The sequence below is a fragment of the Erwinia sp. S38 genome, from assembly GCF_016624545.1.
Taxonomy (GTDB): domain Bacteria; phylum Pseudomonadota; class Gammaproteobacteria; order Enterobacterales; family Enterobacteriaceae; genus Erwinia; species Erwinia coffeiphila.
Genome location: NZ_JACVTS010000026.1, coordinates 1 through 83,847 on the forward strand (window position 1 = coordinate 1; position 83,847 = coordinate 83,847).

Annotated in this window: 75 protein-coding genes and 6 tRNA genes; 59 read left to right on the plus strand and 22 right to left on the minus strand. The window is 53.8% G+C overall.

All coding sequences use genetic code 11. From position 1 onward, the window contains the following. The first annotated feature begins 58 nt into the window (after positions 1 to 58). Positions 59 to 134 (plus strand) — tRNA-Trp (locus IBT46_RS22785). Positions 135 to 302: 168 nt separating this feature from the next. Here IBT46_RS22785 and hdfR read toward each other — a convergent pair. Continuing rightward, a complete protein-coding gene (hdfR, locus tag IBT46_RS22790) occupies positions 303 to 1,124 on the minus strand; it encodes an HTH-type transcriptional regulator HdfR (RefSeq protein ID WP_200547520.1) in 822 nt (273 codons plus the stop codon). A gap of 121 nt (positions 1,125 to 1,245) precedes the next feature. Here hdfR and IBT46_RS22795 point away from each other — a divergent pair, with 121 nt between their 5' ends. Continuing rightward, positions 1,246 to 1,584, plus strand: coding sequence for a DUF413 domain-containing protein (locus IBT46_RS22795; RefSeq protein ID WP_105595114.1), 339 nt, complete (start codon positions 1,246 to 1,248; stop codon positions 1,582 to 1,584). A gap of 33 nt (positions 1,585 to 1,617) precedes the next feature. Here the strand turns inward: IBT46_RS22795 and IBT46_RS22800 are convergent, their stop codons facing one another. Further along, positions 1,618 to 3,138, minus strand: coding sequence for a YifB family Mg chelatase-like AAA ATPase (locus tag IBT46_RS22800; protein WP_200547521.1), 1,521 nt, complete (start codon positions 3,136 to 3,138; stop codon positions 1,618 to 1,620). A gap of 337 nt (positions 3,139 to 3,475) precedes the next feature. Between IBT46_RS22800 and ilvL the strand changes: the two genes are divergently transcribed. From ilvL to ilvA, 6 genes are all read left to right on the plus strand, one after another. Continuing rightward, a complete protein-coding gene (gene ilvL, locus IBT46_RS22805; RefSeq protein ID WP_105595116.1) occupies positions 3,476 to 3,574 on the plus strand; it encodes an ilv operon leader peptide in 99 nt (32 codons plus the stop codon). Between the two features lie 139 nt (positions 3,575 to 3,713). Beyond that, on the plus strand, positions 3,714 to 5,360 hold the full coding sequence (gene ilvG, locus IBT46_RS22810; protein WP_200547522.1) for an acetolactate synthase 2 catalytic subunit: 1,647 nt from the start codon (positions 3,714 to 3,716) through the stop codon (positions 5,358 to 5,360). After that, on the plus strand, positions 5,357 to 5,614 hold the full coding sequence (ilvM, locus tag IBT46_RS22815; RefSeq protein WP_200547523.1) for an acetolactate synthase 2 small subunit: 258 nt from the start codon (positions 5,357 to 5,359) through the stop codon (positions 5,612 to 5,614). The genes ilvG and ilvM overlap by 4 nt, the downstream gene beginning before the upstream one ends. A gap of 18 nt (positions 5,615 to 5,632) precedes the next feature. After that, complete coding sequence (locus tag IBT46_RS22820) at positions 5,633 to 6,559, plus strand: branched-chain amino acid transaminase (RefSeq protein ID WP_105595119.1); 927 nt, start codon at positions 5,633 to 5,635, stop codon at positions 6,557 to 6,559. 65 nt (positions 6,560 to 6,624) lie between these two features. Further along, positions 6,625 to 8,475, plus strand: a complete 1,851-nt coding sequence (gene ilvD / locus IBT46_RS22825) for a dihydroxy-acid dehydratase (protein ID WP_200547524.1) — start codon at positions 6,625 to 6,627, stop codon at positions 8,473 to 8,475. A gap of 4 nt (positions 8,476 to 8,479) precedes the next feature. Next, the gene (gene ilvA, locus IBT46_RS22830; protein WP_200547525.1) at positions 8,480 to 10,024 is read left to right on the plus strand and encodes a threonine ammonia-lyase, biosynthetic; all 1,545 of its coding nucleotides are present in this window, start codon (positions 8,480 to 8,482) and stop codon (positions 10,022 to 10,024) included. Here ilvA and ilvY read toward each other — a convergent pair. Continuing rightward, positions 10,021 to 10,902 (minus strand): HTH-type transcriptional activator IlvY, encoded by an 882-nt coding sequence (ilvY, locus tag IBT46_RS22835; RefSeq protein WP_105595122.1) that lies wholly within the window; start codon positions 10,900 to 10,902, stop codon positions 10,021 to 10,023. The two genes, ilvA and ilvY, sit on opposite strands and share 4 nt — an antisense overlap. Before the next feature lie 161 nt (positions 10,903 to 11,063). Between ilvY and ilvC the strand changes: the two genes are divergently transcribed. Beyond that, entirely contained in the window at positions 11,064 to 12,542 is a 1,479-nt protein-coding gene (gene ilvC, locus IBT46_RS22840) for a ketol-acid reductoisomerase (RefSeq protein WP_200547526.1), read from the plus strand. Between the two features lie 60 nt (positions 12,543 to 12,602). Here ilvC and ppiC read toward each other — a convergent pair whose 3' ends face one another. Next, positions 12,603 to 12,884 carry a peptidylprolyl isomerase PpiC gene (gene ppiC / locus IBT46_RS22845; protein WP_105595124.1) on the minus strand — a complete coding sequence of 94 codons (282 nt, stop codon included), beginning with the start codon at positions 12,882 to 12,884 and terminating at the stop codon, positions 12,603 to 12,605. 285 nt (positions 12,885 to 13,169) lie between these two features. Here ppiC and rep point away from each other — a divergent pair, with 285 nt between their 5' ends. Further along, entirely contained in the window at positions 13,170 to 15,188 is a 2,019-nt protein-coding gene (gene rep, locus IBT46_RS22850) for a DNA helicase Rep (protein ID WP_200547527.1), read from the plus strand. Between the two features lie 8 nt (positions 15,189 to 15,196). Here the strand turns inward: rep and gppA are convergent, their stop codons facing one another. Together gppA and rhlB are read right to left on the minus strand one after the other, a co-directional pair. Further along, a complete protein-coding gene (gene gppA / locus IBT46_RS22855) occupies positions 15,197 to 16,681 on the minus strand; it encodes a guanosine-5'-triphosphate,3'-diphosphate diphosphatase (protein WP_200547573.1) in 1,485 nt (494 codons plus the stop codon). Positions 16,682 to 16,688: 7 nt separating this feature from the next. Continuing rightward, complete coding sequence (gene rhlB / locus IBT46_RS22860; RefSeq protein ID WP_105595129.1) at positions 16,689 to 17,981, minus strand: ATP-dependent RNA helicase RhlB; 1,293 nt, start codon at positions 17,979 to 17,981, stop codon at positions 16,689 to 16,691. 130 nt (positions 17,982 to 18,111) lie between these two features. Between rhlB and trxA the strand changes: the two genes are divergently transcribed. The 17 genes from trxA to IBT46_RS22945 all read left to right on the plus strand — a co-directional run bounded on the left by trxA (position 18,112) and on the right by IBT46_RS22945 (position 32,041). After that, complete coding sequence (gene trxA, locus IBT46_RS22865; protein ID WP_105595130.1) at positions 18,112 to 18,441, plus strand: thioredoxin TrxA; 330 nt, start codon at positions 18,112 to 18,114, stop codon at positions 18,439 to 18,441. Between the two features lie 360 nt (positions 18,442 to 18,801). Further along, a complete protein-coding gene (gene rho / locus IBT46_RS22870; RefSeq protein ID WP_105595131.1) occupies positions 18,802 to 20,061 on the plus strand; it encodes a transcription termination factor Rho in 1,260 nt (419 codons plus the stop codon). Positions 20,062 to 20,348: 287 nt separating this feature from the next. Further along, complete coding sequence (gene wecA / locus IBT46_RS22875; protein WP_200547528.1) at positions 20,349 to 21,437, plus strand: UDP-N-acetylglucosamine--undecaprenyl-phosphate N-acetylglucosaminephosphotransferase; 1,089 nt, start codon at positions 20,349 to 20,351, stop codon at positions 21,435 to 21,437. 46 nt (positions 21,438 to 21,483) lie between these two features. Continuing rightward, positions 21,484 to 22,545 carry an ECA polysaccharide chain length modulation protein gene (wzzE, locus tag IBT46_RS22880; RefSeq protein ID WP_200547529.1) on the plus strand — a complete coding sequence of 354 codons (1,062 nt, stop codon included), beginning with the start codon at positions 21,484 to 21,486 and terminating at the stop codon, positions 22,543 to 22,545. A 10-nt stretch (positions 22,546 to 22,555) separates the two neighbouring features. After that, the gene (gene wecB / locus IBT46_RS22885; RefSeq protein WP_200547530.1) at positions 22,556 to 23,686 is read left to right on the plus strand and encodes a non-hydrolyzing UDP-N-acetylglucosamine 2-epimerase; all 1,131 of its coding nucleotides are present in this window, start codon (positions 22,556 to 22,558) and stop codon (positions 23,684 to 23,686) included. After that, positions 23,683 to 24,945 (plus strand): UDP-N-acetyl-D-mannosamine dehydrogenase, encoded by a 1,263-nt coding sequence (gene wecC / locus IBT46_RS22890; RefSeq protein WP_200547531.1) that lies wholly within the window; start codon positions 23,683 to 23,685, stop codon positions 24,943 to 24,945. The genes wecB and wecC overlap by 4 nt, the downstream gene beginning before the upstream one ends. A gap of 36 nt (positions 24,946 to 24,981) precedes the next feature. Then, a complete protein-coding gene (rffC, locus tag IBT46_RS22895; RefSeq protein ID WP_234480254.1) occupies positions 24,982 to 25,677 on the plus strand; it encodes a dTDP-4-amino-4,6-dideoxy-D-galactose acyltransferase in 696 nt (231 codons plus the stop codon). Next, positions 25,674 to 26,804 carry a dTDP-4-amino-4,6-dideoxygalactose transaminase gene (gene rffA, locus IBT46_RS22900; protein ID WP_200547533.1) on the plus strand — a complete coding sequence of 377 codons (1,131 nt, stop codon included), beginning with the start codon at positions 25,674 to 25,676 and terminating at the stop codon, positions 26,802 to 26,804. Before rffC ends, rffA begins: the two co-directional genes overlap by 4 nt. Position 26,805: 1 nt before the next feature. Further along, complete coding sequence (gene wzxE, locus IBT46_RS22905; RefSeq protein ID WP_200547574.1) at positions 26,806 to 28,053, plus strand: lipid III flippase WzxE; 1,248 nt, start codon at positions 26,806 to 26,808, stop codon at positions 28,051 to 28,053. Continuing rightward, the gene (locus IBT46_RS22910) at positions 28,053 to 29,129 is read left to right on the plus strand and encodes a TDP-N-acetylfucosamine:lipid II N-acetylfucosaminyltransferase (RefSeq protein ID WP_200547534.1); all 1,077 of its coding nucleotides are present in this window, start codon (positions 28,053 to 28,055) and stop codon (positions 29,127 to 29,129) included. The genes wzxE and IBT46_RS22910 overlap by 1 nt, the downstream gene beginning before the upstream one ends. After that, complete coding sequence (wzyE, locus tag IBT46_RS22915) at positions 29,126 to 30,493, plus strand: ECA oligosaccharide polymerase (protein WP_200547535.1); 1,368 nt, start codon at positions 29,126 to 29,128, stop codon at positions 30,491 to 30,493. Before IBT46_RS22910 ends, wzyE begins: the two co-directional genes overlap by 4 nt. A 22-nt stretch (positions 30,494 to 30,515) precedes the next feature. After that, entirely contained in the window at positions 30,516 to 31,256 is a 741-nt protein-coding gene (wecG, locus tag IBT46_RS22920) for a lipopolysaccharide N-acetylmannosaminouronosyltransferase (RefSeq protein ID WP_105595141.1), read from the plus strand. Between the two features lie 178 nt (positions 31,257 to 31,434). Next, positions 31,435 to 31,511: transfer RNA gene (locus IBT46_RS22925), tRNA-Arg, on the plus strand. 94 nt (positions 31,512 to 31,605) lie between these two features. Continuing rightward, positions 31,606 to 31,681: transfer RNA gene (locus tag IBT46_RS22930), tRNA-His, on the plus strand. Between the two features lie 13 nt (positions 31,682 to 31,694). Then, a tRNA-Leu gene (locus IBT46_RS22935) sits at positions 31,695 to 31,781 on the plus strand. A 30-nt stretch (positions 31,782 to 31,811) separates the two neighbouring features. Next, positions 31,812 to 31,888, plus strand: a tRNA-Pro gene (locus IBT46_RS22940). A 76-nt stretch (positions 31,889 to 31,964) separates the two neighbouring features. After that, positions 31,965 to 32,041, plus strand: a tRNA-Pro gene (locus tag IBT46_RS22945). A 761-nt stretch (positions 32,042 to 32,802) separates the two neighbouring features. Here the strand turns inward: IBT46_RS22945 and hemY are convergent. The 4 genes from hemY to hemC are packed head-to-tail and all read right to left on the minus strand — an operon-like array spanning position 32,803 to position 36,879. Then, a complete protein-coding gene (hemY, locus tag IBT46_RS22950) occupies positions 32,803 to 33,993 on the minus strand; it encodes a protoheme IX biogenesis protein HemY (protein WP_200547536.1) in 1,191 nt (396 codons plus the stop codon). Between the two features lie 2 nt (positions 33,994 to 33,995). Next, entirely contained in the window at positions 33,996 to 35,135 is a 1,140-nt protein-coding gene (gene hemX, locus IBT46_RS22955) for a uroporphyrinogen-III C-methyltransferase (RefSeq protein ID WP_200547537.1), read from the minus strand. A 56-nt stretch (positions 35,136 to 35,191) separates the two neighbouring features. Continuing rightward, the gene (gene hemD / locus IBT46_RS22960; protein ID WP_200547538.1) at positions 35,192 to 35,941 is read right to left on the minus strand and encodes a uroporphyrinogen-III synthase; all 750 of its coding nucleotides are present in this window, start codon (positions 35,939 to 35,941) and stop codon (positions 35,192 to 35,194) included. Then, a complete protein-coding gene (gene hemC / locus IBT46_RS22965; protein ID WP_200547539.1) occupies positions 35,938 to 36,879 on the minus strand; it encodes a hydroxymethylbilane synthase in 942 nt (313 codons plus the stop codon). Before hemC ends, hemD begins: the two co-directional genes overlap by 4 nt. Positions 36,880 to 37,177: 298 nt before the next feature. Here hemC and IBT46_RS22970 point away from each other — a divergent pair, with 298 nt between their 5' ends. The 10 genes from IBT46_RS22970 to IBT46_RS23010 all read left to right on the plus strand — a co-directional run bounded on the left by IBT46_RS22970 (position 37,178) and on the right by IBT46_RS23010 (position 47,846). Then, the gene (locus IBT46_RS22970; RefSeq protein ID WP_200547540.1) at positions 37,178 to 39,733 is read left to right on the plus strand and encodes a class I adenylate cyclase; all 2,556 of its coding nucleotides are present in this window, start codon (positions 37,178 to 37,180) and stop codon (positions 39,731 to 39,733) included. Between the two features lie 103 nt (positions 39,734 to 39,836). After that, positions 39,837 to 40,037, plus strand: a complete 201-nt coding sequence (locus tag IBT46_RS22975; RefSeq protein ID WP_200547541.1) for a lipoprotein — start codon at positions 39,837 to 39,839, stop codon at positions 40,035 to 40,037. A 27-nt stretch (positions 40,038 to 40,064) separates the two neighbouring features. Beyond that, positions 40,065 to 40,889, plus strand: a complete 825-nt coding sequence (gene dapF / locus IBT46_RS22980) for a diaminopimelate epimerase (protein WP_105595188.1) — start codon at positions 40,065 to 40,067, stop codon at positions 40,887 to 40,889. Next, positions 40,886 to 41,596 (plus strand): DUF484 domain-containing protein, encoded by a 711-nt coding sequence (locus IBT46_RS22985; RefSeq protein ID WP_200547542.1) that lies wholly within the window; start codon positions 40,886 to 40,888, stop codon positions 41,594 to 41,596. The genes dapF and IBT46_RS22985 overlap by 4 nt, the downstream gene beginning before the upstream one ends. Continuing rightward, the gene (gene xerC, locus IBT46_RS22990; protein ID WP_105595149.1) at positions 41,593 to 42,501 is read left to right on the plus strand and encodes a tyrosine recombinase XerC; all 909 of its coding nucleotides are present in this window, start codon (positions 41,593 to 41,595) and stop codon (positions 42,499 to 42,501) included. The genes IBT46_RS22985 and xerC overlap by 4 nt, the downstream gene beginning before the upstream one ends. Continuing rightward, positions 42,501 to 43,217, plus strand: a complete 717-nt coding sequence (gene yigB / locus IBT46_RS22995; RefSeq protein WP_200547543.1) for a 5-amino-6-(5-phospho-D-ribitylamino)uracil phosphatase YigB — start codon at positions 42,501 to 42,503, stop codon at positions 43,215 to 43,217. The genes xerC and yigB overlap by 1 nt, the downstream gene beginning before the upstream one ends. A 56-nt stretch (positions 43,218 to 43,273) precedes the next feature. Beyond that, complete coding sequence (uvrD, locus tag IBT46_RS23000) at positions 43,274 to 45,436, plus strand: DNA helicase II (protein WP_200547544.1); 2,163 nt, start codon at positions 43,274 to 43,276, stop codon at positions 45,434 to 45,436. A 77-nt stretch (positions 45,437 to 45,513) separates the two neighbouring features. Beyond that, positions 45,514 to 45,570: a YsgD/CorL family protein gene (gene ysgD / locus IBT46_RS27775; RefSeq protein ID WP_370348498.1), complete on the plus strand. Its 57-nt coding sequence runs from the start codon at positions 45,514 to 45,516 to the stop codon at positions 45,568 to 45,570. A 147-nt stretch (positions 45,571 to 45,717) separates the two neighbouring features. Then, on the plus strand, positions 45,718 to 46,671 hold the full coding sequence (corA, locus tag IBT46_RS23005) for a magnesium/cobalt transporter CorA (RefSeq protein ID WP_200547545.1): 954 nt from the start codon (positions 45,718 to 45,720) through the stop codon (positions 46,669 to 46,671). Between the two features lie 131 nt (positions 46,672 to 46,802). Then, positions 46,803 to 47,846 (plus strand): AbrB family transcriptional regulator, encoded by a 1,044-nt coding sequence (locus tag IBT46_RS23010; RefSeq protein WP_200547546.1) that lies wholly within the window; start codon positions 46,803 to 46,805, stop codon positions 47,844 to 47,846. On the opposite strand, the gene rarD is transcribed toward IBT46_RS23010, so the two are convergent. Both rarD and IBT46_RS23020 read right to left on the minus strand, forming a co-directional pair. Continuing rightward, complete coding sequence (rarD, locus tag IBT46_RS23015; RefSeq protein WP_105595154.1) at positions 47,826 to 48,725, minus strand: EamA family transporter RarD; 900 nt, start codon at positions 48,723 to 48,725, stop codon at positions 47,826 to 47,828. The two genes, IBT46_RS23010 and rarD, sit on opposite strands and share 21 nt — an antisense overlap. 3 nt (positions 48,726 to 48,728) lie before the next feature. Then, a complete protein-coding gene (locus tag IBT46_RS23020) occupies positions 48,729 to 49,199 on the minus strand; it encodes a thioesterase family protein (RefSeq protein ID WP_200547547.1) in 471 nt (156 codons plus the stop codon). A 170-nt stretch (positions 49,200 to 49,369) separates the two neighbouring features. On the opposite strand from IBT46_RS23020, the gene pldA reads away from it, so the two are divergent. Continuing rightward, complete coding sequence (gene pldA, locus IBT46_RS23025) at positions 49,370 to 50,254, plus strand: phospholipase A (RefSeq protein ID WP_105595156.1); 885 nt, start codon at positions 49,370 to 49,372, stop codon at positions 50,252 to 50,254. A gap of 320 nt (positions 50,255 to 50,574) precedes the next feature. Further along, positions 50,575 to 52,407 carry an ATP-dependent DNA helicase RecQ gene (gene recQ / locus IBT46_RS23030; RefSeq protein ID WP_105595157.1) on the plus strand — a complete coding sequence of 611 codons (1,833 nt, stop codon included), beginning with the start codon at positions 50,575 to 50,577 and terminating at the stop codon, positions 52,405 to 52,407. 44 nt (positions 52,408 to 52,451) lie between these two features. Here the strand turns inward: recQ and rhtB are convergent, their stop codons facing one another. Further along, a complete protein-coding gene (gene rhtB / locus IBT46_RS23035) occupies positions 52,452 to 53,075 on the minus strand; it encodes a homoserine/homoserine lactone efflux protein (protein ID WP_200547548.1) in 624 nt (207 codons plus the stop codon). A 113-nt stretch (positions 53,076 to 53,188) separates the two neighbouring features. Between rhtB and pldB the strand changes: the two genes are divergently transcribed. After that, a complete protein-coding gene (gene pldB / locus IBT46_RS23040) occupies positions 53,189 to 54,181 on the plus strand; it encodes a lysophospholipase L2 (RefSeq protein ID WP_200547549.1) in 993 nt (330 codons plus the stop codon). A 69-nt stretch (positions 54,182 to 54,250) separates the two neighbouring features. Beyond that, positions 54,251 to 55,051 (plus strand): sugar/pyridoxal phosphate phosphatase YigL, encoded by an 801-nt coding sequence (gene yigL / locus IBT46_RS23045; protein ID WP_200547550.1) that lies wholly within the window; start codon positions 54,251 to 54,253, stop codon positions 55,049 to 55,051. Positions 55,052 to 55,593: 542 nt separating this feature from the next. Here yigL and IBT46_RS23050 read toward each other — a convergent pair. After that, on the minus strand, positions 55,594 to 55,989 hold the full coding sequence (locus IBT46_RS23050; RefSeq protein ID WP_200547551.1) for a hypothetical protein: 396 nt from the start codon (positions 55,987 to 55,989) through the stop codon (positions 55,594 to 55,596). A gap of 344 nt (positions 55,990 to 56,333) precedes the next feature. Here IBT46_RS23050 and IBT46_RS23055 point away from each other — a divergent pair, with 344 nt between their 5' ends. Further along, positions 56,334 to 57,116, plus strand: a complete 783-nt coding sequence (locus IBT46_RS23055) for a helix-turn-helix domain-containing protein (protein ID WP_200547552.1) — start codon at positions 56,334 to 56,336, stop codon at positions 57,114 to 57,116. Positions 57,117 to 57,129: 13 nt separating this feature from the next. Beyond that, positions 57,130 to 57,585, plus strand: a complete 456-nt coding sequence (locus IBT46_RS23060; protein ID WP_200547553.1) for a hypothetical protein — start codon at positions 57,130 to 57,132, stop codon at positions 57,583 to 57,585. 52 nt (positions 57,586 to 57,637) lie between these two features. Here the strand turns inward: IBT46_RS23060 and glpT are convergent, their stop codons facing one another. The 4 genes from glpT to metR form a co-directional block, all read right to left on the minus strand. Next, positions 57,638 to 58,984 (minus strand): glycerol-3-phosphate transporter, encoded by a 1,347-nt coding sequence (gene glpT, locus IBT46_RS23065; RefSeq protein WP_200547554.1) that lies wholly within the window; start codon positions 58,982 to 58,984, stop codon positions 57,638 to 57,640. A gap of 439 nt (positions 58,985 to 59,423) precedes the next feature. Beyond that, the gene (locus IBT46_RS23070) at positions 59,424 to 59,612 is read right to left on the minus strand and encodes a hypothetical protein (RefSeq protein ID WP_200547555.1); all 189 of its coding nucleotides are present in this window, start codon (positions 59,610 to 59,612) and stop codon (positions 59,424 to 59,426) included. Positions 59,613 to 59,747: 135 nt separating this feature from the next. Continuing rightward, entirely contained in the window at positions 59,748 to 60,218 is a 471-nt protein-coding gene (locus IBT46_RS23075) for a DUF1456 family protein (RefSeq protein ID WP_105595166.1), read from the minus strand. Positions 60,219 to 60,315: 97 nt separating this feature from the next. Beyond that, positions 60,316 to 61,257 (minus strand): HTH-type transcriptional regulator MetR, encoded by a 942-nt coding sequence (gene metR / locus IBT46_RS23080; RefSeq protein WP_200547556.1) that lies wholly within the window; start codon positions 61,255 to 61,257, stop codon positions 60,316 to 60,318. 122 nt (positions 61,258 to 61,379) lie between these two features. On the opposite strand from metR, the gene metE reads away from it, so the two are divergent. After that, positions 61,380 to 63,662 (plus strand): 5-methyltetrahydropteroyltriglutamate--homocysteine S-methyltransferase, encoded by a 2,283-nt coding sequence (gene metE / locus IBT46_RS23085; protein ID WP_200547557.1) that lies wholly within the window; start codon positions 61,380 to 61,382, stop codon positions 63,660 to 63,662. A gap of 49 nt (positions 63,663 to 63,711) precedes the next feature. Here metE and IBT46_RS23090 read toward each other — a convergent pair whose 3' ends face one another. After that, the gene (locus tag IBT46_RS23090) at positions 63,712 to 64,548 is read right to left on the minus strand and encodes a dienelactone hydrolase family protein (RefSeq protein WP_200547558.1); all 837 of its coding nucleotides are present in this window, start codon (positions 64,546 to 64,548) and stop codon (positions 63,712 to 63,714) included. 288 nt (positions 64,549 to 64,836) lie between these two features. Here IBT46_RS23090 and udp point away from each other — a divergent pair, with 288 nt between their 5' ends. From udp to tatD, 9 genes are all read left to right on the plus strand, one after another. Then, entirely contained in the window at positions 64,837 to 65,598 is a 762-nt protein-coding gene (gene udp / locus IBT46_RS23095; RefSeq protein ID WP_200547559.1) for a uridine phosphorylase, read from the plus strand. A gap of 192 nt (positions 65,599 to 65,790) precedes the next feature. Continuing rightward, on the plus strand, positions 65,791 to 67,338 hold the full coding sequence (gene rmuC, locus IBT46_RS23100) for a DNA recombination protein RmuC (RefSeq protein WP_200547560.1): 1,548 nt from the start codon (positions 65,791 to 65,793) through the stop codon (positions 67,336 to 67,338). Positions 67,339 to 67,412: 74 nt separating this feature from the next. Then, positions 67,413 to 68,168: a bifunctional demethylmenaquinone methyltransferase/2-methoxy-6-polyprenyl-1,4-benzoquinol methylase UbiE gene (gene ubiE, locus IBT46_RS23105; RefSeq protein ID WP_105595172.1), complete on the plus strand. Its 756-nt coding sequence runs from the start codon at positions 67,413 to 67,415 to the stop codon at positions 68,166 to 68,168. A gap of 12 nt (positions 68,169 to 68,180) precedes the next feature. Further along, complete coding sequence (locus IBT46_RS23110) at positions 68,181 to 68,786, plus strand: SCP2 domain-containing protein (protein ID WP_200547561.1); 606 nt, start codon at positions 68,181 to 68,183, stop codon at positions 68,784 to 68,786. Next, complete coding sequence (gene ubiB / locus IBT46_RS23115; protein ID WP_200547562.1) at positions 68,783 to 70,420, plus strand: ubiquinone biosynthesis regulatory protein kinase UbiB; 1,638 nt, start codon at positions 68,783 to 68,785, stop codon at positions 70,418 to 70,420. The genes IBT46_RS23110 and ubiB overlap by 4 nt, the downstream gene beginning before the upstream one ends. Positions 70,421 to 70,541: 121 nt before the next feature. After that, complete coding sequence (tatA, locus tag IBT46_RS23120; RefSeq protein ID WP_105595175.1) at positions 70,542 to 70,793, plus strand: twin-arginine translocase TatA/TatE family subunit; 252 nt, start codon at positions 70,542 to 70,544, stop codon at positions 70,791 to 70,793. Positions 70,794 to 70,796: 3 nt separating this feature from the next. Then, positions 70,797 to 71,381, plus strand: a complete 585-nt coding sequence (gene tatB, locus IBT46_RS23125; protein WP_200547563.1) for a Sec-independent protein translocase protein TatB — start codon at positions 70,797 to 70,799, stop codon at positions 71,379 to 71,381. Between the two features lie 2 nt (positions 71,382 to 71,383). Beyond that, the gene (gene tatC, locus IBT46_RS23130; RefSeq protein ID WP_200547564.1) at positions 71,384 to 72,163 is read left to right on the plus strand and encodes a Sec-independent protein translocase subunit TatC; all 780 of its coding nucleotides are present in this window, start codon (positions 71,384 to 71,386) and stop codon (positions 72,161 to 72,163) included. Between the two features lie 79 nt (positions 72,164 to 72,242). Then, complete coding sequence (tatD, locus tag IBT46_RS23135) at positions 72,243 to 73,022, plus strand: 3'-5' ssDNA/RNA exonuclease TatD (RefSeq protein WP_200547565.1); 780 nt, start codon at positions 72,243 to 72,245, stop codon at positions 73,020 to 73,022. A 67-nt stretch (positions 73,023 to 73,089) separates the two neighbouring features. Here tatD and rfaH read toward each other — a convergent pair whose 3' ends face one another. After that, complete coding sequence (gene rfaH, locus IBT46_RS23140; RefSeq protein WP_200547566.1) at positions 73,090 to 73,578, minus strand: transcription/translation regulatory transformer protein RfaH; 489 nt, start codon at positions 73,576 to 73,578, stop codon at positions 73,090 to 73,092. Between the two features lie 170 nt (positions 73,579 to 73,748). On the opposite strand from rfaH, the gene ubiD reads away from it, so the two are divergent. Further along, positions 73,749 to 75,233 (plus strand): 4-hydroxy-3-polyprenylbenzoate decarboxylase, encoded by a 1,485-nt coding sequence (ubiD, locus tag IBT46_RS23145; RefSeq protein WP_105595180.1) that lies wholly within the window; start codon positions 73,749 to 73,751, stop codon positions 75,231 to 75,233. Between the two features lie 45 nt (positions 75,234 to 75,278). Continuing rightward, positions 75,279 to 75,980 carry an NAD(P)H-flavin reductase gene (gene fre / locus IBT46_RS23150; protein ID WP_105595181.1) on the plus strand — a complete coding sequence of 234 codons (702 nt, stop codon included), beginning with the start codon at positions 75,279 to 75,281 and terminating at the stop codon, positions 75,978 to 75,980. Positions 75,981 to 76,077: 97 nt separating this feature from the next. Here fre and fadA read toward each other — a convergent pair whose 3' ends face one another. Then, the gene (gene fadA, locus IBT46_RS23155) at positions 76,078 to 77,241 is read right to left on the minus strand and encodes an acetyl-CoA C-acyltransferase FadA (protein WP_200547567.1); all 1,164 of its coding nucleotides are present in this window, start codon (positions 77,239 to 77,241) and stop codon (positions 76,078 to 76,080) included. A 10-nt stretch (positions 77,242 to 77,251) separates the two neighbouring features. Next, the gene (fadB, locus tag IBT46_RS23160) at positions 77,252 to 79,438 is read right to left on the minus strand and encodes a fatty acid oxidation complex subunit alpha FadB (RefSeq protein ID WP_200547568.1); all 2,187 of its coding nucleotides are present in this window, start codon (positions 79,436 to 79,438) and stop codon (positions 77,252 to 77,254) included. 186 nt (positions 79,439 to 79,624) lie between these two features. On the opposite strand from fadB, the gene pepQ reads away from it, so the two are divergent. Genes pepQ through hemG form a run of 4 tightly spaced genes read left to right on the plus strand, consistent with a single transcriptional unit; the run spans position 79,625 to position 83,594 of the window. Then, a complete protein-coding gene (gene pepQ / locus IBT46_RS23165; RefSeq protein WP_200547569.1) occupies positions 79,625 to 80,956 on the plus strand; it encodes a Xaa-Pro dipeptidase in 1,332 nt (443 codons plus the stop codon). Beyond that, a complete protein-coding gene (locus IBT46_RS23170) occupies positions 80,956 to 81,567 on the plus strand; it encodes an IMPACT family protein (protein WP_200547570.1) in 612 nt (203 codons plus the stop codon). The genes pepQ and IBT46_RS23170 overlap by 1 nt, the downstream gene beginning before the upstream one ends. Positions 81,568 to 81,594: 27 nt before the next feature. Further along, a complete protein-coding gene (gene trkH, locus IBT46_RS23175; protein WP_200547571.1) occupies positions 81,595 to 83,046 on the plus strand; it encodes a Trk system potassium transporter TrkH in 1,452 nt (483 codons plus the stop codon). A 14-nt stretch (positions 83,047 to 83,060) separates the two neighbouring features. Next, complete coding sequence (gene hemG / locus IBT46_RS23180) at positions 83,061 to 83,594, plus strand: menaquinone-dependent protoporphyrinogen IX dehydrogenase (RefSeq protein WP_200547572.1); 534 nt, start codon at positions 83,061 to 83,063, stop codon at positions 83,592 to 83,594. Positions 83,595 to 83,847: the final 253 nt, after the last annotated feature.

Consider the following 83,847-nt stretch of genomic DNA (forward strand, 5'->3'; position numbering starts at 1 on the left):
ACCTGCCTGTCACGCAGGGGGTCGCGGGTTCGAGCCCCGTCCGTTCCGCCACCCTTTTAGGGGCGTAGTTCAATTGGTAGAGCACCGGTCTCCAAAACCGGGTGTTGGGAGTTCGAGTCTCTCCGCCCCTGCCAGATAAAGAAAAAACCTTTGCTTATGCAAAGGTTTTTTTTTGCCTAAAATTCAAGAAACAAAGCTCATAATGACCAAAGATATGCAACTGCACTTAAAGCTATGCTGTAAGTGCGAGTTATAAAGAGCCGTCCTACGGCTCTTTTGTCGCTTTTATCAACATTAATTGGTTAGGTATTGACCGGTAATTTGATGAGTTGACGGATGTGTGTTTGCTGATCGCTATTTTGTAACCAGACTGCGTAAAGAGGTCTGAGGACAACTGCGGTATCCTGAATTGAGAGAAGATCGCTGTACTCCGCCTCCCAGAAGTCCGGTAAAAATGCACAGGCTCCTGTTGTATGCAACAGTTGGCGCGTTAAATGTGCTGAGGTTGTCGTCAGTACAGGTATGTCATCGGCACCGGCAAGATAGTTTTCATGTTGATGAAAATCCGCCCCCCACTCCAGCTTAATATAATCATATTTCTCCTTTTTCTCCGATTTTCGCGATCTGAACAGCGCCAATGAGATATGGCCAATTTGATGGCTTGTCAGCTCGTCCATTTTGGGAGCTTCAGTGGTAATCAACAGGTCGAGTTGACGTTCATGCAGCTGCTTAACCATCAGATGACGCTGAGCGATTCGTGCTTCGAGATGGAGACTCTCGCGCTGCTGATATAACGTTTGTAGCCAGGGGGTTAGATAAGCTTCCCAGAGCGAAGCACTGGCCCCTATCGACAGCTCATGGTGCTGTTGAGTATGTGAAACCTCTTTCTTAGCCATTTGCCACGTATTCATCAGGCTTTCAGCATATGGCAGTAAACGCTCACCCGCTGAGGTTAACCTGATATTGTTACGGTGCCGGGTAAAAAGGTTCACACCCAGCTGATTTTCAAGCTGTCGAATGCGAAAACTAACGGCGGACTGCGTTAGATAGAGTGCTTCCGCAGCTCGTCCGAAGTGGCGAGTTCTGCTCACTTCAAGAAAGGTTTTTAGTAATTCCGTATCCACAGCGATCTCCTAAAAAACATTTGTCGTTATGATTTAAATGTTTTGTTTTACACTCTGTCAAGCCTATCTAATACTCCGCGCCATAAATAGCTCGGCCTTAAAAGAGTTAGGAGCGTGTAAAATGGCGGAAAGCTTCGCAACAACCAGTCGTTTTTTTGATAACAAACACTATCCCCGCGGGTTCTCCCGGCACGGTGATTTCACCATCAAAGAAGCCCAACTTCTTGAGCGCCATGGTTATGCTTTTAACGAGCTGGATCTGGCAAAGCGTGAGCCGACAACGGAAGAAGAGCGTCTGTTTATCGAAGTGTGCCGCGGTGTACGTGAGCCGCAAACTGAAGCAGAGAGAGTCTGGTCTAAGTACATGACCCGAATTAAACGTCCTAAGCGTTTTCATACCCTTTCTGGCGGTAAACCGCAGATGGAAGGTGTTGAAGACTATTCGGATAGCGACGATTAAGATTAAGGGGCTTCGGCCCCTTTTTAATGCCTGCTATCCCAGACTTTTCTGTAGATTAATCAGTAATCGATCCATTCCCCGATAGCTCACCGCTTCAGTCAGATGTTCCCGATCAATCTCGTTATCATCCGCCAGATCGGCAATCGTCCGTGCCACTTTTAAAATTCGCTGCCAGGCCCTCACCGAGAGCCCAAGTTGATTCAACACCTGTTCCAGCCACTCGGCATCCTCCGTTTTTAACATGCAGAAGTCTTTGATCTCATGATGACTCATCAACGCGTTCACTTTTCCCACACGCGCAAGCTGACGCTCACGCGCAGCGACAACACGTTTTCTGACGGTATCACTGGATTCACTGCCACTCCTTTGCGCGCTCAGTGTTCCTGTCGGTAGCAGCGGTACTTCCAGTGAAAGATCAAAACGGTCAAGGAAGGGGCCGGATAATCGGCTTAAATAGCGCAGCGTTTGCTGTGGAGAGCAGCGATTATGGGGACCGTTGTAGTGACCCGTAGGACTGGGATTCATCGCGGCGATCAGCTGGAATCTGGCCGGATAGGTCACCTTAGCACGGGCGCGAGATATCCCGATCTCGCCGGACTCCAGCGGTTCACGCAGAGCGTCCAACGCACGGCGTTCAAACTCAGGTAGCTCATCAAGAAACAGCACCCCGTTATGCGCCAGCGATATCTCGCCCGGCTTTGGTATTGCTCCTCCGCCAACCAGGGCAAACAGTGAGGCGCTATGGTGTGGAGAGCGAAATGGCCGCTGACGCCAGTGAGTATGCACAGTATCATTCCTGACAAGGCTGGCTATGCAGGCACTTTCCAGCGCTTCCCGATCGCTTAGCGGCGGCATAAGGCCGTTCAGACGTGTTGCCAGCATCGTCTTACCGGTACCGGGGGGCCCGATGAGCAACAGATTATGCCCGCCGGCAGCAGCGATCTCTAGTGCACGCTTGGCCTGCTGTTGGCCGATCACCTCCTGCAGGTCACCCTCCGCTGTTGGCAGGTCATCATGCTTTACACATGCGCGCTCCAGCTGGGCTTCGCCATGCAGAAAGGCGCAGACTTCCAGTAAATCACGAGCAAGCAAATTATCACCGTGTTCTATCAGGCCAACCTCCGCGAGATTATCCGCTGAGAGGATAAGCTGCCTCCCTGCATCATGAGCTGCCATCGCCGCCGGGATAACCGCCTGTACGCCCCTTAGAGCGCCTGTAAGCGCCAGTTCGCCCAGGAACTCATATTGAGTGAGTTTCTCCGCAGGAATCTGTTCTGAGGCTGCGAGAATAGCAACTGCGATAGGAAGATCGAATCTTCCCCCTTCTTTGGGCAAATCCGCCGGGGCGAGGTTAACGGTGATGCGTTTGGCCGGGAAAGAAAATCCGCAGTTAATAATGGCGCTGCGTACCCGGTCACGAGCCTCTTTGACGGCCGTTTCAGGCAGCCCCACCATGGAAAGTGCGGGAAGCCCATTACTGAGATGAACTTCGACGCAAACCAGGGGGGCCTGAATGCCAATCGCAGCACGAGTGTAAGCAACAGATAACGACATGGAGCCTCCTTTTGGCGTTACTGTGCATACAAATTTCTATCCTGACGATGAGTAAAAGGGATCGCTGTGAGATGGGCTGACAGTTATTTTGTGATGATGGAGTGCGTTTCACCACGCTGCGAGCTGCCGTGAGAATTCCACTATGTGGAATTAAAGCGATCACGGCAGGTGAGTATTGAAAATAAATCAACATCTTCTTATTCACTGAATAACAATACTTTTTACTTTTTTTGCGTACGCTGTCATAAAATAAAATGATGAAAAAAGTTGAACGCAAACGCGTAACTGTGATAACTCTATAGACATTAATTCGAACAAGTGAATTTACAGAATCCAAATGAAAGCCCTTCTACGAGTCATTAGCCTAGTCGTCATTAGCGTCGTCGTGATTATTATCACGCCGTGCGGGGCTACGCTCGGAGAAAGAAAGGCTTAAAAATCAAGCCTGAATTCGAAAGAACCCCCGCACCGAAAGGTCCGGGGGTTTTTTTTTAGCAAGACAAAACGTGTGAGGAACAGAAGATGAACAGTAGCATAAAATGCTGTTGTTCCCAGCCAGAGGCGGGGGAATAACTATGAATGGTGCACAGTGGGTGGTTCAAGCTTTGCGTGCACAGGGAGTCGAGACAGTATTCGGCTATCCTGGTGGAGCAATTATGCCGGTCTATGACGCGCTCTATGACGGCGGTGTCGAACACCTACTGTGCCGCCACGAGCAGGGTGCAGCCATGGCCGCTATCGGCTTTGCCCGTGCTACCGGAAAAGTCGGCGTCTGTATCGCCACTTCTGGCCCCGGCGCGACCAATCTGATCACGGGTCTGGCTGATGCGATGCTGGATTCAGTTCCTATTGTTGCCATTACCGGCCAGGTCTCTTCTGCGGTCATGGGCACCGACGCCTTCCAGGAGATCGACGTTCTGGGCCTCTCGCTGGCTTGTACCAAGCACAGCTTCCTGGTGGAATCACTCGATGAACTGCCGGGCGTGATGGCTGAAGCCTTTGCCATTGCAAAATCGGGTCGTCCCGGCCCTGTTCTGGTGGATATTCCTAAAGATATCCAATTGGCCAGCGGCGACCTGACGGCCCATCTGCTGCCATTGGAAGAGGAGCAGGACCACCCGCACGTTGAACTGCAGCAGGCCCGCCAGCTGCTGGCGCAGTCGCAGAAGCCGATTCTGTATGTTGGCGGTGGCGTGGGAATGGCCGATGCGGTCCATGCGCTGCGTGCTTTCGCCAAAGAAACCGGCATTCCAACCGTGGCTACCCTGAAAGGTCTGGGCACGCCGGATGTGGAAGATGAGTGTTATCTCGGCATGCTGGGCATGCACGGCACCAAGGCGGCGAACCTCGCCGTTCAGCAGTGCGATCTGCTGATTGCCGTCGGTGCTCGCTTTGACGACCGGGTGACCGGCAAGCTGGATACCTTCGCACCGCATGCCAGCGTTATCCATATGGATATCGACCCGGCGGAACTGAACAAACTGCGCCGCGCGCATGTTGCCCTGCAGGGCGATCTGAACAAGCTGCTGCCGGATCTTTATCATCCGGTAGCGATCGCAGCCTGGCGTGAAGAGATCAAAGCGCTGAAAGCCGATCACGGCTGGCGTTACGATCATCCGGGCGAAGCGATTTTTGCTCCGCTGTTCCTGAAGCAGCTGTCGGACCGCAAATCGGATAGCAGCGTTGTGACTACGGATGTGGGACAGCACCAGATGTGGGCGGCACAGCATATGAGCTTTACCCGTCCGGAGAATTTCATCACCTCAAGCGGACTGGGCACTATGGGCTTTGGTCTGCCGGCTGCCGTAGGTGCTCAGGTGGCTCGCCCCGACGATACCGTGATCTGCGTTTCCGGTGATGGCTCCTTTATGATGAATGTACAGGAGCTGGGCACCATCAAGCGCAAACAGCTGCCGGTGAAGATCGTGCTGCTGGATAACCAGCGTTTAGGCATGGTACGCCAGTGGCAGCAGTTGTTCTTCGAAGAACGCTATAGTGAAACCAATCTCTCAGATAACCCGGACTTTCTCACACTGGCCAGCGCTTTCAATATTCCCGGCCAGCGCATCACCCGTAAAGATCAGGTCGACGCCGCATTAGACGCTTTGCTGCACAGTGAAGGGCCATACATGCTCCACGTCGCGATTGACGAGCATGAGAACGTCTGGCCTCTGGTACCACCCGGTGCCAGCAACGAAAATATGATGGAGAAAACCTCATGATGCAGCATCAATTGTCTATCGAAGCACGTTTTCGTCCGGAAGTTCTGGAACGTATTTTACGTGTTATCCGCCACCGTGGTTTTCAGGTGTGCACGATGAATATGGCTTCGCAGGCGAATACCGACAATATTAATATTGAATTGACCGTTGCCAGCCAGCGCTCTGTCGATTTACTGTCAACGCAGTTAAGTAAACTGATGGACGTTGCATGCGTTCAGGTTCAACAACAGACAACACAACAAATCCGCGCTTAAGCGGGCAAGGAAATTAGAATGACGAAGAAAGCTGACTTTATCTGGTTCAATGGCGAGATGGTTAAATGGGAAGACGCGAAGGTCAGCGTTATGTCCCACGCACTGCACTACGGCACATCCGTATTTGAAGGCGTCCGTTGCTATGACTCGCACAAAGGGCCAGTGGTCTTCCGCCATCGTGAACACATGCAGCGTCTGCGTGATTCTGCAAAAATCTATCGTTTCCCTGTCAGCCAGAGCGTTGATGAACTGATGGAAGCGTGCCGCGAAACGCTGCGCAAGAACAACCTGAAAAGCGCATATATTCGTCCGCTGGTATTTGTTGGCGACGTGGGCCTGGGCGTGAACCCGCCAGACGGCTACAGCACGGATGTGATCATCGCCGCGTTCCCGTGGGGTGCTTACCTGGGTGCTGAAGCGCTGGAGCAGGGGATCGATGCGATGGTTTCTTCATGGAACCGCGTAGCGCCAAACACCCTGCCAACCGCCGCTAAAGCCGGTGGTAACTACCTGTCTTCCCTGCTGGTTGGTAGCGAAGCGCGTCGCCACGGCTATCAGGAAGGTATCGCACTGGACACTCAGGGCTACATCTCTGAAGGTGCCGGTGAGAACCTGTTTGAAGTGAAAGACGGCATTCTGTTTACTCCGCCGTTCACCTCTTCCGCACTGCCGGGTATTACTCGTGATGCCATTATTAAACTGGCGCAGGATCTGGGTATTGAAGTGCGTGAGCAGGTACTGTCTCGTGAATCACTGTATCTGGCAGATGAAGTCTTCATGTCCGGTACTGCCGCTGAGATTACTCCGGTACGCAGCGTTGATGGTATTCAGGTCGGCGCGGGCAAACGTGGCCCGGTTACCGAGCGTATTCAGTCTGCATTCTTTGGTCTGTTCACTGGCGAAACTGAAGACAAATGGGGTTGGCTGGATCCGGTTAACTCATAAGAACTATACATTTTCTCGGGCGTCATTTGACGCCCGCGTATCATCGATTTCTGGAGTAATAGAGCATGCCTAAGTACCGTTCCGCCACCACCACCCACGGGCGCAATATGGCGGGTGCCCGTGCCCTGTGGCGCGCCACAGGAATGACCGATGATGACTTCGGTAAGCCGATCATTGCGGTTGTAAACTCCTTCACGCAGTTTGTGCCGGGTCACGTTCACCTGCGCGATCTGGGAAAACTGGTTGCTGAGCAGATCGAAGCGTCAGGCGGCGTGGCGAAAGAGTTTAATACCATCGCCGTTGATGATGGTATCGCCATGGGTCACGGCGGCATGCTTTATTCTCTGCCGTCACGTGAACTGATCGCTGACTCGGTCGAATACATGGTCAACGCACACTGTGCCGACGCCATGGTTTGTATCTCCAACTGTGACAAGATCACCCCGGGAATGTTGATGGCGTCGCTGCGCCTGAATATTCCGGTGATCTTCGTTTCCGGCGGCCCGATGGAAGCCGGTAAAACCAAGCTGTCAGATAAAATCATCAAGCTGGACCTCGTCGATGCGATGATTCAGGGTGCAAACCCTAACGTCAGCGATGCAGACAGTGACCAGATTGAGCGTTCCGCCTGTCCGACCTGTGGCTCCTGTTCCGGTATGTTCACCGCTAACTCGATGAACTGCCTGACCGAAGCGTTGGGTCTGTCCCAGCCGGGCAACGGCTCGCTGCTGGCGACACACGCTGACCGTAAAGAGCTGTTCCTGACTGCCGGCCAGCGTATCGTTAGCCTGACTAAACGCTATTACGAGCAGGATGACGTCAACATGCTGCCGCGTAATATCGCGACGAAAGCCGCGTTCGAGAACGCGATGACGCTGGATATCGCCATGGGCGGTTCAACTAATACCGTTCTGCACCTGCTGGCGGCCGCGCAGGAAGGCGAAATCGAATTCAACATGTCCGATATCGATCGCCTGTCACGTAAAGTCCCGCATCTGTGTAAAGTGGCGCCAAGTACGCCGAAATATCACATGGAGGATGTGCACCGTGCGGGTGGCGTGATCGGTATTCTGGGTGAACTGGACCGCGCAGGGCTGATCGACACCAGCGTGCGCAATATTCTGCAGCAGACCATGCGTGAAACTCTGGATCAGTACGACATCATGCTGACCAAAGACGAAGCGGTGAAAAAGATGTTCCGCGCCGGTCCGGCCGGTATTCGTACCACTCAGGCTTTCTCACAGGATTGCCGCTGGGACACGCTGGATGATGACCGTCAGGAAGGGTGTATTCGTACCCGCGAACATGCGTTCTCTCAGGATGGCGGCCTGGCTGTGCTGTACGGCAACATCTCAGAAGATGGCTGTATCGTTAAAACCGCCAGCGTTGACGCAGAACTGCTGACCTTCAAAGGCCCGGCAAAAGTCTACGAGAGCCAGGATGATGCGGTAGACGCGATCCTCGGCGGCAAAGTGGTGGCGGGCGACTGCGTTGTTATCCGCTACGAAGGACCAAAAGGCGGTCCTGGCATGCAGGAAATGCTCTATCCGACCACCTATCTGAAATCGATGGGGCTGGGCAAAGCCTGTGCGCTGATCACCGATGGCCGTTTCTCAGGAGGCTCTTCCGGACTCTCTGTGGGGCACATCTCACCAGAAGCGGCGAGCGGCGGAACCATCGCGCTGATTGAAGATGGCGACATGATCGAGCTGGATATTCCGAATCGTCGCATCCATCTGGATCTGCCAGACAACGAAATCCATGCACGCCGTGAAAAAGAGCTGGCGCGCGGTGATGCGGCTTACACGCCACACGGCCGCGAGCGTCAGGTTTCCTTTGCCCTGCGCGCCTACGCCACTCTGGCAACCAGCGCCGACAAAGGTGCGGTCCGCGATAAGAGCAAGCTGGGAGGCTAACGATATGGCTGAGTCTCAACCGCTACCCGCACAGCCCTGTGGTGCGGAGTATCTGCGTGCGGTACTTCGCGCGCCGGTCTATGAAGTCGCACAGGTAACGCCGCTGCAGAAAATGGAGAAAATCTCCTCGCGCCTCGGCAATACCATTCTGGTTAAGCGAGAAGATCGCCAGCCGGTGCACAGCTTCAAGCTGCGCGGTGCGTACGCGATGATCGCCGGGCTGACCGAAGAGCAGAAGGCGCGTGGTGTTGTCACCGCCTCGGCGGGGAATCATGCTCAGGGTGTGGCGCTGTCTGCCACCAAGCTGGGCATTAAATCCCTGATCGTGATGCCGGTTGCCACGGCGGATATCAAAGTTGATGCGGTGCGGGCATTTGGCGGTGAGGCTTACCTGTTCGGTGCCAACTTCGACGAAGCGAAAGCTAAGGCGATCGAGCTGGCGGAGCAGCAGGGTTATACCTTTGTTCCACCGTTCGATCATCCGATGGTGATCGCCGGTCAGGGTACGCTGGCGATGGAACTGCTGCAGCAGGATGCGCATCTCGATCGCGTATTCGTTCCGGTTGGCGGCGGCGGTCTGGCCGCGGGCGTCGCGGTGCTGATTAAGCAGCTGATGCCGCAGATTAAAGTGATCGCGGTTGAATCTAACGACTCGGCCTGCCTTAAGGCTGCGCTGGATGCCGGTCAGCCGGTCGATCTGCCTCGCGTTGGGCTATTTGCCGAAGGCGTGGCGGTGAAACGGATTGGTAGCGAAACCTTCCGCCTGTGTCAGGAATACATCGACGACATCGTGACCGTAGACAGCGATGCTATCTGCGCGGCGATGAAGGATCTGTTTGACGATGTGCGTGCGGTGGCGGAACCGTCCGGTGCACTGGCGCTGGCCGGTATGAAAAAGTACATCCAGCAGCACCAGATTAAAGGTGAACGCCTGGCGCATGTGCTTTCCGGTGCTAACGTCAACTTCCACGGTTTGCGTTACGTTTCAGAGCGCTGCGAGCTGGGTGAACAGCGTGAAGCGCTGCTGGCGGTAACCATCCCGGAACAGCAGGGCAGCTTCCTGCGTTTCTGCCAGCTGCTGGGCGGACGTTCCGTCACCGAGTTCAACTATCGCTATGCCAACGCCGATGATGCCTGCATTTTTGTCGGTGTGCGACTAACCCGCGGGCTTGAAGAGCGACAGGAGATTCTGGAGCTTCTTACCGAGGGTGGCTACAAGGTAGTCGATCTCTCCGATGACGAAATGGCGAAACTGCACGTGCGCTACATGGTCGGCGGTCGTCCATCTAAGCCGCTGCGTGAAAGGCTGTTCAGTTTCGAATTCCCGGAAGCTCCGGGGGCGCTCCTGCGCTTCCTGCAAACGCTGGGAACGCACTGGAATATCTCTCTGTTCCACTACCGCAGCCACGGTACCGATTACGGTCGCGTGCTGGCCGCGTTTGAGCTGAGTGACAACGAACCGCAGTTCGAAGAGCACCTGGCGGCGCTGGGATATGATTTCCACGATGAAACCCATAACCCGGCGTTCCGTTTCTTCCTTGCCGGTTAAAGCAGATTCCAGAACGCATCAATAAGCGGCTCATTGAGCCGCTTTTTTTGTACGCAAACGCCCAGTTCGAACGGCGCAACCATCTCCACGTCTTCCAGTTCCAGAATTCGGTTACGAATCGGTTCCGGGCTGTTCTCCAGCACCACATCCGGCAGCAGTGCAATACCGCAGCCCAGCGCCACCATCGAAACAATCGCTTCATGCCCGGATACCGTGGCGTAAATCATTGGATTCGCAATATGACGATGGCGAAACCAGAGGTCGATACGGCGGCGCGATGGCCCCTGCGCGGGCAGGATAAATGGGATCTGTGCCCAGTCCGGCTCTGCCTGAGTTGCCTGGTTACGTACCGGGCAGGGCAGTGCGGGCGCAATCAACACCAGCGGGATCAGCCCCAGCGGCATAAAGCCAATGCTGGCAGGCAGCGTTTCCGGGCGTCCGGCAATCGCAATATCGACTTCATTTGACTGCACTTTCTCTACCGCATCGGCGGCATCCCCGGTGGTCAGCTTGATTTCAACCAGCGGATGCTCCGCGCGAAAGCGGTCGAGGATCGGCGGCAGATGGCTGTAGGCGGCGGTAACAGAACAGAACAGACGTAGCTCACCGCTTAGTGATGGGCCGTTCTGCCCGATGGCGTGACGCATCTGCTGATACTGCAACAGCGTTTGTTGGGCAAACTGCCGCAGGCGTTCACCGGCATCGGTCAGGGTGACGGTGCGGTTATCACGCAGGAATAGCGCCTGGCCCAGGTCTTCTTCCAGCCGCTGGATCTGCCGGGAGAGCGTGGAGGGGCTGACGTGCATGGCGCGCGCACTGCGCCCGAAATGGCGGCTTTCCGCTAAATGAAGGAATAATTTCAGGTCGCGCAAATCCATGGAATCGAACCTCGTTTTTACGTTGCAGAACATGCAATGTCACGTTGTTAATATATCAATTTCAGCAATGGATTTCCTGTCATATGATAGGGTCTATTCAGGGCGGAGAAATCGACAGCCCGGACAACAAATAATACGCGAACACAACTTCAGGAGTGCCCATGTCTAACTATTTCAACACTTTGAACCTGCGCAACCAGTTAGCGCAATTAGGTAAATGCCGCTTCATGGCGCGCGAAGAATTTGCTGATGAAGCAAGCTACCTGAAAGGTAAAAAAGTCGTCATCGTTGGCTGTGGTGCTCAGGGTCTGAACCAGGGCCTGAACATGCGCGATTCTGGCCTGAATATCTCTTACGCTCTGCGTGCAGAAGCGATCGCTGAGAAACGTGCTTCATGGCGTAAAGCGACCGAGAACGGTTTCCAGGTAGGCACTTACGAAGATCTGATCCCACAGGCTGACCTGGTGGTTAACCTGACTCCGGACAAGCAGCACTCTTCTGTTGTTCAGGCTGTACAGCCGCTGATGAAAGACGGCGCTGCGCTGGGCTACTCTCACGGTTTCAACATCGTTGAAGTTGGTGAGCAGATCCGTAAAGACATCACCGTAGTGATGGTGGCGCCTAAGTGCCCGGGTACTGAAGTTCGTGAAGAATACAAGCGTGGTTTCGGTGTGCCAACGCTGATCGCGGTTCACCCGGAAAACGATCCGAAAGGCGAAGGCATGGCGATTGCTAAAGCCTGGGCAGCGGCTACCGGCGGTCACCGTGCGGGCGTGCTGGAATCTTCTTTCGTTGCGGAAGTGAAATCTGACCTGATGGGCGAGCAGACTATCCTGTGCGGTATGCTGCAGGCTGGTTCTCTGCTGTGCTTCGACAAGCTGGTGGCGGAAGGTACTGATGCTGCCTACGCAGAAAAACTGATTCAGTTCGGCTGGGAAACCATCACCGAAGCGCTGAAGCAGGGCGGCATCACGCTGATGATGGATCGCCTGTCTAACCCGGCTAAACTGCGTGCTTATGCGCTGTCCGAGCAGCTGAAAACCATCATGGCTCCGCTGTTCCAGAAGCACATGGATGACATCATCTCCGGTGAATTCTCTTCCGGCATGATGGCTGACTGGGCTAACGACGACAAAAACCTGCTGGGCTGGCGTGAAGAGACCGGTAAAACCGCATTCGAAACTGCAGCACAGTTCGAAGGTAAAATTGCCGAGCAGACCTACTTCGATGAAGGCGTGGTGATGGTTGCCATGGTGAAAGCAGGCGTTGAGCTGGCGTTTGAAACCATGCTGGATGCGGGCATCATCGAAGAATCTGCCTACTACGAATCACTGCACGAGCTGCCGCTGATTGCGAACACCATCGCACGTAAGCGTCTGTATGAAATGAACGTGGTTATCTCTGATACCGCAGAATACGGTAACTACCTGTTCTCTTACGCGGCGGTTCCGCTGCTGAAAGAGTTCATGACCACGCTGCAGGCGGGCGATCTGGGTAAAGCAGCAAGCACTTCGACTACCGTTGATAACGCGCAGCTGCGTGACGTTAACGAAGCGATTCGTCAGCACCCAATCGAGTCTGTTGGCCGCACTCTGCGTGGCTATATGACCGATATGAAACGTATCGCAGTAGCAGGCTAATATTCTCAGCGGATTAACCCTCCGCCAGAGTGAAAAATGGCACCCTCGGGTGCCATTTTTTTATTTGCGGTACAGTACCTTAATGATGTGGTAGCCGAACTGCGTATGCAGCGGGCCCTGCGGCTCGATCAGCGGGCAAGAGAACACCACTTTATCGAACGCCGGTACCATCGCACCCTGTTTGAACTCACCCAGATGTCCGCCTTTTTTCCCTGAAGGGCAGGTAGAGTGTTTCTTCGCCAGCTTTTCGAAATCACCACCCTGTTTCAGCTGTTCCAGCAGATCCAGTGCCAGTTTCTCTTCTTTAACCAGAATGTGCAGTGCTGCTGCCATTTTCGCCATGTTGCTCTCCAGAATATTTAGTCAGTCAGGCCCGCAGGCCGGATGGCGCTTACTATACCTGCTCACTCTTCCCGGCGCGACAGGCGCATTTGATGCTATCTGCACCGGTTGGCTGAATGATGATTTCATGATCATGTTCAGGACATGTTTTCAGGCAATCGTATGCACAGAATTGATTTATCTACCCTTCACTTTTCTTCCCGGTTTTGAACGGCTCCACTGCTCTACAGGCAGGCTTTCTTTGGTTATACTTCCTGCCTGTTTTATTAGTGGAATAATCAAGCTATGCGTCTTAATCCTGGTCAGCAACACGCCGTTGAATTTGTTACCGGACCCTGTCTGGTGCTGGCTGGAGCCGGATCGGGTAAAACGCGCGTGATTACCAATAAAATTGCGCATCTGATCCGCGAATGTGGCTATCAGGCCCGGCACATTGCTGCCGTGACCTTCACCAATAAAGCCTCGCGTGAGATGAAAGAGCGCGTGGCGCAGACGCTGGGCCGCAAAGAAGCGCGCGGACTGATGATCTCAACCTTCCACACCCTCGGGCTGGAGATCATCAAACGTGAATATGCCGCGCTGGGGATGAAGTCTAACTTTTCGCTGTTTGACGATCAGGACCAGCTGGCGCTGTTGAAAGATCTGACCGAGGAGTGGTTGGAGAACGATAAAAATCTGCTCCAGCTACTGACCTCGACGATCTCGAACTGGAAGAACGATCTGCTGGACCCGCCTCGTGCCGCCGCAGGCGCCCAGTCCGAGCGCGACAAGCTCTTTGCCCACTGCTACGCGCTGTATGACAAACACCTGAAATCCTGCAACGTGTTGGATTTCGACGATCTGATCCTGCTGCCCACGCTGCTGTTTCAGCGCAACCAGGAAGTCCGCGAGCGCTGGCAGCAACGCATTCGCTACCTGCTGGTGGATGAATATCAGGATACCAATACCAGCCAGTACGAGCTGGTTAAACTGCTGGTAGGCAACCGTGCGCGCTTTACCGTAGTCGGGGACGATGACCAGTCTATCTACTCATGGCGCGGGGCGAGGCCACAGAACCTGGTGCTGCTGAAAGAGGATTTCCCGGCGTTGCAGGTGATCAAGCTGGAGCAGAACTACCGTTCTTCGGAACGTATTCTGAAAGCGGCGAACATCCTGATCGCTAATAATCCGCACGTGTTTGAAAAACGCCTTTTCTCCGAGCTGGGTTACGGAGCGGAGTTGAAGGTGGTGATGGCTAACCATGAAGAGCACGAGGCCGAGCGGGTGGCGGGCGAGCTTATAGCACATCACTTTATTAATAAGACGCAGTATAAAGACTACGCCATTCTCTATCGCGGCAACCACCAGTCGCGGGTCTTTGAAAAAATGCTGATGCAGAACCGCATTCCCTACCGGATCTCCGGCGGTACTTCATTCTTCTCGCGTCCGGAAATCAAAGATCTGCTGGCCTATCTGCGGGTGCTGACCAATGCCGATGACGACAGCGCCTTTATGCGCATCGTTAATACGCCGCGGCGCGAAATTGGGTCGGCCACACTGCAAAAGCTGGGTGAATGGGCGATGCAGCGTAATAAGAGCCTGTTTACCGCCAGCTTTGATATGGGGCTGGGCCAGACGCTGACCGGCCGCGGTCTGGAGTCACTCCAGCGTTTCACCCACTGGCTGCAGGAGATCGCCAGGCTGGCGGAGCGGGAACCGGTTGCCGCCGTACGCGATCTGATCCACGGTATTGATTATGAGAGCTGGCTGTTTGAAACCTCCGCCAGCCCGAAAGCCGCTGAAATGCGCATGAAGAACGTCAATACGCTGTTCCAGTGGATGACGGAAATGCTCGAAGGCAGCGATATTGATGAACCGATGACGCTGACCCAGGTAGTTACGCGCTTCACCCTGCGCGATATGATGGAGCGCGGTGAGAGCGATGAAGAGGCCGACCAGGTGCAGCTGATGACGCTGCATGCCTCAAAGGGTCTTGAGTTCCCTTATGTGTATCTGGTGGGCATGGAAGAGGGACTGTTACCCCATCAGAGCAGTATTGATGAAAACAACGTTGAGGAAGAACGTCGTCTGGCCTATGTCGGCATCACCCGTGCGCAAAAAGAGCTGACTTTCAGTCTGTGCCGCGAACGCCGTCAGTACGGTGAGCTGATTCGCCCGGAGCCCAGCCGCTTTTTACTGGAACTGCCGCAGGATGATCTGCAGTGGGAGCGAGAACGCAAGGTGGTGAGTGCGGAAGAGCGGATGCAAACCGGCCAAAGTCGGGTAGCCGGTCTGCGAGCGATGCTGGATAAAGCGAAGAAATAATACGACCGTCAGACGACGGTCAGATGCCAGTGTACATAGCTCTGCCAGTGGACTTCCTGTTCCAGCAGTTCGGCGCGAAGCGGATGCGCCTGCAGCCAGCCTGCGGGTAGCGTGAGGCTCAGCGTATCATCATCGGCCTGTAAACGAACGGCTGGCAGCGTGTTATCCCGACGGCGGCTGGAGAAGATAATCGCCAGGCGTAGCAGACGGCACAGGCGTTCCGCCACGCGCGGCGGTACGGCATTCTGCTGACTTAACAGTGCCAGATCGATACCGTTGACCTGGTTTTGCAGCAGGGTGGCCAGCAGTTTTTTCTGCGCAGGCGTAAAGCCCGGCAGGTCCAGATGACGTACCAGATACGCGGAATGCTGCGGAGCCTGGCGGAAATCGACGCTCAGGCCGATTTCATGGATCAGGCAGGCGCTTTCCAACAGGTCGCGGCTCAGATCGTCCAGCTTCCAGCTGTTGCTCACCTGACGGGTGAAGCTTTCTGCCAGCTGGCGCACGCGATCGGCCTGCTCAACATCGATAGCGAAGCGGCGCTGAATATTGTGCAACGTGCGTTTACGGATATCACGATCGACCGGAAGATGCAGCATGCCGTACACCAGGCCCTCGCGCAGTGCGCCACCGGCCAGCGTCATGCTGCTGATATTCAGTTCGGTGAAAATGGCAATCAGTATCGACAGCCCGCTTGGAAACACCAGAGCGCGCTCCAGCGTCAGGCCTTCAATTTCCAGCTCTTCCAACTTTCCGCACTGAATGGCGCGCTGTTTAAGCTGCTGCAGTTTGTTCAGGGTAATGCGTTCATCCATTCCCTGCGCCATCATAATTTCCTGTAGCGCCTGCACGGTGCCGGAAGCACCGACACAAACCTGCCAGCCCTGCTCACGCAGAATGCTTGCTACCGGACGGATCATTTCACGCGCAGCCTCTTCGGCCTGGGCGAAATTTTCTTTTCCCAGATGGCGGTCGGTAAAATAACGCTCCAGCCAGGTGACGCAACCCATCGACAGACTGAACAGCGAGGTCGTTTGCGAACCTTTACCGGTGACCAGTTCCGTACTGCCGCCGCCAATATCCACCACCAGGCGTTTATCGGACCCGCCGGTAGTATGAGCGACGCCCTGATAGATCAGCCGAGCTTCCTCCTCACCACTGATTACATTAATCGGGCAATTGAGGATTTGCTGAGCCTTAACCAGGAAACTGTCGGCGTTGACGGCGATACGCAGTGTGGCAGTGGCCACAACGCGGATCTGCTCCGGGGGAATATCCTGCAGCTGTTCTGAAAACAGCCGCAGACACTGCCAGCCGCGCTCCATCGCTTCTTCAGAAAGCTGGCTGCTGCCATCAAGACCTGCAGCAAGACGCACTTTACGCTTGATGCGAGCGATGGTCTGGATACTGCCAGCCACCTCGCGCACCACCAACATATGAAAACTGTTCGATCCCAGATCGATTGCAGCATAGAGTGATGACGCGCTGAGCATAGAGACGTTAACCTGAGCGTTTGCGGTTAGGGTTTCGCGGTGCGCTACCACGGCGATTGTTATTTCCCCCACGACGCAGGTTGTTGCCTGTGCGGTTGCGGGTTAAGCGTTTTGGCGGCGGCAGTTCACTCATCAGCGCATCGCTGTTATAGCGGCTGACCGGAATGCTGTGACCAATATATTCTTCAATCGCCGGCAGATTCAGCGCGTACTCTTCACAGGCCAGGCTGATTGAGTGCCCATTTGCGCCAGCGCGACCGGTACGTCCGATGCGATGAACGTAATCTTCGCGATCGTCAGGCAGATCGTAGTTAAACACGTGCGTTACCGCAGGAATGTGTAAACCACGGGCGGCTACGTCAGTCGCAACCAGGATATCCACGTCACCTTTGGTGAAATCGTCCAGAATACGCAGGCGTTTTTTCTGAGCCACATCACCGGTCAGCAGGCCTACGCGATGACCATCGGCAGCCAGATGGCCCCAAATATCTTCGCAGCGGTGCTTGGTATTGGCGAAAATAATCGCCCGGTCAGGCCACTCTTCTTCCAGCAGCGTTTGCAGCAAACGCATTTTTTCTTCGTTGGAAGGGTAGAACAGCTCTTCCTTAATACGGTGCCCGGTTTTCTGCTCTGGCTCGACCTCAACGTACTCGGCGTTGTTCATGTTTTCGAAGGCCAGCTCGCGCACACGGAACGACAGCGTGGCGGAGAACAGCATATTCAGGCGCTGGTTCGCGGCAGGCATGCGGCGGAACAGCCAGCGGATATCTTTGATGAAGCCGAGATCGAACATACGATCGGCTTCGTCAAGGACGACGACCTGGATAGCACCTAAATTAACGTGATTTTGTTTCGCATAATCGATTAAACGGCCCGTGGTGCCAATCAGAATATCAACACCGCTTTCCAGCACTTTCAGCTGCTTATCATAACCATCGCCACCGTAGGCAAGGCCGAGTTTTAGCCCGGTAACCTGCGCCAGTGGTTCCGCATCCGCGTGGATCTGAACGGCCAGTTCACGCGTCGGAGCCAGGATCAGCGCGCGCGGTTGGTTAACCTGGCGGCCTTCCGGTGCAGGGTGAGAAAGAAGATGATGAAACGTTGACGTTAAAAACGCCATCGTTTTGCCCGTACCGGTTTGCGCCTGACCTGCTACATCACGCCCGGAGAGCGTAAAAGGTAATGCCAGCGCCTGAATAGGCGTGCAATTATGAAACCCTTTATTATCAAGAGCTTCAATGACCTGAGGATGCAGGGCGAAGTCGGAAAACTTCTTTTCGGTTAAGTGTGTTTTGCTCATAGTGTGGTAGAATATCAGCTAAGTATTGCTTTACGAAAGCATATCCGTTGAAATAAAAGCAGTGAAATTGTTAATCTGATGCTGCTTAATGCTACATCATCAAGATCAAGATAATCCCCCTGGAGTAAACATGAGCGCTAAAATTGTTCACCTGTCCGATGATAGCTTCGAAACTGATGTCCTGAAAGCTGATGGTTTAACGCTGGTAGACTTCTGGGCAGAATGGTGTGGCCCTTGCAAGATGATTGCCCCAATCCTGAATGAAGTTGCCGAAGAGTATGAAGGCAAGCTGACTATTGCCAAGCTCAACATTGATGAGCATCCGGCTACAGCGCCTAAGTACGGCATTCGCGGTATCCCAACATTGCTGCTGTTTAAAGGTGGCGAAGTCATCGCGACTAAAGTTGGCGCACTGTCTAAAGGTCAGCTTAAAGAGTTCCTGAACGCGAACCTGGGCTAATCATGCTTTGCCGGCGCCTGGCGGTTTGTAATTTTTCTCAGACCGCTAGACGCCCTGCATTAAGCGTGCTAAGTTAAATCTGCTGCACGACGAACTTACCTGTAGTTTGAATCTTTAGAATTATCCCTTGTTGAATACTGTATTCGTCTAAATCTTACAGACATTCGACAATCTGACGGTTAGCATCAATTGAATTCCGGCGTCTTTCTACACCGTCTCCTCGTTTCGGATCTGCGTTTTCCTGTACGTGATCATCGAGCGGACTTTAGAACAGAGTGCCATTTAACAGGCATGGACCTTTTGCCATACTATTCACGACAAACAGTTCAAGATTTACCCCGAGTTTAAGAACCCACCATTATGAATCTTACCGAATTAAAAAATACGCCGGTTTCTGACCTGATCACTCTCGGCGAAAACATGGGGCTGGAAAACCTGGCGCGTATGCGCAAACAGGATATTATTTTCGCCATCCTCAAGCAGCATGCTAAAAGTGGCGAAGATATCTTCGGCGATGGCGTACTCGAGATACTCCAGGATGGATTTGGTTTCCTCCGTTCCGGAGACAGTTCCTACCTCGCAGGCCCCGATGACATCTACGTTTCCCCCAGCCAAATCCGCCGCTTCAACCTCCGCACTGGTGACACAATCTCTGGGAAGATCCGTCCACCAAAAGAAGGTGAGCGTTACTTTGCGCTGCTGAAAGTTAACGAAGTTAACTACGACAAACCGGAAAATGCGCGTAGCAAAATCCTGTTTGAAAACTTAACTCCGCTGCATGCGAACTCTCGTCTGCGTATGGAGCGTGGTAACGGGTCTACCGAAGACCTTACCGCACGCGTGCTGGATCTGGCATCGCCGATTGGCCGTGGCCAACGTGGCCTGATCGTGGCACCGCCGAAAGCTGGTAAAACCATGCTGCTGCAGAATATCGCGCAGAGCATCGCTTACAACCATCCTGACTGTGTGCTGATGGTGCTGCTGATTGACGAGCGTCCGGAAGAAGTGACCGAGATGCAGCGTCTGGTTAAAGGTGAAGTGATTGCTTCTACCTTTGACGAGCCGGCATCACGCCACGTGCAGGTTGCTGAAATGGTGATCGAGAAGGCTAAGCGCCTGGTTGAGCATAAAAAGGATGTCATCATCCTGCTGGACTCCATCACCCGTCTGGCGCGTGCCTACAACACCGTTGTTCCTGCCTCTGGTAAGGTACTGACCGGTGGTGTGGATGCGAACGCCCTGCATCGTCCAAAGCGTTTCTTCGGTGCTGCGCGTAACGTTGAAGAGGGCGGAAGCCTGACCATCATCGCTACCGCGCTGGTCGATACCGGTTCTAAAATGGATGAAGTTATCTATGAAGAATTCAAAGGTACCGGCAACATGGAGCTGCACCTCGCGCGTAAAATCGCTGAGAAGCGCGTGTTCCCTGCAATCGACTATAATCGTTCAGGTACGCGTAAAGAAGAGCTGCTTACCACATCCGAAGAGCTGCAGAAAATGTGGATATTGCGCAAAATCATTCATCCAATGGGTGAAATCGACGCAATGGAATTCCTCATTAACAAACTGGCGATGACCAAAACCAACGACGAATTCTTCGACATGATGAAACGTTCGTAATGGTTTGATGATGCTTTGAAAGCGGTGCGCTGCTGAAGCGCTGCCGTTTTCGTTGTCCTCGCCAAAAAACAAACTCGGGTAACGCCACGCTTAGTCGTGGCGTTTTTTGTTTTTGACCTATACGCTAGCCGGTTAAGGGAGAACTAAACCTGGTGTATGGTTCAGGACTGCAATTAAACGAGGTTAATTTTTGCTCGTCCTGGTCGATAAAATCAGAATTACACGGATGATTATGGCACTATTTTTGCTTATAACATTACGCAATTCTTCGCAGAGAGCTGATTAATGTGAATTTACTCAATATGAGTACTGAGCTTGCACTGACTTTTGTTTTTTCGCTGGCGTTTCTATTTTTTGCCCGCAAGGCCGCTAAAAAAATTGGGCTGGTGGACAGACCCAACTATCGCAAGCGTCATCAGGGTGTGATCCCGCTGGTCGGTGGTATTTCCGTGTTTGCCGGCAGCTGCTTCGCTTTTGCCATTTCCGATTATTACATCCCCCATTTTAGCCTCTATCTGGTATGTGCAGGCTGCCTTGTCCTGGTCGGTGCACTCGACGATCGCTTTGATATTAGTGTAAAAATTCGCGCCGTGGTTCAGGCTGGCGTCGCCGTGGTAATGATGGTGAAGGCCAAACTGTATTTGTTCAGCCTTGGCCATATTTTTGGCCCCTGGGAGCTGGTTGTTGGCCCATTTGGCTACGTACTGACGCTGTTTGCCGTCTGGGCTGCGATCAACGCTTTTAATATGGTTGACGGTATCGACGGTCTGCTGGGGGGCCTTTCCTGCGTTTCATTTATGGCGATGGGCATCATCCTGCTGTTTGACGGCCAGACCAGCCTGGCGATGTGGTGTTTCACGATGATCGCGGCCATTGTCCCCTATATTCTGCTCAATCTCGGCATGTTTGGTGGTCGTTATAAAGTCTTTATGGGCGACGCCGGTAGCACCTTGATCGGCTTCACGATCATCTGGATTCTGCTGGCCGCAACTCAGGGTGAAAGCCATCCGATTACCCCGGTTACCGCGCTGTGGTTGATCGCTATTCCTTTGATGGATATGGTCGCTATTATGTATCGCCGTCTGAGCAAAGGAATGAGCCCATTCTCGGCAGATCGCCAGCATATTCATCACCTTATAATGCGTGCGGGCTTCACCTCACGACAGGCGTTTATGCTGATTACGCTGGCCGCAGCGCTGCTGGCAGCGATTGGGGTACTGGGTGAATATCTGAGTTTTACCCCGGAATGGGTCATGCTGATCCTGTTTTTGCTGGCTTTTATGCTGTATGGCTACTGCATAAAACGCGCCTGGCGCGTTGCGCGAATGATCAAACGTGTAAAGCGTCGCCTGCGTAATAACAATAATGACAGCTAAGCTTTTTAACTGATTGATAGATGCCCTGACGATAAGGAAATGATGTATGACCCATCCTGTTGCTGCCGATAACGAGCTGGATATTCGCGGTCTTTGCTGTGCGCTATGGCGCGGTAAATTCTGGATTATTGGTGGAGGTGTGCTGTTTGCTCTGCTGGCCTGGCTCTACACGCTGGTGGTCACGCCGAAATGGAGTACCACGGCGATTACCGATCGGCCGACGGTCAACATGCTGTCCGGCTTCTACTCCCAGCAGCAGTTCCTCAATAACCTGGATCAGCGCGCCGGAAATATTAACCTGAACGCACCGCAGCCAACCGTCATGGATGAGGCTTACCAGGAATTTATCATGCAGCTTGCGGCCTGGGACACCCGACGCGACTTCTGGCTGCAGTCCGATTACTACAAGCAGCGCCAAACCGGGAGCGCGCGTGAAAATGCCGCGTTATTGGATGAGTTGATTGCCAATATCCAGTTCCAACCGTCAGATGCGGCGAAAAACATCAATGACACCGTTAAGCTGGTGGCTGAAACCTCAGGGGATGCCAATACGCTGCTGCGCGAGTACGTGGCTTTCGCCAATGGACGCGCAACGACGCATCTGAATGAAGAGCTGGCCGGCGCATGGGCGGCGCGCAGCATCCAGCTAAAAGCGCAGATCAAACGTCAGGAAGCGGTCGCTACCGCGATTTACGATCGTGAGATCCACAGCGTTGAGCAGGCGCTAAAGATTGCTCAGCAGCAGGGTTTCGAGCAGACGAAAACCGATACGCCTTCCGAGCAGCTACCGGATTCCGAGCTGTTCCTGCTGGGGCGGCCCATGCTGCAGGCGCGGCTGGAAAACCTGCGCGCCAGCGGACCTTCTTACGATGTTGAGTACGACCAGAACCGTGCCATGCTGGCTACGCTCAATGTTGGCCCAACCCTGGTTAAAGCATTCCAGACCTGGCGCTATCTGCGTACGCCGGAAGAGCCGGTAACCCGCGACAGCCCGCGTCGTCTGTTATTGATGATCATGTGGGGGGCAGTAGGTGTCCTGACTGGCGCCGGGACCGCGCTGATACGCCGACCTCGCAAAGGTCATGTTGTTAATCAACGGACCAATTGAGAGAGCGACGGTGAAAGTATTAACGGTTTTTGGCACGCGCCCCGAGGCAATTAAAATGGCCCCGCTGGTCCATGCGCTGGCGCAGGATCACGAAATAGAGTCCCGCCTGTGCGTTACTGCCCAGCATCGCGAAATGCTGGATCAGGTGTTGCATCTGTTCTCACTGGTGCCGGATTACGATCTGAATATCATGCGCCCGGGACAGGGGCTGACTGAAATCACCAGCCGCATCCTTGAAGGGCTGAAAACGGTGTTTGCCGACTTCACTCCCGACGTGGTGCTGGTGCATGGCGATACCACCACCACGCTGGCTGCCAGCCTGGCGGCGTTTTATCACCGTATCCCCGTCGGGCATATCGAAGCGGGTTTACGCACCGGAGATCTCTACTCTCCCTGGCCTGAAGAGGCTAACCGCACGCTGACCGGGCACCTTGCCAGCTACCATTTTGCACCGACCGAACGTTCCAGGCAGAACCTGGTACGTGAAAATCTGCCTGACTCGCGTATTTTTGTTACGGGCAATACGGTCATTGATGCGCTGTTCTGGGTGCGGGATCGTGTGCTAAGCGATGAAAAGCTGCGAAACGGTCTGGCGGCCAGATACCCTTTTCTCGATGCCGATAAAAAGCTGTTGCTGGTCACCGGACACCGCCGGGAAAGCTTTGGCGGTGGTTTTGAGCGTATCTGTAACGCACTGGCTGAAATCGCCCGTCTGCATCCGCAGCTGCAAATTGTTTATCCGGTCCACCTCAATCCGAACGTCAGCGAGCCGGTGAATCGTATCCTTAAAGGCATCGACAACATCATTCTGATAGAGCCGCAGGAGTACCTGCCGTTTGTCTGGCTGATGGACAGGGCCTGGCTGATCCTCACCGATTCAGGAGGCATCCAGGAAGAAGCGCCGTCGCTGGGTAAACCGGTGCTGGTGATGCGCGATGCCACTGAACGTCCCGAAGCGATTGAGGCCGGTACGGTCAGGCTGGTGGGGACCGATGGCGCTAAAATAGTCAGTGAAGTGACCCGCCTGCTGACCGATGAGGCAGCCTGGCAAACAATGAGTCACGCACATAATCCCTACGGCGACGGGCTCGCCTGCCAGCGCATCGTGCAGGCATTAAAAAATAATCGGATTACATTATGAATTTCAACACCATTTCAGTTATCGGCCTGGGGTATATCGGCCTGCCAACCGCTGCGGCTTTTGCCTCACGCCAGAAGCAGGTTATCGGCATTGACGTTAATGCCCACGCAGTGGATACCATCAACCGTGGTGAAATCCATATTGTTGAACCTGACCTCGATCGGGTGGTGAAAACCGCCGTTGAGGGGGGATTCTTACGTGCCGCCACCCGGCCGGAACCCGCTGACGCTTTTCTGATCGCCGTTCCTACGCCGTTTGAGGGCGACCATCAGCCCGATATGTCCTATGTCCGTGCCGCTGCGGCCTCGGTTGCGCCGGTGCTGAAGAAAGGCGATCTGGTGATCCTGGAGTCCACGTCGCCGGTCGGTGCCACCGAGCAGATGGCCGAATGGCTGGCCGGCGAACGCCCCGATCTGACCTTCCCGCAGCAGGCGGGCGACGCGTCGGATATCCACATCGCCTACTGCCCGGAGCGCGTGCTGCCGGGGCAGGTCATGATTGAGCTGTTTAAAAACGATCGGGTCATCGGCGGCATGACCGCCACCAGTTCGCAGCGTGCCTGTGACCTGTACAACCTGTTCCTTGAAGGTGAGTGCGTGGTGACCAACGCCCGTACCGCGGAAATGTGCAAACTCACCGAGAACAGCTTCCGCGACGTTAACATCGCCTTCGCCAACGAACTTTCGCTGATTTGCGCCGAGCAGCAGATTAATGTCTGGGAGCTGATCCGCCTGGCTAACCGCCATCCGCGGGTGAATATCCTGCAACCGGGACCGGGCGTCGGCGGCCACTGTATTGCCGTCGATCCCTGGTTTATCGTCGCGCAAAACCCCCAGCAGTCGCGTTTGATCCGCACCGCGCGTGAAGTCAACGATGCTAAACCCCACTGGGTACTGGAACAGGTGAAGCAGCGGGTAGCAGAGTGCCTGATGGCCAGCGATAAGCGTGCCAGCGACCTGAAAATTGCCTGCTTCGGTCTGGCGTTTAAACCGGACATCGACGATCTGCGGGAAAGCCCTGCGATGCATGTCACCCGACTGATTGCCGACTGGCATCAGGGCAGTACGCTGGTGGTGGAGCCGCACGTACACCAGCTACCGGAAAAACTGCGCGATAAGGTCACGCTGCTGGCGCTGGACGATGCGCTTCAGCAGGCAGATGTGCTGGTGATGCTGGTCGATCACCGCCAGTTTAAAGCCATCAGGCCGGAAGCCGTGCAGCAGAGCTATATCGTCGATACCAAAGGCGTGTGGCGATGATTAACCCATTCGCTTTTCCTGCCCGTGGAGGTGCGTATGTTTGCCACGCTTAAACCTCTCGCCTGGGAAAATGCATTTTTCGGTCAGCAAAGTGCCCTGCTGGAATTGCAGGGCGAAACGCCGCTGGATATCGCCGCACTGGATGACTGGCCGCTGGTACAGGTGAAAGTCCTGGCACAGCAAAGTGCCGAGCTGGATGCGCTCAGCGCCCTGGGCTTCAGCATGGTGGAGGGCGAGGCGGACTGCGTGCTGGGCATCACCCCCGCCGAGCGCCCGACCGGTATTCGCATCGCCCGCGCCGAACATATTCCGGCCCTGCGGCAGGCGGCGAGTGAAGCCTTTATCTGGAGCCGCTTTCGTGCGCCCTGGTTTGCCGTGGGCGACAGCGGACGCTTCTACGCGCAGTGGATTGAGAATGCCGTTCGCGGCACTTTCGACCATCAGTGCCTGCTGGCGGTGGATGAGCAGGGTGCTATGCAGGGCTTTGTCTCTCTGCGCGAGCTGGAAGACCGGACGGCGCGCATTGGGCTACTGGCCGTGCTGCCCGCTTATCAGGGATTAGGGATTGGCCAGCGGCTGATGGATGCGGCAAATGACTGGTGCCGCGCCCGGCGTCTGACCCGACTTCACGTTGCAACGCAGCTGGGTAACCTTGCAGCGCTGCGCCTCTATCTTCGCTGCGGTGGCGTGATTGAACGTACCGCCTACTGGTTATACAGGAAAACGCCATGATCCCGTTTAACGCACCACCGGTGGTGGGAACTGAACTTGAATATATGCAGTCGGCCATGGGCAGCGGTAAGCTGTGCGGCGATGGCGGCTTTACCCGCCGCTGCCAGCAGTGGATGGAACAGCGGTTTGGCAGCAGTAAGGTGCTGCTGACCCCGTCCTGTACCGCCTCGCTGGAAATGGCCGCGATCCTGATCGACATCCAGCCCGGCGATGAAGTGATTATGCCGAGCTACACGTTTGTCTCTACCGCCAATGCCTTCGTTCTGCGCGGCGCCACCATTGTCTTTATCGACGTGCGCCCGGATACGATGAATCTTGACGAGACGCTGATTGAAGCAGCGATCACCGAGCGCACTAAGGCAATTGTCCCGGTCCACTATGCCGGCGTAGCCTGCGAGATGGACACCATCATGGCGCTGGCGAAGAAACATAAACTCTGGGTGATTGAAGATGCCGCGCAGGGCGTGATGTCGACGTATAAAGGCCGCGCGCTGGGCACCATTGGCCATATCGGCTGCTTCAGCTTCCACGAAACGAAGAACTACACCGCCGGGGGCGAGGGCGGAGCGACGCTGATTAACGATGCGGCGCTGGTTGAGCGTGCGGAAATCATCCGCGAAAAAGGCACTAACCGCAGCCAGTTCTTCCGTGGGCAGGTGGACAAATATACCTGGCGCGACATCGGCTCCAGCTATCTGATGGCCGATTTACAGGCCGCCTATCTCTGGGCGCAGCTGGAGGCGGCGGAGCGCATCAACCAGCAGCGTTTACACCTCTGGCAAAATTATTACACCGCGCTGGAACCGTTCGCTGCGCGTGGACGGATCTCTCTGCCGGGCATCCCGGCAGACTGCGAGCACAACGCACATATGTTCTACCTGAAGCTGCGTGATAACGACGACCGTACCACGTTGATTTCCTGGCTGAAAGAGGCCGAAATCATGGCGGTGTTCCACTACATCCCGCTGCACAGTTCGCCTGCCGGGCAGCGCTTTGGCCGTTTCCACGGCACCGATCGCTATACCCAGCAGGACAGTGACCGCCTGCTGAGGCTGCCGCTGTTCTATAACCTTTCTGATAATAATCAGAAAACGGTAATTGGCTCCTTACGCAGCTATCTTTCCTGATATGTCGCTGGCCAGAGCTTCCGTGTGGACCGCCGCGTCCACGCTGATTAAGATTGCCGCCGGGTTGCTGGTGGTAAAGATGTTGGCGGTGTCGTACGGCCCGTCGGGCGTGGGGCAGGCGGGTAACTTCCGCCAGCTGATTACCGTGCTGGGCGTGCTGGCCGGAGCAGGGATCTTCAACGGCGTGACCAAGCTGGTGGCGCAGCATCAGCAGCAGCCGAAGGAGCTGCGTGCGGTGACCGGCACGGCGTCGGCGATGGTTCTCGGGTTCTCGCTGCTGCTGGCGGTCGGTTTCCTGCTGTTTGCCGCCCCCATCAGCCAGGCGCTGTTTGATGATGTGAAGTACCAGCAGGTGATTCGTATCGTGGCGTTTTTACAGCTGGGCATCGCCTGGGCTAACCTGGCGCTGGCGATCGTCAAAGGCTTCCGCGATGCGGCCGGTAATGCGCTGGCGCTGATTGTGGGCAGCATCATCGGCGTGGCGGCATGGTTTGTCTGCTACTGGTTGGGCGACTACAGCGGCGCGCTGGTTGGGCTGGCGATGGTGCCTGCGCTGGTGATGATCCCGGCGATGGCGGTGCTGGCCCGTCGTGACCATCTGCCGATGCGCTATCTGCTACCGGTGTGGCAGCCGCAGTATGCCCGTCAGCTCGGCAAGTTTACGGTGATGGCGCTGATTACCGCCGTCACGCTGCCGGTAGCGTGGGTGATGATGCGGAATCTGCTACAGGAACATGCGGGCTGGGAGCAGGTAGGGCTGTGGCAGGGGGTGAGCAGCATCTCCGACGCTTATCTGCAGTTTATTACCGCTTCGTTTAGCGTCTGGCTGCTGCCAACGCTGGCGAGACTGGAGAATAAAGCGGATATTTCTCGGGAGATCATTCGCGCGCTGCGCTTTGTTCTCCCGGCGGTAATGGCGGCCAGTTTTTGCGTCTGGCTGCTGCGCGACTTTGCCATCTGGCTGCTGTTCTCCAGCCAGTTTACCGGCATGCGCGACCTGTTTGTCTGGCAGCTGATTGGCGATGTGCTGAAGGTCGGCTGCTACGTCTTCGGCTATCTGGTGATCGCGAAGGCATCACTGCGTTTTTACATTCTGACCGAAGTGAGCCAGTTTATCCTGCTCACTGGATTTTCCCGCTGGCTGATCCCGCTGCACGGTGCGGCAGGGGCAGCGCAGGCATATATGGCGACCTATATCGCTTACTTTGCGCTCTGTGCAGGCGTATTTACTCTCTACCGTAGACGATAATGACCACAGTAATCCATCTTTTAGGCTCGGATATACCGCATCATAATCAGACGGTTCTGGGCTTTTTTAACCAGGTAATTTATGACGTGGTGCCCACGAAGGTTCCGCGTCAGTTCTGGCTGGTGTCAAACCAGCCCTCTGTGGCTGAGCAGTATCCCCGGCTGCAAATTTGCGTGTTTGCCGATAAAAGCGCGCTGGCCGAAGCGGTCATCGATCTGGCCCGTCGGCAGCGTGAAACGCGCTTCTTCTGCCACGGCCAGTTTAACCCTAAGCTTTGGCTGGCGCTGCTGGCGGGGAAGATTTCGCGCTCACAGCTCTACTGGCATATCTGGGGAGCGGATCTGTACGAGGATGCGACCAGCCTGAAATTCCGCCTGTTCTATCTGCTGCGTCGGCAGGCGCAGAAGCGCGTGGCGCAGGTGTTTGCTACACGGGGTGACATCAATCATTTCCATCAGCGCCACCCGCGCGTGCCCGCGTCGCTGCTCTATTTCCCAACGCGCCTGGCGCAGAATGTCCCTGTCGCTCAGCCTCATCAAGGCCCACTGACGATCCTACTGGGCAATTCGGGCGACGCCAGCAACCGGCATATCCAGGCGCTACAGGAGATCCATCAGCAGTTCGGCGATGAAGTGAAGGTTGTCGTGCCGCTGGGCTATCCGGCGAATAATGACGTCTATATCTCCCGCGTGCGTGCTGCAGCCGATGCGCTGTTTACCTCCGGTCAGGTACAGCTGCTGACGGAGAAAATTGAATTCAGTGACTATCTGCAGCTGATCTCCGGCTGCGATCTCGGCTGGTTTATCTTTGAACGCCAGCAGGGGATCGGCACGCTGTGCCTGCTGATTCAGGCCAACATTCCGTTTGTCCTGAATCGTAAAAACCCGTTCTGGCAGGATCTGGTTGAGCAGCAGGTGCCGGTACTGTTTACCGGTGACGCGCTGGATTCCGCAACGGTCAGCGAGGCGCAGCGGCAGCTGAGCCTGATGGATAAGCAGCAGATTGCCTTTTTTGAACCGGGCTATCTGGCGGGCTGGCAGCAGGCACTGCGGCTGGTTGAGGGAGAAAGCGTATGAGTTTATTAGAATTTTCCGGGCTGTTGGTGGTCTGGCTGCTGGGCGCTGGATTTATCCTGACGCTGACCTGGCGCGAGTTCCGCCGGGTGCGGTTCAATTTTAATGTTTTCTTCTCGCTGCTGTTCTTGCTGACCTTCTTCTTTGGTTTTCCGTTTACCAGCGTGCTGGTGTTTGGCTTTAACGTCGCCGTGGTGCCGCCGGAATTCCTGCTACAGGCGTTGCTGGCGGCGAGCTGCTTCTATGCCATCTACTTCGTAAGCTATAAAACCCGGCTGCGGGCACGCAGCACCAGGCCACCGCGGCAGGTGTTCACCATCAACCGGGTGGAGGCGAATCTGAGCTGGATATTGCTGGCGCTGGTCGCGCTGGGCACGGTCAGCGTGTTCTTCATGCACAACGGCTTCCTGCTGTTCAAACTGCACAGCTACAGTCAGATTTTCTCGGCGGATGTTTCGGGCGTTGCCCTGAAGCGTTTCTTCTACTTCTTTATCCCGGCGATGCTGGTGGTCTACTTCCTGAAGCAGGATTTTCGCAGCTGGCTGCTGTTTTTAGTCAGTACCGTTGCCTTCGGATTGCTGACCTATGTGATTGTGGGCGGTACGCGCGCCAACATTATTATCGCCTTCGCCCTGTTCCTGTTTATCGGCATTATCCGCGGCTGGATCACCCTGTGGATGCTGATGTTGGCGGGCGTCGGCGGTATTGTCGGCATGTTCTGGCTGGCGCTGAAACGCTATAACCTGGATGTGAGCGGCTCGGAGGCGTTTTACACCTTCCTCTACCTCACCCGCGATACGTTCTCGCCGTGGGAGAATCTGGGGTTACTGCTGCAAAACTACGACAAAATCAGTTTCCAGGGGCTGGCACCGATCGTACGGGATTTCTACGTATTCATTCCCAGCTGGCTGTGGCACGGTCGCCCGTCACTGGTGCTGAACAGTGCGAACTACTTTACCTGGGAAGTACTGGATAACCACTCCGGTCTGGCGATATCACCGACGGTTATTGGCTCACTGCTGGTCATGGGCGGCGCGCTGTTTATTCCACTCGGTGCCGTTGCGGTCGGGCTGATTATTAAATGGTTTGACTGGCTGTATGAAAAAGGCCAGCAGGAACAGAACCGCTATAAGGCCGCGATCCTGCAAAGCTTCTGCTTTGGTGCGGTGTTTAACATGATTGTACTGGCGCGAGAAGGTCTGGATGCGTTTGCTTCCAGAGTGGTGTTCTTCTGTGTCATTTTTGCGGTCTGCGTGGTGGTGGCGAAGCTGCTGTACTGGTTACTGGATAGCGCGGGCTTAGTCCGCGACCGTACCGGTATTCGCCCGCTCGCCGCACAGCCGGATGCGGCAAGCGGGCCGTTTTGATTTCAGACTTAAGGTAAATACCATGCATGCCTCTGTAACCGTGCCGCAGTATCAAATTCGTGGCCTGTCGCTGGCCGGGTTTCGCGATATGGCGGAGTTTGTTGATTACCTCAATCAGGATGGAAAGCTGAAGAGTGGAACGTTGGTAGCGATCAATGCGGAAAAGGTTTTGACGGCGGAAAATGATGCCGAAATCTTTAATCTCATTACCGCTGCCGAATATCGCTATGCCGACGGCATCAGCATTGTGCGTTCGATTCGTAAGAAGTACCCGCAGGCTCAGGTATCCCGGATTGCCGGGGCCGATCTGTGGGAAGCACTCATGGAGAGGGCCGGGCGCGAGGGTACGCCGGTGTTTCTCATTGGCGGGCGTCCTGACGTGCTTGAGCAAACCCAGGATAAACTGCGCCGTCAGTGGAATGTGAATATCGTGGGGGCGCAGGATGGCTATTTCACGCCTGACCAGCGCGATGCACTGCTGGCGCGTATCGTTGCCAGCGGAGCAAAGCTGGTCACGGTGGCAATGGGATCGCCTCGGCAGGAGCTGCTAATGCGTGACTGCAAGGCTTTTTATCCGGATGCGTTGTATATGGGTGTGGGGGGCACCTACGATGTGTTTACCGGCCACGTTAAACGCGCCCCCAGAATTTGGCAAAAAATGGGTCTGGAGTGGCTCTATCGCTTACTTTCACAACCGTCGCGTCTTAAACGCCAGCTCAGACTGCTGAAATATCTCAACTATCACTGGAAAGGCGATCTTTAATTCTGGATAAATTGCGACGGTAATTCGTTGCTGCCGTGGTTTTTCCGTCCGAAAAGGCGGAAAAATGCTGCGAGTTTAGACGGAATGCACAAAGCGTAATCAAACGCGTTTTTTTGTGAAAAAAGCACTGGACAGGTAAGGCTCCTGTCCGTAGTATGCACATCCGCAACGGCGCTACGCGCCCGTAGCTCAGCTGGATAGAGCGCTGCCCTCCGGAGGCAGAGGTCTCAGGTTCGAATCCTGTCGGGCGCGCCATTAAGTTTGTGCGCAAGAGCTGCGGTGGTATCATTACCGCGTTATAAGTAGTAAGTAGTAAGTAGTAAGTAGTAAGAAGTCGGAAGTAGTTGTGGTGGCTATAGCTCAGTTGGTAGAGCCCTGGATTGTGATTCCAGTTGTCGTGGGTTCGAGTCCCATTAGCCACCCCAGATTTTGTTGAATGCGAAGGTGGCGGAATTGGTAGACGCGCTAGCTTCAGGTGTTAGTGTTCTTACGGACGTGAGGGTTCAAGTCCCTCTCTTCGCACCACAAAATCTTTAAGTGAAAAGAAGTTATGTTCGGCGAGTAGCGCAGCTTGGTAGCGCAACTGGTTTGGGACCAGTGGGTCGGAGGTTCGAATCCTCTCTCGCCGACCAATTTTAAAATCCTGCAGTAGCGGGGTTTTTGCTTAAAGCCTGAGGGTTTTGAGCGATGCAGTAAGGTAGTACAGTTCGGCGAGTAGCGCAGCTTGGTAGCGCAACTGGTTTGGGACCAGTGGGTCGGAGGTTCGAATCCTCTCTCGCCGACCAATTAAGAAACCTGCTTGAAAAAGCAGGTTTTTTTCGTCTTTAATTTAGCCATTTTTATCTTACGGTTTCCCCCTTCTTAGTAATACCTGCCATACCTGCTATTTTCGTTCGCACGATACACATTTGAATTTCGTCCATATCGGATTGAGCCAGTGGCGTGCACACTCTCTTCTATACAAACACTCCCCTATCTAATGATGTTTGCCGTTCTCACTAATTTTGCTTTTTGTCTCCAACTTGAGACATGTAATGCATTGTTTTTAAATAGATTTACCTAACTATGCAGTGGTTGTCTCCATCTGGAGACGCTTTATCAAGGCTGGTGTCCGTTTTTGACGACGGCGGTGGGAGATGAAGTAATGCTAAAAATGACATTAAAAGTGATAAAAATCATAGCAGTAGAATATTAGGAATTATGGAAGTGCCATTCTGGCACAGGCTGTGCAACACTATAACTGTAGATGCTCATTCCACCCCTTATGTTTGCTGATGCTTCATAAACCTGGGAATGACGCAGAGCCACTTTACGGTACCCGTTGTCCAGCCAGCCAATATCGCTAACGCCTTATTGGAATCCAGGGCACAACGTTGAGTCGGGTACCAATCGGTTGTCTTAACCGACCTGATCGTTACACCTGTCCTTGGGCAGGTGTTTTTTTTTGCCCTAAGCGAAAAAAACCGCTATCTCAGAAAGATAGCGGTTTGATCAACCCGCAAACAGCAGCGCCACAACGAAGAGTCCGTGACGCTTCAGCCGTGGCTCAGGAATTATTTTTCAGCGTCAGCAGCAAACCTTCACGTCGCATTTCCGCAGCTTCTGCCGGCTTGTGTTGACGGTCCAGCGTGTCAGCCAGCCAGGCATAGTCAAACGCGTCAGGCCGCTGCTGTAGCGCAGCGCGGAAGGCTTCGCTGGCCTGTTCCCACTCACCGTGCTGCATCAGCAGCTGCCCCAGCGTGCTGTGGAGCAGCGGCGTGGCACCGTGCTGCTTGATCTGCTGGCGGAGGGCTTTTTCCAGCTGCTCTGGATTGCCGGACTTCAGGCGCGGCATCAGCAGAACCAGGCGTTCATCATACTGGCGCTTAAGGCCGTCCAGTACAATTTGCTGCGCGGTCTCATGGTCGTCACAGACGATAAGATGATCCGCCATTGCCACCTGCAGTGCGGTTTCATGCCGCGTTTTACGGCTCTGATTTTGCCACCAGCGTTTCAGACCATCGCTGCCCTGATCGGCCATTGCCTGATTCATCAGGCCCAGCCAGGCCTGCTGCTGTAGAGCGATACGATGGTTGTCGTCGCCGAGCTTCACTTTCTCCATCGCAGGCAGAATATCCAGCAGCGCGCTCCAGGCACCGGTGCGGATATAGGCCTGTTCCGCCAGACGTAGCACTTCCGGATGGCGCGGGGCGATCTCCAGAAGACGGTCGATCCCGTGACGTGCGGCATGATCCTCATTGCGCGCCAGCTGAATACGCACGCGGGTAATCTCCACCGGCAGCGGATCGCCATCGTTTAGTTCGGTAGCGCGTTCAAGATGCTGATTGGCTCGTGCTTCATCACCGCGCTGCTGTGCTGCTTCAGCCGCCAGCAGATAATTGATCATCGGCTGTTCTGCATGATCGGCATTGCGCGAAAGCAGTTTTTCAACCTGCTGATGGTCGCCTTCCGCCAGTTTCACCAGTGCGGCCTGAGTCTGTCGGCGCGCGCTGCGGCGCTTCCTGCCGGTAAACCAGCCACGAGTGCGAGCTCCGGTGCGGAAAATGCGACGTAGCAGCCACTCAATACCCAGGATCACCAGCAGTGACAGGATCAAAATAATCACCATGCCGGTCACGCTGGTTTCAATATTCCAGTTATCGGTCTGAATCAGCACGTAGCCCTGATGACCCGCGATCATTGGGCCGAGAACAACACCGGCAATCAACAGCAGAAACAGTAGAAGAACTTTTAACATCGTTATTCTCCCTGCGGCTGTGGAGTGGCCGGAGTCGCAGCGGGCTGCGCCAGCAGGTTACGCACACGTGTCTGCATCAGCTTATCAAGCAGCGGCTGGCTCTCCAGTGAGTCAGGAACATCCATTGAGACGCTTTGCTGGCTGAGTTCATCCAGCTGATCGAGGAAGGCTTTGGTATTGGCATCGTTAGTGTCATACCAGGCGCGAACCCAGCCGGACACGGTATCAATCGACTGTTTATAGATCTCATCCTGATGACGCGGCACGGCCTGTGCGGCAATCAGCAGACGTGAACGGATATTCTCACGCAGATAGACATCCTGGTTTGGTGCCAGCAGGGGTTCTGCAGTGGCATCGCGGCGGCGGATGGTAATAAAGTCATCCATGAAGTTATGCCAGCTTTTTACCAGATTTTGCCGCCATTCACGCAAAGATGACGACAGTTCGCTGCTGTTCGCGTCCATCGGCGCATCGTCGTTATCATTATCGGCAAGGCGCAGGTTGTCAATGCCGTTAGACAGCTGGTTCAGCTTGAGGATGATGCCATCATAGTCAACCTGGCTGAGTGCAGAAAGGGTGCTGATATCGTGAGTGAGTGCACGGCGTGCCTCGAGCAGGCTCGGATCGTTCATGTCGGCCAGGCTGGCATCGGCACTTTTTAGCAGCGCCGCCGCCGTTGTGACATCCTGATCGCTCCACAGCTTGCGGCCAGCCATTTTGACCAGGTAATCCGCCTGTGACAGCATCCAGGTATGCACGTCGTTCCCGGAGATGGTCGCCACTTTTTGTTTCAGTTCATCCAGCTGCTGGCTCAGTGCGGCCTGCTGCTGCTGAGCGGTATCCAGCGCCCGGGTTTGCGCCGAAAGTTGCTCGATCAGCGACTGCTTATCGCGGGTAGACTGCTGCTGTAAATCGGCAATTTGAGCGGCAAGCGCCTGGCGCGCTTCTTCCTGCTGCGCGGCCTGATGTTTGCCATTCAGCCACAGGCCAACACCCAGTGCTAATGCAATGGCAATTGCCACCGCGCCTAAAACGACGCCGTGATTTTTTGATTTATCCGAAGGCGGCTGCCCGGAGGTTGAGTCTTTAACCTCAGAGGTAACATCTTCAACCATGGCGGAGGAATCTTTTTGTTCCGTCATAATGGCTCATCCCATATTTAAGTGTGATATACCTTAATCTTCCCGCTCGCGAAATCTTAAGAGTATAAGTCCAGTGCGCGCAGCAGCGCGTCATTATCGGCACCCCCGGCGACACAGACGTTCGCCCAGCCCAAATCCCTGGCCAGAGTGGCTAAACGTTCACTGACGACCACCAGCCGACAGTGCAATAACCATGCATCCCGGTCGATGACGGGAAACAGGGCGTAGAGCTGTTGCAGCATTTCTCCACTGGTCACCACCAGCGTATCAATCCCGCGATCTCGCCATCTGCGGCCTTCTTCAGCACCGTGATAATGCTTTGCACAACGTTGATAGCATTCAATAAACTCTACCTGAGCACCACGGTTATGCAAAGTTTCCCCCAGCAATTCACGGCCACCGTTACCGCGCAGTATTAGCGCTTTCCTGCCGGCGACCTGCTGAAGCTCAGGCAATTGGATCAAAATTTCACTGATTTCCTGCTCGTGCGGCCAGACGACCGAATGTCCGCTTACCGCGTGCATCGCCAACGCCGTGCTACGGCCTATTGCATAATAGTTCAGACTGGCGGGCCAGGTCTTGCCAACCTGCGTTATCGCCGGATTAGCATAGTGAATGGCATGCTGGGAAAGGATAAAGACCAGATCGTCTGGCCTGAGTGCATCAAGCCGCGAGGGAAGGAGATCGAGCTGACTCCCCGGAGTGAATTCAATCAGAGGGAACGCCCAGGCAGCCTGCCCGCGGCTACGCAGCCTGCTGACCAGTTGGTCAGCGGCCGGTGACGGGCGGGTGACCAGGATATTCATGCTGGCGGATTTCCCTGATAAACTTCAGCCAGAATCTCCCTGGCGCCGTTGTCCAGCAACTCTTCTGCCAGTGAGATCCCCATCTGTTCTGCATCGCCGCGTGGGCCTCGACGCTCACCGCAAATCATCCGACTGCCGTCCGGTGAACCGACCAGGCCACGCAGCCATAGTTGATCCCCTTCCAGCACCGCATAGCTGCCAATCGGCACCTGACAACCGCCTTCCAGACGCGTGTTCATTGCTCGCTCGGCACGAACCCGGCAGGCTGTATCTGCATCATTCAGTGCAGCCAGCAGGCTAATGGTTTCGGTATCGTCAAGGCGGCACTCAATGCCGACTGCACCCTGACCGACGGCGGGCAGCGATTCTTCAGCGGGCATAACCTGGCGGATTCGATCGCCCAGCCCAAGACGCTTCAGACCGGCTACGGCAAGAATAATGGCATCATATTCACCGGCATCCAGCTTGCCCAGGCGAGTACCGACGTTGCCGCGCAGAGAGCGGATCACCAGGTCCGGGCGACGGGCACTAATCTGGCACTGACGGCGCAAGCTTGAGGTGCCAACAATCGCGCCATGTGGCAGTGCATCAACGGAAGCATAATGATGAGAGACAAAAGCATCATGCGGGTCTTCACGCTCGCAGATGGTCACCAGGCCCAGCCCTTCCGGGAATTCAACCGGTACATCTTTCATTGAATGCACGGCGATATCGGCGCGATCGGTGAGCATTGCCTGCTCAAGTTCTTTAACGAACAGCCCTTTACCGCCCACTTTAGCCAGTGGGGTATCAAGGATCACATCGCCGCGTGTAACCATAGGCACCAGCTCAACGCGCAGCCCGGGATGGCAGGCGATCAGGCGCTGCTGTACATATTCTGCCTGCCATAAGGCCAGGGGGCTTTGTCTGGTTGCTATTCTTAAAATTTTGTCTGACATGCTCAATACCGTTTTGATCGTTCATTGATTATCCTATCATTTAACCGCGAAGGCTGTCAGTGAATAGCATTTAAACGACCGTCTGGAGAAGCATCGCGATGGTTTGGCGCAAAAATGTGCTAAACTGTTAACTAGCGCAACTTTCTTTACGGTCAATCTGTCTGATGTTAGATTGATCACGTTTCCAGCAATAATCTGCACGACTATTTTTAAAGCAAACGGCAGATTTTGGAAAAAAGAGTTCTTGTATACCCTTCTCTCTAAGGGTGTAAGCACTGGGATAATCAGGCGAGACGTCTTGTACCTCTACATTGAGACACTGAAACAGAGATTGGATGCCATTAACCAGCTGCGCGTCGATCGCGCACTGGCTGCGATGGGACCTGCGTTCCAACAGGTTTACAGTCTGCTGCCGACCTTACTACATTATCATCATCCGCTGATGCCGGGTTACCTTGAGGGTAACGTTCCACATGGCATCAGCTTCTACACGCCTGATGAAAATCAACTTGTCTATCTTAATGATTTGCAAGTGAAATCAGACAGCTCCGTGACCGCACCTCCGCGCGGCGAAATGCCGATTACCGGGGTGTATTCCATGGGGAGCACGTCTTCCGTCGGGCAAAATGCCACATCCGATCTTGATATCTGGGTCTGCCACCAGTCGTGGCTGGACAATCAAGAACGTCTGGCCCTGCAGAAAAAATGCACGCTGCTACAAAACTGGTGTGCGGCGATGGGCGTTGAGGTCAGCTTCTTCCTGATTGATGAAAACCGCTTCCGCCACAACGAAAGTGGCAGCCTCGGCGGCGAGGACTGCGGTTCAACCCAACACATTCTGCTGCTGGATGAGTTTTACCGCACGGCGGTCCGCATGGCGGGGAAACGTATTCTGTGGAATATGGTGCCGCGTGAGGAAGAAGAGCACTACGACGACTATGTGATGTCGCTGTATCAGCAGGGCGTGCTGACGCCGAACGAATGGCTGGATCTCGGTGGCCTGGGTACGCTGTCGGCGGAAGAGTACTTTGGTGCCAGCCTGTGGCAGCTGTACAAGAGCATTGACTCCCCTTATAAGGCCGTGTTGAAAACGCTGCTGCTGGAAGCGTATTCGTGGGAATACCCGGATACTCGTCTGCTGGCGATGGACATTAAACAGCGCCTGCACGATGGCGAGATCGTTTCCTACGGTCTGGACCCGTACTGCATGATGCTGGAGCGAGTCACACGTTACCTTATTAGCATTGACGATCATGCGCGTCTTGACCTGGTACGCCGATGTTTCTACCTCAAAGTGTGTGAGAAACTGTCTCAGGAGACTGAGCACTCCGGCTGGCGTCGGGAAATACTCAGCCAGCTGGTAACGGAATGGGGTTGGGATACGCAGCGTCTTGAGGTACTGGACAGCCGGGCCGACTGGAAAATCGGCCGGGTGCGCGAGGCCCATAATGAATTACTGGATGCGATGATGCAGAGTTATCGCAACCTGATCCGCTTTGCCCGCCGTAATAATCTTAGCGTCAGCGCCAGTCCGCAGGATATTGGCGTATTAACGCGTAAGCTTTATGCCGCTTTCGAAGCATTACCGGGTAAGGTGACGCTGGTCAATCCACAGATCTCTCCCGATCTGTCCGAGCAGCATCTGACCTTTATCCATGTCCCGAATGGCCGCGCCAACCGCGCGGGCTGGTATCTGTACAATCAGTCGCCGGATATGAGTTCCATCATCAGCCATCAGCCGCTGGAATATAACCGCTATCTGAACAAGCTGGTGGCGTGGGCGTGGTTTAACGGTCTGCTGACCAGCAAAACGCGGCTGCATATGAAGGGCAACGAGGTTTGTGATCTTGCCCGCCTGCAGGAGCTGGTTGCCGATGTATCGCACCATTTCCCGCTGCGCCTGCCAGCGCCAACGCCAAAAGCGCTCTACAGTCCCTGCGAGATCCGCCATCTGGCGATCATCGTTAACCTGGAATACGACCCGACTTCGGCCTTCCGTAATCAGGTGGTTCATTTTGATTTCCGCAAGCTGGATGTGTTCAGCTTTGGTGCTGAGCAGCAGTGTCTGGTTGGTAGCGTCGATCTGCTGTATCGCAACTCGTGGAATGAAGTGCGTACGCTGCACTTTAACGGCGAGCAGGCGATGATTGAGGCGCTGAAAACCATTCTGGGCAAAATGCATCAGGATGCCGCGCCGCCGGATGCGGTAGAGGTCTTCTGCTACAGCCAGCACCTGCGTGGGCTGATCCGTACCCGTGTTCAACAGCTGGTTTCAGAGTGCGTTGAGCTGCGGCTTTCCAGCACTCGCCAGGAGCCAGGCCGCTTCAAAGCGCTGCGCGTGGCGGGGCAGACATGGGGACTGTTCTTTGAGCGCCTGAGCGTTTCGGTACAGAAGCTGGAAAATGCCGTTGAATTTTACGGTGCGATCTCTAACAACAAGCTTCACGGCCTGTCGCTGAAGGTTGAAACGAATCAGAGCCGGCTGCCGGCGGTGGTCAATGGCTATGCCAGCGAAGGCATTATCCAGTTCTTCTTCGAAGATACACTCGACGATCACGGCTTCAATATCTATATCCTGGATGAAACCAACCGAGTGGAAGTTTATCATCACTGCGAAGGCAGCAAGGAAGAGCTGGTGCGTGACGTCAGCCGTTTCTATTCGTCATCGCACGATCGTTTCACCTACGGCTCCAGCTTTATTAACTTTAACCTGCCGCAGTTCTATCAAATTGTTCAGGTTGAAGAGCGATTCCAGGTGATTCCCTTCCGCAGCCAGACGCTGACTCAGCTTTGCGCTGCCGTGCCGAACAGTGAAATCAGCAGCGATTATCCCCAGCGCTATCAGATGCATTGAGGCCGCTGGCATTCATCCAATTTGATTCTGCTTTTCCTGTTGCTTTTCAGTCTTCACCTGCGATGATAGACAGCAACGGGTATCTTTTACGAGCAGAATGAGAATGAAAAAAGCTATTTGCCAGCTGGCAATGTTACTTGCCGTTGTCAGCCTGGCGGGATGCGGACTCAAAGGGCCGCTCTACTTCCCGGCAGACGAAACGAGCAAACCGCAGGCCACTCAGACCTCTTCGCCGACGCAGTCCGGCAGCAGCGTGTCATCTCCTGCCACGACCTCCGGGCAGGATGTTAAACCGGTCCAGTAAACTATGACACACTCGGCGGAGCAGAAAATGCAGTTCTCGAAAATGCACGGTCTCGGCAATGACTTTATGGTGGTCGATGCCGTTACGCAAAACGTTTACTTCTCACCTGAGCTGATCCGTCGACTGGCGGATCGCAATCTGGGGATCGGCTTCGATCAGCTGCTGATCGTTGAGCCGCCTTACGATCCCGATCTCGATTTCCATTACCGCATTTTCAACGCTGACGGCAGCGAAGTCGCCCAGTGCGGCAATGGTGCACGCTGTTTCGCCCGCTTCGTTCGCTTAAAAGGCCTGACGAATAAAAGCGATATTCGCGTCAGTACGCAAACGGGCCGTATGGTGCTGAGCGTGAATCAGGATGAACTGGTTTGCGTGAATATGGGCGAGCCTAACTTCGAGCCTCAGCAGGTACCGTTCCGCGCGAATAAAGCCGAAAACATTTACCTGATGCGGGCCGCAGAACAGACCGTGATGTGTGGCGTGGTGTCGATGGGTAACCCACACTGTGTCCTGCAGGTGGATAGCGTGAAGACCGCCGCTGTCGAAACGCTGGGACCGGTGCTGGAAAGCCATGAACGCTTCCCTGAACGCGTGAACGTCGGCTTTATGGAAGTGGTCAACCGTGAGCACATTCGCCTGCGTGTGTATGAGCGCGGCGCGGGTGAAACCCAGGCCTGCGGTAGCGGAGCCTGTGCGGCAGTCGCGGTGGGTATTCAGCAGGGGCTACTGTCAGAGAAAGTGCGTGTTGACCTGCCGGGCGGCACGTTAAACATTGCCTGGAAAGGGCCGGGGCATCCGCTGTTTATGACCGGGCCAGCCACTCACGTTTACGACGGGTTTATTCATCTATGAAAACTGTCGGGGAGCCACAACAGGACAGCAGCGAAGTGCTGCTGGACGATCGCCTGGTTGGCGATTACCTGCTGCAAAATCCAGACTTCTTTATTCGCAATGCCCGCCAGGTTGAGCAGATGATGGTGCCGCATCCGATCCGCGGTACCGTTTCGCTGGTGGAGTGGCAGCTGGCGCGGCAGCGCAACCATATTCATCAGCTTGAAGAAGAAATCACCCTGCTGATGGAGCAGGCCAGCGCGAACCAGCAGCTGTTCGAACGTCTGTTCACCCTACAGGGACGGCTGGCCTCGGCATCAAGCCTGCAGGACATGCTGAGTCGTCTGCATCTGTGGGCGCGTGAACTTGGGCTGGCGGGAGCGAATATCCGCCTGTTTAGCGAGCAATGGCGTATTGGCGCGCCGTCTGATTTCACTCAGCTTGCGCTGCCAAGACCGGCATTTGAATCGGTGCGTATTCAGCGGCTGGGTAAAGAGAACCACTACCTTGGCAATTTGAACGGACCTGAGCTGTTGCTGCTGCTCCCGCAGGCGAAAGCCGTAGGATCGGTCGCAATGTCACTGCTCGGCGAGCGTGGCGATCTTGGTGTACTGATCTTCAGCAGCCGCGATAAGCAGCACTACCAGCGCGGCATGGGAACGGCGCTGCTCCAGCATCTGTCGTTAATGCTCCCCGATCTGTTATCGCGCTGGATTGAGCGCGCGTGAGCAGTGAATCGCCCCTGCTTCCTGCCGTAGAGGGCTTTCTGCGTTACCTGAAAGTTGAACGCCAGCTTAGCCCTCTGACCCTGATTAACTATCGTCGGCAGCTGACGGTGGTGGTTGAACTGCTGGATGCATTAAAAGTCACGGACTGGACGCGCCTTGATGCTGCACTGGTTCGTACGCTGGCCGCCCGCAGTAGCCGCAGCGGACTGAAGCCTGCCAGCCTTGCTCTGCGTCTTTCCGCACTGCGTAGCTTCCTCGACTGGCTGATTAGCCAGGGAACGATTCAGGCCAATCCGGCGAAAGGCGTTGCCACGCCGCGTGCGCCACGGCACCTGCCAAAGAACATTGATGTCGATGAAGTTAACCAACTGCTGGAAATCGATCTCAACGATCCGCTGGCGGTGCGCGATCGTGCCATGCTGGAAGTGATGTACGGCGCGGGTTTGCGCCTCTCTGAGCTGACCGGCATTGACGTAAACCATCTTGAGCTGGCGTCTGGCGAAGTCTGGGTAACCGGTAAGGGCAGTAAAGAACGCCGCCTGCCGATGGGGAAAACGGCGGTACTCTGGCTGGAACACTGGCTGGCGCTACGGGAGCTGTTCTCACCGCAGGACAACGCGCTGTTCCTGTCTAAACTGGGCAAACGTATCTCCGCGCGTAACGTGCAGAAGCGTTTCGCCGAATGGGGTATTAAGCAGGGGCTGTCCAGCCACGTTCACCCCCATAAACTTCGCCATTCATTTGCGACACATATGCTGGAGTCCAGCGGCGATCTGCGCGCAGTGCAGGAGCTGCTTGGCCATGCCAATCTGGCAACCACCCAGATTTATACCCATCTTGATTTCCAACACCTGGCGTCCGTGTACGACGCTGCACATCCCCGTGCGAAACGAGGAAAGACCTGATGCATTTTTACCGACCACCGCGTCCAGTCGCGGCGATGACCTTCGATCTCGATGATACGCTGTACGACAATTATCCGGTTATCGCACGAACCACAAAAGAATCTCACGCCGCATTACAGGCCCATCATCCGGCGCTAGAAAACTATAGCGTGGAGCAGTATCAGCAGGTGCGCCAGCGACTACTGCTGGCCGAGCCGGAGATCTACCATGATGTCAGCGAGTGGCGGCGTCGCGCCGTTGAGCAGTCGATGCTGGATGTGGGGCTGGCCCCTGCCCAGGCGGCCGACGGCTCGCGCGAAGTGATGTCCGTATTCGCTGAATGGCGTAGCAAAATCACCATCTCTGATGAAAACCATGCGACGCTGGCGGCACTGGCAGAGCGTATTCCTCTGGTGGCGATCACCAACGGTAACGCTGAGCCGCATCTGTTTGGCCTGGATAAATACTTCCAGTTTATCCTGCGCGCGGGCCCCGATGGCCGTGCCAAGCCGTATCAGGATATGTACCACACTGCCGCAGAACGGTTGAATCTGGCACCGGAACGCATTCTGCACGTGGGTGACGACCTCACCACCGACGTTGCCGGTGCAGTGCGCTGCGGGATGCAGGCCTGCTGGATCAATTTACGCGGTGGCAATCTGATGCATATCGATGATGCGCGTCTGCTCCCAACGCTGGAGATTTCTCAGTTGGCATCGCTGACCGCGTTGTTATAATGAACTGGTTAAATAACCAGTAGGGCGGTGTGCCGCCCTCTACCCCGATGGTGCTTATGGACGTTTCCGATCTGCTCGACAGCCTGAATGACAAACAACGCGAAGCCGTCGCCGCGCCGCGCAGCAACCTGCTGGTGCTGGCGGGTGCCGGCAGTGGTAAAACCCGCGTCCTGGTTCACCGTATTGCCTGGCTGATGGCGGTTGAAAACTGTTCCCCTTACTCCATCATGGCGGTGACCTTTACCAACAAAGCCGCCGCTGAGATGCGTCACCGCATCGAACAGCTGATTGGAACCAGCCAGGGAGGAATGTGGATTGGGACCTTCCATGGACTCGCTCATCGCCTGCTGCGCGCCCACCATCTGGATGCCAACCTGCCGCAGGATTTTCAGATCCTCGACAGTGAAGACCAGCTGCGGCTGTTGAAGCGTCTGATCAAGGCGATGAATCTTGATGAGAAGCAGTGGCCTGCTCGTCAGGGCATGTGGTACATCAACGGCAAAAAAGATGAAGGGCTGCGCCCGAAAAATATTGAGAGCTACGGCAACCCGATTGAACAGACCTGGTTACGCATCTATCAGGCCTATCAGGAAGCCTGCGATCGTGCCGGCCTGGTGGACTTTGCCGAACTGCTGCTGCGCGCGCACGAACTGTGGTTAAACAAGCCGCATATTCTTAATCACTACCGCGAACGTTTCACCAATATCCTGGTGGACGAATTCCAGGATACCAACAACATTCAGTATGCGTGGATTCGCATGCTGGCCGGCGACAGCGGCAAGGTGATTATCGTCGGCGATGACGATCAGTCTATCTACGGCTGGCGTGGTGCGCAGGTTGAGAACATCCAGCGCTTCCTGAACGATTTCCCGGGGGCGGAAACCATTCGCCTCGAGCAGAACTATCGCTCTACCAACAATATTCTGAAAGCCGCTAACGCCCTGATCGCCAATAACAATGGCCGTCTGGGCAAAGAGCTGTGGACTGACGGCAGCGACGGTGAACCGATTGCCCTCTATTGCGCCTTTAACGAGCTGGATGAAGCGCGCTTTGTGGTTAATCGCATCAAAGTGTGGATGGAAAACGGCGGGGCGCTGAATGACTGCGCAATCCTTTACCGCAGCAACGCCCAGTCGCGCGTGCTGGAGGAGGCGCTGCTGCAAACCAGCATGCCTTACCGAATTTATGGCGGTATGCGCTTCTTCGAACGTCAGGAAATCAAGGATGCGCTGGCCTATCTGCGCCTGATCGCCAATCGTAACGACGATGCTGCCTTTGAGCGCGTGATCAATACGCCAACCCGCGGCATTGGCGATCGTACCCTCGACGTGGTGCGCCAGACCGCCCGTGAGCGCCAGCTAACGATGTGGCAAAGTTCACGCGCGCTGCTGCAGGAAAAAGCGCTGGCCGGGCGTGCTGCCTCGGCGCTGCAGCGATTTATTGAGCTGGTGGATTCACTGGCGCAGGAAACCACCGAACTGCCGCTGCATGTGCAGACTGACCGGGTGATCAAAGATTCCGGCCTGTGGCTGATGTACGAGCAGGAAAAGGGTGAAAAGGGCCAGGCGCGCGTCGAAAACCTTGAGGAACTGGTCAACGCCACCCGTCAGTACAGCTATCAGGATGAAGATGAAGACCTGATGCCGCTACAGGCTTTCCTCTCTCATGCGGCGCTGGAAGCGGGCGAAGGGCAGGCGGATAAGTGGCAGGATGCGGTGCAGCTGATGACCCTGCATGCGGCCAAAGGGCTGGAGTTTATGCAGGTATTTATCGTCGGCATGGAAGAGGGCATGTTCCCCAGCCAGATGTCGCTGGATGAAGGCGGAAGGCTGGAAGAAGAGCGTCGTCTGGCTTACGTCGGCGTCACCCGCGCGATGCAAAAGCTGACGCTGACCTACGCGGAAACGCGCCGCCTGTATGGCAAAGAGGTCTATCACCGCCCCTCACGCTTTGTCGGTGAGCTGCCGGAAGAGTGCGTGGAAGAAGTGCGCCTGCGCGCCAGCGTCAGCCGCCCGGTCAGCCACCAGCGGATGGGTACGCCGGTAGCGAAAAACGACAGCGGCTTTACCCTTGGGCAGCGCGTTCTTCACGCCAAGTTCGGTGAGGGGACGATTGTTAACATGGAAGGCAGCGGCGAACACAGCCGCCTGCAGGTGGCGTTCCAGGGGCAGGGCATCAAATGGCTGGTAGCCGCGTACGCGAAGCTGGAAGCGCTGTGATGAAAGGTGGGCCCGCTTGACGCCTTTTTCGTCTCAGCGTAACATGCGCCCACCATTACCCTAAGAGGACATTCGCCTTGGACACACCCAGTAGATACTGGCTCACTGACCTGCACACCAGGTACAACTCCTAAGGCTATCCTCTTTTGCCGATAGCCTTCGTGGTTGTTGGCGACCGCATTCCCCGTCGCTCTGAGTCAGTACTGTTCGCTGACTGAAACGCATGTTTCCCGTGTTCAAGCGCTCTGTCCCACTAGTCACTGCGAATTGGGAGTATTGCTATGCTGAGCGCATTTAAACTGGACCAGAGCCGTCTGACCCGTCTTGAGCTGGATGATGCCAGCGAAGAGCTGACCGGCTCCGTCTGGGTCGATCTGATCGAGCCAGAAGAAGCTGAGCGAGACCGCGTCCAGACTGAGCTGGGCCAGAGCCTGGCCACCCGTCCTGAACTGGAAGACATCGAAGCATCGGCACGCTTCTTCGAAGACGAAGACGGCCTGCACATCCACTCCTTCTTTTTCTTTGAAGATGCTGAAGATCACGCCGGTAACTCAACGGTGGCGTTTACCATTCGTGAAGGGCGTTTATACACCCTGCGCGAGCGCGAGCTGCCCGCCTTCCGTCTTTACCGCATGCGTGCGCGCAATCAGGTTCTGACCGACGGTAATGCCTATGAGCTATTGCTGGATCTGTTTGAAACCAAAATCGAACAGCTTGCCGATGAGATAGAAAATATCTATAGCGATCTGGAAAAGCTCAGCCGGGTCATTATGGAAGGGCAGCAGGGCGATGAGTTTGACGCCGCGCTGTCTACGCTGGCCGAGCTGGAAGATATCGGCTGGAAGGTGCGTCTGTGCCTGATGGATACCCAGCGCGCCCTCAACTTCCTGGTGCGTAAAGCGCGTCTGCCGGTTAATCAGCTGGAACAGGCGCGCGAAATTCTGCGGGATATCGAATCCCTGCTGCCGCACAACGAATCGCTGTTCCAGAAGGTTAACTTCCTGATGCAGGCGGCAATGGGCTTTATCAACATTGAGCAGAACCGCATTATCAAAATCTTCTCGGTGGTATCGGTAGTCTTCCTGCCACCAACGCTGGTGGCATCCAGCTATGGGATGAACTTTGAGTTTATGCCGGAACTGCGGTGGAGCTTTGGTTATCCGGGAGCTATTACCCTGATGATCCTCGCCGGGCTGGCACCGTACGCCTACTTTAAGCGTAAAAACTGGCTCTGATTGCCGCTGGCTCAGCCTGATTTATCGGGCTGGGCCGGTCTTAACTCTCTCAAAATGTTTCACGATCTGGTACTGCGTCCACGCTGCGGGTAATCTGTAACTTCTTCTTTCAGCTGAGATCGCTTCACTCTATGGAACGGTTATCCCTGCGATACCAGTGGGCACTGCTGCTCATCACATCGCTGCTGTTGGGGTCTGTCCTGCAGGTTTTTCATGTACCGGCTGCGCTGTTACTGGGCCCGATGATAGTCGGCGTGGTAATGGGGCTGAGCGGTGCGCAGATCCGCATCAGTAAACGTCTATTTGTACTGTGCCAGGCCGTGCTGGGCTGCATGATTGCCCAGAGCCTTTCACCCTCCATTCTTCAACCGCTGCTGGCTGACTGGCCCATCGTCCTGTCCGTGCTTCTGCTTACGCTGGCAGCCAGCGGACTGTCCGGCTATCTGCTGGTGCGCTTCAGCGACCTGCCTGGTCCGACCGGCGCGTGGGGTTCCTCCCCCGGAGGCGCATCCGCAATGGTGGCAATGGCAGGCGATTTTGGGGCGGATACCCGACTGGTGGCATTTATGCAGTATCTGCGCGTGCTGTTTGTCGCTGCTGCTGCCGCGATAGTGGCACGGATCAGCCTGGGCGACAGCGCGCAGTCCAGCGGGCTGGAGTGGTTTCCGCATCTGGGGTGGGGGTTTGCCGCGACGCTGGCGGTGATTGTGCTCGGGGCGGTGCTCGGTCAGAAATTCCGTATTCCCTCCGGCGCGTTGCTGCTGCCCGCGCTGATCGGGGCGACTCTGCATTCCAGCGGCACGGTAATGTTACAGGTGCCAGAGTGGCTGCTGGCGCTGGCCTATGCGCTGATTGGCTGGACGGTTGGCCTGCGTTTCACTCGGCCGGTCTTTCTGCTGGCCTTGCGCACGTTACCGCAAATGGTGGTATCGATTATCGGCCTGATGCTGCTGTGCGGCGCGATGGCGTGGATGCTGACCCGGGTTCTGCATGTCGACATGCTGACGGCGTATCTGGCGACCAGCCCTGGCGGGCTGGACACCGTTGCGATTATTGCTGCCGGTAGCCGGGTCGATCTGGCTTTTGTAATGGCGATGCAGACGCTACGCCTGTTCTCTATCCTGCTGACCGGCCCGGCAATGGCCCGATTTCTTTCACGCTATGCGCGACGGTGATCGGCGCAGCGTCCAGAGTGCGTCCGCGATAAACAGTGCGAGCGCCGCCCAGATAAAGCCGAAGGTCACGGCTTTATCTGACGTCATCTGCTCACCGTAGAACAGCACGGCCAGCAGGAACATCAGCGTCGGGCCAAGATACTGGAAGAATCCCACGGTAGAGAGGCGCAGACGTGTGCAGGCGGCGGTAAACAGCATCAGCGGGACGGTGGTGATAATCCCGGCGGCGGCCAGCAGAATATTCAGGCTTGCCGCATTGTTGCCGAGGTGGCTGGTGGGACTGTCGACGATGGCGAACAAATAGACGGCAGCGGGAACCAGCAGCCAGCTGGTTTCAACCAGCATGCCGGTTTGTGCATCCACCGCAATTTTCTTACGCAGTAGCCCATACATTGAGAACGTCGCCGCAAGGCCAAGCGCGATAACGGGCACTGAACCGAACTTCCACAGCTGCACCAGCACGCCACAGGTGGCAAGCGCAACGGCCAGCCACTGTAAACGGCGGAAGCGCTCGCCAAGAAACAGCATACCGACCAGAACGTTTAGTAGCGGGTTGATAAAGTAACCGAGGCTGGCTTCCAGCATATGATGATTGTTTACCGCCCAGATATACAGCAGCCAGTTGCTGCAGATCACCACGGCAGATACGGCCAGCAGCAGCACCTTTTTCGGCTGGGCGGCAATGGCGCGAATATTACGCCAGCTGCGGCTGATGCTGATTAGTACCAGCATAAAAAAGAAGGACCAGATAACCCGATGGGTCATGATCTCCCCGGCGGGTACCTGCTGGATCAGTTTGAAATAGACCGGAGCCACGCCCCAGATAAAATACGCTCCTAGCGCAAAGAGCACGCCCTGGCGTGTTTGTTGTGGATTCATTTCTTAACCAATCATATAGGTAGCAGTAGCGCTGGCAATGTGAACACCGGCATCGTTATGGAGTTCAACGCGGGCAACGGAGACTTTGTTACCGCCGCGCAGCAGGCTACTGCTGGCGACAAAACGCTCGCCGCGCCCTGGCCGCAGGTAATCCACGCGCAGATCGATGGTGCCCATGCGCGACAGGCGCTGGCGAAGCTCTTCTTCGGTGATACTTTGCTGACGAGTCAGCGCACTGCTGACGCAGACCAGACCCGCCGCAACGTCCAGCACCGAGGCAATCACCCCGCCGTGCAGGATTTTCTGCGCATAGTTGCCGACCAGCATAGTTTGATTCGCCAGGCTTAGCTGAGCAAAGTCCGGTTCAAGGCGATCCAGCTCCAGCCCGAGCGAGCGGTTGAAGGGCATATCATAAACAAAAATTTCGCCAATCAGCCGACGTGCTGCCGCCTGATCCAAAGGTAACGCTGACATTATTGTGATCCTGTAAAGCCGGGGAAAAGTAAATCAAAGGTTAATGAGGTGAGTATCTTATGCTTCGTTGGCAGTGCTTTCCACTTTCAGAAAACAGCACTAAAGCGGGCAGCACTTTATGTGTAGAATGGCGTGCTTTTATCTTCATATTCGCCCACCGGGAGTAAATTATGGCTCTGCTGAAAGGACTGCTGGCGACAGCACTCCTGGTTCCGACAATTGCGCTGGCACAGGAAGCGACGCTAAAAGAAGTTCATGACCGGCCTGAGGTTCCCGGTAGCATCATTGCTAACCTGCTGGAAAAACACGATAACCCGTTTGTTCTCTATCCCTACGAGAGCAACTATCTGCTTTATACCTATACCAGCAATATCAACCGGGAAGCGATTGAGTCCTACAACTGGGGTAATGAAGCCAAGCACGACGAGGTGAAATTTCAGCTGAGCCTGGCCTTCCCGCTGTGGCGCGGCATCCTGGGCGATAATTCCGTGCTGGCGGCCTCCTATACACAGAAATCCTGGTGGCAGCTCTCCAACCGTGGAGCGGGGGCATCTTCACCGTTCCGTGAAACCAACTATGAGCCACAGATTTTCCTCGGCTGGGCAACCGACTACAGCCTGGGTGGCTGGACGCTGCGGGATGTAGAAACCGGTCTCAACCACCAGTCAAACGGGCGTTCCGACCCCACTTCACGCAGCTGGAACCGGGTTTATGCCCGACTGATGGCGCAAAACGGCAACTGGCTGGTGGAAGTGAAGCCCTGGTATCGCCTGCCGGAAAGTGAAAGCAACGACGATAACCCCGATATCACCAAATATATGGGGTATTACCGTTTGACACTGGGCTATCAGATGGGTGACAGCATCTTCAGTGTGAAGAGTAACTACAACTGGAACAGCGGCTACGGCGGCGCGGAGCTGGGCTGGAGTTACCCGATGACTGAACACGTGCGCTTCTATACCCAGGTATTTAGCGGCTACGGCGAATCGCTGATCGATTATAACCATCGTCAAACTCGCGTTGGTGTGGGGGTAACGCTTAACGATCTGTTCTGATTTCATCTTCGCCGGGCGCAACTGTCCGGCGAATAAAACCCAGCCAAAGTCGGTTTCCTCTGTTCTGGATCTCGGCTTTGCGCAGCAATATTACGTTTTGCAGCCGCTTCGCAGACAGAGCCATCGATGAAAAGTGACGCAGCAAAACGGCGCGAACCGCTTCGCAAATAAGCAAAATGCTCGCGATAATCCAGATCTTGCTCCGGACATGAGTTATCATTCTTCGCTGTGGTTGAGTCTTGCTCAACCGTCGGTTCCGGCATCACCATCGGGCAGGCAGTGCCCGGTAGCGCTTCACACCACTTCAGATTGGGGACAATGTGTCTACGGCAGCAGTAATCAATAATGAGACTCTGGCAGAGCAGGTACTTCGCGATACCTTCGGCTATCAGCAGTTTCGTCCGGGACAGCAAACGATTATCCAGGCATCGCTCGACGGACGTGACTGTCTGGTGGTTATGCCGACCGGTGGCGGTAAATCTCTTTGTTATCAGATTCCTGCACTGGTTCGCGATGGGTTAACGCTGGTTGTATCGCCGCTGATTTCACTGATGAAAGACCAGGTCGATCAGCTGCTGGCAAACGGGGTGTCTGCGGCCTGCCTGAATTCTACGCAGAGCCGTGAACAGCAGCAGGAAGTGATCGCAGGCTGTCGTACTGGCAAAGTACGCATGCTGTATATCGCCCCTGAGCGGCTGATGATGGATAACTTCCTCGACCAGCTGACGCACTGGAACCCGGCGATGCTTGCGGTGGACGAAGCCCACTGTATTTCACAGTGGGGACATGACTTCCGCCCTGAGTACGGTGCGCTGGGGCAGCTCAGACAGCGTCTGCCTAATGTTCCGGTGATGGCACTGACAGCCACCGCGGATGAAACGACGCGAAACGATATCGTTCGTCTGCTTCAGTTAGACGATCCGTTGATTCAGATCAGCAGCTTCGACCGCCCGAATATTCGCTACACGCTGGTGGAAAAATTTAAACCTACCGAACAACTTCTACGCTATGTGCAGGATCAGCGCGGTGCGTGCGGCATTATTTACTGCAACAGCCGCGCCAAGGTGGAAGATACAGCCGCACGTCTGCAAAGCCGCGGGTTGAGCGTGGGTGCTTATCACGCCGGAATGGACAATGCGCATCGCGCGCATGTGCAGGAAGCCTTCCAGCGTGACGATTTGCAGATCGTCGTGGCCACCGTGGCGTTCGGTATGGGCATTAACAAACCCAACGTGCGTTTCGTGGTGCATTTCGATATTCCGCGCAATATTGAATCCTACTATCAGGAAACCGGCCGCGCCGGTCGCGATGGCCTGCCGGCGGAGGCTTTACTGCTTTACGATCCGGCAGATATGGCCTGGCTGCGCCGCTGCCTGGAAGAAAAAGCGCCGGGGCAGCTGCAGGATATTGAGCGCCATAAACTCAATGCCATGGGTGCCTTCGCCGAAGCGCAAACTTGCCGCCGTCTGGTTCTGCTGAACTACTTCGGCGAGGGGCGTCAACAGGCCTGTGGAAACTGCGATGTTTGCCTCGATCCGCCGCGTCGCTATGACGGGCTGGTGGAGGCGCAGAAGGCGCTTTCCTGTATTTATCGCGTCGGTCAGCGTTTCGGTATGGGTTATATTGTCGAGATCCTGCGCGGTGCAAATAATCAGCGTATTCGCGACATGCAGCACGACAAGCTGCCGGTTTACGGCATTGGTCGTGAGCAGACGACTGAACACTGGACCAGTGTACTTCGCCAGCTGATCCACCTTGGCCTGGTCACCCAGAATATCGCTATGTATTCAGCGCTCCAGCTGACGGAAGCGGCCAGGCCGGTATTGCGTGGTGAAACGCCGCTGATGCTGGCAGTACCAAGGCTGGTGACGGCAAAACCGCGCAGCAGCAGCCAGAAATCATGGGGTGGCAATTACGATCGTAAGCTGTTTGGCAAATTGCGTAAGCTGCGTAAAGCGATTGCCGATGAGGACAACATCCCGCCTTATGTGGTGTTCAGCGATGCTTCACTGATTGAAATGTCTGAACAGATGCCACTAACGGCCTCAGAAATGCTGAGTATTAACGGGGTGGGGCATAAAAAGCTGGAACGCTTTGGCAGGCCGTTCCTGTTGATGATTAAGGATCACGTTGACGGTGTCGATGACGATTAACCATCGCGTTGAGCGGGCCGGGTGACCGGCCCTTTTACGTTCAATCAGGCGATACGCCGCGCCGACGCCAGCAGTGCACCCACCGCCATAAATAACCCACCGAAAATTCGATTTAACAGCTTCATTTGCTGCGGGCCTTTTATCCAGACGGCAATACGCGTAGCCAGCGTGGCATAGCCAATCATCACAATAATGTCGACCACCACCGTGGTTACGCCCAGCACAAGGTACTGCATCGCCTGCGGCTGATGCGGGATGATAAACTGGGGGAACAGCGCCGCAAGGAACACGATGCTTTTCGGGTTGGTCAGGTTAACTAAAACCGCCCGCTGGAACAGTTTACGTCGCGGCATCGCCTTCGCCACGGCGTTCAGATCGATGGCTCCGGCAGAACGCCACTGTTGAATGCCCAGCCAGACCAGATAGGCAGCGCCAGCCCATTTCAAGATCTCAAATGCCAGCAGCGATTGTGAAAACAGCGCGCCCAGGCCGATCCCAACCAGGATAATATGCAATGACAGCCCGACCTGAAGCCCGGTAATGGAGGCAGCGGCCCCGCGATAGCCATGGCTGATACCGGTACTCATAGTATTAATGGCACCAGAGCCTGGCGAAAGGCTCAAAATGCTGGTTGTCAGAAGGTAAGTCAGCCACCATTCGATGGTCATGGGTAAAACTCCCGAAAAACGCTTAATTGTGACACAATACGTGAATGTTGAACGTTGTGCTATGGGTAACAATGGCCTGCTGAATGGTAAAACATCTTTCTGGAAAAAGTCTGATGGATCTTGGTAAATCAGGCTGGTTGACCCGTGAACAGTCTTTTGCGGCCTTTGCAACGGGCCCTTTGCTGAGCTTTTGGCAGCAGCGCGAAGAAGATGAATTCGCCGGTGTTGGCAACGTGCCCATCCGCTATGCCCGCTTCATCTCTTCGCAACATGACAAGGTTATTTTGCTCTGTCCCGGTCGAATCGAAAGTTATGTCAAATATCCTGAGCTGGCTTACGATCTGTTTCACTGCGGCTATGATGTGATCGTTGTCGATCATCGTGGGCAGGGACGATCGGGGCGTTTGTTGCAGGATTCGCATCGTGGCCACGTGGCGGCCTTTGAGGATTATGTCGACGATCTGGAAACGCTTTATTTAAAAGAGATCGTCGCTCGTCATTATCGTCATCGCTATGCCCTGGCGCATTCGATGGGCGGTGCAATCCTCACGTTGATGCTGGCGCGTCAGCCTGCGGCATTCGATGCCGCTGCATTAACCGCGCCGATGTTTGGCATCACGCTGCCGATGCCGCAGTGGATGGCCCATCGAATTCTGGACTGGACGGAAAAACGCCCGGCAGTCAGCGAAGGCTACGCTATTGGTACAGGAAAATGGCGTCCGCGACCGTTTGGCCTCAATCATCTGACCCACAGCCGCGAGCGCTATCGGCGCAATCTGCGCTTTTACGCTGACGATCCCGGGCTTCGTGTCGGCGGACCTACCTATCATTGGGTGAGGGAGGGGGTGATGGCGGGTAAGATGATCCTGCAGCAGGCATCCCGCATCTCAACACCGCTGCTGCTGCTACAGGCAGAAGAAGACAGGGTCGTGGATAACAAAGCACAGAATATTTTTTGCCAGGCAATGGTTGCCGCCGGACAGCCCTGTGAAGGGGGAGCTCCCAGGATTATCGCAGGTGCCCGCCATGAAATACTGTTTGAGAAAGACAGTATGCGGGCTGAGGCACTGGAAACGATTATGGCGTTTTTCGCTCGCCATCCCTGATTACCCGCTGCGCAAAGTTTATGTTACCTGATGGGCCCTGCCCGCCAAATGATATTAACCAGAGGTTTTATGTACCGTATTGTTGCTTCAGATCTGGATGGCACGCTGTTATCTCCCGATCACACGCTTTCCCCTTTTGCTCGCGAAACTCTGCAGCTGCTGGTTCGCAAAGGGGTCCACTTTATTTTTGCTACCGGTCGACACTACATTGATGTCGCGCAGATGCGTGATAGCCTGGGCATCGACGCCTTTATGATCACCTCTAATGGCGCACGTGTACATAATACTGCCGGTGAACTGGTTTTCAGCCATAATCTCGATGAAGACATTGCGCGCGAATTGTTTGCAATGCAGCACAGCAATCCTGACATCTATACCAACATTTATCGCGATGAAGAGTGGTTTTTGAATCGCCATCGTCCCGATGAAATGGATTTTTTCAAAGAATCTGATTTCAACTATCAGATTTACCATCCCGGCGACCTGCCGACAGACGGTATCAGCAAAGTCTTTTTCACCTGTAATGATCCTGAGCTATTGGTTCCGCTGGAGCTGGCGCTGATCGCACGGTGGGGCGATCGGGTTAACGTCTGTTTTTCGCTGCCAACATGTCTTGAGGTGATGGCCGGTGGCGTTTCTAAAGGCCATGCGCTGGATACCGTATCGCAGTCTCTCGGTTCTTCTCTGAAAGAGTGCATCGCGTTTGGTGATGGGATGAATGATAAAGAGATGCTGAGCATGGCGGGTAAAGGATATATCATGGAGAATGCGCATCAGCGCCTGAAGGATTTGTTGCCGGAACTGGAGGTCATTGGTTCTAATGCCGAACAGGCCGTATCGAAAACGCTGCGTACCTTGTTTGGTGTGTAGTCACTCTTAGTTATAATTTTTACCCGCTCGATCAGCGTTGCGAACCCATAACCAGGATAATACATTTTCTCCTGGTTTTTTTATGTCTAAAATAAATGTTTTTCATCAAAAATAGTTAATTTATGACGTTGGGTTTTGGGGGGGGGGTTAATTTCGTTTAAATGTGTCAGTGTGTTTTTAATTGGTAAGTTGGGGTCTTTTTCATTTCATTATGAGTCGATTATGAAACGCTCTCTCCACAAACAATCTTCATAGCGCATTGAATTTTGAGGGATATAATTCTATTTCCATCTTTTTTTTAGATTATAGTGTTATATTTATTATTTATGCTTTTATAGCATGGTTTTTTTATGTGAATTTTAGTAGTGATGTTTTTTAAGCTTTTCAACGACTATCCTTGCTGTAATAATTATCGAATCAAATCATTATGGATGGTTTGATTTTGGGCCACTAAGCTGTATTCATCATGCTTTGTTTATGAAATTATTATGGTGACCCGATTAATCATCTGTATTTATACTGATGTAAATTTAAATTAACTGTTAAAACTGCATGTCTGAAGTTGTTATGTATTTATCTTCCATGCTATTGGTATTCGGTGTTTTGTTTGAATTCAAAAAAAATTTGTTAAAGCACAATCCATATCTGTGGATTGTCATAATCAGATCGTTGGGAAATCCTTGTTTAGACAGGAGAGCCCTGGTTTGGAAAACCAGTTGATTATAATTCTTCTCTTTTGACATGGATGTGTTTCTTCCCCAAACATTTTGAATGATTTTTTCTTTTTCGATAATTTCATTCATCAAGCACAGAATGAGTATTCTTTGGTTTTTACTAACCTTAGCTATAATATTGCTATCTTTAATCATTAAATACTTATCTTTTAACAGGAGTTTTTCATTTTCATACTTTACTGATTTTGGTTCTATGTTGTTCATTTTTTACATTTCTCTTTTTTACAAGTCTGGAATATCACCTAAAGTTTTCCTTTAGGTTTTTTTTATTTTTAATACATCATTTCGTTAGATTTATTTTATTATTCTGGAAGGATTAATAACAATATATATTGTCTTTTTATTTTTTTATAGGTTTTTATTTTGCTATTAATTAATTTATTAGTTTAATGCTCTGTGTTTTGTTGGGTTTATGTTGGTATCTTTTAACAGAAACCAATAGCGCGTTTATGATTAAAATGTGTTTTGTCTTAAAATTTAAGATGGTAGATAGGTTGCTATCTTGTGGTTTTCAGGATGGCAATTATTCTGGATGATTAGGTGGCGTTGTGAATTACTTAATAAATGGGACTTTAAAATACAATTCCTATGATGGAACGTTGTATTTGATTGACGGTAGTGTAGATATGTTAACGCTTAGTCGGATTGCTAATGAATTGCTCTGCCTGATGGTGGAGAACAATAACAATCCATTAAGCAGAGAGCATATTCTGAATGATCTTTGGACTAAAAAAGGTTTGTCATCCTCTGGTAATAATTTAAATAACTACATGTCAATATTGAGGAGAGCTTTGTCTAATCTTGGGTTCTCTGACGTGATCATTACTATTCCCCGGCATGGCTTCATGCTTAGTGCGGACGTCGAGATTATGTCAGATGATAACGATGAAGGTGAGATTTTTCTGGGGGGAAATAGGCAGTTAGCGAATAGCTTAATCAATGATGATAGCTTAAATAAAAAAATAAATTTTATTTTCTTATTTATCAAAAAGGGAAATGTGAGTCTTTTAACTGTTTTGTTACTTGTTTTATTAATCTCGCCTTTGCTGTTTTTTCATTTTTTAGTGCGAGGTGATTATTCTTTTAAAATAAATAATTGTAATGTGTATTTGTTGGAGAACTCCGGAGTTAAAAGAAAAACAGCGGATGATTTTTCAGTGGTAAAAAACTATGTTGTTAAATACAAAATAAACTGTGGTCGTAAAGCGGATATATTTTATTTTTCCGGGCGGGAGGCTAGCGTAAATGAAAGCTCCACAGGTAGAGAAATTTTAGCCTACTGCGATAATAGCCGCGGAGGAGAATGCGTTAATTACGGTCTGCTCAAATGAGAGAAATAAACTAATGTCTTTAATCAGGCAACGTTATCCTGGCTGGGTGGTGGTGGTGGTGGTGGTGGTTCTCTTACTGTGTATTCTCTGGTTTGGCAACATGAATAAGAGGCAAGACTTTAGTTGCAGGGCACAGTTAGATATGGAACCTCTTGTTAATCAGTGTGGTAGCAGAAACTTGCTCAACCTGTTTATGGCAATAAACGGTAATGGCGAAGGGTATCTGTTGCTTTCAGGGAAGTTGAGGTGTCTGGGGAAAGATCAAACCATCAACGATATTCTTGATTTCGATTATGAAAAAGAAGGGAGATATTATGATTTACATCTGCGGAAAAAAAACACGGTGATAAATAAACTTCTACCACAGCTTAGGGATGAAAAAATCATGATAAAAATAAGTAAGTTGGATCGTCGAAGATATCTTGTTTCTTCTGATAAGCATGCATTGCTGATATGTACATCGGAATGAACGGAAAATGAGTAGCGGTTTTTTAAAAGCTATCCCGCTACCCATCTTTTAATTATTTAGCATTCATCTGCTGCTTATGCTTCTTTTCGCTCATCATGGTCATGGCAAGAAGGATTACGGCCAGAACACATCCGCCGATCATAACCATAAAGCCGCCATCCCAGCCGAAATAGTCGACGGTGTAGCCGACGATCGCGCTGGCGGCAACAGAGCCACCAAGATAACCAAACAGGCCGGTAAATCCAGCGGCAGTGCCCGCAGCCTTTTTCGGTGCCAGTTCCAAAGCGTGCAGGCCGATCAGCATGACCGGGCCATAAATCAGGAAGCCAATCACCATCATACAGGCCATATCGACGCCAGGATTACCCGCCGGGTTCATCCAGTACACAATGGTCGCAATGGTCACGAGAGTCATAAAGAAGACGCCGGTAGCTCCACGGTTGCCCTTGAACACCTTATCTGACATCCAGCCACACAGCAGCGTGCCCGGAATACCTGCATATTCATAGAAGAAATAAGCCCACGAAGATTTATCCAGCGTGAAGTGCTTAACTTCTTTCAGATAGGTTGGTGACCAGTCGAGCACACCGTAGCGCAGCAGATAAATAAACACGTTCGCCAGTGCGATATACCACAGCAGTTTGTTCGGCAGAATGTACTGGGTGAAAATCTGTTTCGCAGTCAGCTCTGTTTCATGTTTTTCATCATAGTCCGGTGGATAGTCGCTTTTATACTCCTCAATTGGAGGCAGGCCACAGGACTGTGGTGTATCGCGCATCAGCGCAAAGGCGATAATTGCGATCAGAATGGCACCAAATGCCGGCATGTACAGTGCGGCTTTCCAGTCGTTAAACCAGGCCATACCTAACAAGAACAGTAGCGGAGGGATACCGCCACCGACGTTATGTGCGCAGTTCCATACGGAAACGATGCCACCGCGCTCTTTCTGTGACCACCAGTGAACCATGGTACGGCCGCACGGTGGCCATCCCATCCCCTGGAACCAGCCGCACAGAAACAGCAGGACGAACATGACCATGATGCTGGAAGTTGCCCAGGGGACAAAACCCATAAACAGCATCACCGCTGCGGCAAGAATCAGTCCGGCAGGCAGGAATACACGAGGGTTTGAGCGGTCTGAAACCGAGCCCATTATGAATTTTGAAAAACCGTAGGCAATAGAAATACCTGACAGTGCAAATCCTAAATCTCCGCGTGAGAAGCCCTGCTCAACGAGATAAGGCATCGCCAGCGCGAAGTTTTTACGCACCAGATAATAGGCGGCGTAGCCGAAGAAGATCCCCAGAAAGATCTGCCAGCGCAGTTTGCGGTACAGCGGATCGACGCGGCTGGCATCAACGCGTGGCTGATGTGCTGCGGGTTTAAAAATACTTAACATTACGGCCCCCATGGCTCAGGTAACGATATCCCCGCCCGGCTGAGATGAAATACAAACAGTTTCCCCGGTAACGGTAAATGTTCTATTTCGAAAGCAGCATGGCGATATTCGAAGGTAACAGCTGTGAATAAGTGCGCGAATGTTACATTTTTATGACGAAATGGCTATATCTGCACCATTAAATGAGGTGATATTTTCGTATGCGAACTATAATTTGTGATTTAAGTCACACTTATGAGGCCGTTTAACGCTCAGAAGTCCGCATTTTGGACGTTTACGTTCTAATTGGAAAAAATTTTATCTAAGTAATGTTATATCCATGAAAAAAAGCAGGATTTAAAGAGGCGAGAATATGAGCAGTGATACTGGCGTAGATAGGGAGAACATCTGCTGTTATTTCAATCTTAATAAATGACGTGTAATCTACTGAATTTATTGATTAAAAATAGTTGGTGGTCATTTCACCGTTTATAATGCTCATACCGCTATCATCAAAATTGATAACTAAACCATCACCGGCAATATTAATTACGTTGATGGGGTTGTCATTGTTAATAACGGTGGTGATATTCATATTATCCCGGCCACCGCTAACCTGATCTAACTCTATTTCTGACAATACCTGCATGATATAGCCCCCTTTTTGATTGAAGAACTCAACTGATGCTAGAGTTTCAAGTAAGGGGGCAGGTATTGTAATTTGATGATTTTCATAAACTAACGCCCGGTTAAGGCGTTAATTATTTGAAATAGAGATGAATATTTACTTTTTAGCCGGGCGAATCTTCATTGCCAGACCTTTGAGGAAGTTGCGAAGGATTTGATCGCCGCACTCGCGATAATTTTTATGTCCCGGCTTGCGGAAGATTGCCCCAATTTCTGATTGCCCCACCGCAAAATCGGCGCTTTTCAGCAGCTCAATAATATCGGTGGTTTTTAAATCGAAAGCGACGCGAAGCTTTTTCATGATGATATTGTTTGTCATCTTACGTTCAATCGAAGGCACCGGCGCATCTTCACTTTTCCCGCGGCGTTCGAAAATCAGACCGTTAAGGAAATAGCCCATAACGACATCCGGGCAGAGGCGATAGCCTGGCTCATCTTCTTTTTTCAGGAAGCTGTGCACTTCGGCTTCAGCCACTTCGCTCTCTGCCAGCGCCAGAATGCTTACTACTTTCGCATCGCTTAAATCCAGCATGTAACGCACGCTGCGCAGGACATCATTATTCGTCATAAACACTCTCTTCATTGAAACTATTGCAGTGAGCGCATTATAGAGCCAATTGAGCGGTTAGACAGGAAAAACCGCCGGTCTTCACTGATGAGTTGGATCAGGGATGAGTCAGCGATATTGGTAACGGCGTTCCCGGGAGAGAGGCATCCCGCACCCGAGGTAAATGATCGCAGGCGTGCTGCCGGGCTGAACGGATAAATGCTTCAACCACCGGTTGACGCTGCTCCCCATCGCGTACAGCCGCGTAAAGCCTGCTCCACAGACCTTCGCCCAGCGCCCTGGTAGCCACCAGTCCCTGTTGCTCAAAACTTTCCACCACCCAGTGTGGCAGAGCCGCAATGCCCATCTGCGCGGAGACCATCTGAATTAACAGTAATGTGTTATCCACGCTTTTCAGAGCCGGGCTGACGCCAGCGGGCTGTAGAAAATGACGCCAGATATCAAGACGCTGACGCTGTACCGGGTAAATCAACAGCACTTCACTGGCTAAGTCTTCCGGAGAAATACGGTTCACTTTGGCCAGAGGATGGTCGGGTGCCATGACCAATCTGACCTCGAAATCGAACATTGGCGTATAGAACAAGCCGCTGCGCGGCAGAATATCAGAGGTGAGTACGATATCCAGTTCGCCCTGCTGAAGTGCAGGCTGTGGGTCAAACGTCACGCCCGATTTAAAATCCATCACCACCTGCGGCCAGCTCTTACGGAAATTGTTCAGTGCCGGCGTCAGCCACTGAATACAGCTGTGGCACTCAATAGCGATGCGCAACGTGGTCTGGTGTGGCTCATGGCAGGCCTGTAATGCTTGTTGAATCTGTGGCAACACCTGCTCGGCCAGCTGCAGTAAAACCTCTCCCTGTGGCGTAAAGCGTAGCGGCTGACTTTTCCGCACGAACAGACGGAAACCCAGCCGCTGTTCCAGATCGCTGAACTGATGGGATAACGCTGACTGCGTTTGATGAAGCTGGGCGGCAGCGGCGGCCAGCGAACCTGAATTTCGCAGAGCCTGCAGCGTTCGGAGGTGTTTAAGTTCGATCATGAGAGTCCTTCACATCGACAGTGAACATATTGCGCTTGTAGATAATACAGTACCTGCGGATTATAGCAGTGTAAACATCTGGACGTCCAAATGATAACACCTAAATTAACAGGAAGCGCATCATGACTATTCAGAACCATACACTTGGATTTCCCCGCGTCGGCCTGCGCCGCGAACTAAAAAAAGCACAGGAAAGTTACTGGGCGGGCAATAGCACGCAGGAAGAGCTGCTGGCAACCGGCCGCGAATTACGCACCCGTCACTGGCAACAGCAGAAAGATGCCGGTGTCGACCTGCTGCCGGTTGGTGACTTTGCCTGGTACGATCACGTACTGACGACCAGCCTGCTGTTGGGCAACGTACCTGCCCGCCACCGAAATAAAGAGGGTTCTGTTGACCTTGATACCCTGTTCCGTCTTGGACGGGGTCGCGCGCCGACCGGTGAACCCGCGGCAGCCGCAGAAATGACCAAATGGTTTAACACCAACTATCACTATATGGTGCCGGAGTTTGTACGCGGCCAACAGTTCAAACTGACCTGGACCCAGCTGCTGGATGAGGTTGATGAAGCGCTGGCCCTTGGGCATAAGGTCAAACCCGTACTGCTTGGCCCGGTAACCTACCTGTGGCTGGGGAAAGTGAAGGGCGAACCGTTCGATCGCCTGACGCTGCTGAGAGACATTCTTCCGGTCTATCAACAGGTCCTTGCCGAGCTGGCGAAACGTGATATTGAGTGGGTGCAGATTGATGAGCCTGCCCTGGCTCTTGAGCTGCCTGCTGAATGGCTGACGGCGTTCAAACCGGCTTATGATGCACTGCAGGGACGCGCTAAGCTGCTGCTAACCACCTATTTCGACAGTATTGGTCAGAACCTGGAGACCATTATCGCACTGCCTGTTCAGGGCCTGCACGTGGATCTGGTTCATGGCAAAGATGACATCACCCTGTTGAATAACAACGTGCCGGCGAACTGGCTGCTGTCGGTCGGGGTGATTAACGGACGTAACGTCTGGCGTGCCGATCTCAGCAACTGGTTTGAGCGACTGCGGCCGCTGGTCGCTCAACGCAAACAGCTGTGGATTGGCACTTCCTGCTCGCTGCTGCACAGCCCGATCGATTTGAGTGTGGAAACGCGCCTGGATGAAGAGGTGAAAAGCTGGTTCGCTTTCGCACTGCAAAAATGTACCGAACTGTCACTACTGAGCAATGCACTGAACAACGATGATGCCGCCTCACTGGAGGCCTGGAGCGCCCCAGTCCGTGCTCGTAAGACATCCACCCGAGTGCACAACGCTGCGGTGGCTCAGCGTCTCGCGTCAATTACGGCAAAAGACAGCCAGCGTCAGAATAGCTATCAGGTTCGTGCCGAAGCCCAGAGAAAGCGTTTCCAGCTGCCGGCATGGCCAACCACTACCATTGGCTCATTCCCGCAAACTACCGAAATTCGCGGTCTGCGTCTGGACTTTAAGCAGGGGCGTCTGGACGGTTCCCACTATCGCACCGGCATTGCCGAACACATCAAGCAGGCCATCGTCGAGCAGGAGCGCCTGGGTCTTGATGTGCTGGTCCACGGGGAAGCCGAACGTAACGACATGGTGGAATACTTTGGAGAAAACCTTGACGGTTTTGTCTTCACGCAGAACGGCTGGGTACAGAGTTACGGTTCACGCTGCGTTAAACCACCGGTTATCATCGGCGACGTCAGCCGCCCGCAGGCGATCACCGTAGAGTGGGCGAAGTATGCCCAGTCGCTGACGGACAAACCGGTAAAAGGCATGCTGACCGGCCCGGTGACGATCCTCTGTTGGTCATTCCCGCGTGAAGATGTTTCACGTGAAACCATTGCTAAGCAAATTGCGCTGGCGCTGCGTGATGAAGTTGTCGATCTGGAAAAAGCAGGTATCGGCATCATTCAGATTGATGAACCGGCCCTGCGTGAAGGTCTGCCGCTGCACAAATCAGACTGGGCAGCTTATCTCACATGGGCGGTGGACGCGTTCCGCCTGAATGCCGCCGTGGCGAAGGATGACACGCAGATCCACACCCATATGTGCTACTGCGAGTTCAATGACATTATGGATGCGATCGCGGCGCTGGATGCGGATGTCATTACCATCGAGACCTCACGTTCCGATATGGAACTGCTGGAGTCTTTTGAAGAGTTTGACTATCCCAATGAGATTGGCCCGGGCGTTTACGACATCCACTCGCCAAATGTACCGAGCGTAGAGTGGATGGAAGCCCTGCTACTGAAAGCCGCAGAGCGAATTCCAACCGAACGTCTTTGGGTAAACCCGGACTGTGGTCTGAAAACCCGCGGCTGGACTGAAACCCGCCAGGCGTTGGCCAACATGGTAACAGCGGCGCAGAATCTGCGTGCGGCAAAAGCGTCATTATCTGTGTGAATTGAGTCGTGTTGTAATCGGTTGGGGCGCTGAGCGCCCCCCCCCTTTTTTATGCTTTTGCTACTACGCCATGTTGGGCAAACCACGCCAGCATGCGCTGCCAGCCGTCGGTGGCGGACTCTGCGTGATAGCTTGGGCGATAGTCGGCGTTAAATGCGTGACCGGCATCCGGATAGACAATGATTTCCGCGTGCGCATTCGCCGCTCGCAGCGCCTGGCGCATGGTATCGACCGTATCTAGCGGAATACCGTCATCTTTCGCGCCATAAAGCCCTAATACCGGTGCGTTAAGATCGACAGCAACGTCCACCGGCTGTTTCTGCTGCTTCATGGTCTTTTCACCGACCAGCTTGCCATACCATGCTACGGCCGCTTTCAGCTGCGGATTGTGCGCGGCGTAAAGCCAGGTGATGCGGCCGCCCCAGCAAAAACCGGTGATGGCCATATTGCGCATATCACCCTCATGGCGCAAAGCCCAGTTCGCCACGTGGTCAAGATCGGCCAAAACCTGACTGTCCGGCACTTTACTGACCAGCTCCTTCAATAGCGTTGGGATGTCGTTATAGTCAGCGGCATCGCCCTGACGGAAGTACAGTTCAGGGGCGACGGCCAGATAGCCTTCACGGGCCAGACGGCGGCAAATATCGCGAATATGTTCATGAACGCCGAAGATCTCCTGCACCACCAGTACTACAGGTAAAGGTCCTGCCACATTGCGTGGCCTGGCGTGGAAAGCGGGCATATTTTCACCCTGAGTGGGGATCGACGTTTCCCCAGAAAGAATCTCTGCATCATCGGTAATAATGGTGGTTGCCGCGACAGGCTGGACTGCAGGTGCGAAGCTATTATTGCTCAATTTTTGAGTCGTGTTATCTTCGGTTTTCATTGTCCTCTCCATGCATGAACTAAGGCGATGGGCTAACTATAGCCAGGAAATTCTGGCACCCTCGCTGGGTACGGGCTATCTCTTTATCATCAGATAAACCCGATCTACGGGATGGGTTGTAGCAAAAAAAGGCAACAGAACATTTATGTGTGATTTTGATCGCACTTTTTATTTTGATTGATGTAATTTTCATTTGGATAAGCGATTTTTATCACATAAATGTGCGCCGTGTTTACTTACAGTAGCGTTCAGTTAACTATCCCCCGATTTTGGTGACAGGAGTTTGAAATGGCACAATCTGATGTTTTCCACCTTGGCTTAACGAAGGCCGATCTTCAGGGTGCCACGCTGGCGATCGTGCCCGGTGACCCTGAGCGCGTGAAGAAAATTGCGGCTCTGATGGATAACCCGGTCCATCTGGCTTCACACCGTGAATTCACTACTTGGCGTGCAGAGCTCTCCGGCAAGCCGGTGATCGTCTGTTCGACCGGAATTGGCGGCCCATCCACCTCAATTGCCGTGGAAGAGCTGGCGCAGTTAGGTGTGCGCACGTTCCTGCGAGTGGGAACCACCGGCGCGATTCAGCCCAATATCAATGTAGGGGATGTGCTGGTGACGACGGCTTCCGTGCGTCTTGATGGTGCCAGCCTGCATTTTGCTCCGCTGGAATATCCGGCCGTCGCTGACTTTGCCTGCACCATCGCGTTGGTTGCCGCAGCGGAAGCTGCCGGAGCCACAACGCATATCGGCGTAACCGCCTCTTCCGACACCTTCTACCCGGGTCAGGAGCGTTACGATACCTATTCCGGACGTGTTGTCAGCCGCTTCCAGGGCTCAATGAAAGAGTGGCAGCAGATGGGCGTGCTGAACTATGAAATGGAATCGGCTACGTTGCTGACCATGTGTGCCAGCCAGGGACTGCGGGCCGGTATGGTTGCCGGTGTGATCGTCAACCGTACCCAGCAGGAAATTCCTGACGCGGAAACCATGAAGCGGACCGAAAGCGATGCGGTGAAAATCGTTGTTGAGGCTGCTCGCCGCCTGCTCTAATCGTCAAAATAATTGGGCTGCGGCACCTGCCGCAGCCATGAAATTCCTGCAACAAAACCCACGCTTTTTCGAGCCGTTACCCAGTTCGCATTTAAATCGCCATACATCCTTCTTCCTCGCGCTTTTTATCTGGACATTCATACAGTGTGCCTCTATTTTTCCCCTGTTGTCGTTGATGAGAGGGGAAGCAGAGTGGATGCAACAATCAGTTACGCCGCCGTCATTGGTCTGGCGGGAATGCTGGCAGGGTGGATATTTGCCTGGTTTCTCGGTCAGCAGCGATTTGCTAAGCAGGAAACCGAGCGGCAGCTGCTGGTACAAGCCGCGGAGCAGAGTCAGACAGAACGTCAGCGCCTGCAGCAGCAGCTGGAGCAGCAGGCTGTGATGCAAAGACAGAATGAGCAGGAGTTACGACAGCTGCACGGTAATCTCGCCGCCGCGCAGGAAAAACTGCATCAGTTCGATCACTGGAGGGGAGAAGCGGAACAGCTATCACGTGAACTGCGCACGCAGCTGGAGATTAACAGCGCGCAGGAAGCTGAACTGCGTGAAGTTACCATCCGTCTGGAAGAAACGCGGATGGCCGCGGAAGAAAAACAACGGCTGCTGGTCAACAGCGAGCAGCGGCTTAACTCGCAGTTTGAAAACCTGGCCAATCGCATCTTTGAAAATAGCGGACGCCGCGTGGATGAGCAGAATCGTCAGAGCCTGCATGGCCTGATAACCCCGCTGCGTGAACAGTTGGAAGGATTTCGCCGCCAGGTGCAGGAAGGTTTTGGCCAGGAAGCGCGCGAGCGCCATACGCTTTCCCATGAGATACGTAACCTGCAGCAGCTCAATGCTCGTATGGCGCAGGAGGCGCTCAACCTGACGAAGGCGCTGAAGGGTGACAATAAAACCCAGGGTAACTGGGGAGAGGTGGTGCTGAGCCGCGTGTTGGAGGCATCAGGATTGCGGGAAGGGCATGAGTATGAAACTCAGGTGAACATCCAACTGGAGCAGAATGGCCGCATGCAGCCGGACGTCATTGTGCGTCTGCCCCAGGGTAAAGACGTAGTGATTGATGCCAAAATGACGCTGGTGGCCTACGAGCGTTACTTCAACAGTGAAGATGAGCTGCAGCGTGAAGCCGCTATCAGCGAGCATATTGCGGCGATCCGCGGCCATCTTCGCTTACTCAGCCGAAAAGATTATCAACAATTGCCGGGTTTACGCTCGCTGGATTATGTGTTGATGTTTATCCCGATTGAACCGGCCTTTTTACTGGCAATCGACCGCCAGCCAGAGTTGATTAGTGAAGCCCTGAACCAGAACATTATGCTGGTCAGTCCGACCACGCTGCTGGTTGCCTTGCGGACGATTAACAATCTGTGGCGTTATGAACACCAGAGCCGCCACGCCCAACGCATCGCCGACCGTGCCGGGCGGCTGTATGACAAAATGCGGCTGTTTGTTGATGACATGACCAGTATCGGGCAGAACCTTGACAAGGCTCAGGACAGTTACCGCCAGGCGATGAAAAAACTGTCAGAAGGGCGGGGCAATCTGATTGCGCAAACGGAAGGATTCCGTCAGATGGGAGTGGAGGTGAAGCGCCCCATTAACCCCCTCCTGGCCGGGCAGGCGGTATCTGAGGGCGATGATGAAAATACGGAGCAGGACGACAATCAGGAACTGCGGGTTGAAGCTGGCGATCCAGATGTTTACGCTACGCGCGGGCAGCGTCAAATCAATGAATAAGCGAGCGGCATGTGCCTGGCCTGCCTGACTCTGGTACACTTGGCAAATATTTGATTGTAGAGCAGGCAAAACAAATGGCAGATGAATCAAAGGACACTACCCACTTCGGTTACCGCACCGTTGCGAAAAGCGACAAAGCCGACATGGTTGCTGATGTTTTCCACTCCGTTGCGGCCAAATACGATCTGATGAATGATCTGATGTCATTCGGTATTCACCGCATCTGGAAGCGTTTTACCATTGACAGCAGCGGCGTGCGCCGCGGGCAGCGCGTGCTGGATTTAGCTGGCGGTACAGGCGATCTGACGGCGAAGTTTTCTCGTCTGGTTGGCGAAACGGGCGAGGTCGTGCTGGCCGATATCAACAGCTCAATGCTGAAAGTCGGCCGCGAAAAGCTGCGCAATAAAGGCATTATTGGTAACGTTAATTATGTTCAGGCCAATGCAGAAGCCCTGCCGTTCCCGGACAACTATTTTGACTGTATTACCATCGCTTTTGGCCTGCGTAATGTGACGGAAAAAGAGAAGGCACTGGCATCAATGTTCCGCGTCCTTAAGCCGGGTGGACGCCTGCTGGTCCTGGAGTTTTCCAAACCGGTGTTGGAGCCGCTGAGCAAAGCTTATGATGCCTACTCTTTCCACATTTTACCGCGCATCGGTGAAATGGTGGCGAAAGATGCCGGCAGCTATCGCTATCTGGCAGAATCCATCCGCATGCATCCCGACCAGGAAACGCTTAAGCAGATGATGATGGATGTCGGCTTCGAAAACACCACGTATCACAATCTCACGGGCGGCATCGTTGCCTTGCACCGCGGATTTAAGTTCTGATCGGGAAAGCGAATGACTTTAACGCCGTTGTTAACTGCCAGTCTGGAGACCGCGCTTAACCAGATTCTGTATCGCGATCGTGGCCTGAAAGCGGCGCGTCAACGCCTGAGTGGTAGAAGCCTTGCTATAGAACTGGCTGAACTGAAGCAGTCCGTGACCTTTATCTTCAGCGATCGTCAGGTCGATGTGATAGGTGACTGGGCTGATAAGCCCGATTGCACGGTGAAAACTCGCCTGGCTACGTTGCCGAAGCTTCGCGATCGTCAGCAGCTGACTGCGCTCATCCGCAGCGGAGAACTGGAAGTTGAAGGCGATCTGCAGCTGGTTCAGCAGTTTTCTGCGCTGATGGATCTGGCCGAGCTGGACCCGGCAGAGTACCTCGCCCCGTGGATTGGCGATATCGCCGCTCAGGGGATTTCGCAGTTTGCCCGCCGTGGTTTTCAGGCCGTTCGCCGTGATGTGCAGCGTAAACAAAGCTATCTGGCGCAAACGCTGACCGAAGAGTGGCGAGTTGCCCCGGGTGCGCTCGAGCTGGCATGGTTTGCTGAAGAAGTTGACGCGCTTTCGGCCTCTTTCGAAGCGCTGGAAGCACGCCTGCGCAAACGGGAGGCTAAATGAGTTTCGGAGAGTTACGCCGCCTGTATTTGATCATTCGCGTGTTTCTTACTTATGGCTTAGATGAACTAATCCCGAAGATGCGCATTACCCTGCCGCTGCGGCTATGGCGAAAATGCCTGTTTTGGCTCCCGAATCGCCATAAGAATTTGCCGTTGGGCGAGCGTCTTCGCCTGGCGCTGGAGCAGCTCGGCCCGGTATGGATTAAGTTTGGGCAGATGATGTCTACGCGGCGCGATCTGTTCCCCCGACAGATAGCCGATCAGCTGGCGATGTTGCAGGATCGCGTTGCGCCGTTTGACGGAGCTAAAGCTCTGAAGCTGATCGAGCAGTCGTTAGGCGCACCAATTTCCAGTCAGTTTGATGATTTTGATATCACCCCACTGGCATCAGCATCCATTGCTCAGGTGCATACGGCGACGCTTAAAGAGAATGGTAAAGCGATCGTTATCAAGGTGATTCGCCCCGATATCCTGCCGGTTATTAAAGCGGATATGAAGCTGATTAAGCGTATGGCGCGCTGGGTTCCACGTTTGCTGCCGGATGGCCGTCGTTTACGACCGCAGGAAGTGGTCGCCGACTATGAGAAAACGCTGCTTGATGAGCTAAACCTGCTGCGTGAAGCAGCGAATGCCATTCAGCTGCGTCGTAACTTCGACGGCAGCAATATGCTGTATGTTCCTGAGATCTACTCAGACTATTGCAGTGAGACGATGCTGGTTATGGAGCGCATCTACGGCATCCCTATTTCGGATGTGGTAGCGCTGGAGCAGCACGGCATCAATATGAAGCTGCTTGCTGAACGCGGTGTGCAGGTGTTCTTCACCCAGGTATTCCGCGACAGTTTTTTCCATGCGGATATGCACCCGGGGAATATTTTTGTCAGCTACGAGCATCCTGAGGACCCACAGTATATCGGCATCGACTGCGGCATTGTGGGCTCACTCAACAAGGAAGATAAACGATATCTGGCCGAGAACTTTATCGCGTTCTTCAACCGCGACTATCGCAAGGTGGCAGAATTGCACGTTGATTCAGGCTGGGTTCCACCTGATACCAATGTTGAAGATTTTGAGTTTGCCATTCGTACGGTTTGTGAACCCATTTTTGAGAAACCTCTTGCGGAAATCTCATTTGGCCATGTGTTGATGAACCTGTTTAATACCGCGCGCCGTTTTAATATGGAAGTTCAGCCTCAGCTGGTATTACTGCAGAAAACGCTGCTGTATGTTGAAGGGGTAGGCAGGCAGCTTTATCCACAGCTGGATCTGTGGAAAACGGCGAAGCCGTTCCTGGAAGACTGGATCAAAGATCAAATCGGTATTCCAGCTATTGTCCGGGCATTGAAAGAAAAAGCGCCATTCTGGGCAGAAAAACTGCCGGAACTGCCGGAACTGTTTTACGACAGCTTGCGCCAGCATAAGCATTTGCAGCACAGCGTCGATCGTCTGGTCAGCGAGCTCAAGGATGAAAAAGCGAAGCAGCACCAGTCGCGCTATCTGTTCGGTGTCGGTGCTACTCTGCTGCTGAGCGGTACGGCGATTCTGCTATTTCGCCCAGACTGGGATCTGCTTTCAGCCGGATCGATTGCGGGTGGTATCGTCGCCTGGCTTCTTGGCTGGCGCAGAACAAAATGATTGTCATGAATGGTAAATAGGCAGTTTATTGCGCTGCTTCGTCAGTTTGCGCATCGTCAGCGGCAGATAAGCTGTTATATACTGCTTAACCGGCTTCAACTATTGATATCTAGAGGTAACCATGGGCATTACTCTTCCACACTTACTGATCATCGCTGTGCTGGTGGTCCTGCTGTTCGGCACGAAAAAACTGCGTTCGCTGGGCTCCGATCTCGGTTCGTCCATCAAGGGCTTTAAAAAGGCTATGAGCGATGAAGACGATAAAGCAAAATCCACGACGCACACTGAAGATGCTGATTTTAGCGCCAAACTGGCTAATCAGCAGCAGCATAGCGAAGTGAAGAAAGAAGACGTCAAAAACGACAAGGTATAAACCGTGTTCGACATAGGCTTTAGTGAACTGGTACTGGTTTTCATTATTGGTCTGGTGGTACTCGGACCGCAACGTTTACCCGTAGCGGTCAAAACCGTTGTTGGCTGGATTCGGGCATTACGTTCGCTGGCGACCAGCGTGCAGAATGAACTGGCGCAGGAGTTGAAACTGCAGGAATTGCAGGACGGCCTGAAGAAAATCGAAAAGGCCAGTATGGACAGCCTTTCCCCCGAGCTTAAGGCCTCTGTAGAGGAACTGAAGCAGACGGCAGAGTCGTTCAAGCGTTCCTACCTGGGCGACAATGAGAAGGCTGCGGATGAAGAAGCGCACACCATTCACAATCCGCTGGTGAAAAACGAGACTCCTCACGACGGTGTGACACCCTCGCAAGCCGATCATCAGGCGTCTGCACCTGCTCAGGCACCGGAGCCAGCTGGCGTTTCGACTGAACCGTCCGTGACTGCTGTCGCTGAACCAAAAGCGTCCAAGATCCCAGAGACGGAGAGCGTGGTTTCCCTGCAGAAACCAGTGGCTCCCACGGCTGCTCCTGTAGCCGCAAAATCCACACAACCGAGTGATGAACGATAAATATGGCCGTTGAAGATACCCAGCCCCTTATCAGTCATCTGATTGAATTACGTAAGCGTCTGTTAAACTGCATTATCGCCGTTCTGGTGATTTTCCTCTGTCTGATCTATTTCTCTAATGACATTTATCAGATGGTTGCTGCGCCGCTGATCGAGAAGATGCCTTCAGGTGCCAGCATGATTGCGACGGATGTGGCTTCGCCATTTCTCACGCCAATTAAGCTGACCGTAATCGTGTCTATTTTCCTCGCCGTGCCGGTTATTCTTTATCAGATCTGGGCGTTTGTTGCCCCAGCCCTTTACCGTCACGAGCGTCGGCTGGTCATGCCGCTGCTGTTTTCCAGTTCATTCCTATTCTACCTTGGAATGGCTTTCGCCTATTTTATCGTCTTCCCGTTGGCGTTTGGCTTCTTCGCAAAAACCGCGCCGCAGGGCGTACAGATTGCGACGGATATCAATAACTATCTCGACTTTGTCATGACGCTGTTTATGGCGTTTGGCGTGTCGTTTGAAGTGCCGATTGCCATCATTCTGCTCTGCTGGACAGGGGTGACCACCCCGGAAGATTTGAAGGCCAAACGCCCTTATGTACTGGTAGGCGCGTTTGTGGTGGGAATGTTACTGACACCGCCGGATATTTTCTCCCAGACGCTGTTAGCCGTTCCGATGTACTGCCTGTTCGAAGTGGGCGTGCTGGTTTCTCGTTTCTACGTTGGGCAAAAGCGTGGCGACGAAGAGGAAGAGGAAGAGGAAGAGGAAGAGCAGGATACTGAATCGCAGTAGGCTTCTGCTACCGGCTGCTCAGGCAGGACAAACACTATTTCTAACCGCCCGTCAGGGCGGTTACTGTTTGGAAGAGACTATGTTTGATATTGGTGTAAACCTGACCAGCACCCAGTTCGCTAAAGACCGTAAGCAGGTGGTGAAACGTGCGCGTGACGCCGGCGTTAACGGTATTTTGATCACCGGCACCAATGCGCTGGAGAGCCAGCAGGCGCAAAGCCTTGCGCTGCAACATCCTGACTACTGTTGGTCCACCGCGGGTGTACATCCCCATCATGCCAGTGAGTGGTCTGGTGAAACGGAGACGACCCTGCGCAGGCTGGCTGAGATGCCGCAGGTTGTTGCCATTGGCGAATGCGGTCTGGATTTTAATCGTAATTTTTCCGAGCCGGAACAGCAGGCCTATGCCTTCAATGCCCAGCTGGAGCTGGCCGCTGAACTGGCGCTGCCCGTATTTCTTCACTGCCGGGAAGCCCATGGCCGTTTTATCTCGATTCTTCAACCCTGGTTGCCTAAGCTTCCTGCGGCGGTGCTGCACTGCTTTACCGGTAATCGTCAGGAGCTGGAGGAGTGTCTAGAGCTGGGGTTATCGATTGGCATTACGGGATGGGTTTGCGACGAGCGAAGAGGGCTGGAGCTGCGTGAGCTGATGCCGCTGATCCCTGCGGATCGACTGCTGCTTGAAACCGATGCGCCCTGGCTGTTGCCAAGAGATATGCGCCCGCGTCCTGCCTCGCGTCGTAATGAACCCTGTTTCCTGCCGCATATCGTCGAGCAGGTTGCGTTGCTGCGCGGCGACGATGCTCATCAGCTGGCAGAGAAGACGGCGGAAAATGCGCGTCGGATTTTTCAGCTGTAAATAAGCGATATTAAGCGGGAGGCACCGATCGTCGGATGTCGATCGGCGCTGAACGTTTGGGGAACCGCTACAGTTTCTCGAACTGACAGTTGCCTATGCTGCGGATCACCTGCTTGTTGAGCAAATTCAGCAGCAGAATCGAGCGTGTTTCACCATCGGGCTCGGTATAGATAGCCTGCAGCCCTTCGAATGCCCCTTCGGTAATAATCACCGTATCACCCGGCTGAGCAAGACCCTCATCAAAGCCACTCAGAACAGGCTCATTTTGCAGCGCATTGATCACTTTGAGTGGCACGATTGCGGGCTGATTCCCAAAACGAACAAAATGGCTGACGCCACGGGTAGCGCTAATGGTGGTGGTGTGAATCGCCTCGGGATTGAATTCAATAAACATATAGTTGGGGAACAGGGGTTCATCGACCTGAGTTCGTTTGCCGCGCACGATTTTTTCCAGCGCAATCATTGGGCTGAAGCAATGCACGTCCTGGCGCTCAAGGTGCTCTTTCGCGCGCAGTAACTGACCTCGTTTGCAGTAAAGTAAGTACCAGGATTCCATAACGTCACTTTTAAATTATCCGACCGATAAGAATAGCAAAGTCATCTTCAGAGATATAGCGAGATTGGCGTATGGGGATCGCTGGGGACGTAAAGTTGCCAACAAAACTAACCCTCAGCGGCGAATCGGCACTATAATGGCCGACTCACTGACCATATTGATGGAAAGTCATGAAATACCACGACTTACGCGACTTCCTTTCTCTGCTTGAACAGCGTGGGGAATTAAAACGCATCAAACATGAGATCGACCCCGATCTGGAAATGACCGAAATTGCCGATCGCACGCTGCGTGCCGGCGGTCCGGCATTACTGTTCGAAAACCCGAAAGGCTACAGTATGCCAGTACTGTGCAACCTGTTTGGCACGCCGGATCGCGTTGCGATGGGGATGGGGCAGGAAGATGTGAAAGCACTGCGCGATGTTGGTCGCCTGCTGGCTTTCCTGAAGGAACCCGAGCCGCCGCGTGGTTTTCGTGATTTCTTCGATAAAATGCCGCAGTGGAAGCAGGTGCTGAACATGCCGACCAAACGGCTGCGTAATGCCCCATGCCAGCAGCAGATCTGGCAGGGCGACGAAGTTGATTTAAGTCGGATTCCGGTGATGAAATGCTGGCCGGATGATGCAGCACCGCTGGTAACCTGGGGGCTGACCGTGACGCGAGGCCCGCTAAAAGAGCGCCAGAATCTCGGCATCTATCGCCAGCAGGTTATCGGTAAGAACAAGCTGATTATGCGCTGGCTTTCCCACCGCGGCGGTGCGCTTGATTTTCAGGAATGGTGCCAGCAGCATCCCGGCGAACGCTTCCCGGTATCCGTTGCGCTGGGTGCCGATCCGGCGACCATTCTTGGAGCCGTTACGCCGGTACCGGATACGCTGTCCGAATATGCTTTTGCCGGCCTGCTGCGCGGAACGAAAACCGAAGTTGTGAAGTGTATTTCTAACGATTTAGAAGTGCCTGCCAGCGCTGAAATTGTGCTGGAAGGGTATATTGAACCGGGGGAAATGGCACCAGAAGGGCCATACGGCGATCACACTGGTTACTATAATGAAGTAGATAGCTTCCCGGTCTTTACCATTACCCATATAACCCAGCGGCAGGATGCAATTTATCATTCAACCTATACCGGACGGCCACCAGATGAGCCTGCTGTACTGGGTGTGGCGTTGAATGAAGTCTTTGTACCGATTCTGCAAAAGCAGTTCCCGGAAATTGTCGACTTCTATTTGCCGCCGGAAGGCTGCTCGTACCGCCTGGCCGTGGTAACCATCAAAAAACAGTACGCCGGGCACGCAAAACGCGTGATGATGGGCGTATGGTCATTCCTGCGACAGTTCATGTACACCAAATTTGTTATCGTATGCGATGACGATGTGAACGCACGCGACTGGAACGATGTTATTTGGGCGATCACTACACGTATGGATCCCGCCCGTGATACCGTACTGGTAGAAAACACGCCGATCGATTACCTTGATTTCGCATCACCGGTTTCCGGGCTGGGGTCCAAAATGGGTCTTGATGCCACGAATAAATGGCCTGGTGAAACGCAGCGTGAATGGGGAACGCCGATCCGCAAAGATCCTGCCGTTACCGCCCGCATTGATGCAATTTGGGATGAGTTAGGCATCTTGAGTGATACACCGGCGCGTTGATGCACCGGTGGTCAAATGATAATGACGACCCGACAGAGGGACCGCATGACAACCTTAAGCTGTAAAGTGACCTCGGTAGAGGCGATTACCGATACCGTGTACCGCGTCCGTATGATCCCGGAAGCTGATTTCAGTTTCCGCGCAGGGCAATATTTGATGGTGGTGATGGACGAGCGTGATAAGCGCCCGTTCTCTCTGGCTTCTACGCCGATGGAAAAAGACATCATTGAGCTGCATATCGGCGCATCCGAGCTGAACCTCTATGCGATGGCGGTGATGGAACGTATCCAGCAGCAGCGCCAGATTACCGTTGATATTCCGCACGGTGAGGCGTGGCTTCGTGAAGAGGGCGATCGTCCGCTGGTGCTGATTGCCGGTGGTACGGGTTTCTCCTACGCGCGCTCTATTCTTCTGACGGCGTTATCGCAGCAGCCCGATCGTCATATCGCCATTTACTGGGGCGGACGTGAGCTGAAACACCTGTACGATCTCGATGAGCTGAACGCGCTGGCGATTAAGCATCCGAATCTGAAAGTGGTGCCGGTTGTTGAGCAGACGGAAGAGGGCTTTACCGGACGTACGGGTACCGTACTGACCGCCGTGATGCAGGACTACGGCAGCCTGGCCGATCACGATATCTATATTGCTGGCCGTTTTGAGATGGCGAAGATTGCCCGTGAACGTTTCTGTGCCGAGCGTGGCGCTCAGGAAGCGCGCATGTTTGGCGATGCGTTTGCTTTCTTCTGATGCAAGAGGGCAGTGAACCTGCCCTGTTCATCCTTAGCGTAAAAAACCCGCCCCTGACAGGCGGGAAATTGAACAGTGAAACTTCCAGACTAACGTATCAGACCCTTTCAAATACCGTTGCGATCCCCTGACCCAGCCCGATACACATGGTCGCCAGACCAAACTGTTTATCATGGCGTTCCAGCAGATTTAGCAGTGTTGTACTGATTCTCGCACCCGAGCAGCCAAGCGGGTGGCCCAGCGCAATGGCTCCGCCGTTAAGATTCACCTTGTCATCCAGCTTATCCAGCAGTCCCAGGTCTTTAATGCACGGCAGGGTTTGTGCGGCAAAGGCTTCGTTTAGCTCAAAGATATCAATGTCGTTGATGCTCAGCCCGGCACGTTTCAATGCCAGCTGCGATGCTGGCACCGGGCCATAGCCCATAATTGACGGATCGCAGCCAACCACAGCCATAGAACGAATGCGTGCTCTTGGTTTCAGGCCCAGTTCTGCACTGCGTGACTCACTCATTACCAGCATGGCAGCGGCGCCATCCGACAGCGCCGAAGAGCTGCCTGCGGTGACGGTACCGTTAACCGGATCGAATGCCGGGCGCAGGGCTGCCAGACTTTCAACCGTGGTATCCGGGCGAATAACCTCATCAAAGTCATAGCGTTTGAGAACGCCATCGGTATCGTGGCCGGAGACCGCGACAATCTCATTGTTGAAATGGCCTGCCTGGGTGGCTGCCCAGGCGCGCTGATGAGAGCGTGCGGCAAACTGGTCCTGCATTTCACGCCCGATCCCGTGCAGGCGTGCCAGCATCTCGGCCGTCAGGCCCATCATACCGGCGGCTTTGGCCACGCTTCGGCTCAGGCCCGGATGGAAGTCTACGCCATGGCTCATTGGCACATGGCCCATATGCTCGACGCCGCCAATCAGGCAGGATGATGCATCACCAACCATGATGGCCCTTGCTGCATCGTGCAGCGCCTGCATGGACGAACCGCAAAGCCGGTTGACGGTGGTTGCGGGTACGCGGTGCGGGATTTCCGCCAGCAGCGCCGCATTACGGGCGATGTTAAATCCCTGTTCCAGCGTTTGCTGCACGCAGCCCCAGTAGATATCATCCAGTGATGCAGCATCCAGTGCCGGATTACGGCTTAACAGACTGCGCATCAGATGCGCTGAAAGATCCTCTGCACGTACATGGCGGAAGGCTCCGCCTTTTGAGCGGCCCATTGGCGTGCGGATGGCATCAACAATAACAACTTTTTCCATTTTCTTTTCCTCACGCCGTTTTCAGGATTGCGTCACTCAGCGGTGCCGCCAGGGGATACCAGGTTTCCGCGTTATTGGCTTTCTCACGCAGCATTTCCGGGATTTCATACAGCGCCCCCAGATTAATAAAAGGTTCAGCCTGTGCGACAAAGCGATCGCTGCCCAGCGTATCCAGGTAACGGAAAACACCACCGTGGAACGGCGGGAAACCCAGTCCGTAGACCAGCGCCATATCGGCTTCTGCCGGTGAAGCGATAACACCTTCTTCCAGACAGCGCACAACTTCGTTGATCATCGGGATCATCATGCGTGAAACAATCTCGCTATCACTGAACTCACGCTTTGGTTGGCAAACTTCCTGAAGAATAGCGTCGGTCGCGATATCGCTGACTTTTTTTGCTTTGCCTTTGCTGTCCGTTTCCCAGCGCCAGAAGCCAAGCTGGTTTTTCTGCCCGAAGCGTCCGGCATCAAACAGGACATCAATCGCATCGCGATAGTTTTTACTCATGCGCTGCGGGAAACCCGCCGCCATTACGCTTTGTGCGTGATGGGCGGTATCAATGCCCACGACATCCAGCAGCCACGACGGGCCCATCGGCCAGCCAAACTGCTTTTCCATCACTTTATCGATCTGACGAAAATCAGCGCCGTCGCGCAGCAGCTGGCTGAAGCCGGCGAAATAGGGGAAGAGTACGCGGTTAACAAAGAAGCCCGGGCAATCGTTCACCACGATGGGCGTTTTACCCATTTTACTGGCCCATGCCACCACGCTGGCAATCGTGCTGTCGGCAGTCTTTTCGCCGCGAATAACCTCGACCAGCGGCATACGCGGCACCGGGTTAAAGAAATGCATACCACAGAAGTTTTCCGGGCGCGTTAGCGCCTTCGCCAGCTGGCCGATAGGAATAGTCGAAGTATTAGATGCCAGGATGGCATCTGGACGAATCTGTTGTTCTGTTTCAGCCAGCACGGCGGCTTTCACTTTGGGATTTTCGACAACCGCTTCAACGACGATATCAACGCGATCGAAACCCGCGTAATGCAGCGTCGGCTGGATGGTGCCGATGACACTGGCCAGCTTCAGACCATCAATTTTCCCTCGCGCCAGCTGTTTATTAAGCAGCTTCGCGGCTTCACTCATGCCGGTATGCAGGGATTTCTCGCTGATATCCTTCATGATGATCGGTACGCCTTTCCACGCGGACTGGTAAGCAATACCGCCCCCCATAATTCCGGCGCCCAGCACGGCGGCCTGTTTGGGCGTGTCGGTGTCACGGGTCAGTTTTTTGGCTTTGGCTTTTATCGCCTGATCGTTGAGGAAGATACCCACCAGGGCCCGCGCTTCATTAGATCGCGCCAGCGGTACGAACGCAGCGGTTTCCAGCTTCAATGCGTCGTCGCGGTCCAGAGTGGCAGCGGCTTCAATGGTTTTGACCGCGGTTATCGGTGCGGGATAGTGCTTACCGGCGGTTTGCATCACCATGGCTTTGGCGGTGGTAAAACTCATGGCCGCTTCAATTTTACTCAGCTTCAGCGGTTCAAGCTTCGGCTGGCGACGCTCGCGCCATGGCTGTTTATTGGCGATGGCTTCTTTCAATACGTTCAGCGAGGCTGCAGCCAGTTTTTCTTCCTTAACGACCGCATCAACCAGGCCTACTTTGAGCGCCTGACCCGCGTCGATATCTTTTCCGGCGGCGATGATTTCCAGCGCACTGTCGGCCCCCAACAGGCGCGGCAGGCGTACCGAGCCGCCAAAGCCAGGCATAATCCCTAATTTCGTTTCCGGCAGGCCGATGCGTGTATTCTCGGTAGCGATGCGGAAATCCGTCGCCAGTACACACTCGCAGCCACCGCCCAGCGCATAGCCATTAATGGCGGAGACGGTAGGGACCGGTAAATCCTCCAGCCGGTTGAAAATGCCGTTGGCAAAAGCCAGCCATTCCGCCAGCTGTTCAGCCGGTACGGTGAACAGCGAGAGGAATTCGGTAATATCTGCCCCAACGATAAAGGCGGGTTTTGCAGAGCTGAGCAGTACGCCACGTAGCTGTGGCAGCTGTTCCAGCACTGCAATCGCCTCTCCCAGACTGGCCACGGTCCGGGTATCCAGTTTATTGACTGAGCCTGGGGCATTGAAAACCAGTTCGGCTATGCCATCTTCCAGCCAGTAGAGGGAAAGCGTTTCGCCTTGGTAGAGCATGTCTGTCTCCTGAGCTGCGGTAAAAGGATCTGGTCATACCAGATGATCGTGAGTGTGGAATCTATGTTAATTATTTGCAAATGAGAGTTTGCTAATTTGCAAACAAGATCACAGCTGAGGCAAAACGGCACGGCCAGACAGGCTGTGGTAAGATGCGGACAATTTGATCATCACGGAGACAGGGCAATGGAATCACTGGTAACGCTTTATCAGGATCATGTGAAAACGCTGCAGCAGCGTGCGCAGCAGGTACTGGCGCGCCACAATCTTGATGCAATGCTGATTCATTCTGGGGAACTACTGACGGTGTTCCTCGACGATCACAGCTATCCGTTTAAGGTTAATCCTCAGTTCAAAGCCTGGGTGCCGGTCACGCAGGTCCCCAACTGCTGGCTGTGGATCGATGGCGTCAATAAACCGAAACTGTGGTTCTACTCTCCGGTGGACTACTGGCATAACGTAGAGCCGCTGCCACAGAGTTTCTGGACTGATGAAATTGAAATTATTGCCCTGAAAAATGCCGATGATATTGCGCAGCTACTGCCTTCAGCGCGCAACAATGTCGCGTATATTGGCCCGGTTGCCGCGCGCGCTGCGCAGCTGGGATTCAGCACTGAGTCGATTAATCCGGCGGGCGTGCTGAATTATCTGCATTACCATCGCTCCTATAAGACCAGCTACGAACTTTACTGTATGCGCCAGGCGCAGAAGATTGCCGTCAGCGGCCATCGTGCAGCGAAAGAAGCTTTCCTGTCAGGTATGAGCGAGTTCGACATTAATATCGCCTATCTTAGCGCGACCGGGCACCGTGATACGGATGTTCCCTATGACAACATCATTGCACTCAATGAGCATGCTGCAGTGCTGCACTACACTAAACTGCAGCATCAGGTACCGGAACATCGGCGCAGTTTCCTGATCGACGCGGGGGCGGAATATCAGGGCTATGCGGCAGATTTGACCCGCACCTATGCGGCGAGTGAAAGCAGCGAGTATGCGCAGCTGATTAAAGATATGAATGCTGAGGAGCTGGCGCTTATTGCCACGATGAAAGCCGGTGTGCGCTATACCGAATATCATCAGCAGATGCATTTCCGCCTTGCCGGCCTGTTGCTTAAACATCAGCTGGTAAAAGGGATCAGCGCCGAGGCAATGGTTAAAGAAGATATCACCGGGCCGTTTATGCCTCACGGTGTGGGCCATCCGCTGGGATTACAGGTGCATGACGTCGCTGGATTTATGCAGGATGACAGCGGTACTCACATGGCGGCACCTGCGCAGTATCCTTACCTGCGCTGCACGCGTATCCTGGAACCGGGCATGGTACTCACGATTGAACCCGGGATTTATTTCATCGACTCGTTACTGGAGCCCTGGCGCAGCGGTAAGTTCAGCCAGCATTTCGACTGGGATAAAATTGACGCGCTGAAGCCTTATGGCGGTATCCGTATTGAGGATAACGTCGTGATTCATGCGAATCGGGTGGAAAATATGACCCGCGACCTGCATCTTTCCTGATGGAGGCTTGGGAAGTTCCTGCTGAGTCTTGCAGCTACAGCGAGGAAATTAAGAAAAGCCGCTTTATTACCCTGCTGGCGCATACGGACGGGGTTGAAGTGGCTCGGGCTTTCGTCCAGCAGATTAAGCAGGAGCATCCAACGGCCCGGCATCACTGCTGGGCATGGGTGGCCGGTGCACCGGATGATTCGCAAAAGCTGGGGTTTTCCGATGATGGCGAACCCTCTGGCACTGCCGGAAAGCCGATGCTGGCCCAGCTGATGGGTAACAATATTGGTGAGATTACTGCCGTCGTAGTGCGCTATTATGGCGGTATCCAGCTTGGGACGGGGGGGCTGGTTAAAGCTTACGGCGGTGGGGTGCAGCAGGCGCTGCGTCTGTTAACCCGCAAAATAAAAGTCCCGATGCTGAATTTCCTGCTGGTCTGCGACTATGCGCAGCTGGGGGATATTGAACGAATGATTGCTCGCTTTGACGGACTGCTGCTGAATAGCGAGTTTCTGCAAAATATTACGCTTACTCTGGCGTTACCTCATGCTCAGGTTGCAGATTTCTCTAAGAATCTGTCGGACTTCAGCCGGGGCTTACTACATCTGGTCCCGCTCAAATAACTTTTACGTCAGGAAAGGAACGGCAGAATGCATTTTCGTGCCATTACCCGCATAGTGGGTGTACTGGTCATTTTATTCTCAGGCACGATGATTGTGCCGGGGCTGGTGGCTTTAATTTACCGTGACGGGGCCGGACGTGCATTTACGCAGACGTTCTTTATGGCACTGATGATCGGCACCCTGCTGTGGTGGCCAAACCGCAAACAGAAAAGCGAGCTTAAACCACGAGAAGGATTCCTGATCGTCGTACTGTTCTGGACCGTACTGGGTAGCGTAGGGGCAATGCCCTTTATTTTTGCCGAACAGCCTAACCTTTCCATCACTGATGCGTTTTTCGAATCCTTTTCCGGCCTGACGACAACGGGTGCGACGACGCTGGTGGGGCTGGATTCACTGCCTAAGGCGATTCTGTTTTATCGGCAAATGCTGCAGTGGCTCGGCGGTATGGGGATCATTGTTCTTGCCGTGGCTATTTTGCCTATCCTTGGTGTTGGTGGGATGCAGCTGTATCGTGCAGAAATGCCCGGCCCGCTGAAAGATAATAAAATGCGCCCGCGTATTGCGGAGACGGCCAAAACGCTGTGGCTGATCTACGTATTGCTCACCGTTGCCTGTGCCGTTTCATTATGGGTCGCCGGGATGCCGCTGTTTGATGCGATAGGCCACAGCTTTGCCACGATCGCGATTGGCGGATTCTCCACGCACGATGCCAGCGTTGGCTATTTTAACAGCCCAACCATCAACACGATTATCGCCATCTTCTTGCTGATCTCCGGTTGTAACTACGGTCTGCATTTCTCTTTATTAAGTGGCCGCAGTCTGCGGGTCTACTGGCGCGATCCCGAATTTCGTATGTTTATTGGTGTACAGTTAACGCTCGTCATTATTTGTACGATCGTTTTGTGGTTCCATGGGGTTTATAAAAGCGGGATGCAGACGCTGAATCAGGCGTTCTTCCAGGTTGTCTCTATGGCGACAACCGCCGGATTTACGACCGACAGTATCGCCCACTGGCCGCTATTCCTGCCCGTACTGCTTCTTTGTTCTGCCTTTATTGGCGGTTGTGCGGGTTCAACGGGCGGCGGGCTGAAGGTTATTCGTATTCTGCTGCTGTTTAAGCAGGGCTCACGTGAGTTGAAAAGGTTGGTGCACCCTAATGCGGTTTATACCATCAAACTCGGTAACCGCGCGCTGCCGGAGCGTATTCTGGAAGCCGTCTGGGGGTTTTTCTCAGCCTATGCGCTGGTGTTTATTCTCAGTATGTTGGCGATCATCGCAACCGGGGTTGATGACTTCTCCGCCTTTGCAGCCGTAACTGCAACGTTGAACAACCTCGGCCCGGGGCTGGGCGTTGTGGCTGATAATTTCACCTCAATGAATGATACCGCCAAATGGATACTGATTTTGACGATGCTATTTGGGCGTCTTGAAGTCTTTACGTTGTTAGTTCTTTTTACGCCGACCTTCTGGCGTGAGTAAGTGAGAGTGTAATCATGAAAGCGCTAGTTCTATTTTCCAGCCGTGATGGTCAGACCCGCGAAATCGCCTCCTATATAGCAAACTTACTGAATAAGGAGAGGGAGTGCGATGTTTTCAATATTCATCACGTTGGTGAGATTGACTGGACACAGTACGATCGGGTGTTGATAGGTGCATCCATTCGCTATGGGCATTTCCATCCGCAGGTGGCGAAGTTTGTGAAAAAACACCTTCATTCTTTGCAACAGCGCCAGAGTGGTTTTTTCTCCGTAAATCTGACTGCACGAAAAGCAGAGAAGCGTACGCCGCAGACCAACGCTTATACACGTAAGTTCCTTATCCAGTCGCCATGGGAACCTGACTGCTGCGCGGTGTTTGCAGGCGCGCTGCGATATCCCCGCTATGGGCTGTTCGATCGCTTCATGATTCAGCTGATTATGCGCATGACTGGCGGCGAAACGGATTCAAGTAAAGAAGTGGAGTACACAGACTGGCAGCAGGTGGCCCGTTTTGCCCATGAATTTGCTGTATTACCAGGCAAACTGTAGTAAAAAACCGCGGTTCGTTGAAAAAAAGCTCGCTCGGTAATTTTTTTGCAATAAAGACTTGTCAGCCGTCGAGAACTGCCTATAATGCGCAACCACTGAGACGGCACAACGACTGACAGGTCAGCCACTCAGGAGGTTCGGGAAGTTGTCTGAACCGCCGGAAAAAAACTTCTCAAAAAGAAGTTGACTCCGAAGGAGGAAGGCGTAATATACGCCACCTCGCAGCAGTACGCTCCGGCGACTTGCTGCACTG

Coding starts and splice junctions, on each gene's coding strand:
- wecG (WP_105595141.1), top strand. CDS start 30,516: ATGCATGCCTCTGTAACCGTGCCGCAGTATCAAATTCGTGGCCTGTCG.
- dapF (WP_105595188.1), top strand. CDS start 40,065: ATGCAGTTCTCGAAAATGCACGGTCTCGGCAATGACTTTATGGTGGTC.
- glpT (WP_200547554.1), bottom strand. CDS start 58,984: ATGTTAAGTATTTTTAAACCCGCAGCACATCAGCCACGCGTTGATGCC.
- hemC (WP_200547539.1), bottom strand. CDS start 36,879: ATGTCAGACAAAATTTTAAGAATAGCAACCAGACAAAGCCCCCTGGCC.
- rhlB (WP_105595129.1), bottom strand. CDS start 17,981: ATGAGCAAAACACACTTAACCGAAAAGAAGTTTTCCGACTTCGCCCTG.
- hemX (WP_200547537.1), bottom strand. CDS start 35,135: ATGACGGAACAAAAAGATTCCTCCGCCATGGTTGAAGATGTTACCTCT.
- wzxE (WP_200547574.1), top strand. CDS start 26,806: ATGTCGCTGGCCAGAGCTTCCGTGTGGACCGCCGCGTCCACGCTGATT.
- rhtB (WP_200547548.1), bottom strand. CDS start 53,075: ATGACCATCGAATGGTGGCTGACTTACCTTCTGACAACCAGCATTTTG.
- IBT46_RS23170 (WP_200547570.1), top strand. CDS start 80,956: ATGGAGGCTTGGGAAGTTCCTGCTGAGTCTTGCAGCTACAGCGAGGAA.
- tatD (WP_200547565.1), top strand. CDS start 72,243: ATGTTTGATATTGGTGTAAACCTGACCAGCACCCAGTTCGCTAAAGAC.
- metE (WP_200547557.1), top strand. CDS start 61,380: ATGACTATTCAGAACCATACACTTGGATTTCCCCGCGTCGGCCTGCGC.
- wzyE (WP_200547535.1), top strand. CDS start 29,126: ATGAGTTTATTAGAATTTTCCGGGCTGTTGGTGGTCTGGCTGCTGGGC.
- gppA (WP_200547573.1), bottom strand. CDS start 16,681: ATGCTCAGCGCGTCATCACTCTATGCTGCAATCGATCTGGGATCGAAC.
- rffC (WP_234480254.1), top strand. CDS start 24,982: ATGTTTGCCACGCTTAAACCTCTCGCCTGGGAAAATGCATTTTTCGGT.
- IBT46_RS23070 (WP_200547555.1), bottom strand. CDS start 59,612: ATGCAGGTATTGTCAGAAATAGAGTTAGATCAGGTTAGCGGTGGCCGG.
- udp (WP_200547559.1), top strand. CDS start 64,837: ATGGCACAATCTGATGTTTTCCACCTTGGCTTAACGAAGGCCGATCTT.
- pldA (WP_105595156.1), top strand. CDS start 49,370: ATGGCTCTGCTGAAAGGACTGCTGGCGACAGCACTCCTGGTTCCGACA.
- hemG (WP_200547572.1), top strand. CDS start 83,061: ATGAAAGCGCTAGTTCTATTTTCCAGCCGTGATGGTCAGACCCGCGAA.
- ilvM (WP_200547523.1), top strand. CDS start 5,357: ATGATGCAGCATCAATTGTCTATCGAAGCACGTTTTCGTCCGGAAGTT.
- ubiD (WP_105595180.1), top strand. CDS start 73,749: ATGAAATACCACGACTTACGCGACTTCCTTTCTCTGCTTGAACAGCGT.
- IBT46_RS23020 (WP_200547547.1), bottom strand. CDS start 49,199: ATGTCAGCGTTACCTTTGGATCAGGCGGCAGCACGTCGGCTGATTGGC.
- IBT46_RS22820 (WP_105595119.1), top strand. CDS start 5,633: ATGACGAAGAAAGCTGACTTTATCTGGTTCAATGGCGAGATGGTTAAA.
- rfaH (WP_200547566.1), bottom strand. CDS start 73,578: ATGGAATCCTGGTACTTACTTTACTGCAAACGAGGTCAGTTACTGCGC.
- hemD (WP_200547538.1), bottom strand. CDS start 35,941: ATGAATATCCTGGTCACCCGCCCGTCACCGGCCGCTGACCAACTGGTC.
- ilvY (WP_105595122.1), bottom strand. CDS start 10,902: ATGGATTTGCGCGACCTGAAATTATTCCTTCATTTAGCGGAAAGCCGC.
- ilvC (WP_200547526.1), top strand. CDS start 11,064: ATGTCTAACTATTTCAACACTTTGAACCTGCGCAACCAGTTAGCGCAA.
- corA (WP_200547545.1), top strand. CDS start 45,718: ATGCTGAGCGCATTTAAACTGGACCAGAGCCGTCTGACCCGTCTTGAG.
- fadA (WP_200547567.1), bottom strand. CDS start 77,241: ATGGAAAAAGTTGTTATTGTTGATGCCATCCGCACGCCAATGGGCCGC.
- rep (WP_200547527.1), top strand. CDS start 13,170: ATGCGTCTTAATCCTGGTCAGCAACACGCCGTTGAATTTGTTACCGGA.
- rffA (WP_200547533.1), top strand. CDS start 25,674: ATGATCCCGTTTAACGCACCACCGGTGGTGGGAACTGAACTTGAATAT.
- IBT46_RS22985 (WP_200547542.1), top strand. CDS start 40,886: ATGAAAACTGTCGGGGAGCCACAACAGGACAGCAGCGAAGTGCTGCTG.
- fadB (WP_200547568.1), bottom strand. CDS start 79,438: ATGCTCTACCAAGGCGAAACGCTTTCCCTCTACTGGCTGGAAGATGGC.
- IBT46_RS22910 (WP_200547534.1), top strand. CDS start 28,053: ATGACCACAGTAATCCATCTTTTAGGCTCGGATATACCGCATCATAAT.
- IBT46_RS23075 (WP_105595166.1), bottom strand. CDS start 60,218: ATGACGAATAATGATGTCCTGCGCAGCGTGCGTTACATGCTGGATTTA.
- ilvG (WP_200547522.1), top strand. CDS start 3,714: ATGAATGGTGCACAGTGGGTGGTTCAAGCTTTGCGTGCACAGGGAGTC.
- IBT46_RS23090 (WP_200547558.1), bottom strand. CDS start 64,548: ATGAAAACCGAAGATAACACGACTCAAAAATTGAGCAATAATAGCTTC.
- IBT46_RS23050 (WP_200547551.1), bottom strand. CDS start 55,989: ATGAACAACATAGAACCAAAATCAGTAAAGTATGAAAATGAAAAACTC.
- yigB (WP_200547543.1), top strand. CDS start 42,501: ATGCATTTTTACCGACCACCGCGTCCAGTCGCGGCGATGACCTTCGAT.
- tatC (WP_200547564.1), top strand. CDS start 71,384: ATGGCCGTTGAAGATACCCAGCCCCTTATCAGTCATCTGATTGAATTA.
- ppiC (WP_105595124.1), bottom strand. CDS start 12,884: ATGGCGAAAATGGCAGCAGCACTGCACATTCTGGTTAAAGAAGAGAAA.
- IBT46_RS23060 (WP_200547553.1), top strand. CDS start 57,130: ATGTCTTTAATCAGGCAACGTTATCCTGGCTGGGTGGTGGTGGTGGTG.
- rho (WP_105595131.1), top strand. CDS start 18,802: ATGAATCTTACCGAATTAAAAAATACGCCGGTTTCTGACCTGATCACT.
- metR (WP_200547556.1), bottom strand. CDS start 61,257: ATGATCGAACTTAAACACCTCCGAACGCTGCAGGCTCTGCGAAATTCA.
- trxA (WP_105595130.1), top strand. CDS start 18,112: ATGAGCGCTAAAATTGTTCACCTGTCCGATGATAGCTTCGAAACTGAT.
- IBT46_RS23110 (WP_200547561.1), top strand. CDS start 68,181: ATGACTTTAACGCCGTTGTTAACTGCCAGTCTGGAGACCGCGCTTAAC.
- ubiB (WP_200547562.1), top strand. CDS start 68,783: ATGAGTTTCGGAGAGTTACGCCGCCTGTATTTGATCATTCGCGTGTTT.
- ilvA (WP_200547525.1), top strand. CDS start 8,480: ATGGCTGAGTCTCAACCGCTACCCGCACAGCCCTGTGGTGCGGAGTAT.
- tatA (WP_105595175.1), top strand. CDS start 70,542: ATGGGCATTACTCTTCCACACTTACTGATCATCGCTGTGCTGGTGGTC.
- fre (WP_105595181.1), top strand. CDS start 75,279: ATGACAACCTTAAGCTGTAAAGTGACCTCGGTAGAGGCGATTACCGAT.
- wzzE (WP_200547529.1), top strand. CDS start 21,484: ATGACCCATCCTGTTGCTGCCGATAACGAGCTGGATATTCGCGGTCTT.
- uvrD (WP_200547544.1), top strand. CDS start 43,274: ATGGACGTTTCCGATCTGCTCGACAGCCTGAATGACAAACAACGCGAA.
- wecC (WP_200547531.1), top strand. CDS start 23,683: ATGAATTTCAACACCATTTCAGTTATCGGCCTGGGGTATATCGGCCTG.
- ilvL (WP_105595116.1), top strand. CDS start 3,476: ATGAAAGCCCTTCTACGAGTCATTAGCCTAGTCGTCATTAGCGTCGTC.
- hemY (WP_200547536.1), bottom strand. CDS start 33,993: ATGTTAAAAGTTCTTCTACTGTTTCTGCTGTTGATTGCCGGTGTTGTT.
- ubiE (WP_105595172.1), top strand. CDS start 67,413: ATGGCAGATGAATCAAAGGACACTACCCACTTCGGTTACCGCACCGTT.
- IBT46_RS22800 (WP_200547521.1), bottom strand. CDS start 3,138: ATGTCGTTATCTGTTGCTTACACTCGTGCTGCGATTGGCATTCAGGCC.
- pldB (WP_200547549.1), top strand. CDS start 53,189: ATGGATCTTGGTAAATCAGGCTGGTTGACCCGTGAACAGTCTTTTGCG.
- yigL (WP_200547550.1), top strand. CDS start 54,251: ATGTACCGTATTGTTGCTTCAGATCTGGATGGCACGCTGTTATCTCCC.
- pepQ (WP_200547569.1), top strand. CDS start 79,625: ATGGAATCACTGGTAACGCTTTATCAGGATCATGTGAAAACGCTGCAG.
- IBT46_RS22795 (WP_105595114.1), top strand. CDS start 1,246: ATGGCGGAAAGCTTCGCAACAACCAGTCGTTTTTTTGATAACAAACAC.
- ilvD (WP_200547524.1), top strand. CDS start 6,625: ATGCCTAAGTACCGTTCCGCCACCACCACCCACGGGCGCAATATGGCG.
- rarD (WP_105595154.1), bottom strand. CDS start 48,725: ATGAATCCACAACAAACACGCCAGGGCGTGCTCTTTGCGCTAGGAGCG.
- IBT46_RS23010 (WP_200547546.1), top strand. CDS start 46,803: ATGGAACGGTTATCCCTGCGATACCAGTGGGCACTGCTGCTCATCACA.
- trkH (WP_200547571.1), top strand. CDS start 81,595: ATGCATTTTCGTGCCATTACCCGCATAGTGGGTGTACTGGTCATTTTA.
- IBT46_RS22975 (WP_200547541.1), top strand. CDS start 39,837: ATGAAAAAAGCTATTTGCCAGCTGGCAATGTTACTTGCCGTTGTCAGC.